The organism is Marinoscillum sp., from assembly GCF_040222955.1.
In the GTDB taxonomy this organism is placed as follows: Bacteria; Bacteroidota; Bacteroidia; order Cytophagales; family Cyclobacteriaceae; genus Marinoscillum.
Window position 1 is genome coordinate 1 of record NZ_JAVKCA010000009.1, and the last position, 115,343, is coordinate 115,343.

The 115,343-nt window shown below is 46.1% G+C and carries 79 protein-coding genes (1 of these 79 running past the window's edge); 11 read left to right on the top strand and 68 right to left on the bottom strand.

Annotation, left to right across the window (positions count from 1 at the left end; all coding sequences use genetic code 11):
* Nucleotides 1-230: 230 nt before the first annotated feature.
* From RIH33_RS07870 to RIH33_RS07940, 15 genes are all read right to left on the bottom strand, one after another.
* A complete protein-coding gene (locus tag RIH33_RS07870) occupies nt 231-956 on the bottom strand; it encodes an energy transducer TonB (protein ID WP_406658702.1) in 726 nt (241 codons plus the stop codon).
* A gap of 252 nt (nt 957-1,208) precedes the next feature.
* Nucleotides 1,209-1,610: a lysozyme inhibitor LprI family protein gene (locus RIH33_RS07875; protein ID WP_406658703.1), complete on the bottom strand. Its 402-nt coding sequence runs from the start codon at nt 1,608-1,610 to the stop codon at nt 1,209-1,211.
* Nucleotides 1,611-1,864: 254 nt separating this feature from the next.
* Entirely contained in the window at nt 1,865-2,395 is a 531-nt protein-coding gene (locus tag RIH33_RS07880; protein ID WP_406650254.1) for a hypothetical protein, read from the bottom strand.
* 1,233 nt (nt 2,396-3,628) lie between these two features.
* Complete coding sequence (locus RIH33_RS07885) at nt 3,629-3,916, bottom strand: type II toxin-antitoxin system RelE/ParE family toxin (RefSeq protein WP_406650256.1); 288 nt, start codon at nt 3,914-3,916, stop codon at nt 3,629-3,631.
* Nucleotides 3,904-4,086: a hypothetical protein gene (locus RIH33_RS07890; RefSeq protein WP_406650258.1), complete on the bottom strand. Its 183-nt coding sequence runs from the start codon at nt 4,084-4,086 to the stop codon at nt 3,904-3,906. The genes RIH33_RS07885 and RIH33_RS07890 overlap by 13 nt, the downstream gene beginning before the upstream one ends.
* Nucleotides 4,087-4,498: 412 nt before the next feature.
* The gene (locus RIH33_RS07895; RefSeq protein ID WP_406650260.1) at nt 4,499-4,822 is read right to left on the bottom strand and encodes a type II toxin-antitoxin system PemK/MazF family toxin; all 324 of its coding nucleotides are present in this window, start codon (nt 4,820-4,822) and stop codon (nt 4,499-4,501) included.
* Nucleotides 4,813-5,058 carry an AbrB/MazE/SpoVT family DNA-binding domain-containing protein gene (locus RIH33_RS07900; RefSeq protein ID WP_406650262.1) on the bottom strand — a complete coding sequence of 82 codons (246 nt, stop codon included), beginning with the start codon at nt 5,056-5,058 and terminating at the stop codon, nt 4,813-4,815. The genes RIH33_RS07895 and RIH33_RS07900 overlap by 10 nt, the downstream gene beginning before the upstream one ends.
* Nucleotides 5,059-5,552: 494 nt before the next feature.
* Entirely contained in the window at nt 5,553-6,245 is a 693-nt protein-coding gene (locus RIH33_RS07905; RefSeq protein ID WP_406650263.1) for a hypothetical protein, read from the bottom strand.
* Nucleotides 6,246-6,498: 253 nt separating this feature from the next.
* Nucleotides 6,499-7,173: a hypothetical protein gene (locus RIH33_RS07910; RefSeq protein WP_406650265.1), complete on the bottom strand. Its 675-nt coding sequence runs from the start codon at nt 7,171-7,173 to the stop codon at nt 6,499-6,501.
* A gap of 5 nt (nt 7,174-7,178) precedes the next feature.
* Nucleotides 7,179-8,165 (bottom strand): alpha/beta fold hydrolase, encoded by a 987-nt coding sequence (locus tag RIH33_RS07915; protein WP_406650267.1) that lies wholly within the window; start codon nt 8,163-8,165, stop codon nt 7,179-7,181.
* A gap of 140 nt (nt 8,166-8,305) precedes the next feature.
* Nucleotides 8,306-9,268 carry a helix-turn-helix domain-containing protein gene (locus RIH33_RS07920; RefSeq protein WP_406658704.1) on the bottom strand — a complete coding sequence of 321 codons (963 nt, stop codon included), beginning with the start codon at nt 9,266-9,268 and terminating at the stop codon, nt 8,306-8,308.
* Between the two features lie 324 nt (nt 9,269-9,592).
* Entirely contained in the window at nt 9,593-10,261 is a 669-nt protein-coding gene (locus RIH33_RS07925; protein WP_406650270.1) for a hypothetical protein, read from the bottom strand.
* A gap of 376 nt (nt 10,262-10,637) precedes the next feature.
* Nucleotides 10,638-11,723 (bottom strand): phytase, encoded by a 1,086-nt coding sequence (locus tag RIH33_RS07930; protein WP_406650272.1) that lies wholly within the window; start codon nt 11,721-11,723, stop codon nt 10,638-10,640.
* A 53-nt stretch (nt 11,724-11,776) separates the two neighbouring features.
* Complete coding sequence (locus RIH33_RS07935) at nt 11,777-14,602, bottom strand: TonB-dependent receptor (RefSeq protein ID WP_406650274.1); 2,826 nt, start codon at nt 14,600-14,602, stop codon at nt 11,777-11,779.
* A 147-nt stretch (nt 14,603-14,749) separates the two neighbouring features.
* Nucleotides 14,750-16,438: a tetratricopeptide repeat protein gene (locus RIH33_RS07940; RefSeq protein WP_406650275.1), complete on the bottom strand. Its 1,689-nt coding sequence runs from the start codon at nt 16,436-16,438 to the stop codon at nt 14,750-14,752.
* A gap of 192 nt (nt 16,439-16,630) precedes the next feature.
* On the opposite strand from RIH33_RS07940, the gene RIH33_RS07945 reads away from it, so the two are divergent.
* A complete protein-coding gene (locus RIH33_RS07945) occupies nt 16,631-16,915 on the top strand; it encodes a hypothetical protein (protein WP_406650277.1) in 285 nt (94 codons plus the stop codon).
* A gap of 68 nt (nt 16,916-16,983) precedes the next feature.
* Here RIH33_RS07945 and RIH33_RS07950 read toward each other — a convergent pair whose 3' ends face one another.
* The 4 genes from RIH33_RS07950 to RIH33_RS07965 all read right to left on the bottom strand — a co-directional run bounded on the left by RIH33_RS07950 (nt 16,984) and on the right by RIH33_RS07965 (nt 24,497).
* Nucleotides 16,984-17,199, bottom strand: coding sequence for a hypothetical protein (locus RIH33_RS07950; RefSeq protein WP_406650279.1), 216 nt, complete (start codon nt 17,197-17,199; stop codon nt 16,984-16,986).
* 324 nt (nt 17,200-17,523) lie between these two features.
* Nucleotides 17,524-20,544, bottom strand: coding sequence for a choice-of-anchor Q domain-containing protein (locus RIH33_RS07955; RefSeq protein WP_406650280.1), 3,021 nt, complete (start codon nt 20,542-20,544; stop codon nt 17,524-17,526).
* A 151-nt stretch (nt 20,545-20,695) separates the two neighbouring features.
* Nucleotides 20,696-22,882 (bottom strand): choice-of-anchor Q domain-containing protein, encoded by a 2,187-nt coding sequence (locus RIH33_RS07960; RefSeq protein WP_406650282.1) that lies wholly within the window; start codon nt 22,880-22,882, stop codon nt 20,696-20,698.
* 259 nt (nt 22,883-23,141) lie between these two features.
* Nucleotides 23,142-24,497, bottom strand: coding sequence for a Gfo/Idh/MocA family protein (locus RIH33_RS07965; RefSeq protein WP_406650283.1), 1,356 nt, complete (start codon nt 24,495-24,497; stop codon nt 23,142-23,144).
* Nucleotides 24,498-24,717: 220 nt separating this feature from the next.
* Between RIH33_RS07965 and RIH33_RS07970 the strand changes: the two genes are divergently transcribed.
* Both RIH33_RS07970 and RIH33_RS07975 read left to right on the top strand, forming a co-directional pair.
* Nucleotides 24,718-26,499 carry a sodium:solute symporter family protein gene (locus tag RIH33_RS07970; RefSeq protein WP_406650285.1) on the top strand — a complete coding sequence of 594 codons (1,782 nt, stop codon included), beginning with the start codon at nt 24,718-24,720 and terminating at the stop codon, nt 26,497-26,499.
* Nucleotides 26,499-27,425: a 1-phosphofructokinase family hexose kinase gene (locus RIH33_RS07975; RefSeq protein WP_406658705.1), complete on the top strand. Its 927-nt coding sequence runs from the start codon at nt 26,499-26,501 to the stop codon at nt 27,423-27,425. Before RIH33_RS07970 ends, RIH33_RS07975 begins: the two co-directional genes overlap by 1 nt.
* Before the next feature lie 10 nt (nt 27,426-27,435).
* Here RIH33_RS07975 and RIH33_RS07980 read toward each other — a convergent pair whose 3' ends face one another.
* On the bottom strand, nt 27,436-27,759 hold the full coding sequence (locus RIH33_RS07980; RefSeq protein ID WP_406650288.1) for a DUF6326 family protein: 324 nt from the start codon (nt 27,757-27,759) through the stop codon (nt 27,436-27,438).
* Between the two features lie 212 nt (nt 27,760-27,971).
* Nucleotides 27,972-30,278 carry an FdhF/YdeP family oxidoreductase gene (locus RIH33_RS07985; protein ID WP_406650289.1) on the bottom strand — a complete coding sequence of 769 codons (2,307 nt, stop codon included), beginning with the start codon at nt 30,276-30,278 and terminating at the stop codon, nt 27,972-27,974.
* 256 nt (nt 30,279-30,534) lie between these two features.
* On the opposite strand from RIH33_RS07985, the gene RIH33_RS07990 reads away from it, so the two are divergent.
* On the top strand, nt 30,535-35,046 hold the full coding sequence (locus RIH33_RS07990; RefSeq protein ID WP_406650291.1) for a glycosyl hydrolase family 18 protein: 4,512 nt from the start codon (nt 30,535-30,537) through the stop codon (nt 35,044-35,046).
* Nucleotides 35,047-35,158: 112 nt separating this feature from the next.
* Nucleotides 35,159-37,813: an Ig-like domain-containing protein gene (locus RIH33_RS07995; protein WP_406650292.1), complete on the top strand. Its 2,655-nt coding sequence runs from the start codon at nt 35,159-35,161 to the stop codon at nt 37,811-37,813.
* Between the two features lie 178 nt (nt 37,814-37,991).
* Here the strand turns inward: RIH33_RS07995 and RIH33_RS08000 are convergent, their stop codons facing one another.
* The 9 genes from RIH33_RS08000 to RIH33_RS08040 form a co-directional block, all read right to left on the bottom strand.
* Nucleotides 37,992-39,488, bottom strand: coding sequence for a glycoside hydrolase family 32 protein (locus tag RIH33_RS08000; RefSeq protein ID WP_406650294.1), 1,497 nt, complete (start codon nt 39,486-39,488; stop codon nt 37,992-37,994).
* Between the two features lie 136 nt (nt 39,489-39,624).
* On the bottom strand, nt 39,625-40,308 hold the full coding sequence (locus tag RIH33_RS08005) for a sulfite exporter TauE/SafE family protein (protein ID WP_406650296.1): 684 nt from the start codon (nt 40,306-40,308) through the stop codon (nt 39,625-39,627).
* Nucleotides 40,305-40,742, bottom strand: coding sequence for a FixH family protein (locus RIH33_RS08010; RefSeq protein ID WP_406650297.1), 438 nt, complete (start codon nt 40,740-40,742; stop codon nt 40,305-40,307). The genes RIH33_RS08005 and RIH33_RS08010 overlap by 4 nt, the downstream gene beginning before the upstream one ends.
* A gap of 20 nt (nt 40,743-40,762) precedes the next feature.
* Complete coding sequence (gene ccoG, locus RIH33_RS08015; RefSeq protein WP_406650299.1) at nt 40,763-42,187, bottom strand: cytochrome c oxidase accessory protein CcoG; 1,425 nt, start codon at nt 42,185-42,187, stop codon at nt 40,763-40,765.
* Between the two features lies 1 nt (nt 42,188).
* Nucleotides 42,189-43,073 carry a cbb3-type cytochrome c oxidase N-terminal domain-containing protein gene (locus tag RIH33_RS08020; RefSeq protein WP_406650300.1) on the bottom strand — a complete coding sequence of 295 codons (885 nt, stop codon included), beginning with the start codon at nt 43,071-43,073 and terminating at the stop codon, nt 42,189-42,191.
* The gene (locus RIH33_RS08025; protein ID WP_406650302.1) at nt 43,060-43,251 is read right to left on the bottom strand and encodes a cbb3-type cytochrome c oxidase subunit 3; all 192 of its coding nucleotides are present in this window, start codon (nt 43,249-43,251) and stop codon (nt 43,060-43,062) included. The genes RIH33_RS08020 and RIH33_RS08025 overlap by 14 nt, the downstream gene beginning before the upstream one ends.
* Before the next feature lie 2 nt (nt 43,252-43,253).
* On the bottom strand, nt 43,254-45,440 hold the full coding sequence (gene ccoN, locus RIH33_RS08030) for a cytochrome-c oxidase, cbb3-type subunit I (RefSeq protein WP_406650303.1): 2,187 nt from the start codon (nt 45,438-45,440) through the stop codon (nt 43,254-43,256).
* Nucleotides 45,388-45,594 carry a cbb3-type cytochrome oxidase assembly protein CcoS gene (ccoS, locus tag RIH33_RS08035; protein ID WP_406650305.1) on the bottom strand — a complete coding sequence of 69 codons (207 nt, stop codon included), beginning with the start codon at nt 45,592-45,594 and terminating at the stop codon, nt 45,388-45,390. The genes ccoN and ccoS overlap by 53 nt, the downstream gene beginning before the upstream one ends.
* Before the next feature lie 103 nt (nt 45,595-45,697).
* The gene (locus RIH33_RS08040; protein ID WP_406650307.1) at nt 45,698-48,091 is read right to left on the bottom strand and encodes a heavy metal translocating P-type ATPase; all 2,394 of its coding nucleotides are present in this window, start codon (nt 48,089-48,091) and stop codon (nt 45,698-45,700) included.
* A 173-nt stretch (nt 48,092-48,264) separates the two neighbouring features.
* On the opposite strand from RIH33_RS08040, the gene hemN reads away from it, so the two are divergent.
* Complete coding sequence (hemN, locus tag RIH33_RS08045; RefSeq protein WP_406650308.1) at nt 48,265-49,611, top strand: oxygen-independent coproporphyrinogen III oxidase; 1,347 nt, start codon at nt 48,265-48,267, stop codon at nt 49,609-49,611.
* Between the two features lie 4 nt (nt 49,612-49,615).
* On the opposite strand, the gene RIH33_RS08050 is transcribed toward hemN, so the two are convergent.
* The gene (locus RIH33_RS08050) at nt 49,616-51,136 is read right to left on the bottom strand and encodes a GNAT family N-acetyltransferase (protein ID WP_406650310.1); all 1,521 of its coding nucleotides are present in this window, start codon (nt 51,134-51,136) and stop codon (nt 49,616-49,618) included.
* Between the two features lie 360 nt (nt 51,137-51,496).
* On the opposite strand from RIH33_RS08050, the gene RIH33_RS08055 reads away from it, so the two are divergent.
* The 3 genes from RIH33_RS08055 (at nt 51,497) to RIH33_RS08065 (ending at nt 57,610) form a co-directional block, all read left to right on the top strand.
* Nucleotides 51,497-53,329, top strand: coding sequence for a helix-turn-helix domain-containing protein (locus RIH33_RS08055; protein ID WP_406650311.1), 1,833 nt, complete (start codon nt 51,497-51,499; stop codon nt 53,327-53,329).
* Between the two features lie 370 nt (nt 53,330-53,699).
* On the top strand, nt 53,700-57,152 hold the full coding sequence (locus tag RIH33_RS08060) for a starch-binding protein (RefSeq protein ID WP_406650313.1): 3,453 nt from the start codon (nt 53,700-53,702) through the stop codon (nt 57,150-57,152).
* Between the two features lie 77 nt (nt 57,153-57,229).
* Nucleotides 57,230-57,610 (top strand): SRPBCC domain-containing protein, encoded by a 381-nt coding sequence (locus RIH33_RS08065; protein ID WP_406650315.1) that lies wholly within the window; start codon nt 57,230-57,232, stop codon nt 57,608-57,610.
* Nucleotides 57,611-57,661: 51 nt separating this feature from the next.
* Here RIH33_RS08065 and galE read toward each other — a convergent pair whose 3' ends face one another.
* From galE to RIH33_RS08185, 24 genes are all read right to left on the bottom strand, one after another.
* Nucleotides 57,662-58,663 (bottom strand): UDP-glucose 4-epimerase GalE, encoded by a 1,002-nt coding sequence (gene galE, locus RIH33_RS08070; protein ID WP_406650316.1) that lies wholly within the window; start codon nt 58,661-58,663, stop codon nt 57,662-57,664.
* The gene (locus RIH33_RS08075) at nt 58,656-59,690 is read right to left on the bottom strand and encodes a UDP-glucose--hexose-1-phosphate uridylyltransferase (protein ID WP_406650318.1); all 1,035 of its coding nucleotides are present in this window, start codon (nt 59,688-59,690) and stop codon (nt 58,656-58,658) included. The genes galE and RIH33_RS08075 overlap by 8 nt, the downstream gene beginning before the upstream one ends.
* A gap of 5 nt (nt 59,691-59,695) precedes the next feature.
* On the bottom strand, nt 59,696-60,862 hold the full coding sequence (gene galK / locus RIH33_RS08080; protein ID WP_406650319.1) for a galactokinase: 1,167 nt from the start codon (nt 60,860-60,862) through the stop codon (nt 59,696-59,698).
* A gap of 217 nt (nt 60,863-61,079) precedes the next feature.
* Nucleotides 61,080-62,309, bottom strand: coding sequence for a chromate efflux transporter (gene chrA, locus RIH33_RS08085; protein ID WP_406650320.1), 1,230 nt, complete (start codon nt 62,307-62,309; stop codon nt 61,080-61,082).
* On the bottom strand, nt 62,287-63,324 hold the full coding sequence (locus RIH33_RS08090; protein ID WP_406650322.1) for a sulfotransferase family protein: 1,038 nt from the start codon (nt 63,322-63,324) through the stop codon (nt 62,287-62,289). The genes chrA and RIH33_RS08090 overlap by 23 nt, the downstream gene beginning before the upstream one ends.
* Nucleotides 63,321-64,808 carry an aryl-sulfate sulfotransferase gene (locus RIH33_RS08095; protein ID WP_406650323.1) on the bottom strand — a complete coding sequence of 496 codons (1,488 nt, stop codon included), beginning with the start codon at nt 64,806-64,808 and terminating at the stop codon, nt 63,321-63,323. The genes RIH33_RS08090 and RIH33_RS08095 overlap by 4 nt, the downstream gene beginning before the upstream one ends.
* A 41-nt stretch (nt 64,809-64,849) precedes the next feature.
* Nucleotides 64,850-66,325 (bottom strand): RagB/SusD family nutrient uptake outer membrane protein, encoded by a 1,476-nt coding sequence (locus tag RIH33_RS08100; protein ID WP_406650324.1) that lies wholly within the window; start codon nt 66,323-66,325, stop codon nt 64,850-64,852.
* Nucleotides 66,326-66,337: 12 nt separating this feature from the next.
* Complete coding sequence (locus RIH33_RS08105) at nt 66,338-69,451, bottom strand: SusC/RagA family TonB-linked outer membrane protein (RefSeq protein ID WP_406650326.1); 3,114 nt, start codon at nt 69,449-69,451, stop codon at nt 66,338-66,340.
* Nucleotides 69,452-69,514: 63 nt separating this feature from the next.
* Nucleotides 69,515-72,250, bottom strand: a complete 2,736-nt coding sequence (locus RIH33_RS08110; protein WP_406650327.1) for a carbohydrate binding domain-containing protein — start codon at nt 72,248-72,250, stop codon at nt 69,515-69,517.
* A 174-nt stretch (nt 72,251-72,424) separates the two neighbouring features.
* A complete protein-coding gene (locus RIH33_RS08115; RefSeq protein WP_406650329.1) occupies nt 72,425-76,600 on the bottom strand; it encodes a two-component regulator propeller domain-containing protein in 4,176 nt (1,391 codons plus the stop codon).
* Nucleotides 76,601-76,696: 96 nt separating this feature from the next.
* Nucleotides 76,697-78,289 carry a beta-N-acetylhexosaminidase gene (locus RIH33_RS08120; protein WP_406658560.1) on the bottom strand — a complete coding sequence of 531 codons (1,593 nt, stop codon included), beginning with the start codon at nt 78,287-78,289 and terminating at the stop codon, nt 76,697-76,699.
* A gap of 493 nt (nt 78,290-78,782) precedes the next feature.
* The gene (locus tag RIH33_RS08125; RefSeq protein ID WP_406650332.1) at nt 78,783-79,583 is read right to left on the bottom strand and encodes a DUF4595 domain-containing protein; all 801 of its coding nucleotides are present in this window, start codon (nt 79,581-79,583) and stop codon (nt 78,783-78,785) included.
* Between the two features lie 82 nt (nt 79,584-79,665).
* Nucleotides 79,666-80,670, bottom strand: a complete 1,005-nt coding sequence (locus tag RIH33_RS08130) for a GRP family sugar transporter (RefSeq protein WP_406650334.1) — start codon at nt 80,668-80,670, stop codon at nt 79,666-79,668.
* 12 nt (nt 80,671-80,682) lie between these two features.
* Entirely contained in the window at nt 80,683-82,233 is a 1,551-nt protein-coding gene (locus RIH33_RS08135) for an alpha/beta hydrolase-fold protein (protein ID WP_406650335.1), read from the bottom strand.
* A 1-nt stretch (nt 82,234) separates the two neighbouring features.
* Nucleotides 82,235-83,830 (bottom strand): alpha/beta hydrolase-fold protein, encoded by a 1,596-nt coding sequence (locus tag RIH33_RS08140; protein WP_406650337.1) that lies wholly within the window; start codon nt 83,828-83,830, stop codon nt 82,235-82,237.
* A gap of 1 nt (nt 83,831) precedes the next feature.
* Nucleotides 83,832-85,418 (bottom strand): ADP-ribosylglycohydrolase family protein, encoded by a 1,587-nt coding sequence (locus tag RIH33_RS08145; RefSeq protein WP_406650340.1) that lies wholly within the window; start codon nt 85,416-85,418, stop codon nt 83,832-83,834.
* Entirely contained in the window at nt 85,415-87,073 is a 1,659-nt protein-coding gene (locus RIH33_RS08150) for an ADP-ribosylglycohydrolase family protein (protein ID WP_406650343.1), read from the bottom strand. The genes RIH33_RS08145 and RIH33_RS08150 overlap by 4 nt, the downstream gene beginning before the upstream one ends.
* Nucleotides 87,074-87,085: 12 nt before the next feature.
* Nucleotides 87,086-88,990, bottom strand: coding sequence for an ADP-ribosylglycohydrolase family protein (locus RIH33_RS08155; RefSeq protein WP_406650345.1), 1,905 nt, complete (start codon nt 88,988-88,990; stop codon nt 87,086-87,088).
* 98 nt (nt 88,991-89,088) lie between these two features.
* Nucleotides 89,089-90,600, bottom strand: a complete 1,512-nt coding sequence (locus RIH33_RS08160; protein ID WP_406650346.1) for a RagB/SusD family nutrient uptake outer membrane protein — start codon at nt 90,598-90,600, stop codon at nt 89,089-89,091.
* A gap of 18 nt (nt 90,601-90,618) precedes the next feature.
* Nucleotides 90,619-93,567: a SusC/RagA family TonB-linked outer membrane protein gene (locus RIH33_RS08165; protein ID WP_406650348.1), complete on the bottom strand. Its 2,949-nt coding sequence runs from the start codon at nt 93,565-93,567 to the stop codon at nt 90,619-90,621.
* Between the two features lie 25 nt (nt 93,568-93,592).
* Nucleotides 93,593-94,522, bottom strand: a complete 930-nt coding sequence (gene rbsK / locus RIH33_RS08170; protein ID WP_406650350.1) for a ribokinase — start codon at nt 94,520-94,522, stop codon at nt 93,593-93,595.
* Between the two features lie 325 nt (nt 94,523-94,847).
* Complete coding sequence (citF, locus tag RIH33_RS08175) at nt 94,848-96,410, bottom strand: citrate lyase subunit alpha (protein ID WP_406650351.1); 1,563 nt, start codon at nt 96,408-96,410, stop codon at nt 94,848-94,850.
* 6 nt (nt 96,411-96,416) lie between these two features.
* On the bottom strand, nt 96,417-97,628 hold the full coding sequence (locus RIH33_RS08180) for an aldolase/citrate lyase family protein (protein WP_406650353.1): 1,212 nt from the start codon (nt 97,626-97,628) through the stop codon (nt 96,417-96,419).
* Between the two features lie 37 nt (nt 97,629-97,665).
* Entirely contained in the window at nt 97,666-99,147 is a 1,482-nt protein-coding gene (locus RIH33_RS08185) for an SLC13 family permease (RefSeq protein WP_406650354.1), read from the bottom strand.
* Nucleotides 99,148-99,321: 174 nt separating this feature from the next.
* Here RIH33_RS08185 and RIH33_RS08190 point away from each other — a divergent pair, with 174 nt between their 5' ends.
* The gene (locus RIH33_RS08190) at nt 99,322-100,848 is read left to right on the top strand and encodes a hypothetical protein (RefSeq protein WP_406650356.1); all 1,527 of its coding nucleotides are present in this window, start codon (nt 99,322-99,324) and stop codon (nt 100,846-100,848) included.
* A 105-nt stretch (nt 100,849-100,953) separates the two neighbouring features.
* On the opposite strand, the gene RIH33_RS08195 is transcribed toward RIH33_RS08190, so the two are convergent.
* The 8 genes from RIH33_RS08195 to RIH33_RS08230 are packed head-to-tail and all read right to left on the bottom strand — an operon-like array spanning nt 100,954 to nt 108,605.
* Nucleotides 100,954-102,102, bottom strand: coding sequence for an alpha-hydroxy-acid oxidizing protein (locus RIH33_RS08195; RefSeq protein ID WP_406650357.1), 1,149 nt, complete (start codon nt 102,100-102,102; stop codon nt 100,954-100,956).
* Nucleotides 102,099-102,428 (bottom strand): L-rhamnose mutarotase, encoded by a 330-nt coding sequence (locus RIH33_RS08200; RefSeq protein WP_406650359.1) that lies wholly within the window; start codon nt 102,426-102,428, stop codon nt 102,099-102,101. The genes RIH33_RS08195 and RIH33_RS08200 overlap by 4 nt, the downstream gene beginning before the upstream one ends.
* Nucleotides 102,425-103,726, bottom strand: coding sequence for an L-fucose:H+ symporter permease (fucP, locus tag RIH33_RS08205; RefSeq protein ID WP_406650362.1), 1,302 nt, complete (start codon nt 103,724-103,726; stop codon nt 102,425-102,427). Before fucP ends, RIH33_RS08200 begins: the two co-directional genes overlap by 4 nt.
* 20 nt (nt 103,727-103,746) lie before the next feature.
* Nucleotides 103,747-104,529, bottom strand: coding sequence for an SDR family oxidoreductase (locus RIH33_RS08210; RefSeq protein WP_406650363.1), 783 nt, complete (start codon nt 104,527-104,529; stop codon nt 103,747-103,749).
* Complete coding sequence (locus tag RIH33_RS08215) at nt 104,529-105,359, bottom strand: amidohydrolase family protein (protein ID WP_406650365.1); 831 nt, start codon at nt 105,357-105,359, stop codon at nt 104,529-104,531. The genes RIH33_RS08210 and RIH33_RS08215 overlap by 1 nt, the downstream gene beginning before the upstream one ends.
* Entirely contained in the window at nt 105,356-106,204 is an 849-nt protein-coding gene (locus RIH33_RS08220; RefSeq protein ID WP_406650367.1) for a fumarylacetoacetate hydrolase family protein, read from the bottom strand. The genes RIH33_RS08215 and RIH33_RS08220 overlap by 4 nt, the downstream gene beginning before the upstream one ends.
* Nucleotides 106,205-106,221: 17 nt before the next feature.
* Nucleotides 106,222-107,001, bottom strand: a complete 780-nt coding sequence (locus tag RIH33_RS08225; protein WP_406650369.1) for an SDR family NAD(P)-dependent oxidoreductase — start codon at nt 106,999-107,001, stop codon at nt 106,222-106,224.
* Complete coding sequence (locus tag RIH33_RS08230; protein WP_406650371.1) at nt 106,998-108,605, bottom strand: UxaA family hydrolase; 1,608 nt, start codon at nt 108,603-108,605, stop codon at nt 106,998-107,000. The genes RIH33_RS08225 and RIH33_RS08230 overlap by 4 nt, the downstream gene beginning before the upstream one ends.
* A 113-nt stretch (nt 108,606-108,718) precedes the next feature.
* Between RIH33_RS08230 and RIH33_RS08235 the strand changes: the two genes are divergently transcribed.
* Nucleotides 108,719-109,726, top strand: a complete 1,008-nt coding sequence (locus tag RIH33_RS08235) for a LacI family DNA-binding transcriptional regulator (protein WP_406650373.1) — start codon at nt 108,719-108,721, stop codon at nt 109,724-109,726.
* A 52-nt stretch (nt 109,727-109,778) separates the two neighbouring features.
* On the opposite strand, the gene RIH33_RS08240 is transcribed toward RIH33_RS08235, so the two are convergent.
* The 5 genes from RIH33_RS08240 to RIH33_RS08260 form a co-directional block, all read right to left on the bottom strand.
* Nucleotides 109,779-111,113: a sugar porter family MFS transporter gene (locus tag RIH33_RS08240; protein ID WP_406650375.1), complete on the bottom strand. Its 1,335-nt coding sequence runs from the start codon at nt 111,111-111,113 to the stop codon at nt 109,779-109,781.
* 12 nt (nt 111,114-111,125) lie between these two features.
* Nucleotides 111,126-112,331, bottom strand: coding sequence for a glycoside hydrolase family 88 protein (locus RIH33_RS08245; protein ID WP_406650377.1), 1,206 nt, complete (start codon nt 112,329-112,331; stop codon nt 111,126-111,128).
* A gap of 35 nt (nt 112,332-112,366) precedes the next feature.
* Nucleotides 112,367-113,284, bottom strand: a complete 918-nt coding sequence (locus RIH33_RS08250; protein WP_406650378.1) for an ROK family protein — start codon at nt 113,282-113,284, stop codon at nt 112,367-112,369.
* A gap of 489 nt (nt 113,285-113,773) precedes the next feature.
* Nucleotides 113,774-115,132, bottom strand: coding sequence for an alpha-L-fucosidase (locus RIH33_RS08255; RefSeq protein WP_406650380.1), 1,359 nt, complete (start codon nt 115,130-115,132; stop codon nt 113,774-113,776).
* Nucleotides 115,133-115,134: 2 nt separating this feature from the next.
* Nucleotides 115,135-115,343, bottom strand: partial view of a DUF1961 family protein gene (locus tag RIH33_RS08260; protein WP_406650382.1) — the final stretch only. It continues 565 nt past the right edge of the window; 209 of the gene's 774 nt are visible here — the last part of the coding sequence; the start codon falls outside the window, past its right edge; the stop codon is at nt 115,135-115,137.

Genomic DNA, 115,343 nt, shown 5'->3' on the forward strand with positions numbered 1-115,343 from the left:
TTGACTTGGTTCAAAAAAAAATTTCCTAATCCTCGTGCACATTGACATGCAAAGGTCTGAAAGGTTGAAATTAGCAATATGGTGATGAATGTGGCTCGAAGCATAATGGGTTGTAACGACCAACTATCATCCGTAAGCTGGACTTTTCAAATTTCTATAAAAGTATCGGATCGCACTTGCCCTTGCAAATGGCTCAGTAAGCTTATGGATGATAGTCTGTTAGATTCTTTTTAACCCCTCTTTTTCTTCTTTTTCTTTGAAGGTTTACCAGCGAGTTTAAAAATAACCGGCATTACCATTCGAACATAGACAGGTTCACCCTCTTGTTTTCCAGGAATAAAGTCTGGGGCATTTGCTATTACTCTAACAGCTTCTTCATCACAACCTCCACCAATACCCTTCACAGCGTTAACAGCATCGACACTTCCATCTTTATTAATTACAAATTGCACATAAACTCTTCCTTCAACTCCCATTCTTCGAGCTTCTTCAGGGTATTTCATCTCTTGACCGACATACTTATAAAAAGCAGCCATACCTCCAGGAAATTCAGGCTGCTGATCCACAATCTTAAAAACTTCGGGTTCCTTGTTTATTTCGATTTTTAGCGAATCCCACCTTTCTTCAACATGCATTTTTCCATACCACTTTATGGCTTCATTATATGCTTCTTCTGCCAAGTTCAAGTAAAGAGCACTGTCTTCAGAGTTAATTACAGCTAGTCTGGAACAACTCTCATTTACCATTTTATATGTTTCAAAGCGAGTATAACTCTGTTCACTTAAAATCGAATCATAATAATCTAGGACGTAAGCAAATTGATTGTTCAAGAATTGTTGTTTTGCATTCTCGAAGCGTTTTTTTGCCTCAATCTGTTCTGGAGTTGGTTCGTAATCCTGTGCGACAGAGAGGTTGCAAACCAAAAGGAATAAAAAGAAGTGAATTAAGTATCTCATAAAAATTGAATCTAATGCCCAGATATGGCGCTGTGGCCTCCGAGCTTTTTTAATACCGATAAAAGTAGCTTATCTGCCGCGCCTGGCCAAGGGGTGCATTCAAAGTATCAGACACGCACTGCGCCATACAGATAAAAAACTCCCACGAGCAGGAGAGGGTAGAAAGCACTTCAGTTTCTTGGCGGCAGATAAGGGGGATGTTTAGCAGTTACTTGGCAGAAGACTAAGTAAGGCCATGCGCAATATCGTCTGTTACCTTTTCGGCTTTATCGTTCCTGCACAAGCGTCTCCTTCCTCAGTTCCAGTTAGCCAAGTCCTGAGTTTAGTAGTTCGTTCGCTAGATAGTTCGGCCATATAGTATGAAACACACATAGGTTGAATACTACCATACCATCCAGGTTCACGATCAGGATACTTCATTTTTAGTTCAGAGTCCCTAAATGTTATCCAGTTACGTTGAGATGTTCGAAGTGCGTCCAGAAAAGTTGGGTCGTCAGCGTACTCCTTCATGATCTGTTGGTAAACCTTGTTAAGTTCAGCGTCCGCCTTCTTGTAGTTTTCTGCAGCTTCTTTGTTCATCTCCGCTTGAGTTTGGCAGTTGGCAGTTCCTACGATGAAAAACGTTAAGAAGATAGTTGCAAATAAATGTCTCATAGTGATGATGGCTGAAAGGTAACGTCCAGCTATCGGGCGTATGTCCCGCAGCTAGTGAATAGTACTAAAGTAGTGAAATCTGCCAAAGCTCACAACGGTTCCAAATGGCACTGCGTTCTGAAAATCCAAAATCCTGGGAGCAAAAGCTGGCAGAAAACACCGCTATATCTCAGCGGCAGATTCACAGTCGAGTTGCAATGAAATCGGCCAAAAAGCACTGAGACATATGCCCGATCAGCGTCTGTTAGGAAGAGTTAATTCCAGTTGTAAACTTCGACCCTTGAAACTTTAGAGTTCGAAGAAATCTGAGTTGGTTTTCCGCATTCAGTGTTCAGCTCCAAGTCTTTCGAATCGTCCAAAGAAGTTATGTAAAGGATCATTGTGCGTTCACGTCCATCTACTGTAATGTACTCATCTAGAATAACCAGATAGTTTTCTCCTGTTTCTATACTATATCCGTATTCAGCATTAGGATAGAACCTCAGTACCTCTTGTATAGGTGTTCCAACACAAATTCCGTTAGCCAGTTTAAAGTTCGGATTGGCAGTTCCTAGGCCTCTAATTGTTGAGTTACCATAAGTCCAAGCCATTAAGTGAATTAGTTTATTCTTAGAGAAGTAGTGTATTCCATCAAATACAGTATGATCGTATTCGGTTAATTTGGAAAAGAGTTCGGAAGTATCTGTACCTATTTTGTATTCACCTATTCCTGTTATATCGATGGTTTGGGCATGCGTTTCTAGCAAATTGAAAATCGTGAGAAATATTATGATCAGTGTACGCATGATATTCTTCCTAACGCACAGCTATGATGAGTGGGGATTAGAAAGCACAAACCTCTCGTCTCGCACATAGCCACGCCTTGATTTAAATTTAAAACTTGTGGCGGACTTTCCAAGTGCCACCAAACTTTCCTGACCGATTAAACCCCATTCATTCATAGCACATGTTACCAGCTTTTTAGTTCGTTAGCCATTGTTGGAATTTCTTTGTGAATTTGTATTCGAATTTTGCAGGTTGCTTCCAAATCATTAGTCGGACATTAGCCGTGTCCTTTGACAGCCCTGTTATACCAGTTCCTCGTTCGCCTAGGTTAGAAGAATAGTTGTCATATTCCTTCTTAAACATTCCAAAGTCATCCGTGGAAAACCGAAGATTTAGTGATGTTGAGTCAAAAGTTCCATTAACCGAAACGATACCGTTCGATAGTTTCAAATATGTATTGCTTTTAGAGGTAATCAATGAGTCATTGAGTACGTAAAACTTAAATTGATCAACTGTTAGATCGCAACTTCCTATGCTATCCAAGATGCAACAGTGAAGTTCAAATACATGGTCAGGAATGTTGAATTTATGGTCAATGGCAGCAGTTAATAGGAAATTCCTACTTTCAATTGACTCAAACAGATCTTCGGGTAAAAGTTCGTCATACCTTTCATATGCGACCTGTGCTGATTTCCATTGATTTATCGGGTGGTATTCACCCTTCGGATAAGTTAGTGCAAGAATGGATGCATCGATCAATAAGAGAGTTAGAATCGAAATTGCCTTGTTGAGTCTTGTTCGGTCAATGAGCTTGAAATATATGAATGCACTTATTCCACCTGTTAAGAAAATAATAGGGTAGTAAATCAGTATACAAAATCCATATCCACATGGCGTTGGAAAGAAGCTTAGCACCCAAATCGGAGTTAGGATGTTAAAAAGTAAGATCAGAATTGATGAGATTGTTTTCGTCATGCAGAAAATTGCTGGTAACGTGCGAATATCAACCAACAATGGCTGTTACTCGCTTGTAACGTTACCAAATCTAACCGTTTTTAAATCCTGAACAAACCATTATTGGCTATAGAGGTGTATGCCCCATCGGGGAGATGTGCCGGCTAGCGGGGTCTTGCCTGTTGGAGACAATTCCAAGAAGGGCATGAAGTGGATACTTAGCCATGGACAAATACCGGAATCTTCTGGTTTATTGGAGCCCTGATTTTGTGAGCAAAAGTTTTGCTTGTTTGAACTCCTTACAAGCTCAGGAGTCGAGCTGAATGATGCACTGTTAGAATATCAATCCTTTTATCTGATACTATACAATAAATGATTCGATAGTTGCCCAGAATAAGTTCTCTGATCCTGGGGTTCTCTAGTTCAGGCACTTCTCTTCCAGAGTTGGGATGCTCCCTCAGTTGACGAGTTCGTTCACGAATTCGATGAATTTGAATTCGGGCATATTTCTTTGAATTTTGACCAATGTACTCACCGATTGAAATTAAATCGCTCTTGGCCTGTTGAGTCCAGTTTATCTTAACCATTCAGGAAGTTCCTTGTCAAGCTCTTCGTCCGGAATAACATTATTTGCCTTAGACTGAGCAAGTCCGGTTTCAATCTTCTCGAGCAATATGAGTTCATCAATGACCTCTTCAATCGAAAATTCCTGAGGGAGTTTATTGATTGCTCCAATTACTTGTTCCTTCGTTAGCATATCTAAAGTTAAGAAGTTCTTTTCTCATTGCGATTATCCCACCAACATTCGGCTGAAAATCCTGGCTGCCAGCCATTTCAAATCTAACCGATTTTCAATCCTGAACAAACGGCTATGGGGATACCCTCAAGCCGGGTAGGCTGTTACTTTTCCTTAATGAAAAGTAACCTAAAATAATGACAGAATGATCACTTCCGACCCTATCCGATCATTATCGGGGCCATCGCACGCCCGGAATTCTGTCGGGCCGTCCCGCCTATGCGCAGAGGTTCCAGGTTCAGGCCTGTTAAGAAGTCCAAAAACGGAATGACGGAACGGGAAAAAGGTCATTCCGGTTTCTGAGGCACGAAGAATACCGGAATCTCATGGTAATTCGGAGTAGCCTCTAGATGTTTTGGAACCGCAAGGGTATTCAATCCACGAAGGTTTCTTTGATTACACGTTTAATCTCTGAGATTTCTTTCAAAGAAAGTCTGTCGTAGGATTTTACTATTCTTTGTTTATCGATCGTTCGAATTTGATCCAACACCACCCAACCTTTCTTCTTGTTTTGATAGACCTGGATTCTCGTTGGATAGCTATGTGATTGAGTGGTCATTGGAGCCACCGTAATGGTCTTAATGTTGAAGTTCAGTTCATTAGGAGAAATAATCACACAGGGTCTGGTTTTTTTAATCTCACTCCCTATAGTTGGATCTAAATTTACCAGGACCACACGGTATTGATCTAGTTCCATTCGCCAAATTCCTCGTCATTAAACACATCTTCAATCAGGAGGTGGTCATCTCCATTTTGAGACATTTCCTGAAACGCTTCGCTCCAACCCTTTCTAGGCGCTTCGATTGGTTTGAGGATTATTTTATCCTCCTCCAAAATAAGCTCCACTTTATCCTTGATGTGATATTGTTCAAGTATTTGCTTACTCAGACGCAGTCCTTTCGAGTTCCCTATTTTAATGATTGTTGCTTCCATATGGTCTAATTGTAATTACAAAGTTATTACTTTAAGCCTATCCAGTCAAAAAAAGTTCATACAGGACTCAGAGTGCACTGAAGATTCTTGGGGGCAGACCCTCCCTCATCATATGATAGGTTGATAACCGCTTCCTGCCAAATCTAGCTGATTTTACATCCTGAACAAACCATTGTTGGCTATGGGGATACCCTCAAGCCGGGTAGGCTGTTACTTTTCCTTGATGAAAAGTAACCAAAAATCATGACAGAATGATCACTTCCAACCCTATCCGATCAGTATCGGGGCCATCGCACGCCCGGAATTCTGTCGGGCCGTCCCGCCTTTGCGCAGAGGTTCCAGGTTCAGGCCTGTTAAGAAGTCCAAAAACGGAATGACGGAACGGGAAGAAAAGGTCATTCCGGTTTCTGAGGCACGAAGAATACCGGAATCTCATGGTTAATTCGGAGTAGCCTCCAGATGTTTTGGCGAGCATTTGTTGTGAGCTGGCTTTTTCATCTTTCAATCTTTCCGCAATAAACTGTTCCAGAACCATCTGGAGCTAAGCTCATGCTATAATATAGGTCACTCTCTTTCAAGATAAGTGCTCCTCTTGGGGTGCCACCTGCCTGATAAGAGAGTGTTGCAACGTAAAAAACATGCTCCTCATTGGGTTCAATCGTTTTTTGTAACTCCGTTGGCTTATTAAAATTGGCATCTAAAAAGGATTTAACACCAGATAGACCATAGTTAAATGATGATAGTTCATGGTATGAAAATGTATCGGTTGGTAAAAACAGCTTTAAGTAGGAGTTTGCTGGTGTAAAAATTGCAAATGAATCACCTGGAAAACTAATATTAAGTTCTAATGGGGTAGTAGTTTCATTAATTATCCGAGTCCAAAACACAGCAAAGGCGTATCTTTTTCCAGAAGAGTCAGAATACTGAGTTCCACCTGGCTCAATCATTCCACCTTTTGGAAGGCTGTTTTGAATGGTGATGCCTTTCCCAGTGGAAGTTGAATACAAAGTATCTGTGTAAATAAATTGATCTAAATTATGAATTGGAGATACCAATCCATTATCACTCTCGGCCAAGTCTATCTCTTCCGGATCAATTGAAACCCTTCCGGCTGTTGATTTACTTCTTTGCCCACAGGAAGAAAGCCATACAATTGCCAGAATCAATATTATTAAACTTTTTCTCATTTTTTACTTGCTCACAACAACCGACCAATACCCCCCGGCTACTACCCACCTCCTACCCAATCTAGCAGTTTTCCATCCTGAACAAGCCATTGTTGGCTATGGGGGCTCCACCCCTTGCCCCTGTTGGTGTTGTCACCAACAGGCATGATGAAGCTAGCCAGCATGAGGAGTCAAAACCTGATGCTTTTCATGGCCCTATACAATGTTGTACGTTCGCCTTTTTTGGTTTCGGATTCTTTATTCTCGCATAGAATCAGTTGATCCTGTGGTTATATCCCAGCATCAGATAATAAGGTATCAAAGGAGTTGTTTTGAAGTCCTGGGTTGTTACCATGCCAATATTGAATGTGATATCCGATTTGTTGAAGGAGTAGCCAGTCTGAATGCCATACTGGAAATTGCCTCCTGTTGCAGGTTCATACCAACCGTCTTTAACGTCTGCAAAGATTGTTTCCTTGGAGATTTCGGAATGTTTAAAGTTTGTGACAATGGCTTTATCAAAACCAACTTCTGCTGCTACAAACCATTTCGGTTTGAAATAGCCAAAGGTACCCTTTAACTCACTTCCAAAATTTTGCAGGCTGACCAAAGGATTTGCATATCTGCGGTAGATTCCATTCAAAGCAACGCTTCCTTTCAGACTTGATTTATTTAAAAACACAACCTGTCCTCCGACTTTGGTTTTAAAGTCATCCAACAGCTTTTCGCCTGAAGGAATGGAAAATGTAGTAGTCAGCACTACTGGTACGTTGGTTTTGAGTTGGTACGCGTAGCCCAAACTATACGAAACACTGTAATCCCATAAAATACCTGCGGTTATCATATGTTTTGAGTCTTCCAAAGAATTCCAATTCAACGTTTGTGAATTGCCTGTTTGATAAATACAAAATGATATAGCGATGAATATCAAAGTTTTAATGTCCTTCATTGTATTTAGTTGAATGAGTTTAAATAATCAAGCACCACTGGATAGACCGAACTCCATCTGAAATAAATCATTTCATGCCCGGTATCATCAATCTGAATAATCTTTGGATTCGTAAAAAATGCCGCTTCCTTTTCGGCAAAGCTCAAACCATATGACTGGTTATTTTCACCATACAGAAAGAGTACGTTGGTTTGATATTGGTTTAAGTTGGTGGTAAAGTCAAAACCTTCATTTTCTGAAATGTCGATAAAGGCTTGTAAAACAGCAGCTCCATTTCTCCAAAAAGGAGAGGGGCCTTCGATACCTTCATCATTACCTTTTGCATAGGAAAAACTTGAAGCCATGCTTAATTTATAATCCAGAATTTGGTGTTCATTTTCTCGTCCGGTCAGGAATTGGTCGTAGTAAAGAACATCATTTGTTATTTCTGAAAAAAGGTTCAGCTTTCGGCTTGATTCTCCATACTCGTCAAGTAGTTGTTTGTTAAATCCACCAGCTTCAGCGAATATAGCCCCATCGATTCTATCAGGGTACGTATTGATGTATGCAGCTGCAAGCATAGCACCCCACGAATGGCCAAAGAGAAACACCTTTTGACTGGAAGAAGTCTTATAATGTACGATCACCGCTGTGAGGTCGTCTAAGTAGAGTTGAATAGTGTAAGTATCCTTATCATGCCGTTTAGACAGGCCTGTACCTCGCTGGTCATAGAATACTACATGGTAGCCATCATCTGCTAGCTGCCTTACGTTAAGTCCGTTTTGGTAGTCTGATCCAGGACCTCCATGCAGAAAAATGACTAGGGAGCCATCAGGGTTTCCGTAGGTTTCAGCATGAAGTGTTGTCCCGTTTACCGATATGGAGGGTAAGTTGGGGTCTTCTGCTACAGTTTTAGGTACCAGGTTGCCCGGTTCATGAATGTCTAGTTCCTGTTCGCAGGAAATGAGCATCACACAAGCTAATCCTGTAACTGTCCAAATTTTTAAGTTCATACTTTTCAAGTTTTAAATTTGATGCAAAAGACAGAGCTCAATGATTGTCAATCGCCCCAATATGAAAAGTGGAACTCATTTATTGGTTTGCTTTCTCAAGCTTTAACTCATAGACAATCAAACCATTGTGAAAAGTGAACCTACTGCATGAGAGCTGACACCCGTTTATCGGGCATTATTTTCCGCTCTTTCAGGTATTCGGAAGGAGATTTGCCGGTGAGGTTTTTGAAATTTCTATTAAAAGTTGTTTTGGAATTGAACCCGCATCCGTAGGCAAGCGACAGAAGTGTATATTTTTGATTGTCTTGAATGGCAATACGTTCCTTAAACTCTTCAATCCTCAATGTATTGATATAATCGAAGAAGTTTTTTTGTTCGACAGAATTGATCACTTGAGAAAGCGTGTTTGGATGTATGTCAAGTTCTTCCGCAACCATTTTCAATGTCAGGTCAGGTGTAAGGAATAATTTCCTTTGTTCCATCAATTGAACAAGTTCACTATGGATGGCTCGCAATTGACTCTGAGTAAGTGCTGATTTGTCATACTTGGCAATTTCGGGTACCTGCCCACCAGGCTCTTTTGATGTAGGGGCAGGATAAAATCCCAGCGTTTGTTGATTTGTAAAAACGCCTACTTGTTTAATGCCGTAGTACCCAACGAAGATCACAAACAAGACTACCGATGAAAAAATAATTTCATCATCAGCAAAGAAGACGAGTACCCAGATGAACGATAAGCAGAGAACTAATCCATAGAGCCAAAGCAGGTTTATCTTTTCAATAGAAGAAAAATTGTCCTTAATCTGCTTTTTATAGTTTCTTAAAGCCCGTAGTGATAAAATAGTATAGGTAATTCCCGATAGGATGATTCCAATAAAAATGATGGTTGATTGGGTTTCAAATCCTTCCCCTTCATTTAGGTAAACCATGATTTTCTCTTCCTGGCTCAGACTTATAAACGGAATGATTACTAAGAATCCAATTGCAAAGGGTAGAAAATGGAGATACATTTTGACTCTGGCAAGTTGTCCCGAGGTGAGTGCTAGTGTGTAAAGAAAAAGGAAAGGCCCATGCAAAAGGGGTAATGGTATTTCGAGTCCCAATAGGTAAGGGGTCTTCAAGTATTCATTGGAGGAAATAATCGAAAACAAAATTAAATGCACCAGAATCACACAGAGCCATGTGAAGAGTACTCTGTCGGCAATGCTTTTCCCTTTCTTGTTCAATAAAATAAATGACAGGAAGGATGTTATGACTATTCCGATTATGTATATCATTTATTTGCAGTGTCCTTTTTTAGGTGACGCACAACGTCCAACTATCATCCTAAAGCTGGACTTTTCAAATTTCTATAAAAGTATCTTATCCCACCAGCCTTTGCAAATAGCTCAGTAAGCTTATGGATGATAGTGCCTGTTGTATGCCGTTCAGTCTTCAATTTCAGTGACGTATCTACTTGAAATCCATCCTATTACCTTAGTTGGGAATTCATTAGGAGTTTGTAGAATGCAGTTCTGGACGTTCATATCCAAGTCGATAGTGACATACCACCAAATGCGTCCTGTTTCATCCGTTTGTTCAGCAAGAGCAGTTCCTACGGTTCCTTGTTTTAGGGTTGCAAAAGTATTTCCCGTAATCTCTGCCCAATGGAATTCTGTATCATCGTCAATAACTGGCGCTAAGCGAAGTTTATAACCTTCGTTGTTCACCACAAACTTAATTGGCTGATCAAAGAAGTTTTTGGGTTTTACAAGTTCCTCGAGCACCTCAACGGATTGAAAAATTTTGCTAAATGTTGGTCTGCTTTGATGATTGTAGTTGACCTGATAAACCGAATTGATCAGTCGAAAATCTGCGCAGCAACCTGGAGTTGACACAAATACTTTGTCTAAAATTCCATCTTTCCATATGACTTTTGAAATTCCTTGCATGACTTCAAATACTTGTTCAAATCCTGAGTTAGTTTGGATGAAAAAGAAAACGATATTCGGTTCTCCGCCACTTGGACCTTCGAAAACGACATCTTGTAAACCGTCATTGTTAAGATCAACTGCTTTTGTGTAGTTCCAAGAGTTGTCACCACGTGCATCAATCATAGCAAGTGAACCACTTAGTAAATTGTTCGCTCGACAATACTTGTCAAACCGTGATAGCAGTTGATAATCATATTTAAGTTGACCGGCCCATGGGTCTAAGCTGTCAATTGTTCGAATGTAGTTCTGGGAGTTACCCTGTAGCACTACAAATAGGGATAATAAGATGAATGTTACTCTCATGGATATGGCATACAACAACCGAACATCAACCACCAATGGCTGTTACTCGCTTGTAACGTTACCAAATCTAGCTGATTTTCCATCCTGAACAAACCATTGTCGGCTATGGGGGCTCCACCTGGTACCTGGCCACCATCAAAAAAAGGTGACCAAGCCACCTTTTTTTTTAAAAAAACCAATAGAGAAAATCTGATGGCTATTGCTGCCGCTCAATCTCTTCCAACAAATCCTTCCAGGCATAGATCTGGAAAGTTTTGTCATCAGACATGGCCACAAACAACCCCTTTTCAAAAGGCGCTCCAAAATTCATATGGCTCACTTCGGAGCCGTCACTTTCATTGGTGGATACTTTTAGCCTGGCAATGATCTCATGCTGGTGGGGGTTGCCGGCTTTTCCTTCCCGGGGATAGACCAAAAACTCATTGGCCTGCTGATTTGAAACCAGGAGGTAGCCTGTTTTGGAGCCGGTCTTGTAAATAGAGATCCCTTCCCTGTCTTCCTTAAAGTCATCAAGACCAAATGCAGCCAATTGGTCGTTACCCATGTCAGGATCAGCATGGTACTTTCTAACCCCGAATAACTCATCAGAGTAATAAACATATCCAGACTCCTGGTCCACACAGATTGCTTCGATCTCTCCTTCGTTTCCACTGAACTGTCCAAACTTCCTGGTCAGTTTACCCACAAAATAGCCATCCTGAGGGATCAGATCGTACTGATATAAATATTGATCCAGCCAGAGTGAATCTGCCTTTCTGCTCACGATCACCTGAACACTCGTATCTGTCGGTTTGTACAACCCGACGCCCATCACAGCCCGAAATTCAGAATCTTCAAAAACCGGAATGCCGCCATTATCCAATGGCTGCATTTCCGGAAGGCTGTAGACCCTTATTTGTTGTTTTTCGCGCTCGGTAAATACGGCAATATCTACCAGAGAATCGCCCAACCGGACACCATAGGTAATCTCAATGTTATTGGGACGCTGAATGTTTCGCACCCTACGGGTTGTATCTTCATTGCCCTGCAGGTCAAAAACAAAAATGCCTCCATCCGTATCTTTGTCAGTGCCAAGGATGAGGGATTGGCTCAGGTCTTTTTTATTCAGCCAGATGGCGGGATCATCACTGTCGTAATTGACCGCTGAAGTGACAAACCTGGGCTTCAACACTACTGAATCAGAAGTTGCTTCTTCTTCATTGGTGTTTGATTCTGCCGTTTTTTGTTGCGAACAGGCACCTGCTATCAGTGCCAGGAACAATATTCCAATTATATTTTTCATCTATAAAACTTTAACTGTCAGGGCGGCCGTGCACCGACCGCCCTGATCACTGACTATTTGAATAAATCGAATTTGAGACCAGCATTGATGCGGGCGTTGTAGTACTCTGCCTGCATGGTGCGCTCCTGTATACCCTGGTAATACCTTAGGGGCTGATTGGTAAGGTTGTTAGCCTCCAGGAAGAATCTCCAGTTTTCAGTAAATGCGTAAGAGGCATTCACATCCAGAAAAAACTGCTCATCATAGTATCTGTCATAGAACGCATCGCCACCCACTTCATCCACATAATCTCCGGAATAATTGATTGACACTCTGGCAATGAATTTCTTAGTTTCGTAGGAGAGCGAAGCATTGAACAGGTTTCTGGCTGTTCCGGGCAATCCAAGGTCATCCCGCAAATCCCCATCCTCATTGGCCACGCCCTCTGCTTTAGAGTCGGTGAATGTATAGTTCAGATAGACACCTAAACCTTTGAGTGCACCTGGCAGAAAATCCAGTTGTCGCTGAAAGGAGGCTTCGATGCCATTGATGGTACCTGTACCTCCGTTTTGCGGCTGGTACACATCAAATCCGGCAGCATTTTCAGTAGCGGATACATAGATAAAATGTTCCACGTTTTTGTTGAAATATCCCAATCCGATCAGACCAATGCTTTCAAAATATTGCTCTGCCATAAAATCTATGTTCATGGATGTGGTAGGGTTCAGGTCAGGATTACCCAGGAATAATTCCTCATCCTCAATGCGATTGTCCACATAAGGCACCAGATCAAAATAATTGGGCCTTGCCAAAGAATTGGTCCATGCCAGTCTGAAAATCAGGTTGTTGGTGGCGTTGTATTTGAAGTGCACATTAGGAAGTACATTGGTATAGTTTTTACTATTGGTCACTTCCCTCACAAAGTCTTCTTCATTTTCAAATTCATTCCCGGTATACTCAATGGAGGTGTTTTCCACACGCAAGCCTACGATGGTACTGAATTTGGTGTTGAATTCGTATTTTCCCATTACATAGCCTGCCGTTACCACTTCGTTTGCTTCGTAGTTGTCAGCCAGGTATTCATCAGGCTTATCTTCCCCTTCGAATCGGCCCGCATTGCCCAGGTCAAGGCCACCCAGCCATTCATTGGAGGCGAAGCTTCCAGCAGCATATTCCTCACCAGGCAGGAATCCATCGTCAGTCTTTTCCAGCAGCGGAACCATATCGAGGCTTTCAAACTCATCACTTAGGAATGAATATTCTGAGAACCTGTTCTCTCTTTTCTTATTCTTGATTCTCACCCGGGTGCCGGCTTTGAAAAACCCTTTATTTCCAATGGGTAGTTTTAAATCTATGCGGCCGTTCAAATCTGTTTCTTCCGTATATTGGTTTTCTTCTGTCAGCTCATCCAATTCGAAATTTGACAAATCTGACAGCTCATTGCCTCCCAGAGACAGGTCGGTTCCCACCTGGTAGGAGCCATCGTTTGGAGCGCCGGTAAACAAAGGTTTTCTGGGGTTTGAAATGTCCTGATAAAAAAGGATGCCCAATGGTTCATCTTCACCGTCTACTGTGGTTTCCGGTTCTGCCACATAGTTCACATACCTTTCGTTCAGTCTTTCTTCGGAGGCTTTGGACCAACCACCCATCCAGGTCAATTCCGCATTTCCTAAGAGATGCTCACCACTTATAGAGGTGGAGATTGTCCTCTGATCTTCTAGCCTGGCATTTTTGTTTCGGCCGCTATCAATACCTCCCTTTGTCTCTCTTTCTACTTTCTCAGCAAAAGAAATTCCATTTGCATCAGGTTCGCCCATATCTGCCAAGATTACCCTGTACCTGTTTTCCCAGTCATCTCTCCAGTTGTACATGCTGTTGATAAAGATCTTGTGCTTTTCATTGAACATGTAGTCCAGGTTTAGTGAAGCTGACCTTCTGATTCTCTGCACCTCGTATACCCGTGTTTCAAATGATTCAATATAAGCATCCACATCGTCACCTTCTGTCCATTCCGCTTCTATGTTGTCCGACCCAAAGTTGTGGTTGTTGTAAGACATGCTCGCCACATACCCCAGTTTATCATTGAGTGCTCTGTCGCCATAGATCATGGCACCAGTCCATATTGGTTTGCCTGACAGTGCATTGTATCCGGAGGCGAGTGTTCCGGAGATTCTTTGTCCGGATGGATTAGACCTGGTCACCAGGTTGACAGAACCACCGATGGCATCAGCATCCATATCAGGCATGATGGCTTTATTGACCTCTATGGTCTGGATCATGTCCGAAGGGATCAAATCCATTTGGATGTTTCGATTGTCTCCTTCTGCAGAGGGGATTCTGTTACCATTGATGGTTACCGAGTTCAGGTGTGGTGCCAGTCCTCTGATGACAATGTTTCTGGCTTCTCCCTGATCACCCTGCATGGTGATACCCGGGATTCTTTTCATCGCATCACCAATGTTCGCATCCGGGAAACGTCCGATTTGATCTGCGGCCACCACGTTGGTAATGTTATCATTTGTCCTTTGCCTGTTGAGTGCCTTGGCCTGACCTTTCAGGCGATCACCCAATACCAGCACCTCTGCACCCAGTACCACACCAGGCTCCATATTCAATGTTAATTCTGATACTCCAGAAGAAGTAGAGAAGTCCTGCTCTATTGGAGCATACCCAATGAACGTCACTCTCACCGTGTGATCCCCCGCCGGGATGTTGGTAATGATATAAAACCCGTCTGCGTCAGAAATACCCCCTACAAAATCCAGATCTGTAATCTGGATAGTAGCTCCCGGCAATCCGAGGCCATTTTCATCAATGACCCGACCCTTGAGGGTGGACTGACCGAAAACAGTCAAAACACCCGCTGCTAATGTGATAAATGTTAGAATTAATGATTTCATGTGTTCGTTAGTAGAATTGATATGACACAAGGGTAATCATCTGCTTTTACCCCATCGTTAATCCAGCTACAACAAAAAGGCAACAGCTTTAAACCACCAGGCAACATAAGAGCAACACATGATGGTAAGTAGATGTCATCCAGGGATTTAAATGTTAATTTGCTGTGAATCCAGGTTCAGAATAAAGCTGTAAAGGTTCGCTCCTTTTTTGAGTCCCAGCTTCTTTCTTAACCGATACCTCGCAATTCGCAAACTGTCATTTGAAATCCCCATGATGGTGGCAATTTCCTTTGAGTGCAGGTTTAGCCTGATCATCGCACAAAGGCGCACTTCCGAAGGACTCAAATGAGGATAAACGTGCTTGAGCTGATCGAAAAAGGAAGTATGCACCTGTTGAAAGATGGACTCAAATTCCTGCCAGTCATCATCCAGGCTGAAGTTTAGATCTATGGTTTTGATGAGTTTCCTGACCTTCCTGGGGATATCTTCCTCCGGAGCTTTTTTGATTTTCTTCAGGTGATCTCTCAAGTGGTCCAGCAGTTCATTTTTCTGAACCAGGTGCAATGCAGACCGGGTCAATGAATTGCTTTTCAATCCCAGCTCCTTTTGAAGTTGTTCTTCCTTTAGCTGTTTGTTTTCAAGTTCGGCAGCCAGCTTTTCCTGGCTCAATTGAGTATTTACCAGCTCCACCTTACTGAGCTCGTTTTCTGTAATCAGTAGCCTCCGCTGCTGTCGTACTTTGGTGAGTGTCTGGTAAAAAAATGCTGCGATCAATACGACCAGAGCCATGGCTGATATACTGACAATCAGGGTAATCCGCCGGGATACCGCCCGTTCCTTTTTTAGCATCAATATCTGCTCTTGTTTCTGGTCCAGTTCATAGACTGAGTGGGCATTGGCCAATTCATTGGCCATTTGGGCTGAGAATAATTCCTCGGTTAATTCATGACTTATATTGAGGTAAAACAGCGCACTGTCCGGTTGCCTGGTCAGTTCATAGACCTTGGAAAGGTCTTTAGCGGCAGATTTTTGCTGGTATTTAATATGATGCTTTTTAGCCAGGTTCATTGCCTGGTGGTAGTAAACCACAGCGGATGCCGGATCTCCGGTTTTTCTGCCTATATCGCCCAGGTTATTTGTATTGATAATCAGGTCATTGATTATCCCTAACCGCTGATTGATTCGATATGCCTTTCTAAAGTTTGCTTCAGCCAGGTCATACTGTTCCAGGTCTTCATATATACTCCCTATGTTGTCATAAATCCCGGGCAGATTTAGGCTGTCATTCTTTTGAATGAAATAGCTGAGCGCTTGTTTTTGATAGCTCAGCGCACTGTCGTAGCGCAGCGTTTTTTCACAGACATGGCCCAGCATCCCCAACATCCTGGCTTTTCCTTTTTCATCCGAGGACTGTTCATATTGCAGCAAGGCTTCATTGAAGTTGAGCGTTGCCAAAGTGTAATTTTCTGACTGCATATAAACCTGCCCCAGCAATTCACAGGTTACAGCCAGCCTGCTGCTAATCCCCAGCTCTTTAAATACAGCCAATGATTCATGTAATAATTCCGTGGCTTTGTTCAGGCTTCCTACCTGAAAATAGGCAGTGGCCAACATGTTTTTAGCATATGCTGCAGCGGCTCTGTTGTCTGCAAACTCCGCTTTCTCCAGGGCTTTTTTGGCAAAAAAAACAGTGCTATCCGGTGATGAATTTTGATATTTCTCTGCCTGATCCAAAAAAGCACTCAGGCTTTGGTCAGCTACCGAATTTTCTGACGGGAACGAAGTGTCACAACCCAGTAGACCAAAACACACAATGAGAAATAGCAGTTGCTTCACTTCCCAAAAATTGTGAATTAAGAGGTATTAATGGCACGGAAAGGCATGATGGCACTATTATTTAATCTTCACTTAAGACACCGCTAACATCAAGAAAATATTGTGACCTATTAACCTGAAATCAAGGACAGTACAGATTTTATGAGAAGCTATATTTGCTGCTGACGTGTACCTCTGACAAACCATGCACTCATGAAAAACAATCGATCAATCAAAATTGTATCGGCCGTAGCATGCTTATTGCTGATTCCGCTCATCGCCATGCAATATACGGATGAAGTGAACTGGTCTGCATTCGACTTTCTCATCGCAGCCATTCTCCTGCTGGGTACAGGATTCACCTTTGATCTCATCCTGAGAAAAGTGAAAAGTACTCCCTACAGAATTGCATTTTCAATAGCCCTGCTGGTTATACTCCTACTGGTTTGGATGGAGCTTGCCGTCGGCATCTTCGGCACACCCCTTGCCGGACATTAACCTCACGACATTACGTCCACCAATGAAAGACCTCACAGGTAAATTGACAATGAAGTAATCGAAAATTCTCAGGCCATAAGTCCCTGATGAATTTGAAGCATCTCCTGAAGCATCTGCAGACGCACTTCGGCCAGTTGCGTATTCGAACCGCTAGACTTTAGTTTCTGCGCATGCTCCATTATTTTTTCTATACAGGCAATGCTCTGGAGATGTTCTCCTTTGGCAAGATCGCGTACTTCTGTGTGGTAGTCCGCCTTGGTAATTGTTCGTACTTGTGTATTCATCATCATATCCATTTAAGTGAGTTACGGATAAGATCCTGTCACTACCGAAACCTTCCAAGGCGGGATGGAGTCCGGATAGTTTTCAGATCGCTGGTTTAATTAATATTACTAAAAAAATTTGACTTCTGCGTCATATTCACACAGCAATTATAGATTAATCTGCGTTCAAAGATTTTTCCTCTCTGTTATCCAATCATGAATAAATCGTACCTCCCTGAAAATCAGCTAAAAAGGCGTTGTACAATTTTTAGGGGCCTAAATAAAAAAAGTCACCCCGAAAACCGGGGTGACTCAAACTTAACTGAACAATACCTTAAAAGAGGTCTATTTCATCAGCACCTTGTGGGTAGAAACACCCGATGCGCTGACCACTCTCACCAGTGCGATTCCTCTGGGCAAACCGGACACATTCAGCACCTGCTGGTGGCTCCCCTTCAGCAGAAAATCTTCCTGATGCAAGTACCTGCGACCATCCAGGCCAAACACACTCACAGACACAGGCCCGTCCTCATTGAGGTGATGACTGATTGTGAGGCGTTCCATAGCCGGATTGGGATACATGACCAGCTGGGCCTGAGCAGATTCCTCCAAAAGCGCTGTGATCAGCTCCTGCGCTACTCGTGAGCCCGTACCGGCCAACGACAGGTATACCATGCTTCCTGAGGTAGGCACCCCACCCAGGCTTGCGCCCCAGTTTTTGGTGTGCCCCTCCAGTCCTATACCGATGGTTCCGCTGCTACCCACGCCGATGAGCGATTTCAAAATCTTGCCTTCCACAGCCAAAGGCGTCATTACAAATTCGATCCCGGCAGAGTTCGTAGACTCTTCAAAAGGCCACCCGCCACTCCCGGTATATTCATTCAGCTGGTTATAGTTGGCATCTATGTAGAAGTCAGATTTGTCCGTCCACAGATACTGATAGCCCGTAGCGCCATTGGTATTGATGTATACATTGTACTCCCACAGCGCAGAGGTGTCTATTTCCGCATAGAGATAGACGTAGTCCGAGTCGGTGTAGCCATAAATGTTTTTGAAAGAGCTGCCGGTTACGCCGGTAATCAGCGCTGAATAATTCTCCACCGGACTCTTGTAGCCATCGATCGACAGGCTACCGGCATCCGATCCTCCATCCAGCGTGAGGTAAACCATCGCGGCATCTTCCACAGGGATGGAGCCCAAACTACTCGCCCAACCGCTCGTATGTCCTTCTATACCCAGACCAACAGTACCAGTGCTCCCTATCCCTAAAGCGTATTTGGGAATCCTGCCCTCAATGGTCGAATCAGTTTTCACAAAGCGAATGGTCATCACTGAATTATCCGCAGTGAATGGCCATGAGGGTGAAGCCGCCGTATCGTATCTGTTAAGTAGATTCAGCGTGCCATCCACATAGTAGTCAGACTTTTCCGTCCAGATGTAGTCATACCCAGTGTTGGAGTTGGTATTTACAAAAATGCTGTACTCCGCCATGGTACCTTCGTATTCACCATAGATGTAGATAAAGTGATTATCGTCATAGGCATGAATATTCCTCCAGACACCTGTAGTCACACCGGTTTGGAGGGCATCATATCCCTCACTACCGCTTTTCACCCCATCGATGGTCGCAGCGATATCACCAGCCGCCACAGAGGACGATTCGAAGGCTCCAATATCTACGGTATCACCAAAGACCCGCTCGTTTCCGAAAATGTCCGTTTCTCCCGTACCTACTGAATAGCCCGGGTCACCAGCATCTATGGCCGGGGATGTAGACTGCAACCTGAAATCAGGCGTGGAAGACACTATGTCCTCAAACACCGGACTTTGAAAGCTGGAATGCTCATCCTGGTCTGTGCGGTTTACGCGATACCAGGCGAAAGTACCGTAAGAATCATATCCACTACCCAACTGCGACCAATCGAAAATACCGACTGCAGGGTCTGCAGTAGAGTTGGTATAGTACAGGTTGTAATCAAAGACTATCGTGCTATAGTAGGACGTGGTATCAAATGCCATGGCAAACGTCACCAGATTGTTGGTGGTGGTAGCATAGACAATGTTGTTTTTGATGGTCAGATTCTTAATGTTTTTCTGAATAATCAGCTGAGAAGAACCCAAACTGCCGAGGTAGGTATCTGTCACACCGCCATTGCCATAAATGGTGTTTCCCGTAATCGAAACATTGTTGATATAGCTACCACTGGCGGCAGAAGGCACACCCAACACCAGGCCGGTCCATGAGTTGTTGAATGAAAGGTTGTTTCGCACAATGTGACCACCGGAGTGAACGCCGCTGTTTTCATTGCCAATGGAAAAGCCCACCTGACAATCAGAAACTTCGTTATTCTCGACCGTAATATTCTGTGAACCATCGCAGTAAATACCCGCCGCAGCAGCTATTGGTGAGCGACAGCTCCATACCTTATTGTCTTTGATCATCCCATTTCTTGCATAGTTCTGAGCGGAAGAAACGGTAGCTCCCTGTATGTCCGGAACCCAGGTATAATGACCAGCCGCCACGATTCCGATGTTTTGCACTTCGTAGATCGTGTTGTTAGAAACCTCAAAACCATCGAGGTGACCATTGAGTTGAATCCCCTCTGTCCAGCCTGGAATCACATGGTGAATCAGGTTATTCTTAACCACCACATTGAGTAGCGGAAGTGAATCCGTGCCCACAATGCTGATAGGCCCAATGTTATCATTCGGGGCTGCTGATTTCAGAGTATCAATTTCTGCCGCTGAGAAATCCAGCCGATCCTTCATCGGATCCACATTGACCGTCCAGGAGAAATCATAGATCTCATTGTCAATGATCTCAATGTTCTCACCACTATTGGCCACCTGAATTCCAAATTTGGTATCCTTTACCAATGTGGGGGTGCCGTTAATTGTCTCTGTAGTGGCCAGGCTCTGGTTACATCGGTGATCCCGCAATTTGAATCCCTGCACACGTACATTTTTGGCAGCAGAAGTGATCGTTATCAGTGCGGCAAACTTCTTATTGTATAGGTTTTCACCATCTATAATCACCTCACCCTCCGTTTTGAGGGTAAGCCAATAGCTGCCAGTCCCACCATTGTACTGGGTCAAAACAATCATGTCATTGGAATCCGGTGCGTATACGCCGGCGCGAACGATGATTTCTTCATCAGACACCATCCCGGTCAGTCCTTCCAACTGACGGTGATCAAGGGCCTCTTTGATGGTTTTGTACGGGTCAGAGGAGGATCCATCCGAAGTGCTTCCAGCATAGCTGGCATCCACATAGAGGGTGGTGGATCTGGACTGGGCATTTCCTGACCATGGGAGCACGGTCATCAGCACCAAGAAACTAAACGAAAGAAAAATTTTGAGATACATATAGATATAAGGTTAGATTAGGTTACTTAACGAAAGTATTAAATTTTAATATAAAAGCAAAAGAAACAATAATATATTACTGTTTCTTTCGTTTACTTTCTTTTGTGTGCATTTGACACGGATAGGCCAAATAATCACAAAGTCCCGCTCCTTATCTGATGATGATCTTTTTTACCATGGTTTCACCATTGGCAGTAACTCTCACCAGCGCCATTCCTTTTGGCAACCCCATTACGGATAATTCATGTTCATAGGATCCTTTGGGAAGTAATCCACTCCACTCAGTATGTTTTTTCCCATCCATACCAATCACCTCAATCACAACTCCACCCTCCTCATCTTGCACATGCGATATCATGATATAGTCTGTTGCAGGGTTCGGGAAAATTGAAAGCTTGTCTGACAAGGCTACTGAAACTTCTTCCGCCACTCTGCTCCCGGCAGATCCGATGGTATAAGCAGCACCACTGGTACCCGATGGAATGAACCCTACGATGCTATAGCCAGAGTTAAGAGACGCCACAGCCACTCTGACCACAGAGCCGGAGATTCCGAGGGAGGATTTAGCTACTGATAATTCCAACACTGAACTATTTTTCACCGCAGTGATCCCCCCAAGGCTACTCCAGGACCAGCTACTACCGGTACCAGTGTACTGATACAGGGTTCCATTTTCAATCATATAATTGAATCCCGTGGAGGACCAGCGACTACTGGTGTACTCATTGCTGCCAGATGTATTGTTATCAGTATCCAGAAAAACCTGATAGTGAGTAGAAAAGCTCCCCTGCGCCAATACATAAAAATTAGAAGCATTGTCGGCTGCTTTGAGCGAGGTAAGATTGGTGCCGCCGGTAGCAATGGTGGACACAGATGCCCAATCGCTTGTTGCACCATCTACAGTAATGTTCAGCGGTGCGGCGATCTCGTAAGCTCCAATATCAACAGCACTCCCCTGCTTTCTGGCATTGCCGGCCAGGTCTTCCTGGCCTGAACCAGTAAAGGATGGATCTCCTGCGTCTATCGCTGGAGAGGACGATGAAATTGAATAATTGTCACTCCCGGCATTTACAAAAAGTGGATTTTGTTTCACCGAATTGGCATCACCAGACACGTTGTAAAACAAGCTGGAAGTGTTGGCATTGTCACGCCAGTATAGATTATAAGCCAGTGTATGACTGGTGGTTGTGGTTCCTCCCATTTGCACGATGGCATATCGCCAGTCGGTAGGATACATGATGTTATTCTTGATCACACTACTCGTATTGTTCTGCAGCGCAATCTGACCATTGTCGTAAGTGCCGGTACCACATTTGTAAAATGTATTGTTATAAACCTGAGTCCCACTCACAGTACTGGTCGTATTCGACCCCAAAAACAACCCGGACAAAGTGCAGTCATAAGCGAGGTTATTTCTAACGATGTTCCCTGTACTGGATTTTCCGGCCACTTCGCACCCCACTGAGAACCCCACTTTGTAATTAAAGACGATGTTGTTCTCTATGGTAATGTAACTGCCTCCATCTACGTAGATACCACCTGCTGCATCCAGCGCTGCAGGGCCGGCGTAGTTTTTCACCACATTTTCCCTGATAATTCCACTTCTGGCATAGTTGACACTGGCAGGAGCTCCTGTCCATGAAAAGTGACCGGCGGCATCAATCCCAATGTTGGTATTACCATCCAGGGTATTGCCTTCTACTAAGAAATTCTGGACGTTGCCCACCAGGGTAATGCTTTCACTATATCCGGTAATGCAGTCATGAACGCTATTGCCTCCTATAAAGACATTCTCAATCGCAGAAGAGGTGCTTCCCACAATGACAATGGCATGGGCATTTTCGCCCGAAGTAGGCATGGTCGTTTTCGAGTTGGTCCAGCCAATGTTGTAAAACTCACAATTGGTAATGTCAATTTCATTGCCGGTCCCATTGACGATAATACCGTTTCCGGTATTTCCCCAATTGTTTCGAAACACAAGACCATCCACGACGATGTTGGTTGAATTGGTAATGTGAAGGATATTAATCCCATTAGTGCCAGTACTCGAACTTCCCTCCAGGTTCACAGTGCCGTTATAGCTTTTGAGGGTGACATTGGTTTTACCACTCAGCACGAACGGACCTGTGTAAGTACCGGCGGCAATCAATATGACATCACCCGAAGAAGCTCCCGAGCAGGCACTGGCCAGCCCGCTGCTGGTAGAAACATAAACATTGGCACCTTGCGCAGTGTACGCTAGCAACAGAATGAAGGACAGGAAACCCACCCTGAAAGCATTTCGGAAGGAATTCCAGTTTGGAATAGAATAGGTTGGTTGGAAAAAAATGGTTTTCATAAGTATAAATATTTGGTTGAATATCGCCCGAATGTTCAGCATATCCCCTCCTCCCTTTCCTTATCTTACCAAAACTGAATGTCCTAAGATAATAAACCTTTTAAAAGATTTTAAACTTTCTTTTACTTTCTTTATACTAATAAATACATGCATAACGTTTCTTTTAGTTAAAAAAAAGCCCGTAATCATCCGTTGTAAATAAAAAAAGCTCAGGTTTCTGAATGAACCTGAGCTTTTGGCTTGATAAATTCTGTTACACTTAATACCGATCATCAAACCCAAAGATGGGCTTTCTGGTCAGCCATTTACCACGGGTAAAGTCCGGAAACTGAACAGGCGCACTGCCATTGGCAATGGACTGCTCCGTCATGCAGGTAACTGCCGCCCAGGAAACACAGTCGTAAACATCCATAGGCATGGGCTCATTGCGCTTGAGGGCTTCCACAAAGGCATGAATCACAAAAAAGTCCATCCCTCCGTGACCTGCACCTGCAGAGTCTGACTCATACTTCTTCCAAAGCGGGTGGTCGTACTGTTTCATATAGGCAGCATCACTCTCCCACTCGTGGGCAGGACTCTTACCTTCTATATAAATACCATCATTCAGGTCCATCCAGATGCCATCAGTTCCCTGCACCCGGAATCCGAGGGAGTACGGTCTTGGTAAATTAGTATCGTGACTCAGGACAATGGTTTCCCCCTGAGCACATTTAATGACTGTAGTCACTATGTCTCCCAGCTTGAACTCTACATTGGCGTTGGGGTGTGATTTACCTCCCTGAGGATGCTCCACAATGTATTCATGCAGCCCTCTGGCCTTTGACGAGGTGGACGTGAGGTAGACAAACCTGTTGCCCCGGTTGTTGTTGATGTAATTGGCCACGGGCCCCAGACCGTGTGTGGGGTATATGTCCCCATTTCGGTTCACTGAATGATTGGTTCTCCACCGAGCCTCGCTATATCCCTTCTCCCCAAATTCTACACCACCGCCATAAAGCTGCTGCCCGTTATTGAACTTCACATGACGCAAATCATGCTGATAACCACCCTGCAGGTGTATGATTTCACCAAACAGATCCTGGCGTACCATATTCAGTACCGCCATTACATCCCTGCGGTAGGCCACGTTTTCCAGGATCATAAAAGGTGTGCCCGTCTTCTCATAAGCATCTACCAGCGCCCAGCACTCCTGAATATCAAATGCTCCGGCCACCTCCAAACCAACAGCTTTTTTAGCCTCCATCGCATCTATGGCCATGGGCGTATGCCACAACCATGGAGTAGAAATAATCACTGCATCCACATCCTCGCGAGCGAGCAATTTCTGATAGTCATAAGGTCCGGCACCAAAGGCAGCAGGCTTCTTCATTCCAGCATCCTGCACCATTTTAGACGCATTGGCCAGGCGTTCAGGGTCGATATCACAAACAGCAGTGACCAAAATATCTTTTCGTTGCAGCGTGAGGCCGAGCTGACCTGTACCACGTGCACCTACCCCTATAAATCCGATCCTGATCTTATCCTGACCCTCGCCCAAACCAAACGCAAATGAGGGAGCCATCATCGCCAATGATGCACCTGCGGCTGTTTTTAATACAAAATTTCTTCTATCCATTTTATTCATTCATTAATCATCTATATATAACTCTTACTTTTCGCGCAGGTAACACATGCTTTATAGACATCTTAGCTCCAAAAAATATTCACCCAATTACTTAATAATCACGTGAATTTTCAAATAATAAGTAAATGAAACTTTTTGTTTTCAAAAAACAAAGTTTTAGAATGATATTTCTATATTTAAGCGAATTTTATCTTTCGTAAAGTTATTAATTATGGCATTAAGCACTTTGGACTGGTCATTTGTGATCGGGTTTTTCATCATCTCCCTGGGTATTGGTATCTGGACGGCCAAATGGGGCAATAAAGATGCTTCCGATTATTTCACCGCCGGAGGTAAAATGCCCTGGTGGCTGCTTGGGGTTTCCATGGTGGCTACCACTTTTTCTACGGATACGCCCAACCTGGTCACGGACATTGTGCGCCAAAACGGAGTGTCAGGTAACTGGGCCTGGTGGGCCTTTCTGCTCACCGGGATGCTCACGGTGTTTATCTACGCCAGGCTTTGGAAAAAATCAGGGGTGGTCACGGACGTGGAATTCTACGAATTAAGGTACAGTGGGAAAATCGCCCGGTTTCTTCGTGGATTTCGGGCCATCTATCTGGGCCTACTCTTTAATGTCATGATCATGGCCACCGTTTCCCTGGCTGCCATTAAGATAGGAGGTGTCCTCCTCGGTCTTAGCCCCCTACAAACGGTGGTGATCGCCGGGACAGTTACAGTTATTTACAGTTCTCTTGGAGGGCTCAAAGGTGTACTGATCACCGATTTTGTCCAGTTCTTTCTCTCTATTGGGGGCGCTATCATCGCGGCGGTGGTGTCCTTGCAGCATCCCAAAGTGGGTGGCCTTTCCAATCTGCTGAAGCATGAAAACGTGATCGACAAACTGGATCTGTTTCCGTCTTTTTCGAATCCCGAAATCTTCATTACCATTTTACTGATCCCACTCCTGGTACAGTGGTGGAGTGTCTGGTATCCTGGCGCGGAACCTGGCGGTGGTGGATACATCGCACAGCGGATGTTTGCGGCAAAGAATGAAGATCACTCCATTAAGGCCGTTTTATTCTTCAATGCGGCACATTATGCCCTGCGTCCATGGCCATGGATCATTGTCGCCCTTTGCTCGCTGGTGGTTTTCCCGGATTTGGAAAGTTTCCGTACAGCCTTTCCAAACGCCGGAAGCATCATCAATCATGACATGGGGTACCCGGCTATGCTCACATTTATCCCATCAGGACTCCTCGGGCTGGTGGTCACATCGCTCATTGCGGCCTATATGTCTACCATCTCTACCCACCTCAACTGGGGTGCTTCTTACATCGTCAATGATTTTTACAAGCGTTTTGCCAAACCTGATGCCACTCAGAAAGAGATGCTCAATGTAGGCAGGATTATCACCGTGTTGCTAATGGTGCTCACCATGATATTTGCCCTGCTGCTGGACAATGCACTGGGTGCCTTTCAAATCCTCCTTCAAATAGGGGCTGGCACAGGTCTGATCTTTATTCTGCGCTGGTTTTGGTGGCGCATTAACGCGGCCAGTGAAATGGCCGCTATGATCATCAGCTTTCTGGTCGCCATCTATTTCGGGGTGTTTCACAAGATGCTGGGCTTTGAACCGCTGGCATCATGGATGGAGCTGGTCATTGGGGTGGGCATCACCACAGTGGGATGGATCATCGTGGCCTATACCTCACAGCCTACCAGCATGGAGGTGATGATCAGCTTTATCAATAAGGTCAGTCCCGGGGGACCCGGGTGGACAAAAATCATCAACAAAGCCAAGGCCGATGGTCTGCAGCTCACTGAGCCCTCCGGCCCCTGGAAGGTACCCATTGGGATACTCTGCATGATCGCCGGTACCATCGGGATTTATTCCTTCCTGATGGGAACAGGGTTATTCATTTATGGTAGATACCTGAATGCAATCATCCTGATGGGGGTGACCATTGTCTCTGTTATGGTCCTGAAACGATTCTGGAGCAGACTTAGCTAATGATGGGAAAGACAGAAAAACGCGTGCTTGTTCTTTGCCCCAATCCTGCCATTGACATTTTTGCGTGGGTGGAGGGATTTACACAAGGGGTGCCCAACCGGATACAGCAAGAAACACGGTACCCGGGTGGAAAAGGCCTGCACGTGGGCATGGCCCTTGCCGAATTGGGTTTTCCTGTGACCATTGCCGGGTTTTGGGGCGGTGAAGCCGGCACCTGGATTAAAAAAACCTGCAAACAATACTATCCCAATATTGAATTCATTGGACCGGAAATTTCAGAATGGTCAAGAAGCTGTTACACCTTCAAATCAGAAGGTGACTTTGATGATACGGAAATCCTGGGGCCGGGTCCTTCTATTTCCAGCGCTGATTTTGAATCACTGATTCATGCCATCAATCTGGCACTCCCTAACACCTCCGTAATGGCACTCTGTGGTTCCTGGCCAAAAGGAAGCCCCGAAAATGGCTATCAGCAGGTAATCGATCTCGGGAAAAAATCCAATATTAGAAGCTTTTTGGATTGCACTGGTATACAATTGAAAAATGCCCTGGAAGCACATCCTTACGGCATCCACCTGAATCGTAAAGAGGTGACGGAGTACTTTCAGGTAGATTTTGAAACTGCTAAAAAGCAAATCCTGGAGTACTGCGAACTGGCGGCTATCACCGATGGCTCCAGGGGTCTTTATCTTCTTAGTGAAAATGAGGCGCATCATGCACTGGCGAAAATTGAAAAAGTCGTCAGCACCATAGGCGCCGGAGATTGCCTGCTCGCAGGGATTGTTAGTGGTGTACTACAAAAGCTTTCTCCTCAGTCCATCGCCAATCTGGGAGCGGCCTGCGGGGCAGCCAACTGCATGCGCGCTGACCTGGGAATGCTGCACAAGCAGGATGTGGAGCTACTGCTGTCGGAAATGCAGACTTAAACACCGATGGTCAGGAAGCCACTTCAGTGGCCTCTGAATCTACCCATCGCCATGCATACCAAACGATAAATAAGCTGGTAGCAATCTCGATGGTCGCGAAAAACACATAGTGATAGCTGGCTCCCATCAGGAGGGTCCCAATCATCACAATGGTTTTAATGGACCCCGCAATGATATTGGCCCAACGGTTAGCCCTGCGATTTAGCACCCTCGAGAGTAACACCATCACTATTGAAATTTCCATCAGCATGGATACCCCCAACAAAGTCACCTCGTTCATTTGGATCCCGGCAACTTCACCCGTCAGCAATGCACTGAGCATCTCCGCAGACATAAGGGGTTATTACATCGCAGTAGAGCTAGTTTAACGTGACAAATATCCATAAAGTGGACAATACCACTTTCCTTTGATCCTGGAGGTTTTCAATGCGCATCTTAAGAGGGGTTTACCGGAAGACTGTCGGGAATGTCATTTGTTACAGTTTTCATTTATCCCCTAAGTATAAGTATTAAAAACCATATGCTTGCTGCATAACAGTGAGCAACCTATTTATCCGGCTGCTTCACCACCTTCACGACTATAGACTTGCTAATGGGAGTGTGGCTCCTATCGGCAAAGTGATTGATCGGCACTAAAATATTTGTTTCGGGGAAGTAAGTGGCGAGATTCCCCTCGGGGATATCATAAGCAATGACCTTAAACTGGCATGCTCGCCGCTCCACCCCATCGTATCGGCTCACCAGATCCACCACATCTTCCTGCTGAAGGTTCAGCTTAGCCATATCCCGATCATTCATAAACACTACCCTTCGCGCATTGAAAACCCCTCTGTAGCGATCATCCAAACCGTAAATGGTGGTATTAAACTGATCATGAGAACGGATGGTCATTAACACAAAATCATCTGCACCCATTTGGTGATGAGGTAGTCGGTTAATACTGAACTGAGCCTTTCCTCCTGGTAATTTCGAAAAATCTCCTGCTCTGGCATTGTTGGGTAAGTAGAACCCTCCTCCTTCGGATCGTTTGCTGTAGCCTTCAAATCCAGCCACCACTTCTGCGATCTTTTCCCTAATCAGGTCATAATTGGTCGAAAATTCCGCCCAGGGAATACTCCCTTTGTCACCAAAAAAAGCCTTCGCTATTCCGCATACAATATCCACTTCGCTCCTCAGTTGTTCGCTGGCTGGGGTCAGCCGCCCTTGCGACCGGTGTACCTTCCCCATGCTATTCTCTACAGTTACATACCGGGAAGTTCCTTCTCTCACATCCTGTTCAGAGCGACCCAGTGTGGGCAAAATAAGTGCAGTTTTACCGGTAATCAGATGCGTACGATTGAGTTTGGTGCTGATGGACACGGTAAGGTCACATTGCTGCAAGGCCGCAGAGGTATAGGCCGTGTCTGAAGCTGCAGATACAAAGTTGCCGCCCAAAGCCATGAAGACTTTTACTTTTCCTTCATGCATGGCCTGTATACCATGCACTGTATCATAGCCCGGCTTTTCAGGTGGCTCGAAACCAAAAGTGTCTCTGAGGGCCTGATTGAAAGACGGGGAAACATGGTGCACAATCCCTACCGTGCGATCGCCCTGCACATTGCTATGGCCACGCACCGGGCACGTTCCTGCTCCCTCCTTGCCAATGCTGCCTTTTAACAGCAGGAGGTTCACACACTCGCGGATATTGTCCACACCATTCTTATGCTGCGTAAGCCCCATCGCCCAGCAGATAATGATTCTTTGGCGTGAGGCCAGTAATTCCACCGCCTCATCTATCTGCTCATTGGGTACTCCACAAGCAGTCAGCAAGGTTGATTCACTATGGCTGTCCAAATCCTGAATAAGCGCCTCAAATCCACTGGTTTGCTCCTGAATGAATTCCTGATCAAAAACCGAACGACCGGATCGGTGCATGGCCAGTAATCGCTTCATGATCAGCTTGAGCAGTGCCACATCCTGGTTGATTTTCACTTGTAGAAAAACATCGGTAAGCATGGTGCCGCCACCCAGGACTCCTTTCACCTCCTGTGGGTTTTTAAAGCGTACAAGTCCCGCCTCCGGAATGGGGTTAGCGGTAATAATCTTCCCTCCATTTTCCTTGCATTGCTGCAAGGCAGAAAGCATCCGCGGGTGATTGGTGCCCGGGTTTTGACCAATGACCATGACCACTTCGGCCTTTCCAAAATCCTCTAAGGTCACGGATCCTTTTCCTATTCCCAGGGTCTCCGTGAGTGCTACACCGCTAGACTCATGGCACATATTGGAGCAGTCAGGCATATTGTTGGTCCCAAAGGCACGTGCAAAAAGTCCGTAAAGAAAAGCCGCCTCGTTGCTGGACCGACCTGAGGTATAAAACAAAGCTTCATCCGGGGACTCCAGCTGGTGCAGGTGATCTCCAATGCGATCAAACGCTTCCTGCCAGCTGATGGGGCGGTAATGCACTGATCCCGAATCCAATACAAATGGCTGTGTAAGTCGTCCACTCTTCCCGATCTCATAGTCTGTAAGTCGCGAAAGCTCCTCCACAGAATAGCGCTGAAAAAAATCAGCGTCCACACGCTTCAACGTAGCCTCCTCGGCCAGGGCTTTGGCGCCGTTCTCACAGTACTCACCCAGCCGGGATCGATTGTCTGGATCTGGCCAGGCACATCCCGGGCAGTCAAATCCGTCTTTCTGATTCATATGAGCCAGAGTCTTCAGCCCCCGAAAAAGACCCATCTCCATTTTGGCATGCTTCAGCGCAACGGCCACAGCCGGTACTCCTGCAGCATATTCCGCTCTGGGAGTTATTTTCAGGTCTTCAAACCGGATGGTACCGGTGATAGATATCGCTCGTTTAAAGTCCTTTTCCATCCTCTTGATGTTAAGATAGAGTAAGATAAAAAATACCACAACTTCCCGTGAGGGTTCATACCAAATCCCTCAACACAAATCAGCACTCCTATATCACATGCATCCACTTAGCGCCTAAGTATTGTCGTTCAGCTAATTTTTTTTTATCCCAGTCTCCGTAATCATATATTACTATTCCTTTTTCCTCCGACTGGCTCATTTATCGCGATAACGTGTAGCTAATACCTTGTTTAACAACAAAAAAGCAAAAGCTACTATGTACAATCTCTATGCTACAATAAAAGGAGTCTGGAAAGTCTTCTTACTAGGATTTTCTATATCCATTGGTTTCTTAACTCAGGCCCAGGTGAATTCGGGTGGAACGGCTACAACGGCCGATCATACCAAGCAAATCGTGGGCTACATCACCAATTGGGATGCCTGGAAGGCCACCAATGCCGGACTACCGGCACAGGGAGCCCTCACGCACCTGAATATTGATTATAACAAGTACACCATTCTCAACTATTCCTTCTTTGGGGTAGCGCAGAATGGGTCGCTGCACAGTGGCGATCTCCGCAATAAGAACATCTACCAGCCAGGAGCCGTGCAGGCACCGGGAGATATTTTCTTCACTGATATCTACAGCAGCTGGGACATGCACATCATTTTTGGCGAGATCGATCCCATCCAGTATATCAACCAGGAAGCTGCCGACAGGGCTGCTGCTCAGGGATTTGATGTGACTGTGGGTGGCAACTCCTGGTCGCATCCCACCTGGGGGCTCAGCGGATCGTTGCCCGTCCCACTTCACAAGGAGGATGGTGCTCCGGGACTGCTGGAGTTGGCGCATCAAAATGGCGTCAAGGTACTGGCTTCCATTGGAGGGTGGAGCATGTGCAAGCATTTCCCGGAAATGGCTGCGGATCCCGTCAAAAGAGCACGATTTATCGCCGATTGCCAAAAACTGATCAATACAGGCTTTGACGGGATAGATCTGGACTGGGAGTATCCCGGCCCTTACTCAGGCATGAACTTTACAGGTACGCAGGCGGATTACGGCAACTTTCTGACCCTCGTTCAGGAAATCAGAACGGCCATCGGCCCGGACAAGCTGATCACGGCAGCCTTTTCTGCTGACCCTGTGAAGCTGGCAGGATTCAACTGGCCCGCCCTTTCCAGTACGATGGATTATTTCAATATGATGACCTATGACTTCAATGGTGGATTTTCAAACATCGCTGGTCATAACGCACCCATATACTCCTACGATGGAGCAGAATCGCCTACCTTCAACTGGCAATCGACCTATGACGCACTGATGTCTTACGGGGTTTCTTCCACCAAACTCAATTTCGGAGTGCCTTTTTATGGACGGGGAGTAGTGACCGACGGTGCAGCTGACCTGAACGCACCCACACTGAAGAGACAAGAAACCGTGCAGCCCGACGGACCTATCTCCACCAGTGCCGACTTTACCAACTGGCCAAAGGATGTCTATGACGGCACCCCTAATCATTACTACATCAAGCAACAGGCACTCGGAGCGGGTAGTGGCTGGACACGCCATTGGGATGACCAGGCGAAAGTGCCCTACCTGGTGAAAGACAATTATTTCCTTAGTTATGACGATGAAGAATCCATAGGGCTGAAAGCCGACTACATAGTGGATCGCAACCTCGCGGGAGCCATTGTATGGACCGTATATGGCGATCTGGAGTTTGGAGGAACGGCCACCAACTTTGGTACCAAGTTGAAAAGATGGTCAAGCGTGAGTGCACCACTGATCAATACTGTCAACCAGCAATTTGCAGCCGGAGGAACTGGAGGTAACACGAACCCTACGACCTCCATTACTTCCCCGGCCAATGGCGCCTCCTACAATGTGGGAGACAATCTCACCATATCGGCTTCTGCCAGCGATGCGGATGGCAGCATCTCTCAGGTTGAGTTTTACGCAGGTGGCACCCTACTGGGCTCAGACAATAGTGCACCATATTCCTTCACCTGGAACAATGTCGCTCAGGGGAGCTACACCTTACAATCAAAAGCCACAGACAATGAAGGCGCCACCGCTTTTTCCTCAGGCATTAACATCACCGTTGGTACAGTGTCTAATCAATCACCTACGGTATCCATCACCAACCCCACATCCGGATCTACTCATAGCGAAGGAGCAACAGTGAGTATTGCAGCGAGCGCTTCTGATCCTGATGGCAGTATTAGTAAAGTAGCTTTTTATGCCAATGGCTCACTATTGGGTGAAGATACCTCGGCTCCCTATGGCTATGACTGGATCGCTGGAGCAGCCGGTAGTTATACCCTGCTGGCACGAGCCTATGACAATGAGAACGCCACTACTGATGCTTCCATAAGCGTCACAGTGGAAACCTCCGGGGGTGGTGGTGACTGTAATAACACGCCTCAGTATGTGGAAAATGGTGGTTATTCTGCAGGAAGTCAGGTGCAGAACGATGGAAGCATTTATCAGTGCAAGGAATACCCTTACTCCGGCTGGTGTAATGGCGCTGCCTGGGCCTATGAACCTGGTTCGGGCTCCTACTGGCAGGATGCGTGGACCTATGTGGATGAGTGTGGCACAGGCGGAAGCAATACCCCTCCCACTGCCAGCATTAGCAGCCCGGCCAACAACGCTTCTTTCACTACGGGAGCTGACATTACCATCTCAGCAAATGCAGCAGACGCTGATGGTAGTGTATCCAAAGTGCAATTTTTCCAAAATGGGAATCTACTGGGTGAGGACACGAGTGCTCCATACAGCTTCAACTGGACCAATGTTTCAGCCGGCAGTTATAGCCTCACGGTAGTAGCTACAGACAATGAAAGCGCCACCACCACGTCCTCAGCTATATCGATCACTGTAGAGACTCAGGGAAACAATCCTCCAACAGCGAGCATCACCGCCCCAGCCAATGGAGCCAGCTTTGATGAAGGGAGTTCCATCACCATCAGCGCCAGTGCTTCAGATGATGGCTCTGTGACCAAAGTAGAGTTCTTTGCCGGTGCTACCAAATTAGGCGAAGACACCTCTGCCCCCTACAGCTACACCTGGACTTCCGCCGCTGTGGGTAGCCATAGCCTGAGCGCCGTGGCCACCGACAATGATGGTGCTACAGGGACTTCTTCCACGGTAAGTATTGCCGTCAACACCGTGGGTGGTTGTTCGTCTGATTTTAAAATTGTAGGCTATATGCCTTCCTGGAGCGGATCTGCCAATGACATCCAATACGACAAAGTAAGTCATATCATCTATGCATTTATCCGACCTACCACCAGTGGGGGACTTACTGCGGTGGAGCAACCCTCCAAATTACAATCGATAGTTTCCCAGGCGCACGCACAGGGAGTGAAAGTCCTGATCGCCGTAGGCGGATGGTCAGATTTCAACAACGCAGACTTTGAAGGAATGGCATCCACTCCTACGGGTAGAAACAACTTTGCAACCAACCTGCTCAACCTGTGTAATCAGTATGGTCTTGATGGTGTGGATATCGACTGGGAATACCCCCGGGAAGGCAATACTCCGCAGGACTATGAGGCCATGATGCAGGTACTCAGTCAGACCATGCATTCGAATGGTAAGCTGCTCACTGCAGCAGTAGCCGCTCAGGGCTACTATGCGGATGGTATTTTATCCGGTGTCTTCCAGTACGTAGACTTCCTGAACCTCATGGCCTATGATGGTGGAAGTGGATCTACCCATTCACCCTACAGCTATGCCGTCTCCACACTCAACTATTGGTTGGGGCGGGGTTTGCCCGCTTCCAAAGCCGTTCTGGGGGTTCCCTTCTATGCGAGACCTTCCTGGAAATCCTATGCTACGCTGGTCAGTGAGGGTGCGGATCCATATGCGGATACTTATAACGGAGACTACTATAACGGAATCACGACGATCCAGCAAAAAACGGCATTGGCCGAAAGCCAGGCCTCTGGAATCATGATATGGGAATTGTCCCAGGACATTACCAACAATGTCTCGCTTTCACTGTTGAATGCCATCTACCAGGCGGCACCCGATAATTGTGACCCAAACGGAAGCAACCCAAACGTTAGTTTCACCAATCCAACCAATGGAAGTACTGTACCAACAGGTTCGGCCATTACACTCACAGCCAATGCGACCGATGATGGTAGTATCACCAGTGTGGTTTTCAATGCCGGAGGGCAAAACCTCACGGCTTCCGGATCCGGAAGTGTGTATACTGCAAGCTGGACACCGGCATCCAGTGGATCCTACACGCTCACGGTAACTGCCACGGATAACGACAGCAATACAAGTTCTCAACAAATTACCATTACGGCTTCATCATCCACCTGCAGCGCTCCTGCCTGGCAGTCGTCTGCTGTGTACGTAGCTGATGATCAGGTATCGCACAATGGAACGCTTTACCGGGCCAAGTGGTGGACTCAAAATGAAGATCCCTCCACCCATTCCGGGCAATGGGACGTATGGGAAAACCAGGGCGCCTGTGGATCAGGTGCCAGAATAGCTGACTTGAATGTATCACAAACCAGTCGACAAGTCCTTGCATATCCCAATCCATTTACCGAGTCATTTACACTGGACATGGAGGTGCATGAATCTTCCCCTGTCAAAGTGGTTGTTTACAACACAGCTGGTCAGCTGATGCATGAGCAATCTCTGGGTATTCTTGGAAAAGGCAACCATCACCACGCCATCAATACCCTTCATTTGCCAGCAGGTATCTACTTCTGTCATTTGAACATTGGTGATCAACTGATTATTCGTAAGATGATCAAGCAATAACAATTTGTTTCTCGAAGTGGCTGCAGCGAAAGTCTCATTACCATTTAGTCCAACCAACCAACTTTCCGCTGTGGCCGCTTTTTTTTAATCATTCCAACCAAACCAAACCTCTATGAATACCCTTTACCAACCAAAACCAATTTTCCTCAGATGTCTCTGGAAAGCGTTTATTCTGATTGCGTTGCTATTCCTTATCCAATCTGTGCAAGCCCAGGTCAACTGCTCCGGTTTACCGGCATGGTCTTCTTCCTCAGTTTATACGCAGGGGGATCAGGTTCAGCATAATAATAATGGCTATGAAGCCAAATGGTGGACCCAAAATGAAGACCCGGCTACACACTCTGGTCAGTGGGATGTCTGGATCAACCTGGGCACCTGTGGGTCAGGAGGAAATACGCCTCCAACTGCTTCTATCACGAGCCCATCCAACGGTGCCAGCTTCACTGCCGGTGCTACGATCGCCATCAATGCCTCCGCCAGCGACCAGGATGGAACTGTGAGTAAAGTCGCTTTCTATCAAAATGGCAACCTGCTGGGTGAAGACACCAGCAGTCCTTACAGCTACTCATGGTCCGGTGTATCAGCCGGAAATTACAGCCTCACCGTCGTAGCTACAGACAATAACAATGCTTCAACCACCTCATCGGCCGTAAGTATTACCGTGCAAAGTGCAGGCAATAATCCTCCTTCAGGTAGCATCACCGCACCCTCCAATGGTGCCACTTTCACACAGGGAAGTAACATAGCCATCTCGGCCTCCGCCTCAGATGCGGATGGTTCGGTTACCAAAGTTGAATTTTTCCAGAATGGAAATTACTTGGGTGAAGACACCTCCAGTCCGTACAGCTACACCTGGAGCAGTGTTTCGCAGGGGAATTACACACTCAGCATCGTTATCACCGATAACCTGGGAGCTACCACCACGCCCGGCAGTGTTTCTGTCACTGTGGAGGGCGGTACCGGAGGCGATTGTAATGGAATCCCTCCATACACCGAAGGTGGTGGCTACAATGCAGGCAGTGAGGTTCAAAATGTGGGCAACGTCTATCAGTGCAAGGAATGGCCATACTCTGGGTGGTGCAACGGTGGTGCTCAGGCCTATGCCCCTGGTACTGGCACCAACTGGCAGGATGCCTGGAACCTGCTGGGTGAATGTGGCGGAGGCACCGGAGGCAATGATGCACCAGCGGTAAGTATCACTTCTCCCTCCAATGGAAGTACATTCACTCCTGGTAGTACCATCAATATGACTGCTTCGGCTTCAGATGCGGACGGATCGGTATCCAAGGTGGAGTTTTTTCAAAACGGAAATTACCTGGGTGAGGACACCAACAGCCCCTACACCTACTCCTGGACGAACGTTGCAGCCGGCAGCTACACCCTGACAGCCAAAGCCTCTGACAATGAAGGCGCCAGCACCACGTCTACACAGGTATATATCAGTGTTACGTCCGGGGGAAACCCCAATGGTGACTTGCCGGACAGGGTGCTGGTGGGCTACTGGCACAATTTTGACAATGGATCAGGAGTGGTCAAACTGCGAGACATCTCCGATAAATGGGATGTAATCAATATCGCCTTTGCTGAGCCCACAGTACAAGGGGGTTCATCCATGAGCTTCGTCCCTGACAACTCTATCTACGCCACCACTCAGGAGTTCAAAAACGATGTGGCCCTCCTCCAAAGTCAGGGTAAAAAAGTGTTGATCTCCATTGGTGGTGCTAATGGCACGATCCATCTGGAAAACGCTGCCCACGCCCAGAACTTCAGCAGTACCATGACCAACATTATCAATGAATATGGCTTTGATGGCCTGGATATTGACCTGGAAGGCAGCTCACTCTCTCTGGGAGCCGGAGACACCGATTTTCGCTTTCCTTCCTCCCCGCGTGTGGTGTACTTCATCGATGGGATGGAGGCTGTCCTGGCCAATTTCAGCGCTGACTTTGTACTCACTGCGGCACCTGAAACGGCCTACGTCCAGGGTGGCTACAGCACCTATGGAGGAATCTATGGTGCCTATTTGCCCGTGCTATATGCCCTGAAAGATCGAATGGCTTTAATCCATGTACAGCATTACAACACGGGTTGCATGCTTGGGCTGGATAACCAATGTTACTCGCAGGGAACGGCTGACTTTCAGGTAGCGATGGGAGAAATGCTCTTGCGTGGATTCTCGGTGGCAGGTAATCCCACAGCATTCCCAGCTTTTCGGGAAGATCAGGTGGCCATCGGGCTACCCGCCTCCCCTTCGGCAGCCGGGGGTGGATATACCAATCCAAACACGGTAAAAACTGCACTCGATTACCTGATTAAAGGCATCTCGTATGGCGGAAACTATACCCTCATCAATGGAAACGGCTATTCCGGGTTCAGAGGCATGATGACCTGGTCCATCAACTGGGACATTAACTATGGCTATGAGTTTTCCAATAACTACAGAGCCTACCTGGATGCACTGCCAGCTGCACGCTGGGCTGCTCCAAATCCAACAGAGATTCCTGAGGTACCGGAGGAAATCTTTATCAGTGCTCCCAATCCATTTTTGGATCTGGTCACACTCACAGTCACGCTCAATCAAGAGCAGGAAACCAGTTTGGTGATCTACAATCAGGTGGGCCAGCAAGTGGCCACCCTGCATCAAGGCTCGCTGCAAAAAGGAACTCACACATTTGAATGGGATAGCCGTTCTGTAAAGGCGGGTCTCTACTTTGTCCGCATGGTACAGGGTGAAAAAACGCAGATCATTAAGCTGATCAAAAAGTAAAATTCGGTGGCTGCCCGTAGGCAGCCGCCCTTTATAATACGTGAAATTGATGACCATGAAATGCAGGTCTCTATCTTCAAATCTGCGGCTGGACAGATAGGTATAACCAACCAAGGATGAGTTTGCTGATGATAACATTGGAAAAAGGAATCAAAAGCAATCGGGTAGAGCCTGTATTTTATTTGCTCTTCCAGATAGAAGCCATCGGTGTAAGGCTCAGGCCCACTCCTTTCGAACTTACGGATACTTTAGTGTAGGGAGTGGTTGGAAATACCAGATCCGTCATCACTATTTCCCCATAGTTAACAAAAACCTCAACCGAAGATCGATCCATATAGATTTGAATATCTGTTACACTTGCTCCCATCAAAGGAGCCTCATGAATGGCAGCAAAATCTTCACTAAATGATGTATCTCCACTTTTCGTACGGTCTATCATCAGTCGATCAGCCGCAATTTTCACCACCAGCCGTTCATCTTGTTCATTGGAAAAGGTGATTTCCAGGCTCCGATCGTGAATACCGGTAATTTCCACGAGATAGGATTCCGTGGATAAATCCATGGTGGAATTATGTGAAACGATGGCTTCTCCCATCAGTGTCTCAAGCTCAGGTACGGGCCTGGACTGTAACCTGTATCCGCCTTCGGTTTTGCTCAAAGACAATGCTCTGGGGACTGTCATAGCGCTTCGCCACTCATAGGTGGGCACCACATTGGCGTACTGCCAGTTGCTCATCCAGCCCAGAAACAAACGCCTTCCATCTACTTCGGGGATGTCGGCCCACGTAACGCCGGCATAGTTATCGGCACCATAGTCGATCCAGCGGGTCACAGAATCCACAGGGGTGAAAACTGAACCATTAAAATCTCCCACAAAGTACTGTGTGGCAGAACCACCCTGTGGGCCTCCCGGATTGATACTCAACAGCATCACCCATTTCACCTCTCCATTCTGGTCTGTGAGGGGAAAAAGATCCGGGCATTCCCAAACGCCACCATGCCCGCCTGTGGTGTGACCAAACTCACTTTGAAGTGTCCAATTAATGAGATCCGGTGAAGTGTAAATATTGACATGATCCAGCACAGCTAAAATCATAACCCACCTTTCGTTTGATTCGTCCCAGCTCACCTTTGGATCACGAAAATCAATGATCCCCGGATTGGCCAGCACAGGATTGCCTTCGTACTTGGTCCAGCTACGACCTTTGTCCAGGCTAAAAGCAATACCCTGCGTTTGATAATCATTTCTGCCAGCCTCTGCGCCAACCGGGTCATGATAAGTATAGATGGCTACCATTGGTGGATTATCAGTAGATCCGAGTCCACTCGTGTTTTTCCAATCGATCACTGCGCTCCCGCTAAAAATATATCCTAAAGCATCCGGATACAATGCGATGGGCAAGTGCTCCCAATGGATCATATCCTCGGAAACGGCATGTCCCCAGTGCATCGGGCCCCACACGTTGCTATCCGGATAGTGCTGATAAAAGAGGTGATATTCTCCTTCATAAAAAACCATCCCATTGGGATCGTTCATCCATTGAGAGGGTGGTGTGAAATGGTACTGAGGTCTGAATTTCTCATCATATTTCATGGGCGAATTCATTGCTGATTCATTGCGTTGCTGGCAAGCCGCTGCCAAAAAAAGAATGATCAGGAGGTAAGTCGTTTTCATGGCAAAGGGGTATAAACAGGATTCGGACTCAATATATACAATCGAAATCTACTTGACCAACAATCACTTTTGAACGTGAAACCAATCGATCAGGCTGTACCCCCCTATGCCTGTGGCCGAGCCGGACTTTTGCCAATCATATCCCGCAGGCGGTCATCACCTGCATGATTTGAGCTTTGATCAGTTGATTGACATCCGGGGCCACGGAAAGAACCCCCCGGGAGATCAGCAGAATCCCGGCAAGTAGCCCAACGGGAGTGGCCAGGTTACCTATCCGGCGGGGCAAGTGCGGCAGGTAGTGAGATATATAGCGAAAAGTAGCCAGCAAGGGCAACGTGCCCAATCCGAAGAGGATCATGTAAAAGAACGAGCTGGTCACCCCACCAGACAGGAGGGCCCCCGCAGCGGCCAGATAAACCAACCCACAGGGTAAGGCTCCATTGAGTATTCCGGCGGCAAACCAACGCACGCGGGTGCTGAAATAGCGGGTAAGGCTACTTTTCAGAAATTGGTAAAATCTGGAATGGTAGTACCATCCCTCTATCCGGCTCCTCACTTTTGGAAAAAGATAAACAACAAGAATCCCGACACCTAACAGGATAGACAGATACTGCTGCATCTGAAAAAACCGAACGGAAAGGCTCAATAACCCAAAAATTGCTCCAATGAACCCATAGAAAAGCAACCTGCCCAGATGATACAAGCCAAAAGAGGCAAATGCACTTTTCCCATTTGTTCCGGTAAAAGTGAGCATCAAGGGGCCACACATGGCCACACAGTGGACGCTCCCAAACAGTCCGATCACAAATGCCGAGATCATCTGATGAATATTTCTTCTTCCTGAAAATAATCTACCCCATTACTTGTCCATGAGAGCTTCACCTTGTACCTCCCCTTGGTTAATTCCTCTCCAAATATGCTTTGCTTCCTCGCCTCATCGAGCGAGATATTGAAGCTTCGATCAAAAATAGATCTGGATGGATGATAAAAGTGAATCTCTCCATTAGCTCCTGAAAACTCCTGAGGAAAGCTGAAAATAACCCGATTATCCTCTTGAGTGATGGAAACCTTCACTCCACTTTGTGCAAGGTTGCTGTGTTCCTGAATCCGCTCCTGATAGACCAGTTCGTCCTGATAATAAGTATCCGACACGAGATCAAAATCCTGCTGAAATGCAGCGACCACAATGGAGCTGATAAATCCACAAAATAGCACAAACGCTACCACAATACTTTTTCCCCAATTCCAATTCATAGCTTTTCTATTTAACGAGTTTATGAAGGCCCCAAAAACCTTGTCTTTACAGTTTCTAACAATTTCCCTTCAGAAAAAACACCCACCTTGACGGAAGTACTCAGCCCATCCAACTCCGCAGGATTGATAATGATAAAAAACGCCCCGGCTTCTATGCCCTGCTTCTTCAGCACCATCTCCTCACCCACCATTTCTATACTTCCCGCAGGCTCCATCAGCTCAAATTCCACTGGATAGGTGTTGTTGGATTTGTTGAGTATTTTAAGCTGATACAAATTAGAAATAGTGCCATCAGGTCGCTCCTGATACATCATGCCCGGCGTACGAAAGATAGTAGTCTCAAGATCCGAACGGACGATCAACAATGTCACCAACACCCCTGCCAGCGCCAGCAACGCCAGGGTGTAAGCTTTCATTCTCCCGGTAAATACAAATGGTGTTTTCGTCTCAATATGATCCTCAGAATCATACCGCACCAATCCCTTTGGTTTTCCGATAGCATCCATAATGGAGTCACAGGCATCCATACATGCCGTGCAATTCACACACTCCAGCTGAGTGCCATTTCTGATGTCAATGCCTGTGGGGCACACATAAACACATTGTTTACAGTCAATGCAGTCTCCCTTGTTCTCTACCGATCGGTCTTCGCCTTTTCTGTATTTGCCTCTGGCCTCGCCACGCTGATAGTCATAAGCCACTACAATACTCTTTCGATCCAGTAGTACCCCCTGCAACCTGCCATAGGGACAGATGGTAGTACACACCTGCTCCCGCAATCGACTGAAAACCCCATAAAACATTCCTGTGAGGGCCACCATCACCACAAAGGCCACAGGCTTTTCAGTCGGGCCACTTTGGATGAGGTGCCAGGTCTGGTCTACACCGATCAGATAGGCCATGAAGGTATGCATGATCACCCCACTGATCACCAGAAAAATGAGGTGTTTACTCGCTTTTTTAAAAACCTTCTCAGTATCCCAGTCCTGCCGATCCAGCTTCTTTTGCTTCATATAGTCACCCTCTATCCAATACTCCAGCCGCCGGAAGACCCATTCCATAAAGATGGTCTGCGGACACAGCCAACCACAAAAAATGCGTCCAAACACGATAGTGAACAAAATGATAAAAACTACCGTGGTAATCATGCCGATCACTGCCAGATGAAAATCCTGTGGCCAGAAAACCTGCCCGAAAATGACAAATTTTCGCTCCAGTATGTTCATCAGTAAAAATGGCTCTCCATTAATGCTGATAAAGGGACCCGCCAGCAGAAACAGCAGCAACAGAATACTGACCAGCATGCGGTAATTGGTAAACTTCCCCTTTGGCTTTTTGGGATAGACCCACACCCGCTTGCCTGATTCATCCACGGTGGAAATGTGGTCCCGATAGGAGGCCTCTTCTTCCTGTTCTTTATATAAATCAGCGATTTCAGGTTTCATATCAGCTGCCTACAGTGGCCACAGTATCCTGAGGGATATTTCCCTCCCGCTCAAAAAGCTCACCCTGAGGTTCTTTGGCATTGGGTGGATCTGTCCCCTCCATGATATACACAAAGCTGGAAATCTGCTGAAGTTCCTTCGGACTCAGCTGGGCCTGCCACGAAATCATCCCCTTTTCTGGCACGCCATATTTGATGGTTTTAAAGATGGCCTTCATATCACCCCCATGGATCCAGTACTGATCCGCAAGGTTAGGCCCTACGCCGCCTTCACCCGCCTGTCCGTGGCATGCGGCACATTTGGATACAAAGAGGCTCTTACCTGTAGCGATATCTTCCGGGTCTACCAGCAAGGTCACGGAAGATTCATCTATGAGATTATCCAGAGATGCCAGGTACATTTCCACCTCTGCATTGGCAGCCTCCATTTCCGCATGGTATTCCTCGTCCTGCAGAGCGCCGGTTCCCAGCACATGAAAGTGTAGGATATAGGCAACAGAGATAATAATAGTGAGATAAAAACCATACAGCCACCACGGAGGTAGTTTGTTGTCCAACTCCCTGATGCCATCATAGGAGTGGTCAGTCATCACCGTAGCCTCTTCTTCCAGAGGTACGGCATTGTTGAGTTTGTGCCAAAGACGACTCCAGAATCCCTCGGCTTCTACAATCGGGGCGGATTGGTTCTTTACTCCCATGATCGCCGACAAAGCATACAATGAGGTGAAAAGTGCCAAAAGCGCCACAACAACAACCAGTACCCCAACTGTCAGCACAATTTCTACCTGGTACTGTGTATAAAAATCCGAAGCAGTCTCTTGTGCATGCGCCATCATAGGCCCACCCAGCAAGGCGAGGAGTATCAACGTGGGTTTAGAGTAGTTCATCGCTTTCATCGTTTATATTCAGTGGTATTCTGGAGATTTCGTCTATTTGCTTCCTGTTTGACCTAAGGACATAAATGAAGAGTCCCACGAAAAACACGAAGAAAATAATCAGTGAGATCAGCGGGAAGATTTCAATTCCCACGATCGTTTCCATGTGATGTTTTACAAATTTTAGCATGATTACTGGTCGTTTTTGGTTTCATCAATTTTCTTGATATCTGTACCCACACGTTGCAAGTAAGCAATCAATGCCACTATTTCTTTGTCGGGAACTACTCTGACTCCCTGGGCTGCCAGGTCATCTGATATATACTGGGCCTGCAACTCAGCATCTGCCACCGCTTCATCCTGAAAGCCTTCAGCATAGGGTACTCCCAGCGTCTGCATCGCACTGATCTTTTTGGGGAGGAGCTCTTTTTCCCAGGTTTGTTCAAAAAGCCATGGGTAAGGAGGCATGATAGACCCTGGAGACATGCTCACGGGATCCAGCATATGGTAGTAATGCCAGCTATTGGGATACTTACCACCTACCCGCAGCAGATCAGGTCCTGTGCGCTTAGAACCCCACTGAAATGGGTGGTCATAGACAAATTCACCCGCTTTTGCATATTCGCCATACCGCTCGGTTTCAGACCGGAAAGGTCTCACCATCTGCGAGTGACAGGTGTAACAGCCTTCCCTTACATATATGTCCCTGCCATTGAGTTCCAATGCGGTATAGGGTTTCACACTGGTGATGGTGGGCACATTGGATTGCACCAAAAATGTAGGTACTATCTCGATAATTCCCCCGATTGCCACTGCCACCAAACTCCAAACCAGCAGGGTAACAGGCCTCCATTCAAAAATTCTCCTATGCCAATGTTCGGATTTCGCAGGGCGATAATTTTTTGTGAGTGGGGCCGCCTCTGCTTTTGTCTCACTGATAAAAGTACCCGCCTGCGCGGTTTTTATCAGGTTATAAACCATCACAAAAACACCTGTCAGATACAAGGCTCCACCAAAGGCCCGCAGCATGTACATAGGCATGATCTGAGTCACCGTCTCCAGGAAGTTGCTATAGACCAACGTACCTTCAGGAGCAAACTGCTTCCACATCAGGCTTTGCACAAAGCCAGCCCAGTACATGGGAAGGGTATAGAAGATAATGCCCATGGTACCTATCCAAAAGTGTACATTGGCCAGTTTTTTGGAAAACAACTCTGTGCCGTACAATTTGGGAATGAGGTAATAAAGCATGGCAAAAGTCATGAAGCCATTCCAGCCAAGCCCACCTACATGGACGTGTGCCACGATCCAATCCGTGAAGTGCGCGATGGCATTGAAGTTCTTCAGGGAAAGCATCGGCCCCTCAAAAGTGGCCATACCGTAGCAGGTGACCGCCACCACCATAAATTTCAGAATAGGGTCTTCACGTACTCTGTCCCAGGCGCCACGCAGTGTCAGCAGTCCATTCAGCATACCTCCCCACGATGGCGCAATCAGCATGATGGAAAAAACCGTACCCAGCGACTGGGCCCAGTTTGGGAGTGAATTGTACAACAGGTGATGGGGGCCAGCCCAGATGTAAATGAATATCAGCGCCCAAAAGTGGATAATCGACAAGCGGTATGAATAGACCGGGCGATTGGCTGCCTTCGGGATAAAGTAATACATCAATCCCAGGTATGGAGTGGTCAGAAAAAAGGCCACTGCATTGTGCCCATACCACCATTGAACCAAGGCATCCTGTACACCTGCATACCATGAGTAGCTTTTCATAAAGCTGATAGGCAACTCAAACGAATTAACGATGTGGAGCATGGCCACTGTGACGAACGTGGCGATGAAAAACCAAATGGCCACATACAAATGGCGCTCCCTTCTTTTGAGAATGGTACCAAACATATTGATCCCAAAAACCACCCAAATGATGGCTATGGCAATGTCTATTGGCCATTCCAGCTCGGCATATTCTTTGCCCGAAGTGTACCCCAAAGGCAAGGTGATGGCCGCCGCGAGTATGATCAACTGCCACCCCCAGAAGTGAATTCTGCTCAGCAGGTCACTGAACATCCGGGCTTTGCACAGTCGCTGCAGGGAGTAATAGACACCCATAAAAATACCATTGCCCACAAATGCAAAAATCACTGCATTGGTATGAAGTGGTCTGATCCGCCCGAAAGTGGTGTACTGTATTCCGAAATTGAGCTCAGGCCAGAAAAACTGACACGCTGCCAGCAACCCAACGCTCATGCCCACCACTCCAAAAACTGTGGTAGCAATAAGGAACAACCTTACGATTGAGTTGTCATAGTAAAACGTATCCAGGCCATTATTTACCGTTCCCTTTTCTTCGGGCGGGTTTGCGAGAGTCGTTGTTGACATAGAGAGTTTGATTTGGTTCGTCATCAAAAAGTATCCTGACAGAAGGAGTGTAGTCATCATCATACTGACCGCTCCCGGAAGCCCAAATGAAAGCGAGCAAGAACCCTATGGCTACTGTGATGCTGAATCCGATTAACACGATGATTACACTCATAATGATCAGAGCAAGATTACGAGGATGAGCCACTTCATTTCATGAGCGTTTTCAATTGTTCGACTGATTTTTGTCAGTGGAGAAAAAGAAAACACCCGAAACCTCACTGAAAGTACTTTTTGGACACACCATTGATCGCCAGCGTGATAAATGCCACAACCGTGACTGAACTAACGGGCATGAGGATGGCTGAGACCACCGGAGTGAGATGACCGGAAATGGCAAACGATAGCCCGACAATATTGTAGCAGAAGGAGATCACAAAAGCTGCCACAATTACATTCATCACGGTTTTAGAAAACCTGAGTATGGTGCCCATTTGCCTCAAAGAATCCGCCTCCACCAGTGCATCACATGCCGGACTAAACTGATGGATATCTTCGCATACCGCAAATCCCACACTTGCAGATTTGAGCGCCCCGGCATCATTGAGTCCATCACCAATCATCAGTGTATGGTCCTGCAGCTTTTGTAAAAATGACAGTTTCTCCTCAGGTTTTTGATTGAACGCCAACTGGTCAAAATAGGGAGCGAGGGTGACGGCTTCTGACACATTATCCCCGGAAAGCAAGCAAAGCCTGTAGTCTTCCTGCAAATGACTGAGTTCAGAAAATATACCCTCACGGTATTCTGCCTTGATGCTATAAAATCCGATAAAAACACCATCTATCTCCACGTAGGCGGTGGTCTCCGGCACATTATTAGCAGCCTGATTGATCCATGCTGAGGACCCTACTTTGACTACATGACCAGCTATTTCAGCCCGCAATCCCTTACCTACCTGCTCATTGAATTCTGTAATGGGCAACTTCTCCACTTTGTCTTCAATCGTACCCAATATCAACCTGCTGATAGGATGGGCCGAATTAGCACAGGCTGTTTTGAGAAGTGACCGCTGTGTGAGGGTTAGGTCTGAACCCTGATAGCTTACTTTGGAGGGATTATTTTTGGTCAGCGTTCCGGTTTTGTCAAAAACTATCGTTTCTGTTTTAGCCATCTGCTCGATAACACCAGCGTTTTTCAAATAAACACCCTGATACCCTAATAGGCGCATGCCGTGCCCCAGACCAAAGGGTAATGCCAGCGCCAGGGCGCATGGACATGCCACAATCAGCACAGAAGCTACCGCATCCCAGATTTTTGTGGGGTCAGCAATGCTCCAGTATATGCCAGTGCCCAGAGCAAGCATGAGGATGACTACCGTAAAGTATTTGCTCACTTTATCAATCAGATTGTCATAAGGATTAGCCGATTTGGTAAAGGTTTGATTATTCCATAGCTGAGTGAGTTTGCTGGTATTCACGGCCTTTTCCAGGCTGACTTCAATCTGTCCGCCCAACTGCCTGCCTCCGGCATATACGCGCTCACCCGGGCTTACCAGTATAGGATCAGCTTCTCCCGTCACAAAACTGTAGTCAATCCGGGCATTACCGCATTGCAAAATGCCATCAGCCGGAATCAGCTCCTGATTGTGGAGGACAATACAATCCCCCGGCATCAAATCTCTCACCAGTACCTGCTCCTCCCTGCTGCTGACCACACGTGTCACCGAAACAGGAAAATATGATTTGTAATCACGCTCAAAAGAAAGAGCCTCATAAGACTTACTCTGATACCATTTGCCCAGCAAAAGGAAGAAGACAAGGCCGGCGAGGGAGTCTACATAGCCCGGGCCGGTAGCCCACAGTATCTCATAGCCGCTCCTGAGGAAAAGGGTGAAAATCCCCAATGTAATGGGTATGTCGATATTCAGGTATCCATGCCTGATGCTTCTCCAGGCACTCTTGTAATACTCCTGAGCAGCATAAAAAACCACGGGAACAGATAAAAACAAATTGATCCAACCGAATAAATTTCTGAATGCTGCCTCTGCCTGAAACGTGCTATCCAGATACTCCGGGAGGCTCATCAACATGCTATTGCCAAAGCAAAAACCCGCCACTGCTATTCGCAAGGCCTGCTTATTTGACTTCCTGGGTTGGGTCGTCTCCACACTGTCCAGGTGGATAGCTGGCGGATAACCCAAAGTAGCCAGAGTGACGGCCACCTCCCTCAGGGTCATTTCTTTAGAGAAAAGAATGGTGATCTCCTTTCGGAGAAAATTAACCTCCGCATTGAAAATACGGCTTTCCAGCTTGGGCAGGTGTTCCAGCAAATAAATACAGGAGCTACAATGGATGCCGGGCAGCGCAAACCTGACGGCAGATTGATTGTCATCTGCATAATGGAGCAACCCCGCACTCACTTCTTCCTGGTCCAGAAACGCGTATTTTCTATCAATCTCCTCCTTCCCGGCTACCTTGCCGGCATAGAGCTCCCGATTTTGATAGTACACCCCCAGATTACTACCTTCTATCAGCTCATAAACTGCCCTGCAGCCATGGCAGCAAAAATCCTTGTCTTCATATGCAATGTGATCTTCCTCACACGGCGTCCCGCAGTGATGGCAGAGTATCTCTGGAGAAGTCCGGGCAGTTGGTGTTTTATATTCAGGCACCCCCAAAACTAGTTCGCCAAATCAGGTTCTGATCTGATCGTACTCAGTCTCATAAATGACAAAAATCAGCCCGCTTAATTCTGCCATAATGCTGAAAGATGGAATAATCAAAGTCAGTAGGGGTGGTGATGATTGTCAGGAATAAGCCCGCTTGCAGGAAGTCTCTTTGTTACATGGAAGATTTCATTTCAAAGTACAACGTTCCCGGCCCACGATACACCAGTTACCCGACCGTGCCCTATTGGCATACTGAAGACCACACCACCAGCCGCTGGAAGCAGGCGGTCAGTGATGGGTTTTGGAGAAACGGCAAAGAAATCAGCCTCTATATCCACCTCCCTTTTTGCGAGAGCCTGTGCACTTACTGTGGATGCACGACCCGAATCACCAAAAATCACAAAGTAGAAAGCAAATACATTAGTTATTTGCTGAAAGAATGGGAACTCTACCTGGCCACTTTCGAAGGCCAACCCACCATCAGGGAAATTCACCTGGGAGGCGGTACACCCACATTTTTCTCCGCAGAAAACCTCAAAACGCTCATCGATGGCCTCACCCGTGACGCCCTACTTTCGGATGATTTCATATTTGGATTTGAAGGACACCCAAATAACACTACAGAAGAACATCTGAAGACGCTGGCCGTGCTGGGCTTTACAAGAATCAGCCTTGGCATTCAGGATTTTGCCCCGGAAGTGCAGCAAATCATCAACCGAAAACAATCTTTCGCTCAGGTGAAAAAGGTCACGGAGCTTGCCCGGACTCATGGGTTTACCAGTGTGAACTATGACCTGATCTATGGCCTGCCGAAGCAAACCATTTCCGGAATCTCTGAAACCATCGCCCAAACCATTGCTTTGAAGCCCGACCGAATTGCTTTCTATGGCTATGCCCATGTGCCTTGGGTGAAAGCCGCTCAAAAGTCCTATGAGCAGTACCTTCCAAGCCCCGGGCAGAGACAGAAAATGTATGCCACAGGCAAGAAGGCACTGATGGCTCACGGTTACCATGACATTGGCATGGATCACTTTGCGCTACCTACGGACAGCCTCTATGAAGCATTTGCCTCTGGCAATCTTCATCGCAACTTTATGGGCTATACGACCCAGGACACCAACTTGCTCATTGGCCTGGGCATAAGTTCTATAAGTGACAGCTGGACGGCATTTAGCCAAAATGAAAAACTATTGAGCAGGTATTACGAACGCCTCGACCAAAATGAACTACCCATTTCCAAAGGCCACCAGCTGACCAAAGAAGATTTGATCATCCGACGACACATTCTGAACCTGATGTGCAATTTTGAAACCACATGGGAGGTCTCCGAACTTTTAGAGATTGGTTTTGGGTTCAACACCAACCTCCTGGCCACCCTGGTGACCGATGGGTTTATCCAATGGACGGACAACGGGATCAAAATCAATGACGCTGGCAAACCCTTTATCCGAAACATCTGCATGGCGCTGGATGCACGGCTCTGGCGTACCAGACAGCAAGCCTCCTTCAGTCAAACCATATGATGCCTCAATCCTTCAGCACCAGGTCGTAATAGTCAGTGCGTCGATCCTTCAGGTTTCGTGCACTGCCCGACTCGTGTAGCTCCTTGAGTAAGTCCAGGTCCACATCCACCACCAGGATCATCTCGGTATTGGGTGTGGCCTCTGCTTTCACACCATTCACGGGAAAGGCAAAATCACATGGGGTAAACACCACTGACTGGGCAAACTGAATGTCCATGTTGTGCACTTTGGGAAGATTGCCCACCGAACCGGCCATGGCCACATAGCATTCATTTTCTATGGCCCGTGCCTGGGCGCAGTTTCTCACCCTCGAGTAGCCATTTTGAGTATCGGTGAGGAAGGGAATAAAAAGTAACTTCATCCCTTGTGCTGCCATCATGCGTGGAATCTCCGGAAACTCCACATCGTAACTGATGCAGACTCCCACTTTGCCGCAGTCCGTATCAAATACCTGAATCCCCTTACCCCCTGACATGCCCCAAAATTTCACTTCATCAGGCGTTACCTGTATTTTTTCAAACTGACTCCAGTCACCATTTCTCCTGCAGAGATAGCCCACATTGTAGAGGTTACCATCACGCATCAAAGGCATACTCCCAGTGATGATGTTGATGTTATAACTAATGGCCAGCTGGACAAAGCGGTCCCGGATGCTTTCGGTATGCGCTGCCAGCTCCCGTATGGCGGCAGGCTCACTGAGGTTGTTCCACTGCCCCATGAGTGGTGCATTGAAAAACTCCGGGAACAGGGCAAAATCGCTTTTGTACCCGGATACCGCATCGATGAAAAACTCTATCTGCTGAAACAGCTCATCCATGGTATTGTACGCGCGCATCTGCCACTGTACCAGCCCCAGGCGCACCACCGGTTTGTACTCAGGCTTGTTGGCGCCTTTTCGCTTGTAATAGATATTGTCCCATTGCAATAGCGTGGCAAATTCCATAGACTCCTCATCACCCGGCATATAGTCGGTGAGGAGCTTCTTTACGTGAAAATCGTTGGAAAGCTGAAAGGACAATGTGGGATCATGAATCTCCTTAAACTTAACCTTGTCGATGTAATCCTTTGGCTTCAGGGTATCCACGTACTTGTGGTAATTCGGAATGCGGCCGCCGAAAATAATGGCTCGCAGATTCAATTTTTCACAGAGTTCCTTTCGGGCATCGTAGAGGCGCCTGCCCAACCTATATCCCCGGTAGTCAGGTCGGATAAACACTTCAATGCCATAGAGAATATCCCCTGCAGGATTGTGCGTATCAAAGTAGTGGCCAGTGATTTCCTTATAGGTATGCTCGTCACCAAACTTGCTGTAATCCACGATAATCGCCAGTGCACAGCCCACCACTTTGCCATCTGCCACGATCCCAAACTGACCTTCTGGAAAAATATCCAGAAGCTTGCTGATGTATTCTTCAGCCCAGAAAATACCAGGCCAGCTACTGTACGCTTCAATCATCGCATCTTTGAGTTCCTGATAGTCTTCGATGCGAATATTTCTGACCTCTACTTGTTTAATTTTCTTCATAGCTGATAGGTTTCAAGGTTAAGACGGGTGTTTGATGATCGGTCACACTTTTCTGATCAGGTGTAAAATATCCTGTTTCTATGACGCTTTGTGCAAACCCCCAAAACTTTATTATCACCCGTTGATCTAACATTTGTTCGAGCGCTTTGGAATTTCTTCTCCCCTTCCCTCAAGTCGACTTTCCTATGATTTTAGTTATATTCATTCAAAGAAATTTGGCATTTGTGTCAAAAAATTTACTTAAAGTAATTGACAATCAGCCTGGGGTGTTTTTTCAATCGTTTGAAATTGACACTTCAGTATCAACCCTAACCCCAAATGCGCCCAACCCAACGACACCAGGTTTCCATAGTCTCACTAGTGTTTTTATTCCTAGCGCACTGCGCAGGTGCTCAAACGGATAAAAAATATGAACTCCAGGTCATCTCACAGCCTGCCAATACTCCTGCTAACGCAGAATTATACGCTGCAGGCAACTTCAACAACTGGACAGCCGGAGACGCCATGTATCTGTTGCAACCCAATTCAGAAGGCATTTATACCCTACAAATCACAAGTCCTCTGGACACGCTGATATACAAATATACCCGAGGCACATGGCCGTCTGTAGAGGGAGATGACTTTGGGCAGATTAAAAAAAACAGGCAGCTCATTCACGCTGGAAACGCCCTCACCACTGTGGAGGATGAAATAAAAACATGGGAGGATCTGGAAAGTAGCGACACTTACACTTTTGTGATCGAATCCCTCCCGGAAAATACACCCATAGATGCCACCATCTACCTCACGGGCAATTTCAACAACTGGGAGCCTGGAAATCCGGCGTACAAATTCTCAAAACTCGAGGACAACACCTACTCCTATACCCTGCGTGGAGGTCCTGATCACCTGGAGTATAAATTTACCCGCGGTACCTGGGAGACGGTAGAAGGTGGAAGCGACGGCCGGGCCATTGGCAACAGGCAATACCGCAGAACTGAGGGTGGACCTGTGGCACTCTATGCCACCATCAAAACCTGGGAAGACTTTTCAGGATCAAAGGTGAATTACTACGATTTCATCCTGATCATTACTTCGGTAATCGCCTTTCTGCTGTTGGTGGCCTTCAACTGGATGGCCAATGCCAATGTACAAGCCAACAGGTTCCTTTCACTGGCCCTGGCCCTCTTCATTATCGCTTCTACTGCCCGGATACTAATGAACTACAGACAGATGTTTCACTGGGAGCCCAGACTCGTTTTGCTGCCCGACATGGTCTACTTTACCATTGCGCCTCTCATGTACTTCTACTTCCAGTCACTTCTGGCAGTAAGGCCCAGAATTTCCCTTAGCAAGTGGATCAGCTTCATTCCTGCCGGCATTCTGATACTCACTTACATTCCGCTTTTCATCCTGGATCGGGAAACTTTCATTGATAAAATGGTCAACCGGGAATTTCACTGGCTGTTTGCCCTTACAGCGGGCATTGGTCTGATTTACAACTTTATCTACTGGCTCAGAAGCCTGCGCATTCTTCAGATCTATACAGAAAAAATGGACAACACCCAGTCATTCGATCAAAGTCATTACTACCTCAACAGCCTACTCACCCTCTATAGTATTTGTCTGTTCACCTGGCTGGCCACCTACCTCATCGGTGGTGCAGGCCTTTTCGGGGAGATGGACACCATCAGGATTACCGACACCACATCAGACCTCACCTGGATTCTTTTTGCGGGTACTCCTTTTCTGGTGGCCTATTTTGCGCTCAGCCAGCCGGAGCTTTTCAGAATATCCGAAACCGCAGAAAAGTACCGTTTTTCCAGCCTAAGCGATGAGTCTGTAAAAAACCTGAAAGAACAACTCCACCTGCTCATGCTCAATGAGAAACCCTTTTTGAACCCCAAACTCACCCTTCTGGAGTTGGCTGAAATGATAGAAACCAATACCCATGCCCTCTCACGGGTGATCAACGAAGGTTTTGACCGCAATTTTTATGATTTTGTCAATTATTACCGGGTGGAGGAGTTTAAACGACTGGTGAATCAGGCCGACTATAAGAATCTCACGTTTCTGGCCATTGCTTATGAGGTGGGATTCAGCTCCAAAACCACCTTCAACCGCGCGTTTAAAAAGCTGGAAGGACATACTCCCCGTGAGTATCACAAGCAAATGGTCAATGAAGGAACCACCGAAGAAATGAAATGGGTTTAATGTGTCTTCAATAAAACACATGATAAATTCATAATATCTTAATTTCATTAACCAAAATCATTTCCCTATTCACAATCTCATAATTGACAATGAGGTGCCACCAAACACTTTTGAGATGGTGGCACTTTTCGAATTAGTCAAATATTTCTTTGAATGACAGACCCGTTCCACTCCAATGTCAACCAGCTGTGCGTAAGCAGTTTAGCCAGGAATGGCTGGTACTAAAACATGAAATGATACCTTCTCAAATGGGCTGATTGCGCCCAAGTGATAACCTGTGCCGATTGGGAAGTGTGGCATGTTTAAGCTTGTGTTGTACCATGAGGACTCTCATGGACTCAAAAGTTATTCTCAACCAAACCAACAACCTATGTACACTTTGCGAAAAGCAACCCTTGCTTTGATCATCCTGATGAGCTGCCTGTCCGCTCATCTCTCATTTGGACAGGTGGATTTCCGGGAGGAAACGATCTATTTCCTCCTCACTTCCAGATTTTTTGATGGAGATCCGTCCAACAATGCGCCCAATGAATGGAGCTCTTATGATCCCGACCCCAATGTGCGTCCTTCCATTACCGATCCTCAGGACGTTACCTGGCGCGGTGACTTCAAAGGGCTGATCCAAAAACTGGACTATATTCAGGACCTGGGCTTCACAGCCATTTGGATCACACCCATTGTTCAAAACAGGAGCCCATTGGACTACCATGGTTACCATGCCTGGGATTTCACAAAAGTAGATCCAAGACTGGAATCTCCCGGAGCCACCTTTCAGGACCTGATCAATGAAGTGCATGCCCGGGGCATGAAGATCGTCCTGGACATTGTGACCAATCATCCAGGCCGGTTTGGAATCAAAGGCCAGGCCGAAATCAAATACAATACCGACCCCAACCAACCCTGGGGACAAGATTCCAATGGCAATACACTCCAGCCCAATCCTAACTGGGAGTACGATGGCATCACCCCCAATCCGGACGATGGCAAGATCTGGAGCCGGGCCAACATCCCTACCATGCCCGCACCCTACAACCAAAACCTGGCAAACTATAACTGGCCCAGCACTCAGGCCTACGTAGACACCTCTGATCCCAACTGGTATCATCACTCCGGCAATGGGTTTGCACAAGGATGGGATGATAAGGAAAACCTCTACAACCGTGCACTGGCTGGAGACACCCCCGACCTGAATACAGGAAGCTCTGTGGTTCAGAACTACCTCATCGCAGCTTATACCACCTTCATCAACATGGGGGTAGACGCCTTCCGCTGGGACACCATGAAACATATGAGCAAAGAGGATGTTCTGGTATTCAAGGATGCCTTTCATGCAGTCAACCCCGACTTATTCATCTTCGGAGAGGTGGCTCAGAAAAGACATGAGCTCCACAACGTAGAGGAAATCAACCCCCACTGGTACACCTGGAGAGGAGCCGTAGGCGCTTCGCAAAATTCTGATATCGCCGTATTAGACTTCTATGCCGAAGCTACCTTCCATGGTGTATTTGAATCGGGAGAAAGTTTTGCCAATGTGCAGGCGGCTGCCCGATATGATCACTTGTACAGTGACCCATCTACCTTGCTCACCTGGCTGGATAACCATGACTTTGGTCCTAACAACGACTGGAACAGAAGGTATGGGGGTAGTGCAGAAAACCTGGCAGCCTGCATGAACTTTATGTTTACCTGGCGGGGAATCCCGGTCGTGTATTACGGTACGGAAATCCAGTTTAAAAAAGGAGAATACGCAGACATCCATGATGCCTCAGGCATAGAAAAGTCCATCGACGAAACGGGCCGTGCTTACTATGGAGCTGAATTTGCCAATGCACCGAATCATATTATTTACCAGCACATCAAAAAGCTGAATGCCATGCGCCGCGCGATCCCTGCCTTGCAAAAGGGAGCCTGGAGATGGGATGGGAATACAGGTGGCAATGGCGTGGGTTATGTAAGAACCCATGGCAGCAGTGAAGTAGCTGTAGGTCTGGCGAAAGATGGCTCAGCATCTTTCAACTTCTCGGGCCTGACAAATGGCATCTACAGAGATGCGGTCACCGGCAATGAACAGACGGTATCCAACGGGTCATTGAGCTTCACCGTACAGTCAGGCTCAGCCGGAATCTATGTGCTAAACGGCCCTGGAATGATCGGTGGAAATGGTGTGGGCTTCTTTCAGGCCGGCTCAGGAAGCAGTCAGCCGGTGGTCAGCGCCAACCCTTCCGGGGGCGTATATGCCAACCCCGTGCAGGTCACCCTTTCTGCAAGTTCGCAGAATGCACCCAACACGATCTACTACACCTTAGATGGCTCCACTCCTACCACTTCCAGCGCTGTGTACAGTGGTGCACTCACCATTGGAACCACCACCACGCTCAAGGCGATGGCTGTGGACAATCAGAGTGCCCAATCAAATGTGATTTCACAAACTTATACCATTGGAGCAGTGGAGGGGATCACGGTCTACTTTCAAAAGCCTTCCGGATGGTCTACTGCCAACATCCACTATTGGAACCTCTCTCCCTCAGCTGCCGGCAGCACCTGGCCGGGTCCCCCAATGACCTCAGAGGGTAACGGGTGGTACCGATACGATTTCGCGAATGCCAGCAGTGCCAATATTGTATTCAATGACAATGGAGGAGCACAGACGGCAGATCTCACCCGCTCCGCAGATGGCTGGTATGACATCAATGGTGTATGGCACAATACAGATCCCCGAGTCACTACGAACCAACCACCGGTGGTCTCTATTTCTCCACAAGGTGGCACTTTCACGGATGGCGACAATGTGAGTATGACCCTCACCGCCACTGATGATACGGATCCCAACCCGACCATCTACTATACCCTGGATGGCAGCACCCCTACCACAGCCTCCAGTGTATATAGCGCTGCCCTTATCGTCACTGATGACCTCACCGTTAAGGCACTTGCCGTGGACAGCCAAAGTGCCAGCTCCACAATAGAGAGTGCAGCTTTTACTTTTGAGCCACCCGCTTCCGGGCTCAAAGTGCATTTCAAGCCCACCGGCTACACCAGCCCTGAGGTCTATTTCTGGGGAGCGACTCCCTCCGGTCAGACAACCACCTGGCCTGGGGAAACCATGACCGCAGAAGCTGATGGCTGGTACAGCTATACCATCGTCAATGCTGCCTGTTCCAATTTGATTTTCAGCAACAATGGCGCCAGCCAAACCGCAGACCTTTACAGATGTGGGGAGGGTTGGTACATGGATGGCACCTGGTATGATAACCTGCCGGGCTCCTCCTCAGGGTTGACCATTCATTACCTGAAACCATCCGGCTGGGGTACCGCCAAAATGCATTATTGGAATGTGACGCCTTCATCTGTGGCCGGCACCAACTGGCCAGGTGCGCAGATGACCAACGATGGCAATGGCTGGTGGTCATACACCATTGCAGAGGCTACCTGTGCCAATATGGTCTTCAATGACAATGGAGGAGCACAAACCGGAGACTTGTCCAGGTGTGGAGAAGGCTGGTACAACAATGGCTGGTCCAGCTCCGCCAGAAAGTCCGAAGGTGACCTGCAAGTGCAGAATTCCGGATTTTCGCTGAGCCAAAACTATCCTAATCCGTTCACTGATTTCACCACCATAGAAATGACGCTGGATAAAGCTCAAAACGTACGGCTATCGATATATGCCATGGATGGAAAAGAAGTGATGACCATCGCAGATGATGAGCTCACCAGCGGTAAACATCGGTTCATCCTGACCTCCGGACAATTTGAGCCGGGAATATATTTCTACAAACTTGTCAGCAAGGAAGCCACTTTGATCAAGCGAATGCTCGTGAAATAAAGAAGAAGTAACTGGTTAAGTGAAAAGAGGGTGCCAATCGGCATCCTTTTTTTATTTACCCCCTACCTTTGTCATCGATGGCGGATTTCAAAAAATATTTCATTGTAGCCGGACAACCGGAAGAAGTGTATGCTGCGCTCACTTTCAAACCAACCATAGAACTATGGACAGGCTCACCTGCAGTTTTCAAACCGGAAGTGGATACAGAGTTTTCGCTATGGGATGGTAGTATTCTGGGTAAGAATCTGGAGTTTGAAGAGGGGAAAATGATCAGACAGCAGTGGTACTTTGGGGAGCAGGACACGCCTTCCATTGTGACACTGAAATTTCATGCGCACAAAAAGGGTACCTCCATAGAGGTCAATCATACCAACATACCTGATCAGGACTATGATGACATTGTAGACGGCTGGCATGAAGTGTACATGAAAGATCTCATAGAGTTTTATACCGAGTGACTTCAACTTATTTGGATCGCTAGTTTGCACGCTCTCTGATTTCCCAATCCCTCAAAATTTCCCTTTCCTCGCTCCAATCTTCCAGTTCCAGGCAGTTTGTATGATCTCTTTGATCTCTTTGTATTTTGGATCCCAGCCCAGCTTGTCCAGCGCCAATGTAGCATTGGCCACCAGCTCGGTAGCATCCCCCGCCCTTCTGTCTGCCATTTCATAAGGCACCGGCATCCCTGTCACCGCTTCTGCGGCCTTGATTACTTCCATCACTGAGTAGCCAAACCCGGTTCCCAGGTTACAGGCCACAGATTCCTGGCCTTTGTTCAGGTATTCCAGCGCCTTGATGTGGGCATCGCCCAGGTCATCCACATGGATGTAATCCCGCACACAGGTACCATCTGGTGTGGGATAGTCAGTACCAAATACTTTGATGGCAGGACGATCTCCGGTGATGGCATCCAAAATCAATGGGATCAAATGCGTTTCCGGATTGTGATCCTCTCCAATGAGACCATCTTCAGAGGCACCACTTGCATTGAAGTAGCGCAAAAACACATATTTCAACCCGTAAGCCCCTTCATAATCTTTAATGATTTGCTCCAGCAAAAACTTACTCTTACCGTAAGGACTCACCGGGTTTTGTGGGTGAGCTTCATCCAACGGCACGTACTCCGGATTGCCATAAGTGGCACAGGTGGAGGAAAAAATAAACTTCAGACACTGATGATCCACCATGGTTTTGAGCAGGGTCAGCGGCCTGGCCACATTGTTCACATAGTATTTATGCGGATCAGATACAGACTCCCCCACATAGGCATAAGCCGCAAAATGCAGTACCGCCTCAAACTGGTGCTTTTTAAACAAGCCAATAAGCAATTCTTCATCCCCAATATCTCCACGGACCAACTCCACGGATTCGTCCAAGATGGCCTCCTGATGACCATAAACCAGGTTGTCCAACACCACAATTTTATAGTCTTGTCCGGCCAATAACCGCACGGTATGTGAACCAATGTAACCGGCTCCACCGGTGACTAATATCGCTTTTGTGTTATCCATTTTTGTAGTGCTTTTCAGAAAGTAATCTTAATGTTTCAGCTGCCTGCTCAGCGGTGATATCACGCTGAGGGTTGGCAAACATTTCATAACCCACCATAAATTTCTTCACCGTGGCAGACCTCAACAGTGGTGGGTAAAAGGAATAATGAAAGTGCCATCCTTCATGTGGTTTGTCGTCCGTAGGCCGCTGCTGCATGCCTGCGGAGTAGGGAAACGAACACTTGAAGAGGTTATCGTAGCGGATGGTGATTTTTGAAAGGATCTCCGCAAAAGCCACCTCCTCTTCAGTGGTCATATCAGTCACCGCCTGAAAATGTCTCGTCGGAATGATCATGGTCTCGTATGGCCACACTGCCCAAAATGGAATGAGACAGACAAAATGCTCATTCCTGCAAATAATCCGTGAGCCATCCTCCAGCTCCTGGTGCAGGTAATCTCCCAGCAAACTTCGCTGATACTTCGTGAAATAGGCTCTCTGTGTTTCGGTTTTCTTAGCGATCTCATTAGGCACAGAACTCTGCGCCCAGATCTGCCCATGTGGGTGCGGATTGCTACAGCCCATGATGGATCCCTTATTCTCAAAAATCTGAACATTCTTGATATAAGAAACCCGTTCAAGTGCTTCAAACTCACGCTTCCAGACTTTCACCACCTCCGTTAATCCGGCAATGGTCATCTCAGGCATAGTGAGCGAGTGATCCGGTGAGAAACAAATCACCTTGCAAAGACCCGTTTCCTCCCGGGTGCGCAGCAGGCCTTTAGTACTTTCCGTATTGCCATCGCCCTCCAGCAGCGCCGCAAAGTCGTTCTGAAAGACGAAAGTGCTTTCATACATCGGATTGTGTTGGCCACCCATGCGCTCATTGCCAGCACACAGGTAGCAGGACGGGTCATGAGCCGGCCTTCGGGTCTCCTCCACCTCCTCGGTCTTGCCCTGCCAGGGTCGCTTGGTCCGGTGTGGCGATACCAATACCCATTCATCAGTGAGTGGATTGTATCTTTTATGCGGCTTGTCAAATGTCTTCATATCCATCATCCTTTGATTAGGGAAACCCCGTCAGAGATATTTACCTGAATAGGGGTGATCTCTTTAGTAAACTGATTTTCATAGGCCTCATTGAGCGCCGTAATGAAAGCGGCTTCCCGACCCTTCTTGATCAGGTTCAGGGTGCATCCACCAAAACCACCCCCCATCATTCGTGCTCCCAGCACATCAGCATGTGCATTGGCAAAATCCGCCATAAAGTCTATCTCCGGACAGGTGATCTCATACTCATCCCTCATCGCCTGCTGAGCACTTTTGAGGATTCTCCCAGCTTTTTCCAAATCAGATTGAGTCAAAGCGGCCGTGAACTCATGCACCCGCAGGTTCTCCTCAATCACATATTTGCAGCGGCGATATACTACCTCCTCTAATTGCTCACTGACCTGCTCCAACTGCTCCATACGCACATCCCGCAATGAACTCACATTCGAAAATTTCTTCTGAAGGATTGACACCCCGGCTTCACACTGTTGCCTGCGCACGTTATACTCGGAGCTGGCCAGACTGTGTGTCACGTTGGAGTTGCACAGGAGTAAAGAGTAGTCATTCAACTCAATGGGAAAATGTCGGTATTCCAGACTCTGACAATCCAGTAGCAAAGCCTGATCCCTGGCACCCATCATACTGGCAAACTGATCCATGATGCCGCACTTCACTCCGGCATAATTATGCTCGGCCATCTGAGACATCTTCACCATTTCCACTTTGGGTATATCCAACCCGAACAGCTCATTAAGTCCGGCACAGGTACCACACTCCAACGCTGCGGATGACGACATCCCCGAGCCACGTGGTACATTTCCACTGAAAACCAGATTGAACCCGGCTACTTCCCTGCCCGACTGCCGTATTTCGGCCACCACACCCAGAATGTAGTTTTGCCATGAGTCTGCTGCCAGAGGCTCGATCTCCGCCAAATCAAAATCATACCGCGCATCAAAGTCCAGAGAAATCAGGCTACACCTGGCAGCATCCTCTGACTTGCCAATGGCAAAAAAGATGGCATGGTCCACAGCGGCTGGCAGTACAAAACCATTGTTATAATCAGTATGCTCGCCGATGAGGTTGATACGACCGGGAGCACGAACCAGCAATGGTTTTGCCCCAAATTGCTCGGAAAAATGACTGCTTACTCTTTGAGATATGTCGTTCATAGAAGAGGTTTGAATCAGTGTTTCAGAGTGAATTCCTTACCCACTCAACCTCACAAATATAATAAACGTTTATTTGACGTTTATTAATTTTTTGAAATAAAAAAGTGCTCCGGCATTTTCCTCTTTGGTCAGAAAACTACCCCACACCAGCTCTGACTATACCGAAATATAGCGGCTAAAGAAAACTGGAATGGCTCCCCAAAGGGCCCTTTGGATGCTACATCAAAAGACTCCCGGCGAGTCCTGCGCTCAATACCACATAGACAAGATTGACTTTATACCTGATCAGGCACAGGGCACTGATCAGAAAAATGGACACAGAAATCAAGTTCATTTCCAGATCCATCCCAATGTTCAGACAAGCACTAAAGATCATCCCGATGGTAACGGCATAGACTCCTTTCATAGCGGATTTGAAGAGTACCGAATCCGAATAGCTCAATATCAACCTGGACCCCACCACCATCAAGATGCCGGAAGGTAAGAACATAGCCACAGTGGCGATGAGTGTACCCGGGAAGCCCATCACTTTGTAGCCTATGAAAACCGAACTGATCATAATGGGCCCCGGACTCACCTGCCCAAGGGCGATGCCATCGATAAACTCTGCATTGGTCAACCATCCCAATGACTCTACCACCACCTCCTGCATCATGGGGATGAACACATACCCACCACCAAATAAACTCAGGCTCATGGTACTAAACACCGTGATGAGCTGAAGGGGGAGAATATCTTCTCCAAAAAGTGCCAGAACTAACAGTACTGCTGCCACACCAGCCAGGCTAGTACCCATCATCCGCAAATCCCTGCCCCTGATTCGTGGACCTGGCACCTCTAAATCCTCAGAATGCTGCACCCCCCTGAAGAATAAGTAGCCCAGAATGGCTCCTCCTGCCATAAGAAGAATGATGATTTTGAAACCGCTAAAGATCAGCAAAGCTGCTACAGAAATCAGAAGTAAAATCACCTGCACCCAATGTCTGATGTGCGTTTTGGTCATTTTGATGGCCACCGACAGGATAATGGCAGCCACAGCCGGCATCACCCCTTTAAATATTGGCTCCAGATAGAGGACATCTCCATATTCAAAGTAGACGTATGTGAGTATGCAAACCAACACGAAAGCCGGTAGGAGTATGCCTGCAAAAGCGATGAGCATTCCCACTTTTCCCCTCAGTTTATAACCAACATAGATCACGATATTGACGGCCAGAGGCCCGGGAAAGACAGAAGCCAGGGCCACAGCATCCAGAATCACTTCATCCTTCAATACCTGCCTGCGATCAACTAATTCATCCCGTAAAATGGAAACCAATGCCATATAACCACCAAATGAAACACTCCCCACCCTGAGCATGGAAATCAACAACTGCCACAGGCTGATTGGTCTTACAGAAGTGTGCTCCCGGGTGATAGACATATCAGACAAGTGGTATTGGCTCAAAAGCCAATTTGATCCGAGAGAGGAGTTGTTCCTGAGGCATTCTTTTAGATCTGTCCAGCGCGTCCGAATGCTCAACGGCGCGCTTCTTCAGAAAGTCATTTTCACGCTCGAACCTGATCAAATCTGTCTCGGAGAAAACTACCGATTTGGCTGTATCTCCATAATGGAGAGGATATCCCAGTCGCTCGAGCACATCACCAGCCACTGCCTCAAAAATCAGGACGTCTTCTCTCGGCAGCTCCTTTAAGTACTTGCACATATTGTCACGCAACACTGGTTTGGTCACATTTTGCCACATTTTACCCGACAGGGCAGTTTCCCGGGAATCACTGGACAGGAAGTAGTCAAGTGCCTGTGGCTTGAATTCTATATGCAGAAATGCACAAATTCTGGAAAGTTGTGCTTCCGGGTTGGTGATGAGGTCTTCATAGGCTACTCTGATCACCCGATCCGGTCCCAGCTTTTCAGCGATGGCCAGTGCCTGGTTCTGGTCTCGCTTCCAGTTTTTCGCCTGGTGGTAGGTGTGCTTTTCACCCACCATGATTTTTTTAAATGAGAGGGCCACATCACGGCCATCACGGTAAAGATGGATGTAATATGGCTTGATCCCGTGACTGTGCAACTCCTCAACGAAGTGAACGTTTGTCAGGCTTTTACAACACCAGAATCTGCTCCCTTTTGAAGAGGCATAGCTGGCATAAATGTGTTCAAAGAGGGAATATATGCTTCTGGAATTCTGAAGCCGCTCAAAAATCAAAGCCCGATCAAGAAACAGGTCATTCCACTTCACAGGATTTAATTCAACAAACTCACACACGTCGTTGATCAGGGTTTGAAAGTTGGCATTGATGGAAAGATCACCGTATCGATCCATCAAAGGCACAAAGGTCTTCAAAATATGTGGTGGGTGTGGTGCGGTAATTTCCGTGAGCTGATTAAGCATAAGCCGGAGTAAATTGGACCCTGATCTTTGTGTTCCTATAAGTTGAATAGGTGTTATGATATCTTCAGTCATTCTTCAATGAATTTATTCACGTAGGTTTTTGAATTATTTAAGTCGGGAATATACTGCGCCCGGTACGCCGGATACTCCAACAGCAAACTTCCCAGGGCCTCTCCTTTCGGAGTGACAAATGAGATGATATTCCTGGTGGAACTATTGAAAAGTATAAGGTCATCTGACATTTTTTCCGCGCTCCCCTGCGATTCGGTCATGTATACTTCAGGGAACACTACTTCTTCCACCACTTCCACGGTTCGTGCTTCTTCGTCCACATGAAGCGTGAGCATTCTGGAAACCGGTTTTGATCCTGCCGGGTAATCAGGATCTGCATTTCTTACCCCGGGTTGGGCATGCCTGTTTCCATTGTCCAGCAGCACGAGGTAACCCTCCTGATTGAAGTGGATATGATGTTGACCATTGAACTGGAAATCCTCCGGAAGCTGCAGGTCGTCACTCCCTCTGCCCAATCTCCAAATGAGCTCACCGGTATGACCATTTATTTTCCAAATCTGGCTGCAATTCCGAAACGAAATGAGGTAATTCCCGAGGGTGTCTTTCACCAGGGCATTGGCATGTAACCAGTCTCCCCGCTCATTCAAAATATTGGGATAGTCGAGTGGTGAAAACACATCGAAAACGGACCATTCCCAGACCTTTTCATCTTTAACCGGATCATAAATCAGGATGCCATCACCGCGCACCACCTCCTGCTTCCCTCCTCCTACTGAGGAGAGATCAACGACCTTCTGCTCATAAGTCAGACTCATGATATTCCCATTCTCATCGAAATCAATTTCATGATGAACTGTCTTATCAAAAGCTCCTTCACCTTTCTCCATCTCAAACAGCACATTTCCATCCAAACCCACCTCTGCAATGTGATTGCCGGAGGAAAAACGGAGCGTATCGTTACTCAGGATGGACAAGAAAGTATGCTTCCAGGTGTATTTGGAAACCTTCACATTCATGGGTGCTTTCTGATACCACACCAGCTCACCTGTATCATCGATCATCAGGAGATAGCCCTGGTCCTTTCTGGCCTGAAAAGCCACATACCCAGGAAAGAATACCTGCTTCATGCTGTCTGGTTTTGGGAAATACGGAACCCAAGGAGAGAGGAGGTTGGTGGTGAACTCGTAGGTACTGCTGAGCGTCTTGCAATGCTCATCCTGCACCACCACCTGAAATTCATAGGTGGTAGCAGGTTTAAGAACCACCAGCACCAGGTGATGAAGGGTATCTGCCGTGGACAGGTCAGAATAGTATTTCCTGTCATTACATTCCGTACCAGGGTCACACTTTTCCCAGTAGGTCACATAGACATCTTTGCCCGCATGGGTCTGCACATCTATCCCCACGCGGAGGGAATTATCCGGACGCTGATAGATTTCTATCGTGCCAATCTCATGAGGTATAAAGCAAACTCCTTCCTCACCTCTACGGGTACAGGACAGGATGATAAGGGCGAAAGCAAGAATGTATAATCTACTGAGCATGGTACAGCAGAAGCCCCTTGTCGGGGCTTCCTTGGTTTGGTTTATTTATTTAGCGGGTTGGGTTCCATATTAGGATTCAGATCCAGTTCCTGTCTTGGAATTGGGTACACCCGATAATCCTGAGTGACAGTTACGGGATTGGGATAATTCTGATCCACCAGGTATTGGGTCATGGTACTTTCGAAAACCCCATGCCGAATGAGGTCATCCTTACGATGGCCTTCGCCCACCAACTCGAGCGCTCTTTCATTCAAAATGGACGTCCGGAAAGCTGCCTGATCAAGTCCTGTGGGTAACCCCTCCAATCCTGCCCGGTCCCGCACGGCATTGATGGCATCATAAGCTATCCCTGTGGGGCCGTTCAGTTCATTTTCCACCTCTGCTTTCATCAGGAGCACATCTGCATATCTGAACACCGGCTGATTAAGGGCCGAGGAGGCGTAGTTTGCCCAAATGCTGTTTGGGGCGGTGACATCCCGACGAAACCCACTGTATTTGGTGAGCAGGGCAAAGCCTTTCCAGTCTGCGGCCGTACCGTAATCCCGGACATAGGCGTAATAAGCACCAGACAGGTCGTTCTCTATCACGTCATTTCTCGCATCAGATGGATCCAGCATGTTGTATATCTGTAAGGGAACACCAGTCTCCGACCAGCCTGTATCGTACCCCCAGGGAGTAAAAAACTTGATGTGGTGGTTGGACTTATTGTACTCCGCACCCAGTGACATTACTACAAAAATAAACTCATTGTCTTTCCTGTTTGATTCGTAGAAAAGCTCTCCATACTGACCCTGAAACAAATCATAAACTCCAAGATCGATCACCTGATCAATGTATTCTTCAGCAGAAGACCAAGCCTTTTGACGAAAAGCAATTTTTGCCAGCAAGGTAAGCGCGGCACCACGGGTGGCCTTACCCACACCATCCTGTACCGGGGGTAGATCTGTGGCTGCAGTCTCCAGGTCTGTGATGAGTTGCGCATAGACTTGTCCTATGGGTGTGCGACCTGGAAGCTCGTCCGGATCTTTAGTAGCTTCCAGCCTGAGCGGTACTGCACCAAACAGGCCGGTCAGATCAAAGTAGGCCAACGAACGAAGAAACAGCGCCTCGCCCATTAATGCCGCCTTGGCACCAGGCGATGCAAACCTGGACTCATCCATCCCTTCTATGAGCTCCAACGCTGTATTGGCACGATTGATCAGCACATAGGCTGATGACCATACCATATCCGCATGACTCTCGGTCCAGTGGTACTGTTCCAGGTTAGAGGTTCTGCCCTCTACCATTACATCTGTAATCCCGTCATTGAGCTTGACCATCTGACCTGATCCATAGTAAAACCACCCTCCGGTCAGCATCTGATTATAAATCCCATCTACCAGGGCTCTTGCGTCAGATTCTGATACCAGTGTGTTGGCACTCAGGCTCCCTTTGAGCTCTTCCGTAAGGTCATTTTCACATGACACAAAGGTCAAGGCGAGCAAAATTGATAGTATTTTAATTTTTAAGTATTTCATGATTGACACGATTTAGAATTTCACTTTAACCCCTACAGTATAGGACTTCTGGATTGGGTATGAATAAAGGTCCACCCCTGAGCCTATGTTCAAATTGGTTGTCGCATTGACCCTGGAACTGACCTCCGGATCAAAACCCGAGTAGTTGGTCCAGGTATAGAGGTTGGAGGCAGAGGCGTATAATCGCAGGTTTTGTACAAATTTCAATCCCATTTTATTGACCGGAAGGTCATAAGAGAGTGCGATGTTTTTCAAACGAATAAAGCTCGCGTCTTCCACCAACTCATCATTGACCCAGTACTGACCGGAGTGATTTCTAAAGGGTCTGGTACCTTCCGGGGTCTCGGGAGTCCAGCGCTCCAGCGCAGATTCCAGGCGGTTGGTTCTGTAGCCGATTTCCCTGTTGATGTTGAGTACATCGGCATCAAATACACCATTGAAGAAAAATGACAGCCTGAAAGACTTATAAGTGAGGGTATTGGTTAACCCGGCCAGATACTTTGGGAAACCATGACCCAGTATGGTCCTGTCAGCAGCCGTGATGGTACTGTCTCCGTCAATGTCGTGATACAAAGCATCGCCCGGAACCGCTGCTGGCTGCAGGGCATCGGTTTCTCCTTCTTGTAGCACTCCCCGCACTTTATACCCATAAAATGAGTTGATCGGAATTCCTTTTTTGATAATGGTATATGGCGCCCTATCCAGTTGACCTATTGGCTTTAAGTCTGCGCCTTCCAAAAACTCTGACCCCTCCGGAAGCAGCACTTCTTTGATTTCGTTGCTATTGAAGGAAACGTTGAGGTCTGTCACCCAGCTGAAGTTTTTGGAGGTCACATTATTGCTCGATAGCAGTATTTCGATACCCGAGTTTTGAATTTGCCCAACATTGGTAATGATGGACCCAAACCCGAGTGACGGAGGCAGTGATTTTGTAACAATGAGCTTATCTGTGTTTTTTACATAATAGTCAAACTCCAGAATGATGCGATCTTTGAACAACCCAATATCTGCACCAAGATCCATCTGAGTGGTCTCTTCCCACTGGAGGTTGTTATTGCCTAAAACACTTGGCACCGTACCAATGGATTGATTATCTCCATCGAGGGTCACCGGGGCATTGGCCTGAAACTGTGTCTGGGCCAGGCCAACTCTAAACCTCTCAGAACCAGTGATCCCATAACTGGCCCTTAGCTTCAGGTTGGATAATAAAGACTGACCTGACATGAAGGCTTCATTGTGGACCTTCCACCCTACAGCTGCGGCCGGAAAATTTGCCCATTTGTTATTTGCACCAAATTTGGAAGACCCGTCCCGACGAAAGGTAAGTGTAAACAAATAACGATCATCATAATCGTAAATGGCCCTGGATAAATAGGAAATCAAGACCCGCTCACTGATTCCGGAAGATGGTGTGGTAGGAATGGCACCTGCCTGAAGGGCATTCCACCCGAGGGTGTTGGTGGTGAATTCTCTGGCCCCGGCTCTGAAGCTTTCATAAATGACCTTTTGGTTGGTATAACCTGCCAGTAGGTTCAGTCCATGTTTCCCCAGGCGCTTTTGATAGTTTATCGTGCCTTCAAACAACAAATCATAGGACTGATTATTAGTGAGGGCAGCTTCTCCCGGCTGCAAGGTTCCTGCCACTATGTGGCTTTCCTGAGACAGGTATCCATACTCCTTGCCATTAAATATTCGGCTACCACCCAGGGCTTTGATTTTCAGGCCCTCCAATAGCTCTAGCTCTACAAATCCTGTGGAAAGAATGTACATAGACTTGGCCTCATTCTCCGATGCCTCTATCGTTTGAAGCGGGCTAATGGGCCTGGTGCCACCCAAGAGTTCGATTTCTGCTTCGGTCAGGTTATCCAGCCTGTTGGGCACGAAAGGACGGGCATCAGCGAAGATATTTCTAAGAATGTTTGTCTGAAGGTTGCTGGCATTGAATCCGAGGAAGTTGGTCTTGGTGTACGTAATTCCCGTGTTCAGACCAAAGGTCAGCTTATCATCAAACATCTTTTGGTTTAAGTTAATCCGGGTGTTGTACCTTGAAAACTCGGTATTGGGCACCACTCCCTGCTGGTTGAAATACCCTGCTGAAAAGTAGACCTGAGAATTCTCCCTACCACTACTTATCCCCAACTGATGGTTGACAGTGGCTCCATCCCTAAAAGCTTCTTTGAGCCAATTAGTACTTCCAAAATACTGTTCCAACGAATCTATCCTGGCCGGGGAGTACATTTCCATGGCTCCATTCACCCGCTGTATCAGGTTATCGTTTTCGGTAAACTCCCTGGTGCCTAGAAAGTCATAAGCATCCAGATTGGAAACCACCTGCTGACCATATTCCGCATTGTAGTCAATATTGACTACCCCGGACTTACCCTGCTTGGTGGTGATGATGATCACTCCATTGGCTCCTCTGGTTCCATAAATGGCAGCCGCCGAAGCATCTTTGAGTACCTCTATAGACTTGATATTGCTGGGATTGATGCTATTATCCAGGTTGTCCATGGGGAAGCCGTCCACCACGTAGATAGGCTGATTGTCGTTTTGGATGGAGTTATTTCCCCGGACTCTTATGACAAAATTTCCTCCCGGCTCTGCACTCTGAGTGGAGATTTGTATTCCGGTCGTTCGGCCCTGCACCAGCTGCTCCACACTGGAAATACTACCGATATTGAAGTCTTCCTCGCCTAGTGATGAAACAGCTCCGGTAAGATCCTTCTTTTGCTGGGTGCCATAGCCGATGACCACCACCTCGTCCAGTTCCTGTAAGTTCTCCTCTAAAGCCACGTTAATCACAGACCTGTAATTGACCTTGACCTCTCTGGTCATAAAGCCCACATAGGAGAAAATAAGGGCAGCATTATCAGGCACTTCCAGCCTGTAATTACCATCCACATCTGTAATGGTTCCTGTATTGGAATCTTTGACCACCACGCTTACACCGGGCAATCCCTCTCCTTTTGAGTCGGTGACCTTTCCGGATACCGAAATATCCAGTATCTCAGCAGGCAAACCCGCCTTGGGGAATCCCTCCGCCAATGCTATGCCACACATCAGGCACATGAGGCATGCCATGACCATTTTCACTGGTATGACTATATTTTGTATTCTTCTTTTCATAATTACAATGTTTATCAACAATAGATTTTATCAGAGCTGGTTCCTAATGAGTTCTGATTTGCCCTACTGGCGATGGATCAATAATTTCCGGCCAATTTGTTCACCATTGTTCAGGATCACGGACACCATATACATCCCATTTTTAAGCCCTGAGACATCCACATGATTCCCATCAGGGGATGTGACCTCCTCATAGCCTCTGACCAAAACTACCCTTCCATGGATGTCATAAATCATAAGATCGTGAATTTGCGATTCATTTTCCAGGTCAATTCTCAGGAAACTATCTGTCGGATTAGGATAAAGTCTCAGTGAAGCAGTGCCTTGAGATGGAGATAAAATCGCCTCGGTGTTGCGGGCACCACCCGAGCCTTCCACCAGTTCAAAGTCATCTACATAGAGGTTGTTTCCCGGACTCTCATTGTAGACCACCACTACCACTGAGTTGTCGTTTGCACCGGTGGTGAACGTATTTTGAACTTGTGAATAGCTGGTTCCGGCATTGATGGTGACGCTGTATTCAGAGGATGGTCCATCATAATCCTCCACAATCAGGTACCCCGTGGAACCAGATGAAGCTGCTTTGGCAAATGCGCTGACCGTGTAAGTTGTATTGGGCTGAAGCCCCGTGAAGGTGCGCTGCACGAGGTTATCATACACGATCTCACCTGCATAGCTCCCCGTACGGGCATTGCTGGAAACCCGTCCATTCCCCAAATAACCCCACACCCACGGAGAATCCCCCTCTTCGAAACTCATGTTATCAAACTCGTATTCTGCCAAGCCTACTATCTCCACTATTTCAAAATCATCCACAAACAAATCGTTGCCAACAGATTCATTATACACGGCAATCTGAACCGATGTATCTGAAGTGCCGGTAGTGAAGGTGTTTTGGAAGATATTGTAAATGGAATCAGTGCTGGCCGTGACGCTGACCTGCGAACTGGCCCCATCAAAATCACTCGCTATGAGGTATGCAGTACCTCCGGAGGAGGAAGTCTTGAGATAAGCCAATACACTATAGGTAGTATTGGGCTGCAAACCACCAAAAGTCCTGAGTACCTGATTGTCATAGACAACCTTGCCAGCATAGGTTCCTGAATGTGGGTTTTCTGCCACCCGACCATTGCCCAGGTATCCCCATGTCCAGGGGCTGTCACCCTCTTCGAAACCCAGATTGTCCGCCACCAGCGCCGGAGAATTAAGAACCTCTGTCAGCTCAAAATCATCTACAAATAAATCGTTGCCCACAGATTCATTATATACTGATAGGGTAACGGAATTATCACTGGCACCTGTACTGAAGGTAACTGATCGTGTCTGATAAGAAGTGCTGGCATTGACTGTGGTACTTTGATGAGCACTGGCACCATCATAGTCTTCTAAAATAATGTAAGATACTGACCCGGTGCTCGCGGCTTTTACACTTACTGATAACACATACTGCTGATCAGGCTTCAAACCTGTCACCGTTCTCGTCACCTGATTGTCATATATTATCTTACCGGAATAGGTCCCTGTTTGTGCGTTGCTGGCCACACGTCCATTGCCCAGGTAACCCCAAACCCATGGTGAGTCACCCTCCTCAAACCCCGCATTGGTCAGCAAATTGAACTGATTGGAACCCGTATCCCACCAGCCGGCATTGGCATTGGGGGAGCTGTCTACCGTGAGGTCTACGAAACTGGTCCCTCCCGGGGTCTGCCCCACGCTATCGATGCCTGCACCATCAAACCAATGCCCAATGTATCCATCGGAATGGATGGCTATCCGGTCAAAAGAAGCATACTGCGCAAACACCCCACGGGCACTGTCCATATCGGATTCAAACAAATTGAATCGGGTATTGTCATCCTCAGCATAGATCTCGTCGGCATAGGTTTCATATTCAGAGCCCTCCCATAATCCAAGGATGTCGTCCGTCTCAATTCCAACTGAAACAAACTTTTTTCCCGGCAAGGAATCTGCCCAATGCAGCAGTCTGGAACCGAAAAAGATGAAGTTGTTATTATTGCTGGTGTAATTCATCATGGCTGCGTGATGCGCATTTTTGATGTAGTGGTAGGCCACATAGTTGTCTTCACCTTCGTAGGTGATCGTTTCATAGCTAACCCATGAGGGTCTGAGTGCTGCTGAGTGATAAAATGGGCGTGCCCCCTGGCTTCTGAGTACCTCATTCCAGGCGTCCACTCTTCGCGTGGCTGTTTTACAATAATCAAGGTATGGCACGTGAAAGCGCTGGCTCTTGGGCTCCTGATCAAACTGCACCCCATGAAAACCACTGTTGGGGTGACGCTGATTGAATTTGCCAATGGCATCCATGATTTGGTTGGCCGCCGTGATGTGTTCGTTGTTAGGCACATTGCCCATGGTGTCCACTGAAGCCATCAATGACCCATCTGGCCGATAGAGATAATTACCTTCCTCGTCCGTTTCGATGAACGCCCAGTTATAATAGAGCGCCCAAACCTTCACGCCTCTGGCATTGGCTTTGGCAATAAAAGCCGCCAGGGAATCCTGATAGGCAAATGACCCTATTTCAGAGTCATTCTGCAAAGAAGAGGATCCCTGCCACTCTGGTATGCAAAACATGTATACTTCAGAGATGGACTTATTGGCACAGAAATCCAAATAGGCATCCTGAACCTGGGGACTGGATGTTCCAAGATTTCGCCATGACCAGTGTCCACGGCGTACCGGTTTGTCCAGTAAATCCCAGTCATTATGGGCGGTATTCTGAGCGATACCGCCATAAGCGCTAAATGCTAAAAAAAGGTAAAATAAATGCTTTCTCATATTTTAGTTTTTTTGGTTTGGTAGTCACCCCCTGAGGAGTCAGACAGACACATTTAGGTATCCGTTCACCAAACAAACTACGCCAAAAAACAAGGGAAAAACTGGGGGGCAATGTTGCGAAAAGAAGGGGTAAATGTTTCCATAATCGCTTCGCAAAGCCTTTATGGCAGGTTTTCACTTGCGGTTCATCTCCGAAGATTTTACTCCGGCCTTATAATCAGATGGAGTAACCCCGAAATGCTCCTTAAAGGAGTTTCTGAAATGCTTCACGTCATTCAGGCCTACCTCATAGCAGATCTGGGTGAGGTTCCCAAAGTTCTTTTCTATCAAATAAGCTGCCTGTTTCATTCTGATTTTTTTGATGAATGCATTGGCCGAACAACCGGTCAGGTTTTTCATTTTCCGGAAGAGCACGGTGCGACTCAGATTTAATTGATCGGCGAGCATCTCTGTGGTAAATAATTCATTCTTCAGGTTATTTTCTACCAGGTCTATGGCCTGCCGGAGGAACCGTTCATCTTCAGAATTCACGGTAATGTCTTTTGGCTCCACGTGAGGTTCCATGGCGAAGCGATCTCTGAGAATCTTGCGAGATGTAATGATACTTCTGATGTGACTTTTTAACACTTCACCGTTAAACGGCTTGGTCATATAGGCATCAGCACCAAACTCAAAGCCCTCTACCTGATGCTCCTCGGAGGTTTTGGCCGACAGTAGAATAATCGGAATGTGAGAGGTGATATAGTTAGATTTTAGCTGTCTGCAAAGCTCGTATCCATCCATGATCGGCATCACCACGTCACTTATGACAATGTCAGGCTGAAGTTCCCGGGCCAATTCAAGGCCTTCCTGTCCATTTTTAGCCATAAAGACCCTATAGTCAGTATTGAAGACACGCTTGAGTAGGGTGAGAACCTCGGCATTATCTTCAACAATAAGCACGGTAAAGACCAGCTCAATGGCACCAGGGTCTGGATCACCATCGCTTACATCCGTCTCCAATAAATCCGGCCAGCCATTGAGCTCTCGATGCTGATTTCCCTCGGCCAGCTCCATGTTTTCGTCCGGTATATCATCCGCGATGTGGTCTTTGGAAGCCGGAAGCACTACCCTGAAGATGGTGCCCTTACCCAGCTCACTTGCTACTGAAATCATCCCCTGCTGTATTTCCACAAGCCGCTGCGTAAAAGCCAGTCCAATTCCTGATCCCTGAAAATACTCTTCCCCTTTTGAGTTTACCTGATAAAAGCGTCTGAATACCCCGTCGAGATCTGCCTTATCTATGCCTCGCCCGGTGTCCTGAACTTCCAAAATCATTACTTCCCTGACCTCCTTATTGTCCAAATGGCCGCTATTATCCAACACCTGCAGGGTCACCTTTACTGTGCCCCCGGAATTAGAAAATTTCAGAGCATTGGAAATCAGGTTAAACAGGATTTTTTCGAGCTTATCTTCATCATACCAGCAGTACTGCCCTGAAAAATCGCTGTGAAACTCAATTTTCTTGGATTGGCGCTCAGCAGAATAACGAAAAAAATTAATGACTTCATTGATCTGCTCATTGATATCTACCTTAGAAATGCTGACTCCAAGGCTGTCATTCTCGATTTTGCGAAAGTCCAAAAGCTGATTGACAAGCATGAGGAGCTTTTGCGTGTTCTGATAAATCGCGTTCAGTGGGGTGCCCCACCTCACATCGGTGGCCTTGACCACCACCAACTCATCCAGGTAGCCTTTGATCAGGGTGAGTGGTGTCCTTATTTCATGTGAAATATTGGTAAAAAACCTGAGCTTGGTTTGGGTGAGTTCATGCTCCTTGGCTTTTTCTATTTTGGCTATTTTCAACTCATTGTTAGACCTGATGATCCGGTGGATCAGGTACAGGAGCCCGATCAAAGCCATAATGTAGATGATCCTGGCTTCTGCGGATTGCAAAAAATGAGGAAGGATAATCACTTCTATCTCAGCGTGGTTGCTGGTCGCCTGTGTTTCCTTTTTCACCAGAAACCGGTACGTTCCCGGGTCCAAATTGGTATATGATGCTTCATTGCTGTTGGTTTTGATCCATTGTTTATCAAACCCCTCCAGCTTATACTGAAAGTGGTCTATGTGATTGCTCTTATAATTCATTGTAGAAAATCGAAACGAAATTGAATTCTCGTCACTGGCCAGTTCGATGCTTTCGGTCTGGGAGATATCCCGGGCCAGGAGTACCCGGCCGGCTATGACTTCTCCATGGTTCACTGTTTGGTTTAGCAAACGAAACTGTGTCAGCTTCACTGGGAAATTGGTCTCGGTGGAAGTAATGCTATCCGGATGAATGATGTTCAGCCCAAGGATGCTCCCGAAATAAATAAAGCCTTCCTTGTCTTTGAGTATGGATCGGGGATTAAAGGAGTAGGACTGTAGGTTGTTGGTGAGGTCAAAGTTGTGAAATCGCTCCGTCTGAGTGCGCAGGCATGAAACTCCGTATTTGGTTCCCATCCAGATCTCCCCATTATCAGCTTCAATGATGGATTTTATATTATCATCTGCCAGTCCGTCTGTTTGATCATAAACCAAAAAGGGCCTGTCATTAAGGTCTGGGACGAACGGAATTTTGTTAAGCCCCCGCATAGTGGCCACCCAAATAACTCCATCACTTTCCGCAATTTGATTCACTTCATTGTGTGACAGTGAATGCTCATTATCAGGATCATGCTGCAATCGTACAAAGGAGTCCGTGCCTATATTTTTGATGGCAATGCCGTTGTTGGTTCCAACCCAAAGCCGTCCTGAACTATCCGAAAACAAACAGTAGACGGCATTGCTGTTCAGTGAGGAAGAATCTCCGTCAACGTTCCTGAATCGTTTGGTGGTTTTTTCCTGATTGTTGATTTTAAGTAACCCATTGGTTCTGGTGGCCATCCAGAAATTGCCATCCGGAGTTTCTATGGCGTCTGCTATTCTGTCAACGGACTGGTTTTCAATCCAGGTAATCTTGGTCAGGTGCCTTTCCCGGGTATCGTATTTATACCAGCCCTTTACCGAGATATTGATCCACAGGTTATCCCGGGAGTCTTTGAACAAAAAATCCACCGGTCCCAGGTCGGAAAGTTCCCGCACCTTTTCAAATGCCTTCCGTACACCTGACTTGGGTTGGTAGGTGGATCGGTAAACCCCGCGTCTTGAAGTAGCCAGCCATACTGTCTGGTTATTGGTCTCCACTATGGACACCACACTCTTCTGACTTTTCATGTCCGCCTCATCATCCAGCAGTGTGGGCCTCATAAACTGATTCCGACCGGGATGTACCACTGCAATGTCATTACCAAAGGTACCTAGCCAGATGTTTTCCTGCCAGTCTTTGAAAAGCGAAATGATAATGTCATTGGGAATGCTATTCTTACTGTCACGGTTATACTGGAAATTTTGAAAAGTTTCATTGGTGGGATCAAAACTGTAGAGTCCCAGTCCGTAAGATGCAATCCAGATGATCCCATCACTGGTGCGCACGATCTTGTAAAAGGCACTGGGCTGACTTTCCTGGGCCTTCCAGTTGTCAAAGCCAATGACTTCTGAAAATCTGCCATCCATCTGTAGACGGGACAATCCATCCTCCCATGAGGTCAGCCAGACTGACCTGGTCTTCTGATCCACCTCAATATCTGAGTACCGGATTTTGGCATCAACGCTTCCTTTTCGGATCGGCCAAATATGACGGAAAACATCGTCGGAGGCCATTTTGTAAATACCAAGATCCTTGATCGAAACCCATAGTGCATCACCGGAAGGCTTGAGTGACTCAATGGTGGCATTCTCAAAATAGGTACTCAGCTGCGGCCGGTCCACCTGATTGCGGCCCCACGATATTTTGATCAACCCCTCCTCCAAAGTCCCAACCCAAATATCGCCCTGCTGATCCTCCGTGAGACGATAGGCCCACTTATTCTGTAAAAGAGAGTAGGTGCTGCTCCCATCAGGTGCCTGAAACAGGACATATTTGGAGGTGGACAAATCAATGCACGAAACGCCCCTCTGATGAGCGATCCACAGATGCCCGGAGGACGATCTCACAATTTCCTCGATACCCTGAATCCTCAGGTGAAGGTTCTGCTCGTTGACCGGATGAAAAGGCATCAGCGTGTAACCGTCATACTTGATCACCCCTTCGTAAGTTGCAATCCAGATAAATCCATCGGCATCCTGAATCAGATCGGATACGTCGGTCACCGGTTGATCAAGGGTTTGAATGCGATTGATGTCGGGCTGTGCGTTTAGCTGAAATACAAAAAGCCCCAGGCCCAGGGCAAGGAGCATTTGTTGCAGTGCTTTATTCATCACGCTAATTACCAAGTCAAATATGACCATTCCAACATCAGTTAAGACTTCATACTCAATTCATCGCTTCATTAAAATAATCATTTTTATTAAAGTGAGGTTAATACAGCTCCGGCCGACCTTTGATTAGTTGCTTTTCTCAATAGACTGAGCGAGCGGAATGGGTGCAAAATAAATCCCTCTTTCAGCCCATCCTTTGCTGTACAACTCCAGGTTTGAAAGGAATCTTGTGTAATCCTTTTGCTTCAGCGTAGTCCACCCCACCTCCGCATAGGCCGCAATCCTTGGGAAAATCTGATAATGCAGCTGCCCCTTGCTCGGAGCCCACTCTGTCCACATCTGACAGCCCAGGCCGATGACTTTCTCATGGTACCGGGCATCCAACCCTTCAGGCACAGGATTGTATTCATAAGCCATCTGCAGAGGGATATTCCGGTAGGCATAATTTAAGTAAGTATTGGAGTGTAATGAATTGACAATGTCATAGTCGGAGGATGCCGCCTCGGTAGCCATTGCCAAATCTCCCTTCCAGAAGTGTACCACCGACTCCTTGGCCAGTTCCTGGTCGGATTGGGTGTCTGATTCATCCTGATAGTGATGCAAATTCAATCCCAGAATTTCGTTCCATCCCATCATGCGACGACCCTTGCTTTGAAGGTAAGCTGAAATGTTGTTGGTAAAATAGACCTGCAATTCTGCTGGAGTAGAAAGCCCTTTCTCTGCCATGTACGCCTGAATGGACGGAGATTCTTTCCACTGATCATATTTTACTTCATCGCCACCAATGTGTATGACCTCTGAGGGAAACAGCGCCATGATTTCATCCAGTACATCCTGCAAAAAACCAATGACCTTAGGATCTGACACATCGTAGACATTATAAAACACTCCAAAAGTTGTGGGCACATCAATCTTCTCTTTGGAGGCTCCCAGCCAGGGATAAGACGCAATGGCGGCACTGGCATGGCCGGGCATCTCGATCTCAGGTACCACCGTAATTTGCTTTTCAGCAGCATATTGGACTATCTCTTTGATTTCCTCCTGAGTATAGAATCCTGAATGACGCTCACCTGTTTGGATAGGACTGTCGTATTTTTCTGGTCCCACCTGTGTGCTCGACCGGGTACCTCCAATCTGTGTCAGCAGAGGGTATTTTTTAATTTCAACCCTCCAGCCCTGATCATCCACCAGGTGCCAATGAAAAACATTCATCTTCAGTCGGGCCATTTCATCAAGCAGTACCTTCACGCCTTCTTTTCCCCGAAAATGCCGCGACTCATCCAGCATGAAAGCCCGCCAGCTAAACCTGGGACCATCAACGATCCTCATGCCACTAAGGACAACACCCTGGGAACGCTCTGTATCTTTGGGGATCAATTGCTTCAGGGTCTGGATGCCGTAAAACCAACCAGTAACACCAGATGCCAGGAGCCGCACCTCCTTTTTATCGATGTTTATTTCATATTCCTCCTTGCCCAGAACAGCCTTCTTTTCAAAAACTATGTTTTTATCCGCTTTCCCTTCCTGTAAAGGAACTCCCAGATCCCGCAGATAAAAATGCAACTCCGCGGCCACCCCCTCACTCTCCTCATTTGATACAATTCCGGTCTTCTCGTCCAACAGAAAATTGCCCCTGAGTAATTCAATGTGATTGGGATGGGGCAAAACATTGACATTCACCTGCCCGAAGCATATACCGGACAAAATGATTAGATACACAAATAGTTGACCCCTGAGTGTGTTTAGTGAGCTGTTCCCCATGATGATTTCTTAAAATTGATTTGAAAATTATTTCTAACAAAAAACGGGGTAAAAACCATTCATTGGAGGGGGTGGGTGTTGCATTTATCAGGGGGAAATGTTTCCTTTTGGGTCGATTATACCCATTAAATATATCAAATCCATAAATATCGGAGCAATCGACAGGCAGACAACGATCTACTCAACCCTACTTGGAAACACAAAATACTAAAAGAACTAAAAGAAATCCCCAAACAAAAAACCACTCCGGGGAGTGGCTTTTTGTAATATGAAGTGGACCTATGCTTTACTACGATAATTAAGTAGGTACATATCCTATGTAGAACTTTTATGAAACAAAAGGAGTGACTTTTGGGGAATAACGACAACCATAAACCGGACTAAACATAAATGCATTCACTACCAATGTCCTCTAATCAAAACCTCATTTATGCCAGTCATAGTTGAGTAATTAATCCTCATAATAAGTATACGCCCATGACTCTGAAAAAGGACCGCCACTGCTGGTACCATTTTTAGTTTGAGTGGCTACTCTGTTTTGCTCGTCAAAAGTATACTCAAACTTCGCTGTAAAGGCGGATGTAGGATCCTCAGTAATCTTACGAAGGTAACCATCAGCCAGCTTGGCACTTTGCTTACCAAATGTTCCACCTACATTTTTCCACTCTGAATCCACTTGATAGATTTGATGGATACCACTCAAATTATCACCAATTGTATAAGTGAATTCACGGTCTTCTCTTACCGTACCGTCATCGTTGTAGCGGATTCTATTGGTAACATTGCCATCTGAGATTGTTAGGTCATACTTTAAATGATCGGTACCACCGTAGTGTTCAACCACCTTGATCATTTGCCCGTCTGAGTTATATTCGTAACCTTCCCATTCGGTTTTCTCCGAATCCCAAAACTCCTTGATTACCAATCCATCAGCATTTAAAGCATAAACGGTTGAATTCTCTCCTCTGGTAATAGTAAGTTGATTGGCAACAGAATAGTCATAAACGGTTGTTCCATCTGACTCACCATTCCAAAAAACATCAATACTTTCTATCCGGTCATTGGCGTCATAGTTAAACTGCCACGACTCAACTTCCTCTCCCGCACCTCCTGAATAATCGATGGAGATTGTCTTGATTAATGATGGCTCTACAATGACAGGATCTCCTCCTTCGTCATCTTTACACGAACTCATAAATATTGTACTAGCTCCAAGTACAATAGCACTCATAAACATCAGATACTTTTTCATAATTTAATAGTTTAACAGGGTTAAAAATTATTTTAGATACGCTACTTATTATCCATATAAAGCTGATTCATTGATACTTATATTAATTTCCTCCTGACAGTATGATTAGTACAAGTCCGGAAATAAAGAGCAGGAACATTAAGAACAAAAGCATATTCACTGACTTACCACCTCCTTTAAATTCTTTCCATATAAATACACCCCAAAGCGCAGCAACCATCGTAGCTCCTTGTCCGAGTCCATAGGATATTGCTGTGCCCGCCTTGCCTGCAGAAAGAATGCTTAAAATCATTCCAAGCCCCCAGATTAACCCACCGATTACACCTACCAGGTGTGTTGAGAAGCTCCCCTTAAAGTATTCATTGTAGGTTACTGGTTGCCCAACAAAGGGTCTTTTCATTATGATTGTATTGAAGAGGAAATTGCTAATGAAAATACCGATCGCAAAAATGAAGAAGGCCGTATAGGGTGTTGCCAATCCTGCCAATGGTGCTTCAAAACTATTGACATCCATAGCCGCAGCGACAAATCGATAGAAGAAAGACATCAATACTCCGGCTATTAAGGCAAGCCATATTCCCTTTGATGAGGATTTTTTACTCTCCTTTGCCATCTTTCCCGAAGCAATTCCATTCAAAATGATAGCAATCATAATCAATGCCACACCGATGAAAAGCATCACAGGATCTCCTTTGGGCGTACTGACGTAATTCACTATGACCCCCAACACCAATGCTATCCCAACACCCAGGGGAAATGCTACGGCCATACCGGCTATTGAAATGGATGCTGAAAGAAGAATATTGGAAGCATTGAAAATAACACCTCCTATGATTGCGCTCCAGATGGTACTGCTGCTAAGCTGTCCCAGGTCCTCAACGAATCCCCGGCCCTGATCGCCTGTACTTCCCAATGTCAAACCAAAAAGAACCGACAGGAGGAGAATTCCTATCACATAGTCCCAATAGAACAATTCAAAGCGCCAGGTCTTTGCCGCCAATTTCTGGGTATTGCCCCATGACCCCCAGCACAGCATAGTGATGATGGTAAAGAAAACTGCAATCGAGTAACTACTAATAATGTACATAGGTCTATTTGGTTATCTGTGAATTTTTCTTTGAGTAAACCTTAATGCTTCAGAGAGCCCACTTAAATCATTGGTCTCCCTTCCTGTGCTCTCCCGGACACGATACTCATGGTAGATGTCTTCCTCGCGTAAAAAAACATGAGCACAGCCGTTGGCCTGATAGTTTGGATTATCGGCTGTTGTATTAATGAAATACCATGTTCGCTTAAGGGCTTTTTTATGCTCACTAAATGCCTGTTTCATGGAATTGCAATCCAATGGCGCATCAAAAACAACACAGGATGTAAAGACTTCCGGATTAAGAGCATATTCCAGGGCTGTTGCTCCTCCCTTGTTATAGCCAATCAGTGCCCGAAATCGATAGCCACTTCTGGCTCTGTAATTCCTTTCAATATCAGGTATGATTGTCTTAAGCAGCCCTTGCTCATTCTCATCAATAAAAGCTACCATCATGGGTGCCAAGTGGTCTCTCTCAATGTCATATCGGACTTTCTCAATGATTTCGTGCTTTTCCTGAGATTGGAAATCACCTATAAAAAAAGCCACCGGATATAAACGATTAGAGATGCTGTACTCTTCAGGCAGTACAATCTCATATTGCTCCCCCTTAATTATCCTGATATCAGCGTTCGTTGGAGTAGTTTCCTCTATCGCTCTTATATCACCTCTGAATTTCTTTCCGTCAAAAGCATCACTAATAAAGCGCAGGCCATTCGGCAATGCTGCTCGCCAATACGAAAATTCATGACCTCCGTCCCTAACTCTAAATTCATGCTGGAAATTGCGATCGCGAAGCAACATATGCAACTCTTCATTGCTTCTGCACAGGGTATATTCGTCATCGCCATTATCAATGTAGAGTTTTAGGTCACTAAACCTCGTGAGGTCTGATTCCTTAAAGATATGGAAGGGTGAGTGTTGCTTATAGTAATCTGTAATGCGCTTCTCTCCTGTTTCACCAACACCACCGAACAGTCTTCCCCATTGATCATTCCATCCTGACGCGTCTTCCGTTTTGTATTGTTCATCCGTGCGAACCGATATACTTAATGGAACACTAATAGTAAAAACCTCAGGATGCTTCAGTGGTAGGATAAGGGCACCGTAACCACCCATGGAGTACCCCATAGTAGCTCGATGATCTTTATCCGGAATTGTTCTGTATTCCTTGTCAATAAAAGGAACAAGCTCATTGATAAACATATCCTCGTACAGGAATGTACCTGCATAGTCATTCACATAATAATTTCGGAATCCTTGCGGCATTACATAAATCATCGGCTGAATTTCGCCCTGCCTCACGGCTCCATCTGTATACTGATTTACGCGACCGTATTCTAACCATGAAGACTCATCATCTCCCAATCCATGAAGTAGATAGACCACAGGATATGACTTTTTAGCAGTGTGGTACTCCTCCGGAAGTATGATCGAATACCTAACTGTTTGTCCCAAGATCTTGCTTTCGATAGAAAGCCCTTCGAGAATTCGTAAGTTATCCTGTGCAAAACCAATTGAAAGGTTAAGCAAAAGAACGATCAATATTGAATGAACCTTTTTCATACTAATTCTTCAAACTTTTCCTCAACGAAGGAAAGGATTCACTTAAACCATTTAGAAATGACTGGAAGGACTCCGCTCCTTGCCGCACCCTATATTCATACCCAATATCTGCATCTCTTATTTTCGCATAGAAATTATGATAGCCTCTGTAGCTATCGCCATCATCCAAAATGTCCAGGTAATAAAAAATGTCTGTCTGGGGGTCAACACCGGCTTCCTGTAGTTCTGCATCAAATAAAAAGCAGGAGCCAAATAGACTGGAATCTTCCGATGCAATATTCGCAGCATGCAGTCCGCCTAAAGCGTTTCCTAAAAGGACCCGACTGGCCCTATCTGCGCGTGCACGATATTGAGCCTCTACATAGGAGATAATCTCTGCTATACGATCACTTTCAATGCTTTCAGAAACCGGAATCTCAACCACCATGGCATTGTTCAGCGTATTGGCTTTCATACCATTTCTCAAAAGAGAAAAGATGTCTGCAACGTTCGATTCCCGCTGACCTTCTTCGCAATCATGAATCATATACACAACCGGGTAGTCGATAGTACTTGTCGCATAGTCCGCGGGCTTCAATACATTGATCTCAACACCGGAGATTTCTACGGATTCAAAATCACTGCCGGTGATGCGCTCACCTATTGTGACAGGCTCTGGATTAGAAGGATGCGGAATCCCCTGGACGGAATTGCTGATGAATTTTAGTGCCTCAGGGTAGGATTTTTTCCAATAGTCGAATGAATGACCACCGCTGCGCACCCGATACTCGTGGGGTATTTGATGGTCACGCATCACAGCATGCAAGGCGTCATTAGTAATAGTCAATGTCTCCTCATCATCACCACAGTCTATCAGAAATTTCAATCCAGCAAACCCCTCTTTATTTGAAGTATTAAAAAAATGAAAGGGACTATGCTGCTTAAAATAATCGGTAAGCCTCGCCTCACCACTCACACCTTTCCCACCGAAGATGGTCCCCCATTGGTAATCAAATACTCCCTGTGGCTCGCTGATGTACTGTTCATCCGTACGAAAAGACATGCTCAATGGAACACCGATAGTGAAAATATCCGGATTCAATGCTGGTAGAATCAATGCTCCATAACCGCCCATCGAATAGCCCATTACCGCCCGTGCAACCTTATCCTGTTTGGTTCTGAACAGGTTATCGATTGTTGGCACCAACTCAGTGGTGATCATATCCATGTACGGATAACTCCCTGTATACCTATTTACATAATAGGTGTTATATCCAATTGGCATCACATAGATCATAGGTACTATTTCATCTTTGTAGAGATCAGAATAGTATTTGATACCGCCACTCGTATACCATGCTTTCTCATTATCTCCAAAGCCATGCAACAGGTAGACAACAGGATAGTCGTCAGTTGATTCATTGTAATCCTCAGGAAGCAGCACCGCATAATTAATGTCTACCTTAAAAATTTGGCTCGACATTTTTTGGTTTTCAAGTAGTCTGGAAAATGGAATAGGCTCATCCACCTTGATCGCTTCATCTTTGCAGCCGAACAGGCTCAACACCAAGATGAGTACCATTGGTATAAGTGGCAGACTTGCGCTATATCGTTCCATTCTAGTCATTCAATGCTACTTTTTCAGAATTGTATGGTTTCGCCGGAGCATCTGCATAGATCACAATTGATTTCATGTATATGCTATAATCAGCATCCTTATTGACCCAAACGATCTCAACATTATGGGGGCCGTTTTCTAAGAGATACTTATGGTAGATGTCGTACTTTCTCACAATGTAGTCGTAAGGCATTTTGACCTGTTCCACCTTCTCTCCATCTATATAGATATCCAATAGTGCTACATAATCGCTGGAAGATCGGGCACAGAGGCTATTCACATTCCCCAGTACCACTATGCCGTTTCCGGTGAAATCAATATTGATATTCTTATCGGTGAAGTGTTGGCGTAGGTACCTTTCTTCACTCGGGTACATCCCTTCAAATGATTGTTCAAATGGTACAGTCTCTGGCTGCTGAACTTTTATATAAACACTGTCGTCATCGACCTTGCCTTCATTTTCTTGCACCAATTGAAGAGTGTGCTTGTAGGTTAAATCATACACCTCATTCAGTGTGATCTCCATGTATGGGAATTTCAAATCTTCCACCTCCTCTAATGCTGGTTTCCAATAGTCTGGAATATTTTTATACCCCATCATCACCCCCAATATGCCCGCCGCTGTAGCAGGGTTGCAATCAGAATCCTGACCACACCGGGTAGAAATATCCATTGTTTCAAAAAAGTCCTTCTGCCCATACAGCAATCCAATTACCACATAGGCTGCATTCAATCGGGCATCAATGTTAAAGGAGTTGTAAACCCCCTCCGGACATCCCTTATCCGATGAGTGGTGTTTTTCAACTTCAAACCAGGTTTCTTTCCAGTCATTTGGATATTGTTTGTGCCATTTGATTACATCTGAGATTGTTTGATAAAACATACTCTGTGAAGGAATGGTCTTCAGTGCTTCGGAAACGACAAAATCCAGATCATCAGAGGTGTATGCCAGCGTGTACATGGCCGACATATACACACCCCCATACCAGCCATCACCATAATTCATGATATGCCCAATGCGATCACAAAAATCAGATGCAGTATTGGTCATACCTGGTGCCATCATCCCTGCAAAATCCGCTTCTATTTGAAAATCAATATCATCGGCATGAGGATTATTCATCCAATGACCAGAGGCAGGTGGCATTATTCCGTTCAGGATATTGTATCGGGCAGCCTGGTTTGCGTGCCAAAGTTTGTAGTCCTCATTGGCAAACTCCACTGCAAATGAATCTGTGGGAGCATTGAGACCAACTTTCTCAAGGATATTAACAAAGGTCAAATCAAGGTATACATCGTCATATAATCCGGGATCCAATTCATAAGTTTCTTTGATGTAGTGATCGTGCCAAACTATGTGCTGATAGTCCTGAATCATGGTGCCCTTAAACCGGAATTCTGTAGGTCCGCCAAAAGTCACTCCTATCGTTTGCCCGGCCCAACCACCACGGATCTTATCCTTTAAGTCCTCTTTTGAAATGGCATATTCCTGAGAATAAAGTCCCTCATCAATATTTTGCTCCTTGCAGGCATTGAGTGAAACAAGTAAAATCGCTACTAAACAGATATAGGATAAATTCACTTTCATTGTATCGGTAGGTTACTTGATGGTTCGTTTTCCGAAAAGACAATCAAATCATTAATCCTATATTCATATTGAGGATCATGGTTCAGCCATTTCAGTTTAAGGGTATGCTTACCTTCTGTCAATTGATATTTCCAGGCGGGCTCCAATCTACGAGCAGAATTCATCATGGGGAGCTTCACTGTTTGATCCAGCTCACCATCTATGTACACTTCCATAATGGCAACATATGTATCATCTGGCTCAGCCAATCCAAATGACTCTGACCCGTAGGTTCTTTTAGAAACACGATCTATATACGCCACATCCACCTTAGATCGCTTTGCCATATTTCCATATAATAAATATCCATTGCCGGTGAATTCGAAATTGATTTCATCGGTAAATGATTCGTCAATCTTGTTGCGCTCAATCGGATAAGTGTTTTCGAAATTTTGTTCGAATGCCACCGGAACCGGTTTGGCCAGCGGTATTTTGACTTCACTTCCATCAATGGATCCACCCGCTTTTGCTATCATACCCAGCGCATGCTTCATACTCCATCCGTAAGCTTTATTGAGTGAAACTGTGGTGTTTTCAAAATCATCCATTTCGATTTCCTGAAGTGGCTTTAACCAAAAGTCCGGAATGCCATCATAGCCCAGCATCACACCTAATACGCCACCGACAGTTGCGGGATTGCAATCCGCATCTTGGCCGCATCTGGCCGCAATATCTATGGACTTTGAAAAGTCACCCTCTCCATACAGCATACCAATTGCCACGTATGCTGAATTAATTTTTGCTTCAATATTAAACCCTAAGAAGACCCCCTTTGGACAGCCGGTATCATGGTTCCATTTCTTTTGAACTTCGAACCATGTTTGCTTCCAATCATTCGGAAATTCTTTCTTCCATCTTATCACATCGCTGATGCATTCATAAAATTCAGTCCCTTCAGGAATCACCTTGATGGCATTCTCAACGATATAAGTGGGTTCATCCGAGATAAACGCAAGGGAGTACAAAGCGGAAACAAATACTCCTCCATACCAGCCATCGCCACTGTTCATCACATGCCCTACCCTGTCCGCTATTTTGGTTGCTTCGTTGACCATACCCGGTGCCATTAACCCGATAAAATCTGCTTCTATCTGGAAATCAATATCGTCTGCATGGGGATTATTTTTCCAATAACCAGACGCAGGTGGCATGATGCCGTTCAGGATATTATATCGAGACGCCTGATTCGCATGAGCCAGGTGGTAGGCAGTGTTAGACCAGTGCCTGGCAATAGAATCTGCGGAAGCATCAAGACCATGATTCTCAAATGCCTGCACGAAATTGAGGTCTGTATAAATATCATCGAAAAGTCCCGGTTTTTTATCCCACCAGTATTTCACATAGTGCTCATCCCATGGGATATTTTGAGCATCATGAATCATAGAGCCATTGTACTTGAACTCTACGGGCGCACCATATACCACACCAATGGTCTGACCTGCCCAACCTCCTTTGATCTTGTTCTGGAGGTCTTCCTTTGAAATACTAAAATCACGCTCGGCCAGAACACCTTCCGGCTTAACATCTGCTGGTGCAGTATTGCTGCCACAACCGAACAATACAAGTAAGATGGCCAGAGAAAATACTTTACTTATTGGATTCAATATATAATTCATGCTACTGTTTTTTTATTTTGATTTATAAACACCCAATTCGGCAATGGACGTAAAGCCCGATACATTTTTGGTGTACTTGTTCCAATGATCCTGAATCATGGCATCACCAATGATCCGAACCGCTTTAGTTTTGACAGATTTGAAGGTGATGACATACTCCGCGAAATGGGGCTGAAAGAATACAATATCCGTATTGGGTAACCCAGGCTGAATGCTTGTCTGCTCTGCGTTTACCCACTTTCCGTCGGCATTTTTGTATTGAACATTCAGGGAGGTAAACCACCCACCAAACTCTTCCATCCCACCAGTATTAAAGACCATCATATCTATCTCCTGATCTTCTTCCCACGCATATCCATAATAATCCACTTTGGGGATTTTCGATTTGGAAGCCAAACTATAAAAGACTGATCCTGCACCATTCAATTTCCCGTCGCGAATGATTTCCGGAGTATCAGAATACATTGAATTACCGAATGTTGTCCAACACGAATCAAGAACTTCTTTATTCAGGGTGTTTATATTGGCCAAAACCGTCTTCGCTGAGTTCGCCAAGTTTTCACTTCGGACCAGGAGTTCAAAATCCTTCTTCAAATATTGCTTTCCGTTATCTAGTTGGATGGTGATCTTATATTTTCCAGGGATCTCAGGTACTCCTGTGAGTCGTCCCTTTTCGAAAGAAGTGCCCTTAGGTAGATCACCCTGAACCAATTTCCAGTTGTAATTTTTATTTGCATCACTATAGAAGGTGAAGTCCACTTCCTTGTTGACTTCCAACACTGCAGCAGGTCCGATATAGAACTCAATTGGCACATCAAAAGTGGCTCTGGTGTTAATAATCACTTTCTCCTGCCCCGCTTCTCCAGTCACCTTTCCGCCTTTACCTTTCACCAGGTTTAAGGTCATCGACAGCATTCTATCTATTTGATTTTCAATACTTGCATCTGGTAATTCATGACGTGTTATATTAATATAGGTGTCATTAAAAGGCTTTTCCCAACCTTCAATTGGTAAGTATAGGTTTTCGGGCAGGGCATCAAGACCGTAGACTATTCCTAAAAGACCAGCCACCGTTGCAGCCTGATTGTCCGCATCAAAACCCATTGCGCAAGAAAGGTCAAGGGTGCGTTGAAAATCACCTTCTCCGTACAACATTGCTAATATCCCACATGCGCCATTGAGGTTTGCATTCCAAATTGTTTTGGTGAGGTCAGGTTCATTGACATAGTACTTCTCGGCCATCTCTTTCCATGCATCTTGCCACTTGTTAGGATACTTTTTGTGCAATGCAATCATCTCCCGGATGGTCTGAGCGTAACGACCATTTGCAGGTAGTTCTTTTAAGCCTATTTCGATCAGCTTGCGAATATCCTTTTCGAAAAATGCCGCCGCATACATTGCTCCGTAGTGTACTGTTGGCTCAGCACCCCAGTCATCGCTCGTAATACGAGCCGCCCAATCAGATTTCTGCGCAGCATACTGTACCATTCCAGGAGCGGTATATGCCCAGATTTCATTGATTAGTTGAGGGTCAATTTGAAACCAGTGCGGATTAATATTCTTGTCTCCAGTGAATGGTGGAGTGTAACCGAAATGCATCAGACCTAAGGCCGCACGATTAGCGAGCCAAACTCTGTCGCGAATATGATACATCCAGGCTTCACGCATTTGTTCATACGTAGGTTCATACCCATACTTTTCCATATTGAGCAGATACATATACTCTACATCGGTATCATCATCTGAAAAAGCTCCTTTGTATTGTCTTAGCTTGTCAAGGTTTTTGGTGTACCCGTATGGCCACTTACTTTCATCACCGGGTGCGCTCACGTACTTGTTTTCGTGTGGAAGTCCATAGATGTTTCCAATCATCTGGCCAATCCAGGCTCCCGCTATCTTATCCCTCAGCTCCTCCATTGAAATACTTTTGGAGTCTTTTTGAGCTTCCGAAGTTTTCGCTGAAAATAGCAATGAGGTTGAAATCGTGATTACTAATATTAATTTTATATTCATCATCAATCGGGGTTTTGAGTAAGATTTGGATTTGTGTTGATTGCGCTTTGCGGAATAGGAAAAAGCTTTTTGGCAGTCCCTGAAGCAGGTTTTTCCCACCAGGAATTTCCCCATACTCCAAATCGAATCTGATCTTGACGCCTATGACCTTCCCAGGCAAATTCCCGCCCCAGTTCGTCCAATAATTCAGAATCGGTGAGATCGCCTACCGTATAAGGAGTGAGCCCGGCGCGTGTTCTGATCAACTGCAGATCTGGATCATCAATGAATTCGCCAGCTCTCCCCAGACGGTGCAGCGCTTCCAGTTTTGTATAGAGGACATCCGCGTATCTAAAGAGAACGAAATCATTTTCCATGTCCACCACATCATAGCTAAGTTCTTCCTGATATTCATACTTCGCACATCGTGCACCTTCCCACTCACCTCTCGAATTGTAATTTTGAATGGTAGGACTGTAGATGAACGGCTCTCCATCGATGACAATCGGATTACCTTTGATGTCATTCTGCTGCCCAAACAGAAAAGCATTTCTACGAATATCATTCTCGGAATATTTCGTGAAGAAATCTGGCTGCAAGACGAATCCATCCCAAGGCACACCTGCCAAATTAAACGTGGCACTACTTGCAGAATTCAATGTCAGGTTCTGCCAATAGAAATGCTCATCTGTGAGTTGTGGGTGGTATGCGATAACGAATATATTCTCTAGTGAACCCTCATTGTGCACTTTGAAATTGGCAAAGTAATTCGCTTCAATTTGATATGCCCCCAATGCTATCACCTGATCGCAGGCCAATGCCGCTTCTGCAAACTTATTTTGGCCGATCCATTCCTGAGCATTCAGATACATTTTAGCCAAAAAAGTATAGGCCATTCCTTTGGTAACCCTACCATAGTACTCTGCCGTTGGCAAATCCTGTACTGCATCTACATTGTCTAATATCTCCTGAACTATAAAATCAAATACAAACGCTCTGTCCTTTTGCTGTGGCGGATCCTTTTCGCTGAAATCAATAGAGAATGGGATATTTCCCCAATAATCCATAGCCCAGTAGTAATAGAAAGCACGTAAAATTTTTATCTCAGCAATTACCCGGTCTTTATTCTCAAATTCTATTGGGTCAATGACAAACAGAATTTCATTACACGCTGTAATGCCTTCGAAAACCATATCCCATGATTTCGTCAGTATTTTGTTGCCCGATGTTGCACTGTTGAGCGTATGTTTTTGGATTTCCTCCCATCTCCCCTGATCATACCACTCACCATTATGCTTTTGTGGAATGACCATTTCATCAGAGGCATTCTGCCCCAGGGACCAAAGTCGTTGCTCCTCAGGATAGGGTTGAAGCTTTACATATGCACGTCCGGCGTAAGCAATAACGTCCTTTTCTGAATTGAAGAAGTTATCAACCGGTATTTCGGAATAAACGGATTCTGATAAGTCGAAACAAGAAACTGTAAGAAGACTTAGCAAGATGAATGATGTTATAGTAAGTGTATACTTTTTCATAATTCGATTCATTAATAATTAAAAGGTCGCGTTTACTCCCAGGGTAATAGAGGTCGTTCTTGGATAGTAGGATAATCGGTCAATGCCGGGTTCCAAGCCACTAAGATTCACTTCAGGGTCGATCCCCTTATACCCTGTGATCCAAAAAACATTTTGTGCCGACCCCAATACACTTAACCTGGATATGAATTTTGAATTCAAGTCGAAAGCATATTGAAGCGTTACATTGTCCAGTTTTAAGAAGGAAGCATCTTCAATATACTTTGATGAATAGGTGACGTTTCTAATAAATTCCGGGTTCTCCAATTGTGTATGTACAATATTGCGTAACCCAATGGCGGTCCAGGATTCATAATATAACCTGTTAGAATTCATCACTTTTCCGCCGATCCCCCCACGAAACGCAAGATTCAGATTCCAGTTTTTGTAGGTCAAGGCATTACTCCAGCCAACAACTGCGATGGGATTAGCACTACCGATCTTCTCCCACTTACTCTTATCGACATCCCCCACGGGGTTTTGATTTTTAAATATGTCGTTGCCATGCTCATCAACCCCCAACCAAACAGGCCCATAAAAAGTACCGAGCTCTTCGCCTTCCTTAATTCGCTGTGACCACACGCCTATAGTCCCGCCAAGAAAAGCTGTTTCGTAGGTTGATTGCGTAAACTCGCTATTTGAAATTTTATCCAGAAAATTCTTGTTGTGACTGGCTGTAAAAGTAGAACTCCAACTAAAATTGCCGCGTTTCATGAGGGCAGCGTTCAGCGTAAGTTCTACCCCCCGATTGCTGATCGTTCCAACATTGGTGAATAGATATGGGTAAAGATAAGGTGGGACTGGTACCTGAAATTCCCAAAGTAAGTCGCTGGTTTTTCTCAGGTAATATTCAACGCTACCGCTCAGCCGCCTCTCGAGCACTGAAAAGTCAACACCAAAATTTAACTCTTGCTTTTTCTCCCATTTCAAGTCAGGGTTTGGATTCTGCCCTGGACCGTATGAATTGATCCACTCCTGATTATAAAACAAACTCCCCACACGCTCCAGCAAAATCAAGGACCTGTACGGACTGAAGTCCTGATTACCTGTGACCCCATAACCTACCCTCAGTTTCAAATCATTTACCCAGCTAATGTCTTTGAGGAGTGATTCCTCACTGAGCCTCCAACCTAAGCTCACAGCTGGAAATAATCCCCATTTGTTGTTATCTCCGAATTTAGATGAGCCCTCCCTCCTCAAGGAGACCGACGCAAGATACTTTTCATCATAATTGTACATGAGCCTTCCAAAAAGCGCTATAAGCCTACTTGATTCCTGGTAAGAACCCATTTCGGATTTTCCTTCTCTGAAGAATGAGCCTGCAGAAATATTATTGTGAAGAAACACATCCGTATCGAAATTGTAATTTCCTACATAGGAGCTATTCATCTCAAACTCTTGATAGGTATACCCCGCAACTACCTGAAAATCATGATCGTTTACTTCCTTTTGGTAATTGAACATACTTTCGTATAGCGTATTACTATTGCGGCCATTCGATATTTCCGCTTCTCCATTGATACCGAGAATGGTAGGATAATATTTCGTCTTATAGGAATTCTCTTCCCATTCCGATTTTTGTGTTGAGATGAAGTTGCTCCAGGAAAGATCATCTGTGATGTCCAGTGTTGCTCTGAGGTTGAGGACTATATCATTCGTTTGCCCCTCTCGTGTTCGCTCATTCAGCATCGCAACAGGATTGTAATAACCCAGGCCTTGTTGGAATGAATATCCTCCTGTAGCCGGATCAGAATCATCATAGACAGGCTGTGTAGGATTCTGGATGAATGCCTGACTAAAAAGGTCGTAGTTGGCCGGGCTATATTTTCTTAAGTTGTTGGTGAAATTGAAATCCAGCATTAACCTATCATCAAGTACTTTTTGCCTAATGTTAGTCTTAAGAAGAATCCTTTCTGAAAGATTATCACGCAACAATCCCTGGTCAGTACTGTGCGTCAGGGACGTACGATGAGAAAAGCTTTCACTTCCCCCGGAAAGCGAAATATTGTGCTGATAGCTGACCGGAAGATCGTTGGTGATTTCATCAAACCAATCCGTCTCACTGCCAAAAAGGCTACCGGTTTTAGAAGGCTGATAAGTTTCTATCGCATGTTTAAATTCTTTTGCAGATAAGTTTCTGACACCTCTTGGCGCCACTTGCACAGAGACCTGACCTGAGTATTCCAGTACCTGCTGCCCCTTTTTTGCCGCTTTGGTAGTGATTATGATAACACCATTTGTGCCTCTTGTGCCATAGATGGCTGCAGCCGAACCATCTTTAAGTACATCAAATGATTCAACATCCTGAAAATTAATGTTCCTCAAATCAGCGCCAATGACTCCATCTATAATAATCAGTGGCCCCTGGCCCGATGTAAGTGTACTCACTCCACGCAAAAGGATTTGGTAGCCAGACATTGGATCTGCACCATTCGGTTTGGTTATGGTCAGGCCTGCTACCTTTCCCTGAATTAAGCCCATTGGATCATTGAACCCCCCTCGATTAAAATCTTCAGACTTCACAGTCGTCACTGCTCCGGTAATTTCCTTTTTAGTGGTTGTCCCGTATCCAATTACCACGATTTCATCCAAGGCCTGAGTAGATACGCTCATTTGCATATCAATCACACTTCTGCTATTCACAGAAACTTCGACAGTTTCAAAGCCAATAGATGAAAAAACCAAAATCCCTTCTGATGGGGCTGATAAGGTATAGCCACCATTGATGTCTGAAATAGTGCCTGTCTGCGTGCCTTTCACATACACGCTGACACCCGGGATTGAATTATTTGTTTCATCAGTAACTTTTCCTTTAATGGTGATTTCGCCACTTGATTGGGCCGTTACTTTAGTCATCGGGTAGGTCACAAATACTGCAAGAAACAGATAAACAAAAAGTATTGAATGTTGCTTAGAATGTGATTTCATGATCCTTCTTTTAGTATTTACTATTTTATTTAGATAGCCCGTTTTCAATCAGTTGTAATTCATTGCGGTAAGGAATGGATGACTGAGCACCCATACGAGTTACGGTGATTGAGGACGCTTTTGAAGCTGTTTTCACAGCCTCTAGTATTGTTTTACCTTCAGAAAGGCCAACCACAAGTGTACCACTAAAGCAATCACCAGCAGCAGTGGTATCAATGGCATCCACCTTGGTGGCCTCCACCAAGGAATATTCATCGTTCTCCTTAATAAAAGCACCCATGGCACCCATGGTGATCACCACATTGGGCACACCTTTGTTGCTAATTATATCTGCTGCCTGCTTAGCACTATTAAAGTCAAATACCTTGATTCCGGATAGGATTTCTGCCTCAGTTTCGTTTGGTGTCACAAGGAAGAGGCATTTGAGTAGTTTGTTGGACAAGGTCCTCGCCGGTGCCGGATTTAGGATTACAGGTGTCCCTTTTTTCCAGGCCAATTCTGCCGCATACTCGACAGTCTCCATGGGAATCTCTAATTGCATTAAGACATAGTCTGCGGCATCTAATTCATTTTTAGCCTTTTCAATATCATCTGGAACCAAACTTCCATTTGCACCTGAAGCCACCGCTATGCAATTCTCACCGTGAGAATCTACCATAATCAGCGCCACCCCAGACGAATTTTTGGAGTCCGAAAATATAAAGTCAGTGTTGATTCCCTCAGCGTTATATAGCTCGATGGATTGCTTGCCAAACACGTCGTTTCCAGTTTTGGAAACAAATGTGACCTTACCTCCCTGACGAGCTGCTGCCACAGCTTGATTAGCTCCCTTACCTCCTGCATTCATTAGGAAAGTTCCTCCGATGACCGTCTCGCCAGGTATTGGGAGTCGATCTGATTTTATTACCATGTCTGTATTGCAACTTCCGATAACAAGAATTTTTTTATTGCCCATGTTTGTTGTTTGTATCTATCTTAATTGTAGTGAAGGTAATATTATAAACGATTGAAAATTGTCAATAAATACCACTTAATCATATTTACAATTACACTATTAATATTATAATCCCTTGATATTTAATTATTTGCAATTACTGAAGAAATGCCATTTCGCATTTCCAATGATGTTTTTGTGATATGAATTGACTGTTCGGATTTAAATGGAGCGTATTGAACAAGATGACCAGAACTGCTGGAATTACTTAATTACACTATGAAATTTTCTGGATCAACACCGAACTTTCTTGAAAACAAGGTGGTGAAGAAGAGCAAACTAACGCTTAGTTCCGCAGTTTTCTGATGGAGTCTAAGATGGTACCATCCACCCACTTTACCACAGCAACAATTTCATCGTCAAAAACCTGCTTTTGAGGAGTCCCGCAAATCCTTTCAGCTTCCTCTTTGAGCTCATGAATGGTCCTAATTGGCAAATCCGAATCCTTAACTTTATCCAACAGGTCGGTGCGCAATGGATTAATCGCAATACCCCGTTCAGTGACGATTACATCTATTAATTCACCCGGACCACAAACGGTGGTCACCTCCTCACGAACTACGGGAATCCGATCCCGGAAAAGTGGAATTGGAAGTATTGTACACTTCGCAAATAAACAATTCTGCCATCCGCCAATACCATGCAATAAGGCTCCATCAGAGTGTGTCACCACATTGGCATTGAAGTTAACATCCACTTCGGTAGCACCTAATATCACAACATCCAGCAATTGAGCGAAATTACCCTTACCATGATAATTGTAACTGGTGAAAGGGCTGGTGTTAACATGGTTCGGATTGTTTCGCATTGACTTCACGCCTTCCAAATCGAAAGTCTGCCCATCGAGAATATATTCTACTAAACCATCTTCCAACATTTCAACCAGAAACTTATTACTTCCACCCCGTGCAAAGCGTGCCTTCATTCCCTTGGCTTTTAACATTTCGGCAAAATAAATTCCAATCGAAAGTGCTGTCCCTCCTGCTCCTGCCTGAAAGGAAAAGCCATCGCGAATAATCCCTGCCTGATCACAAAATTTTGAAGTCAATTCGGCCAAAAACAATCGATCCGGACTTTTAGTAATTGCAGTTGTACCTGAAACAATTTTTTCCGGAATTCCTACTTGATCAACTTGAACCACATGATCAACATAGTTTCCTTGAATATGCCAGGGCACACACGGAAACGGAACCAGGTTATCCGTTACCACAATCACTTTGTTTGCATATTGTGAGTCGGCTAAAGCAAAGCCCAACAGCCCACAAGCGGCAGGTCCATCCACACCATTCGCATTGCCAAATGAGTCTGCAGATGGCGCGGCAATCACCGCAATATCGATTTCAACTTCTCCATCCTGAACTGCCTGATATCTACCGCCGTGAGATCGCAATACCCCCACACCTTTCATTTTACCTGCTGTAGTAAACCTGCCAAGTTGCCCATTCATACTCCCCTCTATGTGATGAATAGTGCCATCTTCCAAATGCTTTATCAAAGGCGCATGACAATCAAACGAAGCAGACGGAAACCATATCAAATTCTTAACGCCCATCTCGGCGGCAATATTAAAAATCTGGATAGCGATAAGGTCTCCATTTCTAAAATGATGGTGTGTCGAAATAGTCATCCCATCTTTCAAGCCCGCATTGATCAATGCTTGCTTTAAGGTAGGGACAAGTTTGTTTCCATCAGCAGGAAAGTCCGCACAAGAAGAAATGATTGGCCCGAATTTTCTGCCATTGGGGCGATGTTTTCCAATTCCTTTATATGGTATTTCTGATTTGCCATTAACTAACGTAGGTACCGATCTACCTATCGCATTCACCACAGTTACATCCTTACCTTTCATAATTCGCTATTCTAATTCCTTATCGCTCCAATTTTTTTCTAGTCGACCAAGCGCAACTGCCAGATCGATTGTCCGCATCGCTCGCTTCACGACCGGCGCATCAATCATTTTTGTGCCAAGGGAAACAACCCCCAAACCCTTTTCCGAAGCAATTTTAAATGCATCCACAATTTTTTTTGCTGCATCAATTTCAACTTCAGTAGGTGCGAAATTTTCACGAATTACTGAAACCTGGCGCGGATGAATACAACCCATACCTTCAAAACCCAAAGCCTTTGAAGCCTGTACATTGGCCTTCAAAGCAATCATATCCCCCACATCACTAAATACAGAGTCAATGGCCTGTATCCCTGCGGCCTTGCATGCATGAACAACCTGAACCCGAGCAAAGAGCGATTCCACGCCTTCGTTGGTCCTATTCACCCCCATATCGGCGGTATAATCCTCTAAGCCAATTGCCATGGCAATAACATTTTCCGCAGCTTCTGCGATTTCAAGAGATTTCAAAACGCCGCGTGCACTTTCAATGATGGGCATTAACCAAACAGGACCTGGTGTACCCGTTTTATTTTGAATCAGGGCAATCCTTTCATTTACCGAATGAATTTGCGCTGCACTTTCACATTTCGGCACCAGTACAAGATTTACATGATGCGGGATCACATAGTCCAGATCCTCCAGGCCTGCGGGCATTTGATTGATCCTTACCATCCGTTCAACACCCATGAAACTCAGGTTTCTCAGCGCATTTCTTACAAGCAAACGCGCTTCTCCTTTTTTATGAAAAGCAACTGCATCTTCCAGGTCCAGTATCACTCCTTCCGGCTTATGGATACCCGCATTGATCATCAAACTGGGTGTGTTTCCAGGGAGGTACAAGCGTGTAGTCCGTGGTTGATCAGCCACTGTATGATATAGGTTTTCAGGCAGCATCTCCAAAAGGTATTGTTCATCTGTTTGTTTCAACTGCTTTATCGCTGCTTCTACACGCGCCGCAATCACAAATGGCAAAGCACCTTTATCAGATATCTCAAGAACCGCGTGTTCTATGGAGAAAAAATCAAGAATGGACTTACACAGAAGCCTGATGTCTTCTCCATAAAGTGCATTGACCTTGCTCATTACCTCAATCTGAATGCCTCCGGATTGGACTAACTCCAAAGTCACCAAACAGTCCGACCTGTCCTTTTCACCATTATTCCCAGCCGTTGCAATCATTTTGAACCCATTAAAAATTTTACGAAAACAACCATTATTATTTTGCCCATATCGGTAAAGTCATCTCCAAATCCAACCAGGGAACGATGATGAAATACAGAATCATCGTCAGAAGAAATAAAGTAATCAGATTTAGCCAAAAACCTGTTTTAACCATCTGCGCAACCGAAACTCTTTCACTTGCCAACACCACAGTATTAGGCCCGGTAGCAGCAGGCATCATAAAGGCACAGGAACATGCAACTGTAGCCGGTATCATTATCAACAGCGGGTTAACACTCGCTGCTATGGCCGTGCTTGCCAATACGGGCAGCAAAATATTTGCACTGGCTGTATTGGAATTAAACTCGGTAAAAACCAAAACAAAGGCCATCACAATTATTAAAATGTAGATAAAAGAGAAGCCACTAATAAATGAAAGTTGCCCTCCCAACCAATCAGCCAATCCCGTTGACACAAAACCCTCGGCCACAGCATATCCACCTCCTACGATCATCACAACACCCCAGGGTACCTGACTGGCTTCCTTCCAGGTTATTAATCGCTTATCATCGCCTGCCGGAATCAAGAATAATACAATAGCAGAAGCCATGGCAATAGTACTGTCATGTATTTGACCGGAAATCCCAAATAAACCGGTCCATCCGGGAATTACCAATGACCCAAAAACTAGATCGTCTTTAAAAACCCAGGCAAAAACCGTAACTGCTGCGATATACAAAACTCTTTTTTCACCTGCTTTCATTTTACCCAGTGCATCCAGCTCATCTTTAATAATTGTCAGGTTGTTACTAAGATCCCCGCTGATTTTAAAGTACTTAATAATAAAATACCAAAACACTGGGAGTAATATCACTAATATTGGGACTCCTATTTTTAGCCATACAAAAAAATTAACTGGTGGAGCCTCTGGAAACATCTTATCAAATATCCCAACAAAAATCATATTGGTTGGGGAGCCAATAAGCGTGGCAAGCCCACCAATAGACGCAGAGTAGGCAATTGCAAGCATTAATGCCGGAGCAAATCGATTGCTCTTTTCAACTTCTTCATCCTTACCAATTATGGAAAGACCTATCGGCAACATCATTAAAGCTGTTGTGACATTTGCGATCCACATCGAGACCAAAGCTGTTGCAATCATCATGCTTAAAACGATCTTTTGTCGACTCGTGCCGAAGACATGAATGATTGTAAGTGCGATTCGCTTATGAAGATTTTGTGTTTCAATGGCCTTTGCCAAAAAGAAAACTGCCAAAAACATGAGGGCATAATTGTGTCCATAGTTAGCTGCAGTTTCTGCTGGCGATAATATGTTCATAGAGGGGTACAGCACCAACGGAATAAATGCCGTTACATAAACGGGAATTGCTTCGGTAATCCACCAAACACTCATAAGCGCCACGACCGCTGCAGCTCCTTTAGCTGCTGGATTCATACCCTCAGGATTGGGGAGGAGTAAGATGATCACAAACACCGCCATTCCTGTTAAAGCACCAATTGATTTCTTAGATAACATTTCTCTCCGCTTAAATTCAATCAAACCTATGCAATCCAAGCATTCAAAAATGATCAATAATCGTTCAAAATCACATTTTCAAAATAATGACATTTTCAATTTTTTGTCCATTGGTAGACATAAAACAATGAATATTCTCAATATTTGATATCTATAAAATAAGAATCACAACAAATGATAAAATCGGAAGCCTTAATCTACCTGGTCAATTCCATGACAAAACCCGAAAAGAAAGCTTTTAGGATAGCTACCGATTCTTCTGATGGAGCCTATTACCTGCAGCTCTATGACCTGATTGATTCTAACAAGGAAATTACCTCTGACCAACTAAAAGAAGAGTTCTCAATTAAGCTCCCAAAAGCATCATTTGACACCTCCGCCACTCATCTTTATAAGACTCTTCTGAATACGATGCTTGATCTGCGTAAAGACCAGGACAGCTACTATTCCTTATTCGACATGATCTTAAAGGCCCGGATTCTTTTTGAGAAATCCTTGTATCAGGAGTGCTTTGACACACTGAAAAAAGTCAAAAAGAATGCCACTAAATATGAAAACTACTACGCCCTGCTTATCTCTTCCAGGCTTGAGCTGGAGTATCAGCTTGCGTTGAATTTTCCAGGGCTGGATGAAAAAGATTTATTACACAAGCACTTCAAGGTAAGCGAGACCTTGCGCATCATTCAGAAGATTCATCAACAATCAGCGCTTTATGAGCTACTGAAATATCGCATGCTTCACAGAGGTAATGCCCGATCAGAGCAGCAAAAAACCGAGCTGAACGATTTGGTGGTAAGTGAGATGAGTATAGTTTCTTCATCAAACATTCAGAATTTTGAAATAAGCAAGCTGCATCAGCTTTTTCAGGCAAACTACCTGATCAGTGTTGGAGATTATAAATCTGCATTCCATTCCTTCAATGAGCTCAACAACTTACACGAGGCTAATAAACATTTATGGTCTAATCCACCTATTTACTATGTGTTATCCATCGAAGGAGTACTGGATAGCCTGAGAAGTTTACGTGAGTACAAGGGAATGAGTCATTTTGTTCAGCAATTAGAGAAAATTGACACTCCCTTTCTAAGCTTCAATACCAATGTTGTTTGTTTAATCTTTCTATATGAGCTTTTCCCATTCCTGGATCGTGGTGATTTTCAATCCTGTGAACAACTCATGAAAAAATATGATGCCAGGTTGCTAAAAAAGGTTCAACTCCTAAGCCTTGCCCGCAATGCTGAACTACACCTTTACCTTGCTTTGATCTACTTTGGCTTGCGGGACTTTCAAAAAGCAAAGAAGTGTTTGAGTAAAATCATATTTACCAATAGAGATTACTCATACCTACCCGTCTTCAGAACGATTCGGTTGGTCAATCTTATGATTCTCTTTGAGTTAAAGGATACTGAGTTTATAAAGTATGAATCCCGATCCATCAAAAGAGACATCAATGCCGCTGGGAAAGAATACAAAATCGAGAAGAAGATCATCAGCTTTGTCAATAAAACTCATCTTCCTGTTTCAATAGTTAAAAGAAAGCGGCTTTGGGAGAGTTTAAAGAAAGATTTTGAGATCATTAATCAGGATGTCTATGAGCAACAAACACTTCGACTCTTTGATTTCTCTGCCTGGATTGAGAGCAAGGTGAGAAGAATCCCTCTCGCGGAAATCTTAAACAACCGGGTCTCTCAGGAACACTAAAAGGTCAATATGCGAGTTTTCACAAATTACCCCATCAGCAAGCCTTGCTTAATTCAAATAAAAATGAATGGCACGAAGGACCTAAGTAATAGGCTTAAGCAGACCTCACTCCACCCGGTCCAGGAAATTGGGGAAATCCTCTATTCGTTCGCAGCAAACCTGCTCCATCACCTGCTGTAGCTGTGTTTTGAGCAAGGAAATAGCATGATCACCACCTCTGCTGCCCAACGCTGCCACGCTGTACATGAATGTCCGCCCCAAAAAAGTGAAGTCGGCACCTGATGCCAGCGAACGCGCGATATCCGGCCCTGAGCGTATGCCACTGTCCATCATTACGGTCAGTTTATCTCTGTACTTTTCAGCAATGTACTTTAGCGGCTTTATGGTGGAGTTACCAGCGTCCAGCTGCCGCCCGCCATGATTCGAAACGATGATGCCATCCAGCCCAAGACTCACGGCTTTCTCAGCATCGGATTCACAGGCCACCCCTTTCAGCACAATTTTCCCTTTCCACATATCGCGTATTGGAGCAATTTTCTCCTCATTCAGCCTGCCGGAAAAAGTCTGATCCATGTACCTGCCGAGTTGCTTCATATCCAGCCCTTTCGGCATGTAAGGTTTCATGGTGGTAAAGTTGGGCTGGCCGTGAAACAAAGTTCTCAGTGCCCAATCCGGCCTTCCCATGATTTGAAGCATATTGGACAAGGTCATCCTCGGAGGCATGGCCAGTCCATTTCGAATGTCTCTTGGTCTGAAACCGAAAGTGGGGACGTCACACAACAACACCAACACTGAACAGCCTGCTGCATCCGCGCGCCCGATGATGTCATCCCTGAGTTGGTTATCGGCAGGATGATAAAGCTGAAACCAGGCCTTGCCCTCCGTGAGCTCGCTGGCCCGCTCAATGTCCATGGTAGTCACTGTACTCAGGATAAAAGGAATGTTGTGTTCATGAGCAGCTTGCGCCAAGATCTCCGGTGCTTTGGGCCACATGAGGCCCTGCAACCCCACAGGAGCAATGCCAAACGGAGCATCATACACATGCCCAAACAACTCCGTTTTCATCTCTGATTTGGTGTGTTTGGTCAGGTACTGCGGAATCAGCTGTACCTCCCTAATTTCTTTGGTATTGCGCATCAGATTTACATCCTCATTGCACCCACCATCCAGGTACTCAAAGGCAAAACGAGGGATTTTCCGTTTGGCTCTTTTGATCAAATCCTCAATGGCCGGATAACGCGAATCGTAGCTCATAGCTCAAAAATTTTATTCATTAGTACCCACTTCTCATTTGCCTTTGCAAATGGCAACCTCTGCTGGTACTGGTCCATCAGCTGCTCCCACTCCTGCACCTTAGGATCGCCAGCATCCATATCCGCTTTTTCTCCAAAACTAAACGACTCCTCAGCTTCAATGATCATGAAAAGCCGTGTAGCCACATGGTAGATTTGCATGTGACAAATTCCAGATTCCTGAATACTTCTAACGATCTCCGGCCACACGTTTTGATGATGCTCAATGTATTGCCCGATGAGTTCAGGGTCGTCTTTTAAATCCAGAGTTAAGGCATATCGCTTCATGAACGCTGATGTTTGACCGCCACTCTACGCCCGTAGAATGCGATAATTAAGAAACAAACAAACGGAAGGATAAATGAAAAATTCACTTCCGAGACGCCCAAAATCTGAATATCCGAATAACCAGAACCTCCCAAATCAAGTATCATGCCCTGAAAGGTGGGCATCAAGGCGCCACCTACTATCGCCATTACCAGACCTGCAGCCCCTATTTTAGATTCATCCTCAGACAGACCTTCGAGCGCCACACCATAGATGGTAGGAAACATCAGCGACATACAGAAGGAAATCGCCACCAGGCAATACAATCCCGACATTCCTGTAATGAAAATGGTACCCAGGGTAAATGCCACAGCAAGTACTGATAGTCCCATCAAAAGCTTTCCTGAATCCACATATTTCAACAGGAACGTACAAACAAAGCGTCCCAGGAAAAAGCAAACAAAGGCAATAAACTGATAATTACCCGCCTCCTCAGCAGAAAGCCCAATGGCCTCTGCATATTGATAGATGTATGTCCAGCACATGATCTGCGCGCCTACATAAAATGCCTGAGTAATCACCCCTTCTACATAAACCGGTTTTTTAATCAGGGATTTAAACACATGCCCGAGTGGCATATGCATCTCTTCACCCTTTCCTTTGGGCATTTTATTGACGGCTATCAGCACCAACACCACAATGACCGACAACCCGAGTACAACATACGGATCTCGAATGACCATCAAATCCGCGGTAGTAATGGCCGCTTTTTGTAGCTCTGGAAGTTCAGAAAACACCACGTCATCTGATTTTAGATTTTTCAATACGAATTGCTGGGCCACAACCAAACCTCCAATTAACCCCAGGGGATTGAATGCCTGGGCCAGATTCAGACGTTGGGTGGCGGTGGAAGCATCTCCCATAGAGAGGATATAAGGATTGGCGGTGGTTTCCAGAAAAGCCAGGCCAAAAGTGAGTATATAGAGGCCCAACAGGAAAAAGGTGAAGCTCTCTGAAATGGCTGCCGGATAAAACAATAGTGCTCCGGTAGCATAAAGTGTTAACCCAATGAGTATTCCCACTTTGTAAGAATACTTACGGATGAATAACGCTGCTGGCAGGGCCATGGTAAAATACCCACCATAGAAAGCCATTTGGACCAATGAAGCTTGAAAGTTGTCGAGCTCCAGTACTTTTTTAAAGGCAGTCACCATGGGGTCGGTAACGGCATTGGCAAAACCCCACAGCGCAAAAAGAGAGGTAATGAGTATAAAGGGAAATATAATTTGCTTAGAGACTACGGGTGTATTTTTCATCATTGAAGGTTTAGTTAGGTTGGTTACAGCATGGCTCGGTCCAGGTGAACATAGCCACCATCTACAAAGAGCCATTGACCTGTGGTGTGTGAACTGCGCTCGGACAATAAAAACACCGTCATCGCCCCGATCTCATCTGAGGTGGTCATGCGCTTCTCCAGTGGGATTTTGGACGTAATACCCGCCAGTACTTCCTCGGGGTTTCCGAGTGTTTTGATCCAGTTTTCATATTGTGGCGTCATCACTTCCGCTGGGACAATCGCGTTGACGCGAATCCCAAAAGGGGCCAGTTCTACTGCCCATTCCCTGGTGAGTGCCAACTGTGCGCCTTTGCTGGCCGCATAACCGGAGGTGTTTCCCTGGCCGGTAATTGCCGTTTTGGAACTCACATTCACAATCGATCCTTTGGTTTCCTTCAGGTAAGGAAAGGCATAATGTACCAGGTCATAATAATGGGTCAGGTTGAAGATCACCGATTCTCTGAACCGGTCAGGACTTCCGTTCACCAAACCAACACCATCATTCACTCCGGCATTATTCACTACGCCATCAATTCTTCCAAACTCCCGCACCACTTCCTGGACAATGCCCTGGCAAACATCGCCTTTCCCAAGTTCTGTATTGATCACGTGGGACCTGCCGCCCTGCGCACCGATTCGGGACTTGAGGTCCGCTGAGGCTGATGAAGACCGCCCTACGATGACCGGAATGGCGCCTTCATGAACCAGGTTCCACACGATGGCTTCACCGATGCCTTTGGCACCACCGGTCACTATGACCACTTTATCTTTTAGTTGTAAATCCATTATTCTTTCAGTTTATAAAATTGACTGGCAGTATGACCATAGATGGCCGCTTGCTCCTCCGCGCTCAGGTGAGACAGGATTTCCTTCAATGCTGATGCCACCTGAGCGTATGTTCCTGCTAATAAACACACCGGCCAATCTGAGCCGTACATGAGTCGGTCAGGTCCAAAATGCTCCAGGCAGAAGTCCACATAAGGCTTCAAGTCGGCTGGCTTCCAGGTTTCCCAATTCGCTTCAGTGATCATTCCGGATAGCTTCACATATACATGGTCAAATGTCGACATTTGCTTCATGTACTTTGCCCAGTGCTCAAAAGAAGAGGCCGCAATATTGGGTTTACTGATGTGGTCAATGACCAATGGCATATCCGGAAGTGCCTTTACAAAGCCTACGGCTTCCTCCAGTTGACTTTCTGTGGTGAGTATATCATAGGTCAGGCCTTTGGCGCCAACCAGCGCCACTCCTTTGATGAATTGGGGGTCTGTCATGAATCCATCCGGCTCTGCCTGCAGGACATGGCGCACTCCTTTGAAGCGCTCATGCTCCGAACACTCGGCCAGTCGGTCTTCCAGGTGATCAGCTTTGAGGTCCAACCAACCCACAACTCCTTTGATCCAGGGATTCGTCTTTGCCAGGTGGAGCAAAAACCAATTCTCATGCTCAGACTGATCGGCCTGTACAGCCACACACCCATCCATCCCATGCGCCTGCAGTACCGGCTCCAGATCGGCCGGCATAAAGTCACGCCGGAGCACACGCATATCATCAGTGATCCATGAACCCTTTACCGGATGGTAGTGCCAGAAATGCTGATGTGAATCTATTCTCATCCCTTGTAGGCCACTACATCCTGGCGTGCTTCGCCAAGTCCTTCAATGCCCAACTCAATCACATCGCCTTCTTTGAGATAAACAGGAGGCTTAAACCCTAAGCCCACACCCTCAGGCGTACCTGTGGAGATGATGTCACCGGGCATTAAACTCATGTATTGAGACAGATAAGAAATGACTTCCTGAACATTGAAAATAAAGTCGTCAGTGTTTCCATCCTGGACTTTCTTTCCATTCAGCTTTAACCAAAGGTTCAGGTTGTTCGGGTTGGCCACTTCATCTTTTGTGACGAGGTAAGGTCCCAGCGGTGCAAACGTATCACAACTCTTGCCTTTCACCCACTGTCCGCCGCGCTCCAGCTGAAACTCGCGCTCGCTCACGTCATTGTGAAGCACATAGCCCGCCACATAATCCAAAGCTTCTTCTTCACTCACATAGTTGGCTCGTTTGCCAATCACCACGGCAAGCTCTACCTCCCAATCAGACTTCTTACTGTTTTTGGGTATCACAATGGTATCATTGGGCCCGATGACCGAAGAAGTAGCCTTAAAGAATACCACCGGCTCGGTAGGCACGGCCATGCCACTCTCCTCCGCGTGCTTGCGATAGTTCAGTCCAATACAAATAATCTTGCCCGGGCGCCTTACCGGAGCACCCAGCCGGACATCACTGCCCACGGTAGTAGCTGTAGACGCATCAAATGCTGCCTTCAGTTTTTCCACCCCTCCTTCCGCGAAGAAGTCTTCATCATAATCTCTGACGATGTTGCTGACATCATATCTCACACCGGCTACTTCAATCCCTGGTTTTTCTGAGCCAAACGCTCCAAATCGAATTAATTTCATACTGTTTTCTATTTCAATTAAGTATTTAAAGTCAAAAATCCTCCATCAATGCTGAAGTCACTGCCTGTGATAAATGAGGACTCATCGGAACATAAGTAGAGGACCATATCCCCTATTTCATCGGGTTTACCCATTCTTCCGATTGGCTGTGTTTTGGACAGGGCCTCAAACATTTCCTTTTCATTTCCGGGATAGTTTTTAGCCAAAAAACCATCCACAAAGGGTGTATGTACCCTCCCCGGTGAAATACTATTGCATCGGATTCCATACCCCAGACAATCCTTGGCGACTGATAAAGTCATCGCATGCACTGCGCCCTTGCTCGTGGAGTAGGCTAAACGATCGCTGAGCCCCAGGTGCGCGGCAATGGAGGAAATGTTGACAATCGCTCCACCTTTGGCCTTCATGGCCTCTGCACCGGCTTGCAGTGTATTGAATACCCCTTTGATGTTTACCTGATAAATGCGGTCCAAATCTGCGGGGGTGGTATTGAAAATGTTCCCCACATGAGCAATCCCTGCATTGTTCACCAGAATATCCAGGGAGCGATTGCCAAGTGCTTCGGGAAACACCCGTTTCACATTTTCATGATCAGCAACGTCACATGAATAAGCCTCGGCCTTTCCTCCATCCGCCTCTATTTCCTTCACTACTGCCTGAGCACCTTCCAGACTCAGGTCCAGAATAAGAGCCGTGGCTCCTTGCTGTGCCAGTGTGGTGGCGATCGCCCTTCCAATACCGCTACCACCACCAGTAACGATGGCCGTTTTTCCTGTTAAATCAAATTTATTTTTCATAATGATACGCCTCTTTTCCAGGGTATAAAATCGTTTTGCTCTAGTTTCATTGCTTTGGTCTGCTCTCCACCAGCGACCGCTATTATCTTCTCCAATAGTTCATCTCCCGCCTGCTCGATGGTTTTGGTTCCTTCTATCACTCCGCCGGTATTCACATCTATGATGTCTTCCATTCGAGCTGCCAGCGCGCTGTTGCTGGATACCTTGATCACGGGTGTTACGGGATTTCCGGTGGGGGTTCCCAGGCCTGTGGTAAACAGGATAATGTTGGCACCGGATCCTGCCAAACCGGTGGTAGACTCCACGTCATTGCCCGGGGTACAGAGCAGGTTTAAGCCCGGTTTGGTGACCGGCTCTGTATAGTCCAGAATATCCGAAACTGGGGCCGAACCTCCCTTTTTGGCCGCCCCTGCAGATTTGATGGCATCGGTGATGAGTCCATCCTTGATATTTCCAGGAGATGGGTTCATGTCAAACCCACTGCCAACTGCCTGAGCATGAGATTCATATGCCCTTTGAATACGCACAAACTTCTCAGCCAGGTCCTGTGATGCGCACCGGTCAATAATATTCTGCTCTACTCCGTTTAGTTCGGGGAACTCACTCAGGATGGTCGAGGCTTTCAACGTAGCCAGTAAATCAGATACTCGTCCCAATACAGGATTGGCTGAAATGCCTGAAAAACCATCAGAACCGCCACACTCCAGGCCAACCACCAGTTTGTCCAGCGTAGCAGGCTGGCGCTCCGTTTTATTGGCTTCTTTCAAAGCTTCCAGCGTCTCAGAAATGGCTGAAGAAATGAGCTCCTCCTCTGAGGGCATTTGCTGCTGCTCAAAGTAGAGCACTGGCTTTTCGCTACCCGGGTAAAGCTCCTTTTGTATGGACCTGAACCAGTCAGCCTGTGCATGCTGGCAACCCAGACTCAGCACAGTGGCTCCGGCCACATTGGGATGATGCACGTACCCCGCCAGCAACCTCAACAAGGTCTCCGCATCTTGTCTGGTGCCCCCACAACCACCGTGATGGTATAAAAACCTGATCCCGTCGATGTGCTTAAAGACCAGCTCTGTAGCGTAGGTCATTTGGGTTACCTGCCCGGATAAATGCTGGCTAACAAGGCTTTCATATTTGTTGGGTTTGTAATAGCCCAATTGCTTGATGAGTGCTTCCTCGATCACCTTCAGGTTTCTGTTTTCACAAAATACCAATGGGATGAATAACCAGTAATTGGCGGTGCCTACTTTGCCTGAGGATCTTTGGTAGCCACTAAAAGTGCGGTTCTTCCACTTGCTCACGTCCGGAGACTGCCAGGCGTATGCTTTGCGATTTTCCAGAGAAAGAGGCTCGGCAAAATGTTTGGTATTTTCAATGGTGAGTAAAGACCCTGCGGGCAAATCCTGCAACACCACACCCACCGGCACTCCATACATAATGACCTGCTGTCCTTCGGCAAGATCCTCCAATAACATCTTGTGTTTTTGTGGGATCGTCTCCTTTACAGCTATTGAGAACCCCACATCAACCTTGCTACCTGCGGAGAGCTCTTTCAGCGCTACCAGCACATTGTCCTTAGGGTCTATTTGTAAAATATCATTTCCTTTCATGGTGAACAGATCATCTGTAATCGGTACAAGTGCATATTTAAGGCGAGATGAATGCGAATTCAATCGTTTGTCGGTATAATTGCTGTGCACATTTGTGCACAAACCACTCAGTCATGGCTCAATACATCACCATCAAGGAAATAGCGACCAAACTGGGAGTGTCTCACACCACCGTATCGAGGGCATTGAATGACCACCCCCGCATCAGCAAAGCCACCAGGGAAAAGGTGCGGGAGATGGCCGAAAGGCTGGGTTACAGGCGCAACGTTAGTGTTCAGGTATTTACCAGGGGCGAAAGCAAACTCATCGGTATGATTGTGCCTGACCTGAGCATCCATTTCTTTGCACGGGTAGTTCAGGGGGCACAGCGCACGCTTTCCGAACATGGTTATGGCATGATCATCTATGACACGCTGGAGTCGCTGAGTCAGGAGGTTCAGGCCATTCAGAATTGCCTTGACCATCGTGTAGCTGGTATCCTTGCCGCCATTTCCATGGAGACTAGTTCTTTCGATCATTTTTCGTCGCTTTCCAAGCATGACGTACCCCTGGTGTTTTATGATCGTGTGGCCAATTTTTTACCTGTCCCCAAAGTGGTCATCAATGATCACCAGGCGGCCTTTGATGCGACTCAATTTCTGATACAAAGCGGAAGAAAACACATCGCTCACATCACCGCCAGCATCAACCTTAACAATAGCAATAATCGGTTGTACGGGTACTTAGATGCGCTGAGTGCCAATGACCGGGACGCTGATGAGCAGCTCATTCACTATTATGAATTTGACCCTACCTCCATTGATAGTTTTGTAGAAAGAGCCCTGAACCATCAGCCCCACCTGGATGCTATCTTCGTTTTCAACGACTATGCTGCGAGCCATGCAGTGAATGTATTGCACCGGCTGGGCAAACGGGTGCCTGATGATGTAGCAGTCATGGGCTTCTCCAACGAACCAGTGGCCATCCAAATGACTCCAAAGCTATCCACGGTCAAACATGCCGGTGAAAAAATGGGGCAACTGGCCGCTCAAAAGATTGTTTCCATCCTGGCCAAACAGGAACCTCTGGTCAACGAGAAAATCATCATCAGCCCGGAATTGATCATTCGGGAGAGTACCTGAAATCCATGCTTTTTTCTGAAATGAGTCTGAAAATCACTCCGGTAGTATATGCTCACGAGGGACTTATGAGCTCCGCTTCTATTTCCTCCAATGATTTCCCTTTGGTCTCGGGCATCATAAAATGAACAAACAGTAATTGCAGAATCATGAAGCATCCGAAAAAGGCAAAAGCTACCCATGGCTCGAAGGTGTTGATCAGTACAGAGCCGGAGAGGGTAATCAATGCAGCAAAAACCCAGTGAGTGCCGCTCCCCCAGGCCTGACCATAAGCACGTACTTTATTAGGAAATATTTCAGCTATAAATATCCAAATCACCGCACCCTGACCCACCGCATGGGAAGCAATAAACATGAGGATAAAGATCAACTTAAACGTGGCGTCCGCTTCGCTATAAAACCCATATGAAACCATGAACAAGCTAATGATGTAGCCAATCGACCCAATGTACATGAGTTGTTTGCGTCCTGCCTTATCGATGAGTGACATGCCAATAAAGGTAAAAAGCAGATTAACCAGCCCAATGGCAATGGAACTAAACAGGGAACCGGATGAACCAAAGCCAGCTTTCACCAGAATTTCAGGGGCGTAGTAGAGAATGAAATTGATCCCGGACAGTTGATTGAAAAAAGCAATCAGAAATGCCAGTACCAGCGGCTTCTTATATTTTGCGGAAAACACCTTGTCAGTATCCGCTTTGGTTCGCTCATAATCTTCCTCAATAGCAGCAAGCATCTCTGCGGCCTCCGTCCTGGAGTTCGTTAGGCTATTCAACACCTTCTCCGCTCCGTCAGCATCCTGCCTGTACAAAACCAACCACCTGGGACTTTTGGGTATACCGAATACCATCACCGTATAGAGCAACGCCGGGAGCCCTTCTATGCCCAGCATGATCCGCCAGTCAAGGTCTCCGCCTACCCCTTCCAGGAGGTAATTGGAGATGAATGCCACCAGTATCCCAAACACGATGTTGAACTGGTACAAAATACCCAGCCTGCCTCGGTTGTTGGCAGAGGAAATCTCCGAAATATAGGTAGGCGCGGCTATGGACGATACGCCTACTCCCAAGCCTCCCAGAAACCGAAAAAAGGAAAATAAATACGGGTCAGGCGCGAGCGCAGAGCCTATGGCCGAAACAAAATAGAATATCCCTATCCATATCAGGGTGGTTTTTCTCCCCCACTTATTGGTGGGATATCCGGCACAAAGCGCCCCTACCACCGTCCCCCACAGGGCCATGGACATGATGAAGGTACCGTGAAACCAGTCTGAGGTTTGCCAAAGCTCCTTAATGGGGAGGTTGGCACCGGAAATAACCACTGTGTCGAACCCAAAGAGGAATCCCGCCAGGGAAGCCACAATAGAGGCCACTAATAATTTTCTGTTCATTGAGTTAAACGGTTAAACCGGCTTCTTTCCTTCTCTGATCCTCTTGAGTCTGGTGAGCCCCTCTACGTAATAGTAATCTGCATAGATGATGGAATAATCTATCTCACTGCCATTGGGATAATGCCCGGTGGAATGCCTTAAAAATGCTGGCTTACCATCCTCAGGGCAGTACGCTGCAGAAGACAGCTCCTCCAACATGGCAATGGCCTTATTCCGGTACTCTTTTGCCAACTTCTCATCTGAATATTCTGCCAGCTCCAGCAGCGCTGAAGCCACCACTGCTGCGGCCGATGCGTCTCTGGGCTCATCCGGGATACCCGGTGCCTGAAAATCCCAATAAGGGATTAAATCCTTAGGAAGTTTATCCAGATAAGGTCTCGTAACTTTTTGCGCAAAGTCTAAAAATTTAGGGTCTTTTGTCTCGCGATAAACCATGGTATACCCATAGATGGCCCAGGCCTGCCCCCTGGCCCACATGCTCTCGTCGCTATACCCCTGATGTGTTACTCCTTTGATTTTTTCACCTGTCTCACGGTCGTACACCACTACATGATAGGAGGTATAATCAGGTCGGAAGTGGTTCTCCATGGTGGTTTCAGCATGGTCTACGGCAATATCGTATAAGGAGCTGTCCCCGCCATTTTTAGAGGCCCAAAACAAAAGCTCCAGGTTGATCATGTTGTCCATGATGGTATTGTGATTCGGCCACTCCATATTGGGCACAGGTCGGGGCCAGGACAGTATCGTTCCGACGGTAGGATTATACAGCGTGGCTAAAGTATCTGCGGTTCTCAAGATCACCTCTTTGTACTCAGCGTTTCCTGTTAGTCTATAGCCATTACCAAAGCTATTGAACACCTGAAATCCAAGGTCATGATCGGTAGCCACCTTTTCTGATAGCGGCTTCAGGTACTGGGTGAAATGATCAGCCACTTCTTTCAACTTTGGTTGCTGATTGTACTCATACAGATACCACAATGTCCCCGGCCAAAAACCACTGGTCCAGTCGTGGTAGGTCACATAGTTCCATTCTTTGCTATCCGGAGCGATATTTCTGGGGAGGGATTCCCTGTCATCGGGAATTTGGCTGAGGGTCTGATCGGCCTGCTTTACGCAATACTCAAGGCTCTGATCCACTTCAAATACTTCCTTTTGCTTTTGGTGACATCCATAGGAGATCAAAACAACACAAACTAAACCCAATGTCTTTCTAATCATCGTATTAATATTTCATGGCACGAAGCCTGTTATTCTTAATTATTAACTAAAAGTGCCGCTCCAAAAACCCCTGCACTATCTCCGAGAGAAGGCTTGAGGACTGGTGCATTAAATTCATTGTTAAACACATGCTGAGCGATGGCAGCTTTGCCTTCAGTGTAGAGTTCGTCCACATTGCCCACACCACCCCCAATCACGATCACATCCGGATCCAGTATATTGATCACCACGCTCACTGCCTTACCAAAACCCTGCACAAGCCTCCGGAGGGTGTCTACAGCCACTTGATCAGTCCCCATCCTGGCATCGTGCACAATCTCTTTCAGGGGCTTTTTGAATCCCGTCCGGGACTCGTAGTACCACTCCAGGGAAGGTCCGGAAAGAATGCTTTCATTGTCCCCGGACTTGCCGCAAAAGCACTCCCGACCCTGAAAACCGGGCAGTTGATTGTGTCCCCACTCGCCACCGATACCATGGTGGCCATTGATCACCTGGCCATTCACCACTACTCCACCACCCACGCCTGTGCCCAAAATGACTCCAAACACTACTTTTGCATCCGGGTACTCGGTGTTTACCACCCCCATTTTGGTCTCAGCCAGGGCAAAGCAGTTGGCATCATTGGCCATGATCAGTTCAATGCCTAACAATGCTTCCAGGTCCTTTTTTACCGGCATCCCATTCATCACCGTTGCGTTGCAGTTCTTCATCAATCCTTTCCGGGTCAATGTTCCAGGGGTACCAATGCCCAGTTTGGAAGGTGTATGACCGATGTGAGCGACCATTAATTGGTACAGCTTGTCAATCTGTGACAACACATGCCTGTATCCATTGTGAGACCCGGTAGGTACCCTTTCACGGAAAAGCACGTTTCTGTCCCGGGCATTATCCAGTACCACACCTTCTATCTTGGTGCCACCCATATCCATCCCCCAAAGTGATTCGTCGGTCATCGTTACTGTACGTCTTGCTTCAGCTGCCTGTAGTATTTAATTGTCTGGTGTTGTCATTCCTGAAAATGTCCGGAAAACATGCTCTTTTTGCTTACTTTCAGAATTGGTGCGGAGCCCAAAGTGCCGTGAGCAATCGATCAAAACTGTGGGAACAATGATCGGTGTATTGGCCAAAAACCGATATGAATTATCAGCCATTGCCCATAACTTATGATTCAATAAGTATATTCTGAGTGTTTATGGGCTGTTTTTGGGTTATCTGGGGCCATTATCTATGCGCCTGCGCTACTAACACCAAACTCGGGGGGAATAGGATACTCAGGTTCCATCAAATGCGGCCTGCAAGTATGAAAAAGGTGAAGAATGATATCATGACTGCTTTCTGCCAGACAAAAAAAAGGCCTCATGCTAAAAGCACGAGACCTCAATTTCCCACCACTCACAACCAACAACCTAAAAATCACCGAGGTGTGGGATTTATTGCTAAAGCTAAAGCTCAATCTTAATCACCGAAACCGCGCCATCCACGGCTTCTGTGGGTAGTGCTATACCAGACTCATCAAAGGATAATGCCCGAGTAGTATCCGCCAAAAGCGAAGCCTTCTTAATCTTGATCTCAGGGTTGATCTTTAATACCCCATCTTCGGGCCAGTTAAAGACATGGGCATAGATCACACCGTCTTTGGTGGTGTATCGTCCCCACTCAGGCCGATCGTAAGGGCTGGCACTCGCTCCATATAAGGCCTCCCCGTTAACATCTATCCAATCGCCCATTTCCCTTAGTCGCTCTACACTCTCCGGCGGAAATAAACCCTGTGGATCAGGGCCAATGTTGAGTAGGAAATTTCCACCTTTAGACACGATATCAACCAGCTTCTGAATCAGGTCTTCGCTGCTCTTCCAGTTGGTATCTGATGGCTTATAGCCCCATGAGCCGTTCATCGTCATACACGACTCCCAGTCTGCATCTATACCTGTGGCTGGTATCTCCTGCTCGGGCGTACCAAAGTCTCCCGCAAAGTCACCCTCCATATCCATGCCTTCCATACCCATGCGACCTTTGTCCACGCGATTGTTGACAATCGTACCTGGCTGCATGTCCAAAATCATTTGGTACATCTCTTTGCCCATCTCAGTGGTATAATCAGGGATCCAGTCCCCATCAAACCACACCACACCTACGTCTCCATAATTGGTGAGCAATTCCTTCACCTGAGGCTTTAAGTAGTTTTCATAGTATTTAGGAAACTCGGGATTGAAAACCGACTGATCCTTCTGTCCGGCATTGTAATTTGGATACAGGGGACCCTGTGCCTGCGGGTGATGCCAATCCACGATGGAGTGATAAAAGCAAAACTTGATACCGGCTTCTTTACAGGCTTCCGATAGTTCTTTGATAATGTCGCGCTTGAATGGAGAGGAGTCCATGATGTCATAGTCTGTAACCTCCGAATCCCAAAGACAAAATCCGTCGTGGTGTTTAGAGGTGATCACTATGTACTTCATACCAGCATCCTTGGCCATGTCCACCCACTTCTTAGCGTCAAATTCAGTAGGATTGAAGTTGGCTACCACCTCGTTTTCATAATCCTCAATGGTATAATCCAGCTTATCCATGATCCATTCTGCACCACCTTTGCAAACTTCGCCATTGCGCTCACCGCCCGGTACGGCATACGCACCCCAGTGGATAAACATCCCAAATTTGGCATCACGCCACCAGGCCATCCGTTCATCGTCACTGATGACTGCCTCTTCTTCGACCTTACTTTCTTCCTTTGCCTTTTGCTGGCAGGCAGCCCCGAAAAGTACCAGGGCCACAAATAAATAGTTTGCTGCTTTCTTCATCTTTACTGTTTAGTGTATACTTTAAAATTTTTGTACATGGCAGAGCGTGTAAACATATGTCGCAGCCCAATCCGGCCTTCCGGCACCGGGGTAACGCCCGACAAGTCCCATTCGAATACCTTTTCCTGATCGTTTCCTTCCACCTTGAGTACTAGCCATTTTGAGGTTTTCGTCCAGGTGAGGTGATAGGTTACACCCGGCAAAAACAACC

Coding starts and splice junctions, on each gene's coding strand:
- ccoG (WP_406650299.1), bottom strand. CDS start 42,187: ATGAAACCTGAAATCGCTGATTTATATAAAGAACAGGAAGAAGAGGCC.
- galE (WP_406650316.1), bottom strand. CDS start 58,663: ATGGATAACACAAAAGCGATATTAGTCACCGGTGGAGCCGGTTACATT.
- RIH33_RS07895 (WP_406650260.1), bottom strand. CDS start 4,822: ATGGAACTAGATCAATACCGTGTGGTCCTGGTAAATTTAGATCCAACT.
- RIH33_RS08230 (WP_406650371.1), bottom strand. CDS start 108,605: ATGAAAGGAAATGATATTTTACAAATAGACCCTAAGGACAATGTGCTG.
- RIH33_RS07910 (WP_406650265.1), bottom strand. CDS start 7,173: ATGAAGGACATTAAAACTTTGATATTCATCGCTATATCATTTTGTATT.
- RIH33_RS07930 (WP_406650272.1), bottom strand. CDS start 11,723: ATGAAAAATATAATTGGAATATTGTTCCTGGCACTGATAGCAGGTGCC.
- citF (WP_406650351.1), bottom strand. CDS start 96,410: ATGAAAGGTAAGGATGTAACTGTGGTGAATGCGATAGGTAGATCGGTA.
- RIH33_RS08165 (WP_406650348.1), bottom strand. CDS start 93,567: ATGAAATCACATTCTAAGCAACATTCAATACTTTTTGTTTATCTGTTT.
- RIH33_RS07985 (WP_406650289.1), bottom strand. CDS start 30,278: ATGGAAAAGGACTTTAAACGAGCGATATCTATCACCGGTACCATCCGG.
- RIH33_RS08135 (WP_406650335.1), bottom strand. CDS start 82,233: ATGAAAAAGGTTCATTCAATATTGATCGTTCTTTTGCTTAACCTTTCA.
- RIH33_RS08180 (WP_406650353.1), bottom strand. CDS start 97,628: ATGATTGCAACGGCTGGGAATAATGGTGAAAAGGACAGGTCGGACTGT.
- RIH33_RS08250 (WP_406650378.1), bottom strand. CDS start 113,284: ATGACCGACGAATCACTTTGGGGGATGGATATGGGTGGCACCAAGATA.
- galK (WP_406650319.1), bottom strand. CDS start 60,862: ATGAACGACATATCTCAAAGAGTAAGCAGTCATTTTTCCGAGCAATTT.
- ccoS (WP_406650305.1), bottom strand. CDS start 45,594: ATGAGTGTAATCATCGTGTTAATCGGATTCAGCATCACAGTAGCCATA.
- RIH33_RS08215 (WP_406650365.1), bottom strand. CDS start 105,359: ATGAGAATAGATTCACATCAGCATTTCTGGCACTACCATCCGGTAAAG.
- RIH33_RS08125 (WP_406650332.1), bottom strand. CDS start 79,583: ATGAAAAAGTATCTGATGTTTATGAGTGCTATTGTACTTGGAGCTAGT.
- RIH33_RS08255 (WP_406650380.1), bottom strand. CDS start 115,132: ATGAAGAAAGCAGCAAACTATTTATTTGTGGCCCTGGTACTTTTCGGG.
- RIH33_RS07905 (WP_406650263.1), bottom strand. CDS start 6,245: ATGAGAAAAAGTTTAATAATATTGATTCTGGCAATTGTATGGCTTTCT.
- fucP (WP_406650362.1), bottom strand. CDS start 103,726: ATGATGAAAAATACACCCGTAGTCTCTAAGCAAATTATATTTCCCTTT.
- RIH33_RS07870 (WP_406658702.1), bottom strand. CDS start 956: ATGAGATACTTAATTCACTTCTTTTTATTCCTTTTGGTTTGCAACCTC.
- RIH33_RS07975 (WP_406658705.1), top strand. CDS start 26,499: ATGATGGGAAAGACAGAAAAACGCGTGCTTGTTCTTTGCCCCAATCCT.
- RIH33_RS08160 (WP_406650346.1), bottom strand. CDS start 90,600: ATGAAAAAGTATACACTTACTATAACATCATTCATCTTGCTAAGTCTT.
- RIH33_RS08115 (WP_406650329.1), bottom strand. CDS start 76,600: ATGGTCATATTTGACTTGGTAATTAGCGTGATGAATAAAGCACTGCAA.
- RIH33_RS08005 (WP_406650296.1), bottom strand. CDS start 40,308: ATGATCTCGGCATTTGTGATCGGACTGTTTGGGAGCGTCCACTGTGTG.
- RIH33_RS07915 (WP_406650267.1), bottom strand. CDS start 8,165: ATGAACTTAAAAATTTGGACAGTTACAGGATTAGCTTGTGTGATGCTC.
- RIH33_RS08110 (WP_406650327.1), bottom strand. CDS start 72,250: ATGAGAAAGCATTTATTTTACCTTTTTTTAGCATTTAGCGCTTATGGC.
- RIH33_RS08245 (WP_406650377.1), bottom strand. CDS start 112,331: ATGATTAGAAAGACATTGGGTTTAGTTTGTGTTGTTTTGATCTCCTAT.
- RIH33_RS07980 (WP_406650288.1), bottom strand. CDS start 27,759: ATGTCTGCGGAGATGCTCAGTGCATTGCTGACGGGTGAAGTTGCCGGG.
- RIH33_RS07945 (WP_406650277.1), top strand. CDS start 16,631: ATGAAAAACAATCGATCAATCAAAATTGTATCGGCCGTAGCATGCTTA.
- RIH33_RS07880 (WP_406650254.1), bottom strand. CDS start 2,395: ATGCGTACACTGATCATAATATTTCTCACGATTTTCAATTTGCTAGAA.
- RIH33_RS07925 (WP_406650270.1), bottom strand. CDS start 10,261: ATGATTGATGCACGTGGTGACAACTCTTGGAACTACACAAAAGCAGTT.
- RIH33_RS08150 (WP_406650343.1), bottom strand. CDS start 87,073: ATGAATTATATATTGAATCCAATAAGTAAAGTATTTTCTCTGGCCATC.
- RIH33_RS08065 (WP_406650315.1), top strand. CDS start 57,230: ATGGCGGATTTCAAAAAATATTTCATTGTAGCCGGACAACCGGAAGAA.
- RIH33_RS07935 (WP_406650274.1), bottom strand. CDS start 14,602: ATGAAATCATTAATTCTAACATTTATCACATTAGCAGCGGGTGTTTTG.
- RIH33_RS08075 (WP_406650318.1), bottom strand. CDS start 59,690: ATGAAGACATTTGACAAGCCGCATAAAAGATACAATCCACTCACTGAT.
- RIH33_RS07890 (WP_406650258.1), bottom strand. CDS start 4,086: ATGCTAACGAAGGAACAAGTAATTGGAGCAATCAATAAACTCCCTCAG.
- RIH33_RS08130 (WP_406650334.1), bottom strand. CDS start 80,670: ATGTACATTATTAGTAGTTACTCGATTGCAGTTTTCTTTACCATCATC.
- RIH33_RS07875 (WP_406658703.1), bottom strand. CDS start 1,610: ATGAGACATTTATTTGCAACTATCTTCTTAACGTTTTTCATCGTAGGA.
- RIH33_RS07950 (WP_406650279.1), bottom strand. CDS start 17,199: ATGAATACACAAGTACGAACAATTACCAAGGCGGACTACCACACAGAA.
- RIH33_RS08000 (WP_406650294.1), bottom strand. CDS start 39,488: ATGAAAACGACTTACCTCCTGATCATTCTTTTTTTGGCAGCGGCTTGC.
- RIH33_RS07960 (WP_406650282.1), bottom strand. CDS start 22,882: ATGAAAACCATTTTTTTCCAACCAACCTATTCTATTCCAAACTGGAAT.
- RIH33_RS07965 (WP_406650283.1), bottom strand. CDS start 24,497: ATGGATAGAAGAAATTTTGTATTAAAAACAGCCGCAGGTGCATCATTG.
- RIH33_RS07885 (WP_406650256.1), bottom strand. CDS start 3,916: ATGGTTAAGATAAACTGGACTCAACAGGCCAAGAGCGATTTAATTTCA.
- RIH33_RS07955 (WP_406650280.1), bottom strand. CDS start 20,544: ATGTATCTCAAAATTTTTCTTTCGTTTAGTTTCTTGGTGCTGATGACC.
- RIH33_RS08235 (WP_406650373.1), top strand. CDS start 108,719: ATGGCTCAATACATCACCATCAAGGAAATAGCGACCAAACTGGGAGTG.
- RIH33_RS08105 (WP_406650326.1), bottom strand. CDS start 69,451: ATGAAAAGAAGAATACAAAATATAGTCATACCAGTGAAAATGGTCATG.
- RIH33_RS08010 (WP_406650297.1), bottom strand. CDS start 40,742: ATGAATTGGAATTGGGGAAAAAGTATTGTGGTAGCGTTTGTGCTATTT.
- RIH33_RS08185 (WP_406650354.1), bottom strand. CDS start 99,147: ATGTTATCTAAGAAATCAATTGGTGCTTTAACAGGAATGGCGGTGTTT.
- RIH33_RS08095 (WP_406650323.1), bottom strand. CDS start 64,808: ATGCTCAGTAGATTATACATTCTTGCTTTCGCCCTTATCATCCTGTCC.
- hemN (WP_406650308.1), top strand. CDS start 48,265: ATGGAAGATTTCATTTCAAAGTACAACGTTCCCGGCCCACGATACACC.
- ccoN (WP_406650303.1), bottom strand. CDS start 45,440: ATGTCAACAACGACTCTCGCAAACCCGCCCGAAGAAAAGGGAACGGTA.
- RIH33_RS07900 (WP_406650262.1), bottom strand. CDS start 5,058: ATGGAAGCAACAATCATTAAAATAGGGAACTCGAAAGGACTGCGTCTG.
- RIH33_RS08190 (WP_406650356.1), top strand. CDS start 99,322: ATGATAAAATCGGAAGCCTTAATCTACCTGGTCAATTCCATGACAAAA.
- RIH33_RS08155 (WP_406650345.1), bottom strand. CDS start 88,990: ATGGAGGAGCTGAGGGATAAGATAGCGGGAGCCTGGATTGGCCAGATG.
- RIH33_RS07995 (WP_406650292.1), top strand. CDS start 35,159: ATGAATACCCTTTACCAACCAAAACCAATTTTCCTCAGATGTCTCTGG.
- RIH33_RS07970 (WP_406650285.1), top strand. CDS start 24,718: ATGGCATTAAGCACTTTGGACTGGTCATTTGTGATCGGGTTTTTCATC.
- RIH33_RS08140 (WP_406650337.1), bottom strand. CDS start 83,830: ATGGAACGATATAGCGCAAGTCTGCCACTTATACCAATGGTACTCATC.
- RIH33_RS08240 (WP_406650375.1), bottom strand. CDS start 111,113: ATGAACAGAAAATTATTAGTGGCCTCTATTGTGGCTTCCCTGGCGGGA.
- RIH33_RS07990 (WP_406650291.1), top strand. CDS start 30,535: ATGTACAATCTCTATGCTACAATAAAAGGAGTCTGGAAAGTCTTCTTA.
- RIH33_RS08145 (WP_406650340.1), bottom strand. CDS start 85,418: ATGAAAGTGAATTTATCCTATATCTGTTTAGTAGCGATTTTACTTGTT.
- RIH33_RS08060 (WP_406650313.1), top strand. CDS start 53,700: ATGTACACTTTGCGAAAAGCAACCCTTGCTTTGATCATCCTGATGAGC.
- rbsK (WP_406650350.1), bottom strand. CDS start 94,522: ATGGGCAATAAAAAAATTCTTGTTATCGGAAGTTGCAATACAGACATG.
- RIH33_RS08225 (WP_406650369.1), bottom strand. CDS start 107,001: ATGAAAAATAAATTTGATTTAACAGGAAAAACGGCCATCGTTACTGGT.
- RIH33_RS08020 (WP_406650300.1), bottom strand. CDS start 43,073: ATGAACTACTCTAAACCCACGTTGATACTCCTCGCCTTGCTGGGTGGG.
- RIH33_RS08100 (WP_406650324.1), bottom strand. CDS start 66,325: ATGAAATACTTAAAAATTAAAATACTATCAATTTTGCTCGCCTTGACC.
- RIH33_RS08200 (WP_406650359.1), bottom strand. CDS start 102,428: ATGAAGCGATATGCCTTAACTCTGGATTTAAAAGACGACCCTGAACTC.
- RIH33_RS08025 (WP_406650302.1), bottom strand. CDS start 43,251: ATGCTAAAATTTGTAAAACATCACATGGAAACGATCGTGGGAATTGAA.
- RIH33_RS08090 (WP_406650322.1), bottom strand. CDS start 63,324: ATGACTGAAGATATCATAACACCTATTCAACTTATAGGAACACAAAGA.
- RIH33_RS08220 (WP_406650367.1), bottom strand. CDS start 106,204: ATGAAATTAATTCGATTTGGAGCGTTTGGCTCAGAAAAACCAGGGATT.
- RIH33_RS08195 (WP_406650357.1), bottom strand. CDS start 102,102: ATGAGCTACGATTCGCGTTATCCGGCCATTGAGGATTTGATCAAAAGA.
- RIH33_RS08210 (WP_406650363.1), bottom strand. CDS start 104,529: ATGGATTTACAACTAAAAGATAAAGTGGTCATAGTGACCGGTGGTGCC.
- RIH33_RS08050 (WP_406650310.1), bottom strand. CDS start 51,136: ATGAAGAAAATTAAACAAGTAGAGGTCAGAAATATTCGCATCGAAGAC.